Source organism: Serratia sp. CY47280 (genome assembly GCF_052168655.1).
Taxonomy (GTDB): Bacteria; Pseudomonadota; Gammaproteobacteria; order Enterobacterales; family Enterobacteriaceae; genus Serratia; species Serratia bockelmannii.
The window spans coordinates 1,296,974-1,410,998 of record NZ_JBJNMG010000001.1 but is presented as its reverse complement, the minus strand read 5'-3'; the positions used below and the strand labels follow the sequence as shown (position 1 = coordinate 1,410,998).

Sequence of the window (114,025 nt, the reverse complement as noted above, 5' to 3'; positions counted from 1 at the left end):
TCCTGGCTGAACAGGTACAGCGGCTGAAAACGCTGCGGGTAGCGGTTTTTAAGGTCCGACAGCGCCTCTTTGAACATCATTGAACGGCTGTTGCGGTTGCCGTAGATCAGGGTGAAGCTGCTGCCCGGTTCGAGCAGCAGCGTCGCCTTGATGATCGACAGCATTGGCGTGATGCCGGAGCCGGCGGCGATCGCCAGGTAGTTGCCGTGGCGCTCTGCCTGCGGCTGGTAGCCGAAGCGCCCCTGCGGCACCATCACCTCCAGTGCGTCGCCGACTTTCAGCATGCGGTTGACGAAGCCGGAGAAACGGCCCTGATCAATCGCTTTTACGCCGATCTGCAGCAGGCCTTCCTGCGGCGAACTGCAGATGGAGTAGCAACGCCGCAGTTCTTCGCCGTTGACTAGCGCCTTGAGCGTCAGGTGCTGGCCGGGGGTATAGCGGTATTGGTTTTGCAGCTCTTCAGGCACCCGCAGGGTGATGGCTACGGCGTCAGGCGTTTCGCGCTCGATGGCGGCGACGCTCAGGCGATGAAAGACCGTCATGGTGTCAGCGCTCCTATATGCATTTGAAATAGTCGAACGGTTCCCGGCAGTCGCAGCAGCGGTACAGCGCTTTACAGGCGGTGGATCCGAACTCGCTGATCTTCTCGCTGTGGGTGCTGCCGCAGCGCGGGCAGGCGACCGGGCCGTGGGCATGCGGCCGATCGCAGGTGTGGCCCTGCGGGGGCGCTACGCCGTATTGCCGCAGCCGCTCGCGGGCGTCGGCGTTCATCCAGTCGGTGGTCCAGGCCGGGCTGAGGCGAATGTCCACCTGCACCGGGCTGAAACCGGCGGCCGCCAGCCGCTGCTCGATAGCGTTGAGCAAAAATTCGGTGGCCGGGCAGCCGGAATAGGTTGGGGTGAAGGTCACGCGCCAGCCGCTGCCGTCGCGTACCACGTCGCGCACCATGCCCAAATCGGTGATCGACAGCACCGGCAGCTCGGGATCGCTGATCTGCTGCAGGCAGTGCCAAATCTGCGGGATTTCGGCGGGTTGCAAACGAGTGACGTTCATCGCGGCCTCCTACCACTGACTGTTTGGGTAGGCGCGCTGCAGGAACTGCATCTCCGCCAGCAACGGGCCGAGGTGTTCGCTGTGCTGACCTTGCTTGCCGCCGTGACGGAACGCCTGCTCGGCGGGCAGCGCCAGCGTCGCCTGCCGCAGCGTCTCTTCCACCTGCGCTAGCCAGGGGGCCTGCAGCGTGCGCGGATCGACGGCGATGCCTTGTTCCGCCAACGCCAGTTCCAACGCGTCGGCGTGGAACAGCTCGGCGGTAAAGCGCCACAGGTTATCCAGCGACTGTTGGATCTTGCCGTGGCTGATGTCGTTGCCGTCACCGAGGCGGATCATCCAGCCGTGGCTGAAGCGCAGGTGATAATCGGCCTCCTTCAACGATTTGGCGGCGATGGCGGCGATCTGCGCATCGCGGCTGCGGCTCAGCGCCTGGTGCAGCTGCACGTGGTAGGCGTCGAGCAGGAATTGGCGCACCAGCGTGTCGTTGAAACCGCCGTTCGGCTGTTCCGCCAGCAGCAGGTTATGGAACTGGCGCTCGTCACGGCCGAAGGCCAGGCTGTCTTCGCTGCAGGGCGGCCCGGCCAGTTCGGCGGCGTAGCCCAGGAAGTGGCGCGCCTGGCCGAGCAGATCGAGACCGATGTTGGCCAACGCCAGATCGATTTCCAGTTCGGGCGCGTGGCCGCACCAGGCGCACAGACGCTGGGCGAGGATCAGAGGCGTGTCGCCCTGGCGGAGCAAATAGCTGATGCGCGGATCGTTAACCGTCATGGTCGCCTCTACATGTTCTTGATGCCGTCGGGGATGGTGTAAAACGTCGGATGACGGTAGATCTTGTCTTCGGACGGATCGAAGAACGCGCCGCGATCTTCCGGCTGCGAGGCGATCAGATGGCGCGATTGCACCACCCAGATCGAACAGCCTTCGTTGCGGCGCGTGTAGGCGTCGCGGGCGTTTTCCAGCGCCATTTGGTCGTCGGCGGCGTGCAGGCTGCCGACGTGGCGATGCGCCAACCCTTGTTTGCTGCGGATAAACACTTCATACAGCGGCCATTCAACGTGGCTCATGATCTCGGTTCCTTATGTTGGCTATGCGGCGGAAGCGGCGTTTTTCGCGGCGTGGGCCATGGCGCCGTCGCGCACCCAGGCGCCGTCTTCCCAGGCGCGGCGTTTGGCCTGCAGGCGTTCGTGGTTGCATTGGCCGCGTCCTTTGATCACTTCATGCAGTTCGCTCCAGTCGATCTCGCCGAAGCGATAGTGGCCGGCGGCCTCGTCCCAGGTAAGACTCGGGTCTGGCGCCGTCATGCCCAGCGCCTCAAGCTGCGGTACGGTGTTGTCGACGAATTTCTGCCGCAGCTCATCGTTGCTGTGGCGTTTGATTTTCCACGCCATGCTCTGGGCGCTGTGAGGGGAGTCGGCGTCGCTCGGGCCGAACATCATCAGCACCGGCCACCAGAAGCGATCGATAGCGTCCTGCAACATGGCACGCTGCGTGTCGCTGCCGTTGGCCATCGCCATCACCGCCTCGTAGCCCTGGCGCTGGTGGAAGCTTTCTTCTTTGCAGATTTTCACCATCGCCCGCGCATAGGGGCCGTAGGAGGCGCGGCACAGCGCTACCTGGTTGACGATGGCGGCGCCGTCGACCAGCCAGCCGATCACGCCGATATCCGCCCAGTTGAGCGTGGGGTAATTGAAGATGGAGGAATACTTCATCTTGCCGTCGAGCATCTTTTGGTAGATGTCCTGGCGCGAACAGCCGAGGGTCTCGGCGGCGCTGTAGAGGTACAGACCGTGGCCGGCCTCATCTTGCACTTTGGCCAGCAGCACCGCCTTGCGGCGCAGCGTGGGGGCGCGCGTCAGCCAGTTGGCTTCCGGCAGCATGCCGATGACTTCCGAGTGGGCGTGTTGGCCGATCTGCCGAATCAGGTTCTGACGGTAGGCGTCCGGCATCCAGTCTTTGGCCTCAATGGCGATATCCGCCGCGATCTTGTCGTCGAAATGCTGCTGATATTGTGCGTCAGTTGTCATGCTCGCCTCTTGGTGATTCGTGTTTTTCACATTAGATATAAAAATGTGAATCACTTTAACTAACCATAAGGCTACAAACTGATAACAAAAAGATCAAACGAGATTCATGTGGTTTTGCGAGTTCACTCACAAGGTTTTTTGTTATTTTGTTGATTTAATTTGATAAATAAAACCATCAATTTCGTATTAATGACAGGGTAAGCGGCTTGAAAACGGGTTTTGTTCTGTTTTTGTTAAAATTTGATTTGGCGTTGACTGGCATTTATGTGATACGTAATTAAGCTGTAGGGTGAAAATTTATGAATTTTGGAGGGCACATGCAGCAGTTACACAGTTATCTATCTGGCGCCTGGGTGTATGGGCAGGGAGAGGGCCGCGAGATCCGTCACGCCGTGACCGGCGAAGCGCTGTACCAGGTCTGCTCCGACGGCCTGCCGTTAGCGGCGAGCCTGAGCTATGCCCGCAGCCACGGCGGCCCGGCGCTGGCGAACATGACATTCCAGCAGCGCGCCCAGATGCTGAAAGCGGTGGCGAAACACCTGCTGGCGCATAAAGAGGCGCTGTATCAGATTTCCTATCAAACCGGTGCGACGCGCAGCGACGGGTGGGTCGATATCGAAGGCGGCATCGCCACGCTGTTCGCCTATGCCGGCATGGCCGGCCGCGATCTGCCGGATGATACGCTGTGGCCGGAAGACGAGTTGATCCCGCTGTCGAAACAGGCGCAGTTCGCCGCCCGCCACGTGCTCACTTCGCGCCCTGGCGTGGCGCTGCACATCAACGCCTTCAACTTCCCGTGCTGGGGCATGCTGGAAAAACTGGCGCCGACCTGGCTGGCGGGCATGCCGGCCATCATCAAGCCGGCCACCGCTACTGCGCAGCTGACGCAGGCGATGGTCAGGCTGATCGTCGACAGTGGGCTGGTGCCGGAAGGGGCGCTGCAGTTGGTTTGCGGCGGCGTCGGCGACATGTTTGCGCACCTGGATTATCAGGATGCGGTGACTTTCACCGGCTCGGCGCAGACCGGGCAGCGGCTGCGTGCGCATCCGCGCCTGCTGGAAAAATCGATCGCGTTCACCATGGAGGCGGATTCGCTCAACTGCTGCGTGTTGGCGGAGGACGTGACGCCGGAGATGCCGGAGTTTGCGCTGTTCATCAAAGAAGTGTGCCGTGAAATGACCGCCAAGGCGGGGCAGAAATGTACTGCGATCCGCCGCATCATCGTGCCGGCGGCGCAGGTGACGGCGGTGCGTCAGGCCTTGTTGCAGCGCCTGGCGGGGGTGACGGTGGGCGACCCGCAGCTGGAGCCGGTGCGCATGGGGGCGTTGGTCAGCCACGAGCAGCGTGAGGATGTGCAAAGCAAGGTAGAGTTCCTGCTGCGCAATGGTTGCGAACCGCTCTGTGGCGCGGCGCTGGATAAGCTGGAGATCCTGGGCGACGGCGCGCGCGGTGGGGCGTTTTATCCACCGACCCTGCTGTATTGCGCCGATCCGTTCACCCATCAGGCGGTGCACGGCACCGAGGCCTTTGGGCCGGTGGCAACGCTGATGCCGTATGCGGATACCGAGCAGGCGATCGCGCTGGCGTTGCTGGGGCAGGGCAGCCTGGCGGGATCGCTGGTGACCGCCGATCCGGCGTTGGCCAAGCGCTTCATTCGCGCGGCGGCCTGCGCCCACGGCCGAATGCTGATTTTGGATGAACAGGCGGCGGCGGAGTCCACCGGCCACGGTTCGCCACTGCCGATGCTGGTACACGGCGGCCCGGGGCGCGCCGGTGGCGGGGAAGAGCTGGGCGGACTGCGTGCGGTGAAGCACTATATGCAGCGCACGGCGATCCAGGGCAGCCCGGCGATGCTGGCGGCCATCGGCGGTGAATGGGTGCGCGGCGCGCCGGTCGCCGAGCATCCGGTACATCCGTTCCGTAAATACTTCGAGCAGCTGCAGCTGGGCGACAGCCTGTTGACCGCGCGCCGCACCGTGACCGAAGCGGATATCGTCAACTTCGCCTGCCTGAGCGGCGATCATTTCTACGCGCACATGGACAAGATCGGCGCCGCCGATTCCCTGTTCGGCGAGCGAGTGGCGCACGGTTACTTTGTGGTGTCCGCCGCGGCCGGGCTGTTTGTCGATGCCGCCGTCGGGCCGGTGATCGCCAACTACGGCATGGAGAATCTGCGCTTTATCGAACCGGTGAAGATCGGCGACACCATTCAGGTGCGGCTGACCTGCAAGAAGAAAATCCGCAAGCCGCAAAAAACCGCCGAGGATCGGCCGCACGGCGTGGTGGTGTGGGATGTGCAGGTGTTGAATCAGGAACAGCAGCCGGTGGCGCTGTACAGCATCCTGACGCTGGTGGCGCGCCAGCAGGGGGACTTCGAGGCGTAATACGCGTTTGCCGCCGCCGGCAGCCCCGGCGGCGGCAATCTATTCAGATCAGCGGCTGACCGCGCAGCTGTTCCAGCACTTTCAGCGGCGAGCGCTGCGGATCCTGCATCTTGTTCACCGGCAACAGGAAGGTCTGTTCCAGCATAAACTGTCCGCCCATCGCGGCGTGCGGCGTTTGATCCGAGAAACAAATCCAGCTGCTGCCCGGCGGAAACGCCAGCGCCAGCTGCGGCCCCTGCTGCTGATAATCGCCGTCGGCCTTCATGGCGTCGTGCAACTGCAGCATCAGGTGGTCATAATGGCTGCGGCGGGTCTTGGTGATGCGCACCTGATGCTGCAGCCAGCTGCTGAGGGCGGAGTAGCGTGCGAGGCGCGGCATAAAGCGTGCCGCCAGCTCAGGGAACGGTTCACCGACACGCCATTGGCGGTGCTCGCCGTGCGGGTTGATGTTGGTAAAAATGCGCAGAATGCGTTCGCCGTAGTTCGGGCGCGACGGGAAAGCGTCAACGTGCAGGCGGCTGTCGTCTTTGCGCCAGGAACTGGTCGCCCGCCAGGCGGAAACCGGGTGCAAACGCAGGCTGCCGGTCGGATGGTGCAGCGCCTCCTGATACTCGGGCAACAGCCCGGCGATCAGCTGGCGGCACGACTGGTAATAGCGCTCCAGCAGTTGCTGAACCTGCTGCCGGCGTTCCGCGACGGCGACGCCGGTCAGCTTGCCGGACAGCGGCTGATAGCTGATGTTTTTGCGCTTCGGATCGACCAACGTCGGATCCAGCAGTGGCATTTCCTGTTCAGACAGGGTGAAGGCCAGCTCGGGCAGAAACAGTACCTTGCCCTGTTCCAGTTCGCTGACCGCGCTGGATGCTTCCGCTGCCGCCCATTGTCGCAACGGCAGCGTCAGGACGGCCTGTTCACGCATAATATCGCCAGTAGGCATGAGATCTCCTCGCAAATCTATATCGCTTTATTCCCGTCTTTCAGGTTGCCGCGTGATTGGCTGCACTGGCTTGCGCAGTGGCTGGCTGGAGCGGCGTCAGCAGGCCGCTCAATTGCAACGTGAAATTTGTGGGTTCTATTATGGATGTATCAGCAGGGCGCAGTGCGCCGAAGCGTGCGATGGCTTCCTGATAGAGAGAATATTCCCAATAAGGATATCACCGGCAATACCAATGAAAAGTAAACGAGGGCTAAACGGGGCTGCACGTAGGCACGAATAATCAAAAATGGCACGAATTGTCTGCGGAATGGTGTATTTTCTATCTTATTGAATTGTAATGGAAATAAATATGCTGCTTATTTATTGGCGTTATTTCATTCAAATAGCAGAGCAAACCGGGGAAATAATGTTGCGGAGTGGAATTATTTCATCTTGTCGGGAATAAATCGGGCCGCCAAATTTGGAGACCCGATTATTGATTAAGCACCGTAAATGCAGTTTTTGCCTTTTTTCTTGGCCTGATACAGCGCGCTGTCCGCCTCATTGATAAAGCTGATCGGCGTATCGTTATACATATGTGGCACTTTGGCGCAGATGCCGATGCTGATGGTGACGATGCCGTGCGGGTTGCCCTGATGCGGGATCTTCAGATCGCGTACCGCCTGGATGACGCGTTCGGCGAAAATCAGTGCGCCCTGAATGTCGGTATCCGGCAGGATAATCCCCATCTCTTCGCCGCCGTAGCGCGCTAAAACGTCGTTGCTGCGGCACGCCAACCCTTTGAGCGTTTGGCCGATCTGCTGCAGGCACTGGTCCCCGGCGACGTGGCCATAGCTGTCGTTGTACTGTTTGAAATAGTCGATATCCAGCATCAGCAGCGCCACGCTGCGGTAGTTGCGCGAAGCCCGCGCCAGCTCGTTCTTCAGCGCGATATCAAACTGGCGGCGGTTGGCCAGCCCGGTCAGGCCGTCCAGCAGCGCCAGTTCTTCGAGCATCTGGTTGATGCTGGTCAGCTGATCGCGGGTGCGCATCAGCTCGGCTTCGGTTTGCATGCTGTGCTTGATTTGCCGCAGCAGCACCATGCCCATCGCCAACAGGATCATCAGCAGCGAGAGGCCACCGGCGGCGAACAGCCCGGCGTCGGTGCGCCAGTCCGCCAGCGCGTCGCGTTTCGATAGCCCGGCGGCGATCACCAGCGGAAAGCGGTTGACCCGCGAATAGCCGTAGATGCGCTCCACATTGTCGTACAGCGAGGTGATGGTGGCGTTGCCGAATTCCGAATGCGGCAAAATTTCGCTGAACAGCACGCCCTTGGCGATGTTTTTACCGATCGACGCCGCCGAGTAGGGGCGGCGGTAAAGGATGGTGCCGTCCGCCAGCAGCAGGTTCAGCGAGGCGTCAGTGTTGAGGGCGAAGCTGTCGTAAAACTGGCGGAAATAATCGACGTACAGCGTCGCCAGCACCACGCCGCCAAAGCTGCCATCCGGGTGGTTGAAGCGCCGCGAAACGGGAATGATCAGATCGCCGGTGGTGCGGCTGCGGATCACCTTGCCGATGTACAGGCCGCCGCCGTCGCGGTTTTGATGGTATTTGAAGTAATCGCGATCGGCGTTGTTGGCGTTCTTGATGAATTTGCCCGAGGAGGTCGCCAGCCAGCGGCCGCGCGCATCGTAGAGAAACAGCCCATGCAGCTGCGGCAGGTTGCCGACCTGCGTCTGCATGACGCGCTGCAGCCGCGTCAGCTGCGATGGACCCAGCCCGTCGTTCTGGAGACGTTCGGTCAGATCGAGCAGATTGCCGTCCACCTGCATGAAAGTATCGTCGGCATGCTGCGCCAGCGAACGGGCGAGGTTGGCGGATTCATGCTCGGCGCTGCGCAGATCGCGCTGGTGCGCGTTCCAGATTTGCCAGCTGTTAAAGAGGATCAGCGTGGCGGCAACGATGATGACAAACACGCCGGCCTGAAATAATAATGGGGAGCTTTTAACGCTGCGCGGCGGCACGGCATCCTGTATGGGTTGCTGCTGAGTCATGTCACCCTTGTTGTTTGATTACTATTTAGTTCGAGTTAAGAGCAATCTTATATTTTATGCATAAACGCGCCAGACCTCTAGCCCTTAACGAGGCGATAAGGCGAAAGGGCGATCGCAACCCGCATTTGCGGCGGCGTGAACGCGAAGGAGTAAAAGGGCCATGTCGGATTACATCATTATCGCTTTACTGACGCTGGCGGTGTATTACCCCCTCACGCTGGGGGGGCTGGCGGTGATGATGTTCTTCGCCTGGCGGCGGCGCCGGTCGCCCTATTGGCGGTTGGGGTTGGTGCTGTTGACGGTGCTGTTCGTGCTGTTCGCCAAGGTGGCGTATGACTGGCACCGCTACAGCTAGCGGCGCCATGACGGGTTATTCGACGTTGATCATCCAGTTGACGCCGAATTTGTCGGTCAGCATACCAAAGCCTTTGGCCCAGAAGGTGGCTTGGTAAGGCATCGTCACCTGGCCGCCCTGCGCCAGATTGTCGAACAGTTTGCGTCCTTGCTCCGCATCGCTGGGGTTCAGCGACAGCGAGAAGCCTTTGTGAGAAGCGCCGCCGCTGTCATCTTGTGGGCAGCCATCGGAGGCCATCAGTACACCGTCGCCGATCAGCAGACGCGCATGCATGATCGCTTCAGGATTGGCGTCCTGCGGCCCGCCTTGGCGGGCTTCTTCGGGCATGTCTTTGAAGCGCATGACCATTTCAATTTTGGCATTCAACTGCTGTACATAGAAGTTAATCGCTTGCTCACAGTTACCGCTGAAAAACAAATAGGGTTGTACCAGCATGACATTGACCTCGGTTGTGGCCCGACAGGCAACGACCGGCCCTCGGGCAGGAAGAAATGGTTGCTGGCGGCAATAATTGCCGTCGGTGACTTATTAGTGTAGTTCCCCTGACGCAGAATGCTCGTGCGAGGTGAGCGCCTTCGCCGCCGGCAGGGCGGGCGAAGGTGCGAAGGCGGTTAATACAGCGAAGGTTCGCCGGGTGGGCGGGTTTTAAAGCGGCGGTGCAACCACATGTATTGATCGGGTGCCAGCAGCACCTGTTCTTCCACCACGCGGTTCATCATGGCCGCCGCGCGCGTTTCATCGTCCAGCGGGAAGTCCGTCAGCGGTGGCTGTACGATCAGCTCATAACCCTGCGCATGCGGCAGGCGGCGCGGCACGAATGGCACGATCGACGGCCGCCCCATGCGCGCCAGGATATAGGTGCCGGTCGTCGTGGCGGCGTTTTCCACGGCGAAGAACGGTACGAACACGCTGCTTTGCGGGCCATAATCGTGGTCCGGCGCATACCACAGGATTTCACCCTGTTTCAGGTTGCGGATCATGCCTTTGATATCTTTACGATCGATCATGAATTTATTCGAGCGTAGCCGGCCGCGGGTCTGCACCCATTCCATCAGTTTGTTATTGTGCGGGCGATGCACGCCGATGCCGGGGTTTTGCATGCCGAAGATGCGCGCACCCAGCTCCAGAGTGAGGAAATGCAGGCCGATCAGCAGCACGCCTTTCCCGTCCTGACGCGCCAACTGCATGTTTTCCATGCCGCTCACCTTAAACCAACGGGCGATGCGCCAGTCAGGCCAGAACCAGGCCATGCCGACTTCGAACAGGCCCATGCCGACGGACTCAAAATTTTTGACAATCAGCGCCTCGCGCTCGGCGGAGAGCATCTCAGGGAAGCAGAGTTCTACATTGCGGCGTGCTATTTGTACCCGGCGTTTCATCAGGCGCATGGCTATTCTGCCAAGGCCGTGTCCGAGTCGATAAATGAGCGGGTAGGGCAGTAACACCAAGAGATAGAGTATTCCCAGCCCTATCCACAGCAACCAATAACGAGGGCGCAAGAATTTGCGCTCAAAGCGTTGGTTAGAAAGCATTTTTTCTATGATTCCTTTTCTTTCCCAATGGGACCTTAACCCAAATTTTTATAAGGCGAATAGTAGAACATTTCGTGCTAAATAGGATTTTCCATTAATGCTTTTTTTTCACTTTATTTAAGCGCAGGCGAAAAATGGAGTGAGATAGGATTTTTACCGAGGGAAGGGAAGATATTTTCCGCTATTTCAACCGGCTGGTGCAATTGAAAAATAAAGACACAATTAAGCGCATCGCAAAAGTGACAACTGCTATGTAACCTTAATGAAACAGTAACGCGACGGAACCGTCCCAAACGGCGGCCAGTGCGTACAGTAGCGCGAGAATCAGGACAAGGGGGGCATTGAACATGGTTGTTTCCTCCATGAGGATTTGTTTAAAGTTTAGCCTCTCGAGATGACGGCAGGATGAAGTTAGATCGTTTTTTGTACGGTGAAATTCAGACGGACGGAAATGGGTAAACCGCTGATTTTTTACTATAGTCATAGTGTGAAGTTGTGCGTTTGTCGGCGTACGCCTCTGCATTGAGCGGCAGCGGGCAGGTTGCCCAGAGCAAGATCGCGGAGCGGACGGCGCCTGGCGCGAAACATGTGACGAGATTCTCAGAGGGTTGGTCTGTAAGGATTTGACATGTCATATGAAAATGACGAACTAAACGGTGTTGAGCAACCGAGCGACTACGTGAAAGCCACCGCCTGCGAAGTGCGCAGCGGTGTAAAAGCGGCGCTCGAGCAATCATGTGCCTGCCTTAAGGATAACCCTTGGGCGGGGATAGGCGCCGGCGCCGTCGTGGGCCTGGTAATAGGATTTCTGTTAGGCAAAAGGTAATAGGGAGAGTAAAGATGGGCATCATTTCCTGGATCATTTTTGGTTTAATCGCCGGTATCCTGGCCAAGTGGATTATGCCGGGCAAAGACGGCGGCGGCTTTATTGTGACCGTTATATTGGGGATCGTGGGCGCCGTCGTCGGCGGCTATATCAGCACCTTCTTCGGTATGGGCCGCGTTGACGGTTTTAACCTGGGCAGCTTTGTGGTGGCGGTAATCGGTGCCCTGGTGGTGCTTTTTGTCTACAGGAAGATCAAAGGCTAAGCAGCCGTTGCTCAACAGGGTCGCCGCGGCGGCCCTTTTTCGTGAAATCAATCCGGCGGTGCGGCGCGGGCCGTACCGGCTGAAAGGGGAATATCATGGGTCTGTTCGATAGCGTATTGGGTAACATTCTGGGCGGCGGCGCCAACGGTAAAGGCATCGACTACATCGCCATTATGCAGTGGGTTGAGCAACAAGGCGGCCTACAGTCCATTTTGGACAAATTCCGTCAGGGGCAGTTCGGCGATATCGTCGGTTCCTGGCTCGGCAATGGCGAAAATCAGCAGATTACCGGCGATCATGTGCAGCAGGCGTTGGGTAGCGATGCGATCAACCAACTGGCTGAAAAGCTGGGTATCGATCCTGCACAAGCCTCCAGCACCATTGCACAGTTCTTGCCAACGGTCGCTGATGCCGCCTCGCCAAATGGTGAAGTGCAGCAAGACAGCAACGAACTGGGCGACATGGTCGGCAAACTGTTCAAATAATGATTAGGCTCCCGGCATCTGGCCGGGAGCATTCACTCCGCTAATTCCCTCGATCGCCGTCAACGCTTGCTGCAGATGCGCCACCCAGGCGCGCACTTTCTCCGGAATAAATCGTAAGGCGGGATAGACCGCGTGCAGCGCCATGGGCGGGTAGCGGTATTCCGGCAAAACGGGCACCAGCGCCCCCGTCGCCAACTGCTCGGCGATTAAAGGCCGTTGGGCGCCGCCGATACCCACTCCAGCCTCGATGGCGGCCAGCAGCGATAGCGTATTGTTGGCGCGGAACGTGGGCCGCAGAGCAACCATCTCGGGGCCGTGCGGCCCGAACAGAGTGAGCGTATCGCCGTCGTTCAAACCGCTGTAACGAATGTGCGCATGTTTCGCCAACTCCGCCGGCGAACGGGGCGTGCCATGCTTGTCCAGATAGGCCGGCGATGCCACCAGCAGGCGTTGCAGCTCGCCCAAACGTTTCGCCACCATGCCGGGAGCATGGAGTTCACCGAAGCGCAGCGCCACGTCGATGCCTTCGCCGATCACGTCGGCGCGGCGATCGTCCAGCAGCAGTTCGATGGCGAGGTTCGGATGACGTTGCTGGAAAGCGATGGCCAGCGGTGTGACGTGCAACTGCCCGAATCCGGTAGGGGCGTGAATGCGCAGATTGCCCTGCAACTGGTGGTGCTGGTCGTGCAGTGCGTCTTCCGCTTCGTCGACCGCCGCCAGAATCGGTTTGAGGCGCTGATAATAACCGCTGCCGGCATCGGTCAGCGTGACCGCCCGGGTGCTGCGAAACAGCAGCTGGGCCCCCAGTTGCTGCTCCAGGCCGGCGATTTGCTGACTGACCGCCGGCTGCGTCAAACGCAGATCGCGAGCGGCGGCCGATAGACTGCCCAGTTCGGCCACTCGCATAAAGGTTTTCATTGCGTTCAGCTTATCCATGTCGATCTTGCCTATAGATTTTTCTTATAAGTGTTAGTGGAAAGCCTCTTCTACCGCAAGCATTACTAATCAATAACACTCAGGGTATCGATAACCTGAGGAGTGGCAAGATGAATGCAAAGCGACAGGCATTGGTGATCGGCGCCAATGGCGTGATTGGGCGCCGATTGATTGAGGAGCTGATTGATCAAGGTTGGCAAGTGGTGGGCGTCTCGCGCCGGGGGGGCGAACCGGCATCTGGGGTGCGCCACCTTCAGGTTGATCTGCTGGATGCGGCGGCGACGCGGGACGCGCTGCGGCCGCTGAGCGCGATTAGCCACGTTTTCTATGCCGCCTATCAGGATGCGCCGGACTGGGCGGGGCTGGTGGCGCCCAATCTGCAGATGTTGCAACACGTCGTCGAGGGGCTGGAGCCGGTCGCGCCGGCGTTGGAGCATATCAGCCTAATGCAAGGTTACAAAGTGTATGGCGCGCATTTGGGGCCGTTTAAAACGCCGGCGCGCGAAAGCGACGCCGGGCATATGCCGCCGGAGTTTAACGTGGCGCAGCAGCAGTATCTGGCGCTGTGCCAGGCAGGCAAGCGCTGGCGTTGGAGCGCCATTCGTCCGAGCGTGGTGGGGGGCTTCTCTCTTGGCAATCCGATGAACCTGGCGTTGAGCATCGCGGTTTATGCCTCAATCAGTAAAGCGCTCGGGCTGCCGCTGCGCTTTCCCGGTAAGCCAGGCGCTTACCACAGTCTGCTGGAAATGACCGACGCCGGGCTGTTGGCGCGCGCCACGCTTTGGGCGGCGACCGAGCCGGCGGCGGCCAATCAGGCGTTTAATATCAACAACGGCGATCTCTTTCGCTGGAGCGAGATGTGGCCGAAAATCGCCGCTTACTTCGGGCTGGAATGCGCGCCGCCGCTGCCGATACCGCTGGAGAGCACGATGGCGGACAAAGCGCCGCTGTGGCGAGAGCTGGTGCAACGGCACCAATTGACCGAACCAGACTATCGCGCGGTGGCCGGCTGGCGTTTCGCCGACTTCGTCTTTTCCTGGGACTATGACATGTTCGCGGATGGCAGCAAGGCGCGGCGTTTCGGTTTCCATCAGTTTGTCGAAACCGAAGCCATGTTTTTCTCGCTGTTCGAGGAGTTCCGCCGCCGCCGCATCATTCCCTGAGCGTGGCATCGGTTTCCCCGCAGCACAGGCTGCGGGGAATGGCCTCAGAACGTCAGCATGATCTTGCCGATGTGCTCGCTGGACTCCATCAGCGTATGCGCGGCGGCGGCCTGCTCAAGCGGGAAGGTTTTAAAAATTTGCGGTTTCAGCACGCCGCGCTCCAGCAGCGGCCAAACCTTCTCGCGCAGCTCGGCGGCAATCTGCGCTTTGTCCGCCACGCTGCGCGAGCGCAGCGTCGACCCGGTATGGGTCAGGCGTTTCAACAGCAGCGGCATCAGATTGAGCTCTTTTACCACGCCGTTTTGCGTGCCGATTTGCACGATGCGGCCTTCCATCGCCGCAGCCTGATAGTTTTTGGCGACATAATCGCCGGCGATCAGGTCGACGATGACGTCGGCGCCTTTGCCGTTGGTGGCGTCTTTGGTGCGTGCGACGAAATCTTCGCTGCGGTAATTAATCGCCACGTCGGCGCCCAGCGCCAGGCTGGCCTGACGTTTCTCTTCGGATCCGACGGTGGTGATCACCTGGGCGCAGAAGGCTTTCGCCAGCATGGTGGCGACCGTGCCGATACCGGAGGTGCCACCATGGATCAACACGGTTTCGCCGGCTTTGAGATGACCGCGCTGGAACACGTTGACCCAGACGGTAAAGAAGGTTTCCGGCAGTGCGGCGGCCTCGGTCAGGCTCAGACCCGCCGGTACCGGTAGCGCATTGCTTTCATGCACGGTGCAGTATTCCGCATAGCCCCCCCCGGCGATAAGGGCGCAAACCCGATCGCCGAGCGCGAAGTGGGTCACGCCTTCACCGATGGCCACCACTTCGCCGGCAATTTCCAGGCCGGGGATATCCGAGGCGCCGGGCGGTGGCGCATAGTTCCCCTGGCGCTGCAGCACGTCGGGGCGGTTAACGCCAGCGGCGGCGATTTTCACCAGCAGTTCGCCCGCCTGTGGCTCGGGTACCGGGCGTTCGGTGACAACCAGAACCTCGGGGGCGCCCGGTTGGCTAATCTCAATCGCTTCCATCGTGCCGGGCTGCGCTGCATTTGTTGACATGGTCACTCTCCTCATCGTGGCGGACGTGGTTATCAGGCTGAACGCCCGCAATAAAGTCTGCTGTTAGCTTAGCGAAATCGAAGGAGGTGCGCGTGGTCGAATAGAGCGGTTTTGCGAGGAGGAGAGGACGCCGCCGCGATGGGCGGCTGGATATCAATCGTTAGGGGGGATGCGGAAGCCTTTCAACGAGACGATAAAATGTTCTTTCCCTTTGGAGATCTTGGCGCCTTTATCGCACCACAGGCTGGCAAGCTGGAAGAAGTCATCGCTGCCGATATCGTAGGCCAGTTCGATTTTCTTGGCTGTGCCGGCGCGGATGAGCTTTTCTGCTTCCTGATGGTTTGCAGCTTTAATTATGGTCATGGGCGAAATCCTTGGTGTTAAGCCAGAGCGGATAATCGCGAATCATCATATGGCCATAGTGTGACAATTTTGTGATGAAAACATGACGGTCCACGAAGGTGCGGCGTGCGGCGTGCCGCGCCTTCGCGGTGAAAATGCGTTATCGATTACCGATCGTGCGGGCGAACGAATGTGCTTTTTTTCTGAGATTTGAAATGCTTATAGAGCGAATAGCCCGCAATGCCGGCTAAGACAGCCAAGAGGGCAAGGGATCCTGTGGCCATGAACATCACCTCCGAATAAGAATGGCAAGGAGGCGTATTTGTGACATTCATCACTTTACGGGGCAATGAGAGCAATCTGTAATCGGGAAACTGGCATGAGGGAGGAGCAAAAAAAAAGCGCCTATAGGGAGGCGCATAAAGATTTGCAACACAGCTTGTTGTGTTCAACACCAGGAGGAGTGGTGAACTGGCGCTATTCTATGCAGCGGCGAGGGCGGCTGATATAGGTATTACTCCGAAAGCGGCGCTACCACTCATAGCCCAACTGGATGTTGTAATCGGGATCCTGGTTGGTGGAGTAAGGATCGGATTGGCGGCGGCGATCGGTTTTCTTCACCGGGCCTTCATACGCGGGATAAGGTTTGGTGCGCGGTTTGCTGCAGCCCGGATGATCGCATTCGATATCGACGCGAAAGCCGTTCTTGTCGCGTGCCTCTGCCCAAGTAATCGGCGGTTTCGCCGCCTTAGGGGCTGGCCCTGACGGTGCTGTCGGCTTGGGAGCGGGAGTCACACTGGGTTCTGGAGCTTGATAATTCAGCTCCAGTGCACTCTGCGGAGCGCTGTAAGCGGCAAAGGCCAGCAGGGCGGCGGCACTGGCAGTTGGTAAGGTAAGCCATCTCGGCATGATGAATCTCCCTGAATGATTTCTGTAGGCAACTATAAAACAGCAGAACGAGAATTACTATCATTTACCTTGGCTGTTACGGGGGGCCAGGCGGTGATTCTATCGACCGACAGGGTCAAATCCTGTGCGTTTAGCCGAGATTCACGCCCCATCACGGCGAAAAAGGTTGCTATTGCCGCTCGCTCATGAGTTAATGATGTCGGCCTGTGGTACAGACCTATTTATGCACGACATTTTGAGTAAAGTAGTTCAAATTTAAAGCGTTATCCCGGATAGCCCTTCTCTGACGAATTTCCTTTCCAGTGCCTCCATAAGTAACTGATGACCGGCTATCTCGCCCATGGCGGCTAACATTATTATTGAAGGAAATTAGACATGTCCAACATGATCAAAGGTCAAGTGAAGTGGTTCAACGAAGCTAAAGGTTTTGGTTTCATCACCCCAGCAGACGGCAGCAAAGACGTATTCGTACACTTCTCTGCTATCCAGGATCAAGGCTTCAAGACCCTGGCTGAAGGCCAGAACGTACAGTTCTCTATCGAGAACGGTGCGAAAGGTCCATCTGCGGCTAACGTTACCGCTATCTAATTGGCGTCTACCGCTGATTGAAAAGAACCCGCTGCGGCGGGTTTTTTTATGCCTGCAATTTGGCAGCGCGTAAAAAAAGCCCGCAAGTCTGCGGGCAAAAGTTCCTTGTTACTTCATTTGCGAGCGCTTCTCTGGGGGGGAAACGCCTGAAGACAGGCTACGCGAGACCGGCTTAAGATTCTGCGGCCAAACCGTTAAGAAAGTGAAAATCCAGGCGGCTGCTACGCTGATAGCAGAGGCCGGCAGGGCTGGAGTGGTGTCCATCGCCCTCGCTTTTGTAATACACTGACGGCAATCGCAAATAATGGGGAAGGGTATGCAGGTTAACGATCGAGTGACGGTAAAAACAGACGGAGGCCCGCGGCGTGAAGGCGTGATTTTGGCCGTAGAGGTGTTCAACGAAGGCACCATGTATCTGGTTTCTCTTGACGACTACCCGGCGGGCGTATGGTTTTTTAATGAAATCGACAGCCGTGACGGCACGTTTGTGGAGCCCTGCCGCGAGCACGGGCAGTAACTTAGGTTAATCTCATTAATTTGCTAATGAAATTGTCCATTTTGAGATTATTTCATTGCGGTAAGATTTTTTTTATCGGCGGCAAAAAAATACCCGTTGCGCTAGCGGGGGATAACGCAGCAGGTATTTTTTTGTGGTTCCAGCGGCTGCTATCCAGATGACATTATCACCGGGTATTTAACGGCTGGTAAAACAGAGCGGGGGCGTTCTCTGTGGTTCAGCGGCTATTGACGAATATTCCACTGGTCAATGTATCGGTCAAACGAACAACGTGATAAATGATCTGCTTGTTGTGCGTTTTTATTTTCCGCTTGATGTTTCCCTTGTGGGAAGAGACCGTTTTGGCCTTTATTTGCATCTGGTCTGATATCTGGATGGTACCTTGACCGGACATCCACATGCGTAGCATGTTTGATTCAGTCTGGCTCAGCGTTACCGGCGTTTGATCCAGAGAGGATTTCTCCGTACGGAGGGACGTTCTCTCGAGATAGTGACTAAGTAGCTGATTCATAGTCTCTGGTTTGATGGATTTTGACGATATGATGACGTTCTTGCGAACATATAAATAATCGTCGAAATGTACGTTGGTAATGGCCATGAAGATGAAGAATAACGTATCCGGGTGCAGTGAAATCACCCGTTTTATTCGCTCGGTGGCGTTTGCTTCGTGGATGAAGCAGTCCTCGTTAATAAACACCAGGCTCGGATTTAACTTGCTGCATTTTTCATGCAGGCTGTCAATGTCCTCGATGGCATTAATATGGCGCCTCTTCACGCCATGCGAAGTCAGATAGTCGGTTAACCCCAATCTGGTATAGCTACATGAATCCATGATAATCGTTGGCATATCGCACCCCCACTTAAATCCGTTTTACTGCGGTAATATGAGAAAAAGCCTAAAAAGCCGAAAGGCAAAATGGAACAATAATTCAGTGTAGCGAGTGTTCTATCAATAAACACGACGGCACTCAATGATATTTTCATACTAAACTTATTAATTGCATGAATCTATAAGTTTGGCTTAAGTCAGGGCGATCTGCTGCTCGTCCAGCTTAGGCATGTTGAGCCTGATTTGCGCTTGGCGCCCGTGCCTGTCTGCATTGCTTGCCGCTAATCTGTTCATCATGTCACGAAACAAAATTTTAGTTTGCTAGGAAAAGTCTTAAAAAAAATTCATGTGTCGTTTTTTTGATGTCTTTCAGCGCGTTTTTTGAGTGGTCAAAAAGCGCTCCCTCTGGTGTTTTTGACTTTTTACATATAAAAATCATTATCTTATAGGTGTTTTTGCTCTCCATGCTAATGATAAGCACTTCTTTTTTTATCATAACAACAAACAAAAGTTAACATTATGACCGGAATGTGTAGCTTAATTGTTGCTATAAATCACCGTTTTACAATGAGTTATATAGATATTTATTTCGCATGAAATAGTTTTCGTGAATGTTTAACGGTGATTGAGTGATTTCTCTAAACTATCATCCTGCAGTCCGATCCACGGGGAGGAATGGCAGGTCGGAGTTGTCTCTGGCCCGCGTTGGTTTTAACTTGCCTCTCCACCTTTCAAAAACAGGATGTCGCGGTGAGACAGAATCAGTATGGGCAGCCGATAGGTGAGGCCCTTCCTCATTGGCAGCCGGCAGGCATACCCGGGCACACGCCGCTGCAAGGGCGGTTTTGCCGCCTCGAACCGCTTAACCTCGCGCGCTGGGGGGATGCGCTTTATCAGGCTTACCAAACCGCTGAGGACGATCGTGACTGGACCTATCTGTTTTGGGAACGGCCGCAGTCGCACGCAGATTTCCAGCGTTATCTTCAGGCGCAGGTGTCCAGCGCAGACAGAAACACGATGGTGGTGATCGATCAGACGAACGGGCACGCCGTGGGAACCTGCGCTTTTTTACGCATCGATCCTGGCAACGGCGTGGCCGAACTGGGCACCATCAACTGGTCGCCGCTGATGAAGCGCAGTGCGCTGGGCAGCGAGGCGATTTTCTTGATGCTGCGGCATCTTTTCGACGATCTTGGCTACCGGCGCTGCGAATGGAAATGCGATAGCCTCAATCTGCCTTCACGCCAGGCCGCCGAGCGCTTGGGTTTCCGCTATGAAGGCACGTTCCGCCAGGCCGTCGTTGTTAAAGGACGCTCGCGCGACACCGACTGGCTGTCGATCGTTGATGGAGAATGGCCGACACGATACGCGGCGTTTGCCGCCTGGCTGTCGCCGGATAACATCAGCGAAGACGGGCGGCAAGAACGTCGTTTGCAGGCCTTCCAACGCGGGTAATCGCCGCGCGTGTTAGGCCGTTTCCGCCAGGCAATGGCGCAGCGAGTCCAACGTCAAGCGGATGTCCTGTTCCTCTGTCATCCAGTTGACCAGCGCGGCGCGGATCCCCGGCTGGCCGTTGTAACGCGTAGGGGTGCAACGCACCACGCCATGCCGGCTAAGGCGTTCGAGAAAGCGATCGCGCGCCGCTTCGCTCTCACCCTGTGGATGACTGAGGGCGAAGCACACCACGTTCAAATTCACCGGCGCCAGTAGATGGAAACCGTCATCGGCCGCTAACGCCGCCCCCAGCGCCTGCGCCAGTTCGACGTTGCGCTCGACGATATCTCGTATACCGCTGCGGCCATAGGCTTTCAGCGTCAGCCAAAGCGGCAAGGCGCGGAAGCGGCGCGAATTTTCTGGCGTCAGATGCAGATAGTTGTCTGGCCGCAGCGTCGGTGCTTCCAGGTAAGCCGAATGGTTCTGAAATACCTGCATTTGCAGATCCAAATGGCGGGTAAATTGGATCGCGCTGTCATAAGGCACATTCAGCCATTTATGCGCATCGACGGTGATGGAATCGGCATGCTGCCAGCCCTCGAGCTTTGAGGCGTATAGCGGTGAGCAGGCCGCCACGCCGCCGAATGCCGCATCGACATGCAGCCAAAATGGATAACGCTCCCGCAGCGCCAGCAGCTGCGGCAGATCGTCGAAAGCGACAGTGTTGACCGTACCGGCGCTGGCCAGTACCAACGTTGGCTGGCCAGCGCCGGCGGCGAGCTGCCGCGCCAGCGCTTCCATATCCATGGCTTCAGACTCCGGCAGGCTCGCGACGATCGTCAACGCCTCGCGGCCGATGCCGAGCATGCTGAGCGCCTTCACGCTGCTGGAATGCGGATTGGCCGCCAATACCCGGATGGGGCCCAGCGCCGCCAGGCCTTGTTGGGCGATATCCACGCCTTGCTGTTGTCCCAGCCACTGCCGGCCAATGGCCAACCCGGTGAAATTGGCCATGGTCGCGCCGCTGACCAGGCTGCCGCTGAACGTTTCCGGCAGGCCCAGCAGGGATTTCAACTGCGTCACGGCCGCCAGCTCGATCGTGGCTGCAATGGTATCATGGCTGAGCAGGCTATTTTGGTCTGTCACGCTAACCAGCCAGTCCGCTGCGACCGCCGCCGGGGTGCCGCCGCCGGTGACGAAGCCGAAATAACGCGGGCCGGCGCTGGCGGAAATGCCGGCCTGATAACGTTGCCAAAAGCGCTCCAGCGCTGCCAGGGCGCCTTCGCCGTTTTCCTCCAACCGATCGTCGCCCGGTTGCAGCTGCTGATGCTCGAGCGGTGGGCAGACCGAGCGTTGCTGCAGCCCGGCCAGGAAATCCTCCGCCAACTGGCGGGTGTGGTCGAGGATCTGCGGAAACTGCGCGAGGTCCTGTTGTAAACGTGGGTGCATGGTGGCTCCGAAAGCGTCAGGGATGATGGGGTAAACATAGAACATTTGCCTGCCGCTCAAAATCGATGAAAAATAACCTTTTTGGATAGCCTGGTTAACCAATGATGAATGAACGCATTCCCTTGCATGTCTTGCCGACCTTTGCGATCGCCGCCAGGTTGGAAAATTTGCGCGCTGCGGCACAACAGGTGCATTTGACGCACGGCGCGGTCAGCCAGCAAATTCAGTTGCTGGAGCAGGCGGTCGGCTATCCGCTGTTTGAACGGCGCGGGCGCGGTGTACGCCTGAATGCCGCCGGGCGAGAGTTGTTGGCGGCGGTAGAGCCGGCGTTGCAGGCACTGCAGCAGGGCGTCGCCCGCGCCCGGCGTGCGGCGACAAGCCAGACGCTGCGTATCAGCGTGTTGCCGTCTTTTGCCCATTATTGGCTGTTGCCGCGTCTGCCTGCTTTTCATGAGGCCTGCGCCGATATTGCGCTGGATATTGATGCGTCGCTGGCGCTGCAGGATCTGTCGCAGCGAGGGTTCGATGCGGCGATCCGTATCGGCAGCGGTCAATGGACGGGGCTGCAGGCGCAGCGCATCGCGTCGGGTGACGTGCTGCCGGTCGCTTCGCCGGATATGGCGCGAGAATGGAGGGCGGCGTTCGAGAACGGTGGCGATATTCCGTTGCTCGAGCACGACGTCAGTCCCTGGCGCGACTGGTTCAACGCGCAGGGGCGGCCGTTATGCGGGCGACAACAGGCGTTATTCAACGATGCCGGATTGTTGATTCGCGCGGCGGAGCAAGGGTTTGGCATCGCGTTGGCGAAAAAGCTGCTGGTGCAGGATGCGCTTGACGCGGGGAGACTGGTGGCGTTGGCCGCGCCCCGTCGTCTGAGCGATGACGACGTTTACCTGGTGTGGCCGCAGACCGCCGGGTTGACGCCGGCGGTTACCCGCTTGCTGCAGTGGCTTCAGCGACAGTTGGCGGCGATTTAGCGGCGTAGCCATTCCGGTTGCGAGGTGCCGAGCGTAGTCGCCGGCAGCGCCCATTGCAGCGCCGTACCCTGCAGGCTTAACGGGGCGCGCAGGCGTTGCGCGGCCCCCCAGTAAGTCAGTTCTGTTTCCGGGTTCTCGTCGGCGGGGCCGGCCGGTGCCAGCGGTTCCGGTCGATAATCTGCCGAACAGGGGTGCGCCAGCAGCAGTTGCGCCGTGCGCGCCAGCGACAGACGCGCGTGGTAGCCGGTACCGCGGCTCAGGCGCTGTGTCATACCGGTCAGCACCGCTGCCGCCATCAAATAGCCGGTGGCGTGATCCAGAGCCTGTACCGGCAGCGGCACCGGCAAACTGGCGCTGCGCCAAACCATACCCGCCTCCGCCAACCCGCAGCTCATCTGTACCAGGCTGTCGAAACCGCGCCGGGTCCGCCACGGCCCGCTCCAGCCGTAGGCATTCAGGCAGACGTCGATCAGGCCCGGCGCCAGCGCGCGTCTTTCCTCCGCGCCATAGCCCAATTTCTCCAACGCACCGGCACGGTAGCCGTGCACGAGCACGTCGGTGTTTTTCAGCAGATGTTCAAACGTATGGCGATCGCGCGCATTGGTCAGGTTGAGGCGTGCGCTGCGCTTGCCCAGCATCACCTCGTGCTCGACGCCGGGTTCATCCCAGCCGTAGGGATCGATGCGCAGCACGTCGGCGCCCAAACCGGCAAGAAAACGGGTGGCGATCGGCCCGGCGAGAATGCGCGTCAGATCCAGCACCCGCACGCCGTGCAGCGGCCGGGCGACGGGTAGCGCCCAGCCCGGCGGTGGCGCTTCCGGCTGCAGCGAGGCGTGGATAAGCGGTTCGAGCGCTACGCTTTTGCCTTGAATATGTTGTCGCCACGCGGCCGCCGAGCGCATTTGGGCCGCGCAGCCGCCGGCCTCGATCACGGCTTCCTCCAGCTCGCTTTTTTTCCAGTCCAGCACACGTTCCGCCAGCGTGCCTTTATCCGATGCCGAACCCAGCACCTGTTCCACCGCTCGCCGATGGTGCGGCGCATTGGTATGCAGACGTATCCAGCCATCCGCCGTCGCGTAGTCGCCGGCCAGTGCGTCCCAGGCCGCAGGCAGCGTCCATCCCAGCGGCCGCAGCGTCCAGCCAAACCAGAGCGAGGCCAGGCGTTGATCGATCCAGACCTGCGGCGCGTCGGCGGCCTCGCAGCGAAGCAACTCGGCGCAGGCCAAACCGGCGGCGCTCCAGGCGGCGGTCGCCAATTCTGTGACGGGAAAAGCCGAAGGCAATGCGCCGACGCCGCTAACGGTTAACCGGTCGGTAGGGGCGGGGCGCTGCCCCAGGCTTTGCCAAATCTCGTCGAGCAGAGTGTGGATCAGAGGCGTCATCGGCCACTCCTTGCGGATCGTCGGAAATATAGCCTAGCGTAGCCCACCGTCGGCGACCTTGCTAAGGCGTAACGTCGAATGTGCGGCCGTCGGCCAGTTTGGCGCGCAGGCTGTGGGCCGCGATGACAGTGAAAGGCTGCGCGTAAAGTTGGCGGCCAGCGTCGAACCGTCGCTGAAGGTCGTCTGCTGCACCCAGCCGTCCCGATCGAGCCAGCGGAAGTCCAACAACGCTTTGTCCCACAGAGCCTGATGCAGCGGCCGGAAGGCGGCGTCGGCGCCCAATGTTGGCACCTTCTATTTGTGACATCGAAATATAATCGCCGTATTCCAGTTTATTTTTCGTTTAATAAATTAGCCTTTACTTCATTATCCGACGTCACTATACTCAGCCAAAATTTCGGTGGAGAAACTCAATTGGACAGTTGTAGTTGTAATAAAACAAATAAGGCAAGCTGACCAATTCTCTTCTGATTTGTTGCTTGCCGTTATCGGCGGGCAGCACCCCTCTCCAGTTATTTCTGAGCTGTGCATACCCGAGTAATAAACGTTTCCTGATGCCTGACGGTTTCAGGTGAATCGAGTTGGACGTTATTATGGTATTTTGCAGCCACAGCCTTTTCCCTCCAGGCACGACACGCTGATTCGCTGATTTATTTTCAGCGCGCTTTCGCGTGTGCTAAACAGCACATGATTTTATCTCCTGCGGTTAATTAAGGGGACAGTCATGGCTATGACTCCTTTCGTTTTAAATTTATTGCTGGCGATGTGCCTGGGCGCGGTCATTGGCGCCGAGCGCCAGTGGCGCCAACGCATGGCCGGCCTGCGCACCAATGCACTGGTGGCGACCGGTGCTGCGGTCTTTATTCTCAGCTCCATGTCCACCGATCCGGCCAGCGCCGGCCGGGTGGCTGCGCAGATCGTATCCGGTATCGGTTTCCTCGGCGCCGGCGTTATCATGCGTGAAGGGCTGAACATTCGCGGCCTTAACACCGCCGCCACGCTGTGGTGTTCGGCGGGGATCGGCGTCCTGTGCGGCCTGGGCCAGCATTGGGATGCGGTGGTTGCTACGCTGGTGATCCTGTGCGCCAATATCCTGCTGCGCGAAGCCGCGCAGCGTATCAATCTGCAGCCGCACCAGCAGGCAACCGATCTGGAACTGTGCTATCGCATTCAGGTGACCTGCGGCGAGCAGGACGAAATTCTGGTGCGCACCCTGATTCTGCAGGCGCTGAACGGCGTGGCCTTGCGGCTGCAATCCTTGCGCAGCGCCGATATCTCCAGCCCGGGGCAATTGGAAGTGTGCGCGGAAATTACCGCCACGCCGGCCGCGCAAAAAGAAATTGAGGGTATTGTCTGCCGCGTCAGCCTGGAGAAAAGCGTGAGTGCCGTTCGCTGGCGCGTCGCGTCCGAATTACCGGTCTGATTAATTATATAAATATTTATTAACTTGATTATATGCTCAGGTTATTCGGGCTCGCCTGAATAACGCGGAGCATTAAGGAGGCGTTATGGACGATGACCCCGGAAGGAAAATGATTCCAGCGTGGCTGACAGGGTAATTCCGCCATTTAGTCACGCTAATAAAAAATTCCAAGCTGCGCAGAGTCACCTGTTTATCGGGCGGGGCTTCGCTGTGCGCAGAACGAAAATAAGAGAATAGCGTTATGACTCAGATTAATGAAAGAACGCGTCGCCGTGATAAAGACGCGGTGACCTACGCCATTGCGCAAGAGGCGACCAACAGCATCGCTCAAACGCTGGCGAACCTGAAGTGCAACCGCAACGGCTTGACCCAGGACGACGCCGATGAGCGGCTGGAACAGTTCGGCGCCAATCAGGTCGCCCATGACAAGGCGCCGCATGCCCTGATCCAGCTGATCAAGGCCTTCAACAACCCGTTTATCTTCGTGCTGATGGTGCTGGCTGCGATCAGTTTCTTTACCGATTATTGGCTGCCACGCCAGAGCGGTGAAGAAACTGAACTCACCGGCGTCATTATCATCCTGACCATGGTCACGCTGAGCGGGCTGCTGCGTTTTTGGCAGGAATACCGCACCAACAAAGCGGCGGAAGCGTTGAAGTCGATGGTGCGCACCACCGCCACGGTGCTGCGCCGCAGCAGCTACAGCGCGCATCCGCTGACGTTGGAAGTGCCGATCCGCGAACTGGTGCCGGGGGATATCATCCAGCTCTCCGCCGGTGATATGGTGCCGGCCGACGTACGCCTTATCGCCTCGCGCGATCTGTTCATCAGCCAGGCGATTTTGACCGGCGAAGCGATCCCGATCGAGAAATACGATGCCATGGGCAACGTGGCGCAGAAGTCGAGCGAAGGGGAAGTGTCCAGCGAGAACGCGCTGCTTGAGCTCTCCAACATCTGCCTGATGGGCACCAACGTCGCCAGCGGCACCGCTACGGCGGTGGTGGTGGCGACCGGCGGGCGCACCTACTTCGGCTCGTTGGCCAAGTCAATCGTTGGTTCGCGGGCGCAAACCGCGTTCGATCGCGGGGTGAACAGCGTCAGCTGGCTGTTGATTCGCTTCATGCTGGTGATGGTGCCGGTGGTGTTGCTGATCAACGGTTTCACCAAAGGTGACTGGAGCGAGGCGGCGCTGTTCGCGCTGGCGGTGGCGGTCGGCCTGACGCCGGAAATGCTGCCGATGATCGTCAGCTCCAATCTGGCGAAAGGGGCGATCGCCATGTCGCGTCGCAAGGTGGTGGTGAAGCGTCTGAACGCCATTCAGAACTTCGGTGCTATGGACGTGCTCTGCACCGACAAGACCGGCACGCTGACCCAGGACCGCATCATTCTCGAGCACCACATCGACGTCACTGGCGCCAGGGATAACGAAGTGTTGCACCTGGCCTGGCTGAACAGCTTCCATCAGAGCGGCATGAAGAACCTGATGGATCAGGCGGTGATCCGTTTCGGGCGCGGCAAACCGGGGATTGAAGCCCTGGGGCGTTTCAGCAAGGTGGATGAGCTGCCGTTCGATTTCGTGCGCCGCCGTCTGTCGATCGTGGTGGCGGATGAGAATGGCAAGCAGCAGCTGATCTGTAAGGGCGCGGTGGAGGAGATGCTGGAGATCGCCACCCACGTGCGTGAAGGCGACAAGATGCTGGAGCTGGACGACGCGCGCCGTGCGGCGTTGCAGGCGCTGGCCCGCGAGTACAACGAAGACGGTTTCCGCGTGCTGGTGCTGGCGACGCGTGAGTTGGATGCGCAGCGCCCGGCCGAACCGCTAAGCGTGGCCGACGAGCGCGATATGGTGGTGCAAGGGCTGCTGACCTTCCTCGACCCGCCGAAGGAGAGCGCGCAGCAGGCGATCGCCGCGCTGCAGGAAAACGGTGTGACGGTGAAGGTGCTGACCGGCGACAACCCGGTGATCACCTGCAAGATTTGCCGCGACGTCGGGCTGGAGCCGGGCGAGCCGCTCTCCGGGCTGCGGATTGAACAGATGGATGACGAAGAACTGGCGCGCGAAGTGGAACAGCGCACGGTCTTCACCAAGCTGACACCGCTGCAAAAATCGCGGGTGCTGAAAATGCTGCAGGCCAACGGCCATACCGTCGGTTTCCTCGGCGACGGCATCAACGATGCGCCGGCGCTGCGCGACGCTGACGTCGGCATTTCGGTCGACACCGGTACCGATATCGCCAAGGAATCGGCGGACATCATCCTGTTGGAAAAGAACCTGATGGTGCTGGAAGAGGGGGTGATCAAAGGGCGCGAGACCTTCGGCAATATCATCAAGTACCTGAACATGACCGCCAGTTCCAACTTCGGCAACGTGTTCTCGGTACTGGTGGCGAGCGCCTTCATCCCGTTCCTGCCGATGCTGGCGATCCACCTGTTGATTCAAAACCTGATGTACGACATTTCCCAGCTGTCGCTGCCGTGGGACAAGATGGACAAAGAGTTCCTGCGCAAGCCGCGCAAGTGGGACTCCAAAAACATCGGGCGCTTTATGCTGTGGATTGGGCCGACCTCGTCAATCTTCGATATCACGACGTATGCGCTGATGTGGTACGTGTTTGCCGCCAACAGCGTGGAACACCAGGCGCTGTTCCAGTCCGGCTGGTTCATTGAGGGGCTGCTGTCGCAAACGCTGGTGGTGCATATGCTGCGCACCCAGAAGATCCCGTTCATTCAGAGCACCGCGGCGCTGCCGGTGTTGCTGACCACCGGGTTGGTGATGGCGCTCGGCATCTACATTCCGTTCTCGCCGCTCGGCGCCCTGGTTGGCCTGCAGCCGCTGCCGTGGGAATACTTCCCGTGGTTGGCCGCTACGCTGGTCAGCTACTGCGTGGTCGCGCAGTTGATGAAGCGTTTCTACATCCGCCGCTTCGGCGAGTGGCTGTAAGCCGCCTCGGCGTTCACTTCGGGGGCGAAATTCTTCGCCCCTGCACTACTACAGCAGTTTGTTGACCAGCAGGCCGAGCATGATGGTCAGCGTGAAGGAAAACAGCGTGCCGAGCAGCACATACTCGGTGCGCATCTTATCGTCGCTCTGGCGCAGATCGCCGAAACGGAAGATAGATTTGGCCGCCAGCAAAAAACCGATCGCCGGAATTTGCCCCAGCAGCACGAAGGTCAGGATCAGCGTTCTCTCCAGATAGCCAATCTGTTTGCCCGCGCGCAGCAGCGAATCGTTGTCGGCCTTGGCCGAAGGCGGCATTTGCGGCGTCCAGTGCGCCAGTAGTTGCCCGATCAGCAGGCTCATCGGCAGATAAATCAGGCTGTAGGCCACCAGCACCAGGCCAATTTGCCAACGCCCCAACTGCTGCCCCAGCGCGGCGAGCAGTTCACCGGCATTCGGCGTCAGCCCCAGCCACAGCAAGGTGATCACCGCCAGATGCAACCCCTGATCGAGCAGGAAACTGCGGGCCGGGCTCAGGCGGGTCATGACGGTGACTTTCAGCAAATCGATCAGGTAGTGGCTGACGGCGATGACCAGCAGGCTGACCAGCACCTGAAGTGAAGAAAGCCCGCCGTGCAGCAGGCCGAACCCGGCCACCACCCAGGCGGCCAGCACCCCGTGCAGCAACGCGTGCAATACCAGAAAACGCGAACGCGCGCGATGTTGGATTTTGTCTTCCACCCAACTCAGCGGCTGCAGCGGAAAATCCGCCAGCAGATGGACGAGCAACAGCCAGGCCAGCAAAGGCGCATAGGTCAGATCCATAGTCAGACGATCCTGTTAATGGCGTGAATAAACCGCATGATTTCCTCGTAGGCCGCGCGTTTCAGTGCGGCGGAGACCGTGGAGGCGGCTTTTTGCAGCTGGTCCGCCACGGCGGCGCCGCTGTCGGCGAACATTCTCATCTGGACGATGCGCGCTTCGGTCTGCGACAGGCGGCCAATCACATGATCTAACATTGGCAGCAGATCGCTGACAATGGCGTTTGTCCGATCGTTGTCGGTTTTCAGAGCCAGGCGGCAATTTTTCGCCATGGCGTCCAGCGCGCTGCCGGAGTTGATAAAGGCACTGCCGTAACCCGCGGCGTCGGGCCGTTGGCTGCCCAGCCCGACGGCGACGCGCGCATCCCAGTGCGCGGCGCCCATCGCTCGCAGCGCGAGGCGAATATATACCGCCAGCAGCAGCCCGTCCTCCGGGGCGGCCTGCGCCTGGAAGGCGTCACCGCGAAAGATTTCCACCTGATGAAGCTGCCCGTCGCGCTGCAGCCGATCGAGCAGGCTGTGCAGCTCGTTGAGGTAGTTGACGGTGTCTGATCGGCGAGAATCGACCAGATCGCCGCTGATTACGCTGATTGGCGTCGACATAGCGTGTTCCGTTGCTTACCGAGGGATGACTATAAATTCGCACCTGGATACGAATATGTCAATAATTCGTCTTTGGATACGAATTTGTAGGGAATTCGCCTGTGAGAACGAAATGCGGTGGCGTGAGGAAAGGGGACGAACGGCCGGGAATGCGCGGGCCTGTCAGGCTCGCCACCGGCGGTGTAGAGGGAAAATGGCCGGCAACCGGCCGTTCAGAAACTTTTAACCAGCACTTCACGCGGCATTTCGCTGCCGTGCTTCAGCAGGTGCTCAAACGATCGTTCGCTGCTTTTCAGCTGTTGCAAAAACTCCTGCGGCGACAGATCGTGTTTTTTGCCGCTCATGTAAGCCAGCGCCAGTTCTTTTGCCTGATAGCGGGAGAAGTTGTACATGGTGTCCTCGATACGGTGAATGTCAGTGCTCACGATTGTAGCGAAAGAGCACATAATGAACAGTGGCTTTGGCGTATGGAATCGATAGCCGAAACTTAACTTGCCGGTTGCAACAGCTCATCGCACAGGCGTTTGATCACCTGAGCCTGCGGCAGGCCGTTGTGCAACATCTGACGGATATGCTCCGAATCGCTGATGCCCTGGCGGACATGGCGCTCGACGGCCTGTAACACGGCCCGATCCTCCCGCTGCTCGGCGAAATCGCTCAGCGCCTCGAGGGTGTGCAGGATGTGGGCGGTCAGGCTGCTGCGGCGCAGCGTCGTGGGATCGACGTATTCGGCGGCGAAACCGCTGCGATAGGCGTTGATCTTGTTGTAGTGGGTGAAGGCATCGTATTCCGGCGCGATCGGCGTCCGGCGTTGCAACAGAAAATCGGCCAGCAGACGGCAGTAACCGACCAGCAGCACGGCGTGCGCGAGGCGCAGCGGCGTATCGCAGATGCGGATCTCCACCGTGCCCAGCTCCGGTTTCGGCCGTGCATCCCAGTAAATATCCTTGACGCTTTCAATCACGCCGGCGGCGTTCAACCGTTCGTAGTAAGCGTTGAATTCGCGCCAGCTGTAGATGTGTTCCAGGCACCCGTAGTTGGGGAAAGAATTCTGGGCGCTGAAGCGGGAACTGGCAAAGCGCGTGTCGACCCCCTGATACAGCGGCGACGAGGCGCTGAGCGCGATCAGCTGCGGAAAATAGGGCGTCAGCGCATGGCACAGGTACATCGCCTCGTCCCCGTCGTTGACGCCGAGGTGAATGTGTTGGCCGAATACGCAGGCCAGCTTGGAGAGATAGCCAAAACGGCTGGCCAGCTGCCTGTAGCGCGCGCTGTCGCTGATAACCTGCTTGCGCCAGTCGTTGCTCAGGTGCCGGCCACCGCCGCAGACGTCGCAGCCCAGGCGCTGCGCGCTGCGCCGGACGGTATGGGTCAGGGCGCGCAGCTCGGCGTGCAGCTCATCGAGATCGCGGTGCACCGAGCTGTTCAGCTCCACCATCGATTGGGTGAGCTCATGCTTGACGCGCCGGCGGTCGCCGACCGCGCTGACCACCCGGTCGGCCCGATCCGCCAGATCGTAGTGCTCGGCATCGACCAGCTGTAACTCTATTTCGGTGCCGATGGAGAGCCTTTCCGAACGTTTGAATGTGAGCGGCATGGTACCTCCTTCCTGCAAGAACGGCATAAAGATAAGTATATGTCTCGGTGAGGAGGGCAACGTTTTGCATTTTATATTTGTTTTTTCGAATATGAAGATGGTATCTTCACGAGCGATTTGTGGAGAAGATAAAGGTTAACGGGAGTGCGACATGACGTCATTGACGCCGCTGAAGCTGTTTAAAAACCTGTCTGACGAGACGCGTCTGACGCTGGTGCTGTTGCTGCGCCACGCCGGCGAGCTGTGCGTTTGCGAGTTGTCGGGCGCACTGGCGCTGCCGCAACCCAAAATCTCAAGGCATCTGGCAATGCTGCGCGAAAGCGAGCTGTTGCTCGATCGGCGCGATGGTAAATGGATACATTATCGCCTGTCGCCACATATGCCGGCTTGGGCCGCGGCGATTATTGAGCAGGCTTATCAGTGTCGGCCAGAACAGATGACGAAGTTAGCGCAACGTGTGGCGAAAGGTTGTCCGTAACGGTAAAAAAATTTACGTAAATACATATGAAAAATCGAATATGTAAACTTAAAAGGGCGAAAGAGCAGCGATGATAGTGGCAGGGGCGATCTTTATTCTGACGTTGATCTTGGTCATCTGGCAACCGAAAGGGCTGGGTATCGGTTGGAGTGCGTCGTTCGGGGCGGGATTGGCATTATTGAGCGGCGTGGTGCACGTCGGCGATATTCCCGTGGTGTGGCAGATAGTCTGGAATGCGACCGCGACCTTTATCGCCGTCATCATCATTAGCCTGTTGCTGGATGAAAGCGGCTTCTTCACCTGGACCGCCTTGCATGTCGCACGTTGGGGCAACGGCAAAGGTCGATGGCTGTTTACCTATATGCTTCTACTGGGGGCCGTAGTGGCGGCGCTGTTCGCGAACGATGGCGCCGCGTTGATTCTGACGCCGATCGTGATCGCCATGCTGTCGGCGCTCGGTTTTCGACCTGCTGCCGTGCTGGCTTTCGTCATGGCGGCGGGCTTTATCGCCGATACTGCCAGCCTGCCGCTGGTGGTGTCCAACCTGGTGAATATCGTTTCCGCGGATTTCTTCCAACTGGGCTTTACGGAGTATGCGGCGGTGATGGTGCCGGTCAACCTTGGCGCCGTCGCGGCGACGCTGGTGATGTTGCATCTGTTCTTCCGCAAGGATATTCCGCAGCGCTACGCATTGACGCGTTTACCGGTGCCACGGGAAGCGATTCGCGATCGTGCGACTTTCCGAACCGGCTGGGCGGTATTGGCACTGTTGCTGATTGGCTTCTTCGCCCTGGAACCGCTCGGTGTGCCGGTAAGTTTGGTCGCTGCCTGCGGCGCGCTGGTTCTGTTGGCGGTGGCGAAACGCGGGCTAGCGATCGATACCGGTAAGGTGTTGCGCGGAGCGCCCTGGCAGATCGTCATTTTCTCACTGGGCATGTATCTGGTGATCTACGGGCTACGCAACGCAGGCTTGACCGATTGGCTTTCCGGTGTGCTGGACGCATTGGCGCGGCAGGGGCTGTGGGCAGCGACGTTTGGCACCGGCTTCCTGAGCGCATTTCTCTCTTCCATCATGAATAACATGCCGACGGTATTGGTGGGGGCGTTGTCTATCGACGGCAGCAGTGCGGAAGGCGTCATCAAACAGGCGATGATTTACGCTAACGTTATCGGCAGCGATCTCGGCCCCAAAATTACCCCGATTGGCAGCCTGGCGACGTTACTGTGGCTGCATGTGTTGGCAAAAAAGAACATCGTCATTACCTGGGGCTATTATTTCCGCGTGGGACTGGTGATGACGCTGCCGATCCTGTTCGTCACCCTGGCCGCGCTGGCGCTGCGGCTGTCCGTTTTGTCCTAACCGGAGAAACCGTCATGAGCAGTATCAAGATTTACCATAACCCGGCCTGCGGCACGTCGCGCAACACGTTGGCGCTGATCCGCAACAGCGGCGCTGAGCCTGAGGTGATTTTGTATCTGGAAACGCCGCCCAGCCGCGAACGGTTGATTGCGTTGCTGGCCGAGATGGGCATGACGCCGCGCGCGTTGCTGCGTAAAAACGTCGCGCCTTACGCCGAGTTGAAACTGGACGAGACTCGTTGGAACGATGATCAACTGATCGACTTCATGCTGCAACAGCCGATCCTGATCAATCGCCCCATTGTGGTGACTCCGCTTGGCACGCGTTTGTGCCGTCCGTCGGAGGCGGTGTTGGAGATTCTGCCGGATCCGCAGCGTGGCGCTTTCAGCAAAGAGGACGGAGAGCCGGTGATTGATGCGCAGGGCCACAGGATAACCAACGGCTAATCGCTGTGGCCCCGCATTTCATTCAATCAGTGCAGTTCGGCGCCGCTGCGGTCGGCCAGCGCTTCCAGCAGCGGGGCGGAAGGCACGAAGAACAGGGTGCCGGTCACCGCGTGGCTGAAATCGAGCAGCCGATCGTAGTTGCCGGCCGGGCGGCCGATGAACATGTTTTCCAGCATCTGCTCGATCGGCTGCGGGGAGCGTGCATAGCCGATAAAGTAGGTGCCGAATTCGCGCAGGCCGGGGCGGCCGAACGGCATGTTGTCACGCAGAATTTTCACCTCGTTGCCTTGCTCGTCGGTGATGGTGGTCAGCGAACTGTGCGACGACGACGGTTTGACCGCTTCATCCAGCTCGATGTTGGACTGCTTATGGCGGCCGATGATCTTCTCCTGCGTTTCCACGCTGAGCGAGTTCCAGCCCTGCATGTCGTGCAGGTATTTTTGCACCAGCACATAGCTGCCGCCGCTGAACGCCGCGTCTTCGTCGCCGATCACCGTGTAGTCGAAGGCTTCGTGCCCCTCCGGGTTCTCCGTGCCGTCGACGAAGCCGATCATGGCGCGCTGATCGAAATAACGGAAGCCGTGCACCTCTTCTATCACCGTCACGGCGTCGCCGAGCTTGGCGGTCAACTGAGAGGCCAGTTCAAAACACAGATCCATTTCATCGGCGCGGATGTGCAGCAGGATGTCGCCGGGCGTGGCGACGGCGACGCGCTCCCCGCTGCCGATCGGGCTGAACGGATGCAACTGGCGAGGGCGCGGCGCGCCGAACAGCGTATCCCAGGCTTCGGAGCCGAAGCCGCAGACGCAGGTGAGATTGCCTGCCGGCGCGCGTTTGCCGACCGAACGCACCACGGCGGCAATGTCGCCGCACCAGGCGCGCACCGCCGCCAGATGGGCGGGAACGGGCGACAGGGTAGCGACGATGAAGATGGCATGGCGCGTCACCGGTGTGAATACGGCTTGCGGCAGAGGGTTATTTGCATTCATTGCATTCGGCTCCAGTGTGTTCGGGTGAAATAGATCAGATCAAATTAAAGTGCTCGTCGGGTTTCATCGGCGGTGGCAGCGGGCTTTGGTCGTTCATTTCCAGCAGGTTGCGCTCGATGGTGTTGCAGATGGCGTTTAACGGCAGATGGTTAGCCGACACGCCAAACGGATCCTCCAGCTCTTCGGCCAGTGAGTCCCAGGATAAGAAGGTATAGGAAATGAACACTGAAACAAACGGTGTCATGTAATGCAGGTCGGTCACCAGGGCAAAAGGCAACAGGCTGCAGAACAGATAAACGGTGCGCTGCAGGATCAGGGTATAGGCGAACGGCACCGGCGTGCTGGCGAGCCGTTCGCAGCCGCCGAGGGCGTGGGACAGTTCGCTCAGCTTGTTGTCGAGCAGCTCGAAAGTGATGTCGCTCAGCAGCCCCTGTCGGCGCAGCTTGCCGATCTCCTGGCCCAGCATCAGCAGGATGCGGTTGGTCGGCATCGGGCTGGCGATCACCTCGGCCAGCTCTTGACTGCTGAGATTGTGGTACAGATCGGCGGTCGGGTCGGTGCCGCGCAGCTGATGCTTCAGGCTCCAGCTGAAGGCGATCAGCAGCTTGGCAACCTTTTGCTGCACCGCCGATTCGTCCGGCAGCAGGCTTTTGATCTGGCGCAGCAGGGAGCGCTCGGTAATCAGCAGAGAGCCCCACAGGTTGCGCGCTTCGACAAAGCGGCTGTAGCCGGCGTTATTGCGAAAGCCGAGAAAAATGGCGATGGCGATGCCCAGCAGGCTGAACGGTGCGATGGTTAAATGCACGCCGAGCTGTTCGTACCATTGGTAGCTGATCACCGCCACTATCGACATCAGCACGTTCAGCGATAGGCGAAAGGTGATCTTTGATAGCACGGAACCGTGCCAGGCGAACAGGCGAAAAAACCAGTTCTGATTCGGGCGAATTATCATGACGTGGGTGCTTCCTGGTGTCCTGCTATTGAGAATAGTCGATTCTTATTCGGCGGCGTTAGGCCGCCGTTGTCGATTGCCAGAGCCGCTGCGGATGCGTATAGACGGTGGCGCGCCCCGGTTTGCTGAAGCCCACCAGCGTCAGGTTGCTGCGTTCGGCCACTTCCACCGCCAGGCGGGTGGCGGCGGAAACGGCGAACAGGATCTCGACGCCGCACATGGCGGATTTTTGCACCATTTCATAGCTGGCGCGGCTCGACACCAGCGCCACACCCTGCAGCCACGCCTGTTGGCTGCGGTAGCCCAGCAGCTTGTCGAGCGCCACGTGGCGGCCGACGTCTTCACATCCGCCGCTGAGCGCGCCGTCCGGCTGGATCCAGGCCGCCGCATGGGTGCAGCCGGTCAGTTTTCCTACCGTTTGCACCTCCTGCAGCTGCGCTAACGCCCGGTCGAGCAGCGCCAAATCGAAACGTTGCGTGAAAGGCAGTGGTGCGATGGGCTGAGCAACCTCCTGCAGCTGTTCCACCCCGCAGACGCCGCAGCCGGTGCGGCCGGCCAGGCTGCGGCGCTTCTCTTTCAGCTGCATAAAGCGGCGGCTCGAGAGTTCCACATGCACTTCAATGCCGTTGCAGGCCGGTTGCTGGCGGATGTCGTAGATGTCGTCGGGGGAGGCGATAATGCCTTCGGACAGCGAAAAACCGATGGCGAAGGCCGCCAGATCTTTCGGCGTCGCCATCATCACCACGTGGGAAATGCCGTTGTACACCAGGGCGACCGGTACTTCTTCCGCCAGCCAATCCTGTTGCGCCTGAGCCAGATCGTTGCGCTGCCAGACCGCGTGGCGCGACAGGCATTCCTGTTTGATATCGTCGGTTTCTGCGAGGAGTAGGTGCTTGTTCATAACGTTCTCGTGACTGTCGGTGACGAGGCGCCGACGGGGATGAATTCTTATTAGCAGGTGTGGGGATTATACAGGATTCTGATCCCGCTCGCGTAGGGAATCACGCCCTGCAGGTTATCCACAGTTTTGGTGGATAACGTGTGTGCAAGGCAGAGTGAAACCGTTAGCAGGCGTAAAAAAATCGCTAAGAAAATTATTATATTACGCAGAGGACTGCAGCGTATGGCGACTTTTGGTGATGGATGCCGCTTTGCGCCACGAACACAATGACGGTATTAAAATACAGTGCTTTAGAAAGTCAGGGGGCATGGAGAAGAGGCGCATTTTTTAATCAGCAGGTTTATTCCTGTCGTCGTTTGCTCTGGCAATGAGCCTTACGTGATTAAGCGCCGGTGCAAAAATGTCAAAATTGGTACTCGACGATGCGGCATTGCGGCGAGTCTGCGCTTGAACAGCCGCGGCACTTTTTCTTCTGACAAGCCACCAGAGTGAACATAACCCTATCGATATATTCACCGTGATTTCAAATGAGCCGCTGACTTATCAAATTGAAACGTTGTCGGCATTTTATGTGGGTTTTTACGTCATGGAATTTTTTGGCGTTATTAATAATGACTTGTGACTTGTTATTGGTGTAAGTGATTTTTTTATTATCGCTGAGGTCAGCCTCTGTCTGATTGCTGCTTCTGTCTTTTTCTCATCGCCCCCTATTGTTGTTGTTTAGTGAAACAATACGTTTATATTTTTGCTATTTATCGCAAACAATATCCTTACTAGTATCCATCTCAGCTAAGCAATACAGCGCATCTGCGAACTATTGATTAACTAATATGCACTTTAACCAATATATTATAAATGGAGCACAATATCATGACACAGACAACGTCTACGCCAAGCCGTGAAGAAGCCGATACCATCGTTGAAAGCATGGTTGCTATTTTCAGTAAACCTATCCGTTCTCCGGTCATCGGCAAACCCACTGACTTCGGCTTGCAGTATGAAGACGTCTTTTTCCCAGCGTTGGACGGCGTGCCGCTGGAAGCGTGGTTCATCCCTTGCGTAGGTTCCGACAAGGTCATCATCTGTAACCACCCTGTGTGGTGCAGCCGGACTGGCCTGCCTGCCGACCGCGAGCCGTGGCGTTCCATCGGCGCTGCAGGCGGTAACGATTTTGCTTTCAGCTTCCTGCCGGACTATAAAATTTTGCACGATGCAGGCTACAACGTACTGGCTTACGACCTGCGCAATCTGGGTCTGAGCGGCGAAGCTAACGGCGGTATCGGCAGCATCGGCGTGCTGGAAGCGCGCGACGTCGTGGGGTCATTGAACTATGTCCGCAGCCGTCCTGACCTGAAAGGAAAGAAAATCGGTTTGTTCAGTCGCTGCATGGGCGGTAACGCGACGTTCTTTGCGATGGCGAAATATCCGGAGCAGTTCAATGATGTCCGTTGTGTGGTTATGCCACAGCCGATTTCCATGCGTGCCGCCGTCGGCGTCGCGACGGAATTGGCCGGCATCCCGGACCGTCTTGATGAAATTGACGAACGTCTGGCGATGGTCACCAGTTTCCATCTGGATGAGATGGACCCTTCCGTGCCTGCGCGGACCAACACCAGCGTTCCCACTTTCATCTATCAGGTACATGACGACGTGATGACCCGGCCATCCGATGTGCAGAACATTTTCGACAGCATGCCGGTTAAAGAGAAACAGCTGCACTGGATCCGTAATACCACCCACCGCTGGGATGGTTATCTGTACTTCCAACGCGAGCCAAAGCTGATGTTGGACTGGTTCAATAATTACATGAACTGAGGGTGAATGGATCTTTTAAGCAATATTTATTTTTAATGTGATGAATAAGTGAGTGTGTCCACATGGAGTTATAAAAACTGCATTTCACCATCACCTTTTTATTTCACGGAATTCTCCTAGGGCATCGCTCGTTTTGGCGGTGCTTTTCTTTCTTTTTTTTGTTATTCAATTAATATATTTATTTCTGGTTGTGACGGAATAGTCGTTCTGGATAATATTTTGCGGTGGCATAACGTCTGGACCTCCCCATGAATATGCAAAACGTTAGGAGATATCGCATGAATACCCTGGAAAATCTGAGGATTTTTTTGCGTGTGGCCCAGACCTGCAGCTTCACAAAAACGGCAGACGATCTGGGGGTGAATAAGAGTCGAATTTCCATTGTTATCCGCCAGCTGGAAGACGTGCTTGGCGTACGCCTGTTACATCGAACCACCAGGGCAGTGCATCTGACGGAAGACGGCTTGGCGTTTTACGAACGCGCAGTAGAAATACTCTCTTCGGTAGATGACCTGCAGACGATGTTTGTCGAAAGGACGGAACTGAAAGGCAAGCTGAGGGTGGATATGCCTACGGATATAGCCAACAGCATTATTATCCCTAAACTCCCCGATTTTTTTTCCCGCTATCCCGGCATTACGCTGGAATTATCTTGCACCGACCGGCGGGTGGATCTGGTACAGGAAGGCTTCGACTGCGTTGTCCGGGCGGGTGCCGTTTACGATAAGAACCTGGTGGCGAAACTGATTGGAGAAATGCCCGTATTCAACCTCGCCAGCCCGGATTATCTGGCGAGAAAAGGCACGCCATACAGTATCGATGACCTTCTCAAGTATCAGCATGTGGCCGTGCACTATACGCCGAATATTGGTAGTAAGCCGATGGGCTGGGACTACCTGAAAAACGGTAAATATGAATATTTAAATCTGCCAGGATCGCTGAAGCTGAACAATGCGCAGTCGTTTATTGCTGCTGGGTTGGCGGGGATTGGCTTAATCCAGTCACCGATGCTTGGCGTGCATAACCACGTCGAGCGTGGCGAGCTGCTGCAGATTCTGCCTGATTGTGAGCCTGAGCCGATGAAGTTCTGGTTCGTCGTCGCGCATCGTCATAATTTGTCCCGTAAAGTTAACGTATTCATGGATTGGATAACCGAGCAGCTCGCACCGTGGCTTACGAAGAAGGGCGCGGTACGGGATAACACGCCGATTAATCGCTGAATATCACGGTCTTCGGCACCGTTCGCCATGACAGTGCATGACTCACCATGGCTATCGATATGCCGTGGGGGCGAGTGCCAGGTTATCCACAGTTTTGGTGGATAACGTGTGTGCAAGGGGCAGTAAAACACTTAGCAGGCGTAAAAAAAAATCGCTCAGAAAATTATTATATTACGCGGCAAAGCGCGATCCGCAGGGGGATAGGGGGGTTGCACGCGTTCGCGTTTTGTTTATGCCTTACTGTATAAATATACAGATTGGTTGTGATTATGCTGAGTACTTTAAGGTTGTATGCTTTTTCACCAGGTGAGCCCCTGACGTTACCGCTGTTTGCCGATCGCGTGGCCTGCGGTTTTCCCTCCCCGGCGCAGGACTATGTCGAGAGCCGGCTGGATATCGGCAAACTGCTGGTGCGGCATCCTAATGCCACTTATTTCGTGCGCGCCAGCGGAGAGATGGAGCGAGCAGGATGGATCAGGCACTGAATTTTTCACTCAGCTATGCGCAGCTGACCCGGGAAGCAGAAGATGCGATTAAAAAATGCAATCTGAACCAGGGCGGGATGGGTTACACCCTAGAGTTGGGTAAGGCTTCTGTCATTCTGAGTTTCTGGTACGGTCTGGCGCTGCAGGGCTATCCGGGCACAATAATGGATGAACGTGTTGATGCCGACCGGCTGCGCCTGCATGTCCTTATCTATAAGAGAGAGGAGTGACATCGTGGCAACGGTTAACGTCCGCCGGCCGTCGCCGCTGCAGCGACGGATGCTGATTGTGCTGGCCGCCCCCAAACGGTAACTGATATTTTGCTGGTTGAGCAGATAGACCGCCTGACCCGTCTCAGCAACAGTGACTGGATGACGTTGAAAAAGCAGATTGAGCAGCATGAGTTACGGATTGTCAGCCTGGATGTCCCTACCTCATGGCAGGCGCTGTCAGAGAAAGATCCTGCACAGGCGGGCCCGATCACCCGTGCAGTAATAACCGCCATCAATAACATGCTAATCGACCTGATGGCCGCGATGTCACATAAGGACTGGTTGAGTCGCCGCCAACGGCAAAAGCAGGGAATTGAACGGGCGCATACGTTGGGTAGATACCGGGGAAAGCAGGCAGATCAGGAACGACATCAGAAAGTCCTGTACTACCGACAGATTAAGAAACTGAGCATCCGAGAAACAGCAGACGCGACAGGCTACAGTACTTCCCAAGTTTGTCGCATTCAGGCCTTCTATAAAGAAGTTGAGACTGATTAAAAAGCAGCCTTAATGTACAATAATTTTCGATATCCCAACTGACCCCATGAACAATCAATGAGTTAGAGGTGAAAGATGATTTCATACAAAAAAATCATACCTGCTCTTGTCATATTCGCTTTATCTAATGCTGTGGCATATGCGAATGATTTCGACAAATCAAATGAAGCGATGGCAATTTCAGCAATAGGTTTTTCTGGCTCAAATGCTCGTGTTGCACATGATGTTTGTGGGGCAACCAATGAGAAAATTGATAAATATAAAAAACAAATAAAAGACTCATTAACTAGAACATTAAAGTATGAACAGTCAGGATTCGATACGCATTGGGATAATGGTTGGAAAAATGCTGATTTTTTGGTTAAGTCATTAAGTAATGATGAAGCCTATAAAAAAGAATATTGCCGAGAGGTTTTAGATGGAATTAATAATCCTGAAATGAATTAAGGATTATTCCTTATTCGGGGTTCTACGCCGGAACCCCAGATTTTTCCGTCCGCTAAAATTATCCCCGGTTGAGCAGCTTTATACCGTCAGCTCGCAGTGGATCATCAGGGGAAATGTGGCGGTACAGCGTTTGTCGGGTTATCCCAAGCTCCTGGCATAACGTACTGACTTTCGTCTCTGGCCGTCCCATTGATGCCATTGCCAGTCGCAATTTTATTGGCGTCATTTTGTAAGGCCGTCCGCCGTTCCTCCTGTGGGCTCTTGCTGAGGCAAGGCCTGCCGCTGTTCTTTGCGGCGCTGTACGCAGCAGAGACCGACGGCCGCGCGCGACTGGCTCGACACCCGCTTAGTCCCGCCCTCTGGTCAAATGCAGGCTGACGTGTGCAGCCTGCAGGCAGAGGATTTCGTCTGGCAACCGGTATCGCCCGCCGTCGGCGCCGTTCGCAATGACAACCCCTCACTCATCCTGCCCATCGATACGCCAACGGTCTGAGTGCCGCATTATCCACAGTTTTGGTGGATAACGTGTGTGCAAGGGGCAGTAAAACACTTAGCAGGCGTAAAAAAAAATCGCTCAGAAAATTATTATATTACGCGGCAAAGCGCGATCCGCAGGGGGATAGGGGGTTGCACGCGTTCGCGTTTTGTTTATGCTTTACTGTATAAATATACAGTTTGGTTGTGATTATGCTGAGTAATTCAAGGTTGTATGCTTTTTCACCAGGTGAACCCCTAACGTTACCGCTGTTTGCCGATCGCGTGGCCTGCGGTTTTCCTTCCCCGGCGCAAGACTATGTCGAAGGTCGGCTGGACATCGGCAAGCTGCTGGTGCGGCACCCCAACGCCACCTATTTCGTGCGCGCCAGCGGCGAATCGATGATCGACGGCAATATCCGGGATGGCGATCTGCTGATTGTCGACAGCGCCCTGACGCCGGAGCACGGCAATATCGTGATCGCCGCGGTGGACGGCGAATTCACCGTCAAAAAACTGCAGCGTCACCCCGATGTGCGGCTGTTGCCGATGAACCCCGCCTACGCGCCGATCGTGTTCGACGACGAAGCGCAACTGGAGATCTTCGGCGTGGTGACCTTTATCGTCTACGCGGCCCGGTGACTTCGGCCCTTTTTTTCATTTTTTTTCTGCCCGATCTTTTCGTTGGCGTGACCTCTCTACTGAGTTTCCAGTTCATTACACTCAGGGGAATCCTTCATGGCCATAAAAAACAAGAACGGCGCAGGGCGTACGTTCACATCAGCCAAACGTACCGCCGGGAAGCGGGTCGCTATCGGGGTAGGGTGCGCATTATCGGGCATGCTCACCTCCGCGATGGCGGCGCCCGGTGCGTCGGTGCCACCGGCGGCGGTCGAGCAGTCCGCTATCCTGCCTTTCGCCATTCCCGCCGGTGACCTGGCGCCCGCCTTGCAGACGGCGGCCGCTAAGGCCGGCGTGATAGTGATTTTCACGCCCGAACAGACGCGTGGAAAAAACACCGCGGGCCTGCAGGGGCATTATCGCCTCACCGACGCGTTCGATACGCTGTTGGCGGGCAGCGGATTGCGCGCTCAGCAAACCGCACAGGGATATCGGTTGGTCGACGCCGGGCCGGTTCAGCCGTTGACGATACCGGAACTGTCGGTGGTCGGCGGTTTGTCCGACAGCGTCGCCGCCGGCCGTTCGGTGTTGGATAAAGAAGACATCGAACGCGTGCAGGCTGACAATATCGCCAGTTTGCTTGATCGCTTGCCTGGCGTAGGGATGGCGGGCTCGCCGCGCCCGGGCGGCCAAAGCCTGAATATCTGGGGCATGGGGGACATGGAAGATGTGAAGGTCGTGCTGGACGGGGCGCCGAAGGGATTTGAGAAATATCGGCAGGGCTCGGTATTCATCGAACCCGAACTGCTGAAAAAGGTTGAGGTCGATAAGGGGCCGCACAATCTGTTGAACGGCAATGGCGGCTTTGGCGGGACCATTACGCTGGAGACCAAAGATGCTGGGGACATGCTGCTGCCGGGCGAAGATTTTGGCGGCTTGCTGAAGTACAGCTACCACACCAACGATCGTCAGGGCATTTACAGCGGTGCCTTGTACGGCCGTACGCCGGAAGGATCCGCCGACGGTTTGCTCTACATGAGCAAGCGTGACGGCGGCAACCTGAAGCGGCCGGACGGCACGCGTTTTGCCTATTCTGCCAACGATCAGGCTTCCTACCTGTTAAAAACCAATATTTATCTGAGCGAGGCGCAAACGCTGACGCTGTCGGCGATGCGATCCGATTCCGATGGCTGGCAGCCTTTTGCCGCCAAGCGGGACGATATCGCCGCGCCCAGCCAGGCGGATATCGATAAATATGGCCGGGAAGAAGCGTGGCGCCGCATTCTGGTGTATCGCGACCAGACAGACACCAATTACTCGGTGAAATGGAATCTGGCGCCGGAAGCGCAGCCGTTGCTGAATCTGACGCTGTCTTACGCCTATTCGAAGACCGAGCAGCATGACAAGCGGCCGGATTCCGCTTCAAAGTTCAGCTATCTCGGTACGCTGGGCAATGAAAGTTGGGTGAACTATACCGATCGGCAGTTTGACGTCAGCAATGAAAGCCGTTTCGCCAGCGGTCCGCTGGAGCACAAGCTGTTGCTCGGTGCGCGTTGGCATAAACATCAGCGCGATACCCTGATGTATTACCCTTCGCAGGTGAAAAACGCCAGTTACAACTACGGCTATTTCCAGCCGTACTACATGCCGGCGGGCGAACAGGAAACCCGCAGCGTTTATCTGCAGGATGCGGTCAGCTTCGGCAGCCTGACCGTGACGCCGGGCGTGCGTTACGATCATGTGACCAATACCGGGCAACCGAACCGGGCGCCGCGCTATAACGACAGCGATCCGCTCGTGGGCCATGATTACAGCAGCGTGACCTATACCGGCTGGTCGCCGCATTTGGGCGTGATGTGGAAAGCGACGTCGAATCTGTCCCTGTTTGCCGACGTTAGCCGCACCTGGCGCGCCCCGGTGATCGACGAACAGTACGAAGTGCAATACGCCGCTTCCAGCGTGCCCGGTACCAGCCGCGGCCTGCAGGTGGAACGCATGACGGGCGTTCGTCTCGGCGCGGTGCTGGACTTCAACGATGTGTTGATGGCGCGGGACAGCCTGCAGATCCGCACTACGCTGTTCCGCAATCGCGGCAAGGACGAGATTTTCTATCGTCGCGGCGTAGTGTGTGACGCCGCACGGCACGGGGGCCAATGTGGGCAACCGTTGTCGAACTATCGCAACTTGCCGGGCTATACCATTGAGGGCGTGGAGCTCGAATCGTTTTATGACAGCGAAAGCCTGTTCGGCAGCCTGTCGTTCTCCTCGATCCGCGGCAAACGCGACGCTTCACCGCGCGATCCGTGGGGCAACGAAACCTGGATTGCCGAAATTCCACCCGTTACGGCACACGCGATGCTGGGCATGAAAGTGCCGCAGTGGGACATGGCCTTCGGCTGGACCGGCGATTTCGTACGTAAACAGGATCGTTCACCGGCCGACGGCGATCCGATGGCCGTTGTCTGGGCCCTGCCGAAAACCTCGGGTTATGCATTGCACGGCCTGTTCGCCTCGTGGCAGCCCAGCGGTTTGCACGGCTTCGAAGCCCGCGTGGCGGTGGACAACCTGTTCAACCGCGATTATTACCCTTACCTGGGCGAATCGGTGTCTGGCGTAGGGCGCAACATCAAGTTCAGCGTCAGTCAGCGTTTTTGACGATCCTGTCTGCAGGGGGCCATTTAGGCCCCTTTTCACGTTTCCTCCCCCGTATTTCCCTACTTTTTCGCCGTTTATAAATCATCAGCAATCGCTTGACACAGAAGTTACAATTTTAAAATAATAATAATTATCATTTTCAATCTCATTATCAATTGGTGTCACCGAATGGCAAGGAAAGAGGCCGCGGCAGCCAACGGGTTTGCTCAACAGCTTTACCTTGAGCATCACAGTTGGCTATGCCATTGGCTGCGACAGAAGGTTGGGTGTGCGCATCACGCCGAAGACCTGGCGCAGGATACTTTCATCAGTATTTTACTGAGCCCGCAGTTGCTCGCCATTCGGCAACCACGCCCCTTCCTGGCGACCGTAGCGCGCCGGCTGGTGGCGAATTATTACCGGCGTAAAACAATCGAAGAGAGCTATCTGCAGGCCTTGAGCGAGTTGCCGGCGATCGAGGCGCCCTCGCCGGAAGTTCGTCAACAAACCCTCGAAATGCTCGAACAGTTGGATCAGGCGTTGGACGGATTGCCGGCGCACGTCCGCGAGGCTTTCCTGTTGGCGCACCTGCAGGGCATGCGTTATTGCGACATCGCTGAACGTTTACGGGTGTCGACCAGCTCGGTGAAACAATATCTGCAGCGCGCTAATTTGCACTGTTTCTTTGCATTGGCGGCGTAACGGCAGGTGCGGAACCCATGATGGAATCGGATATCGATCGGCAGAGCGCGCGAGAGGCCGCCGCGTGGTTAACGCAGCTGATGTCGGAAGAGGCAAGCGACGCGGATAGGGAAAACTGGCGACGTTGGTATCAGGCGAAACCGGAAAATGAACGCGCCTGGCGGCATATCGCCGCGTTTTCATCCCGTTTTTCTCTGCTTAACGGGGCGGCGGCGCAGCGTAGTCTGTCGCAGTTGCCGAACCCGCAACGTCGCCGGTTATTGAGAAGCCTGGCGGCCATCGGCGTGGTGGGGACGGTTGGTGTCGGTTCGGGCGCGCTGCCATGGCGCCCCTGGCTGGCGGATTACCGTACGGCGGTGGGGGAACAGCAAACCGTCGCGTTGGCGGATGGCGCGCAGTTGATGCTGAACACGCAAACGGCGGTCAACGTCAGCCGTCAGCAGGCCACATTGCTGGAAGGCGAAATGATGGTGAATCTGCCGCCGGAAAGCGGTGCGTTGACGGTGAGATTGCCGCAGGGCGAGCTCATGGTGCAGGCTGCTCGCTTCAGCATTCGCCTGTGGGACACTTACAGTGATATCGCCGTTTATCTTGGCCGGGTCACGATCCTTTCACCAGCGCATCGGAACGCGGTGCTCAACGCCGGTCAGGGCGGCAGATTAAGCCGGCAAGGCATTGGCGAACCGTATCGCGTGACGCAAGAGCCCGGTTGGCGGCAAGGCATGCTGCTGGCCGACAACATGCGGCTGGACGACTTCCTGATGGAACTGGGGCGTTATCGTCAGGGCGTTATTCGCTGCCGGCCGGAGGTCGCCGGCCTGAGGCTCTCCGGTGCGTTCCCGCTGGCTGACCCCGAGCGCGTCATCGCGGCACTGCCCGGCGCGTTGCCGGTTAGGGTAAATATGCTGTCAAAATACTTCATCACCGTATCCTAAAGTTTTTTACTCTGCCATTAGGGCATTTCCTTTTCTATTGACCTGTTCTTTTTCGTTACCTGCCCGGTGCCGCGTGCCTAAACGACCTTTCTGACATACCCCGACTGCCGTTGACCGCTGCGTACGTTGGTCTGTTTTACGCTTAACCTGAGTACCGTTCCCTATGTTCAATCACAACGTATTATCTGGCGATTTCTCTTTACCCCCTACAGGCGGGCGATGGCGCTGGGCTACCGCCAATGTGTTGGCGTTGGGTCTGCATGGTGCGTTGTGGTTTGGGCTCGGTTATCACCTGATGCCACCGTTGCTGCCTGCGGCACAACCGATGGTGTTGATGATGGTTGCCGAGCCGGCTGAATCGACACCCAACACGGAGCCGATGCCAACCGGCGTGCGCCAGGTGCAGGCGGTGGCGCAACGGCAGGCCAATCGGGAACCGGAGGCGGCGATGCCTCCGCTGATTCATGCGCCGCGTGCAACGGAGCGGCAGAGCAAGGCCAAAGGGCAACGGAACGACCCCATCAAACCGAAGACGGAACCGCCGCGCCCAAGGCAAGAAGAACAGGAAAAAATGGCGTCTGCAAACTCAAGAGCATCAAGCACCAGCGCGCCGCCGTCTCTGGATGGAAAGCGTGTTGCCGCGCCGCAAACCAGCGTGGCGTCGCAGCCGAGTCAGGATGCCTCGGTCTGGAGCGGCCTGCTGTTGGCGCATTTGAGCCGTTTCAAACGCTATCCCGCCCTGGCGGTACGCCAGCAGCGCCAGGGTATTGTTCAGGTTGCCGTGACGTTGGATCGACAGGGAAACGTGCTGGGCGTGAAGCTATTGCGATCGAGCGGCGTTGCTTCGCTCGACCGGGAGGCGCTTCAGTTACCGCAGCGCGCTTCTCCACTGCCCACACCCGGCAACGAGATCGCAGCGGGGCAGGCGGAATTCAGCGTGACCATTCCGATTCGTTTCGATCTGCGTGAAGTTCGCCGTTAATGAAAAACTCGGCTCCAGGTAAACGGAGGGCTGAGTTAAAAGCCAAAGTGCATCAAACGGATAGCAGCGATGAGGTGGTTTCTACTTGATCGTCGCCAGAAAAATACAAATACTGTATGCATGAACAGTAACCTGGTGCCGTTATGAATAACAACCCACTGACGATAACGCCAGTCTGGCCTCTGGCGATGAAGGGGCAGTAGCCATGTTCGCCCTGGTAGACGTCAACAGTTTCTATGCTTCCTGCGAGACCATCTTTCGGCCCGATCTGCGGGGACGGCCGGTGATCGTGCTGTCCAACAACGACGGTTGCGTGATCGCCCGTAGCGCCGAGGCGAAGGCATTGGGCGTGCCGATGGGGGCGCCTTATTTCAAAATCAAAGAGGAGATGCGCCGCCGCAACGTTGCGGTGTTCTCCTCCAACTACGCGCTGTACGCCGACATGTCCCGCCGGGTGATGGACACGCTGGAAGAGATGGCGCCGGCGGTGGAGATTTATTCGCTGGACGAAGCCTTTCTGCGGCTGGACGGCGTGGCGCACTGCGAGGCGCTGGAGCCATTCGGCCAGCGGGTGCGCGATCGCATCCGGCGCGAGCTGCATTTGACGGTCGGGGTCGGCATTGCGCCGAGCAAAACGCTGGCCAAGCTGGCCAACTTCGCTGCCAAGAAATGGCGCGGCACCGGCGGCGTGGTGGATTTATCCGATCCGGCGCGCCAGCGCAAACTGCTGGCGTTGCTCCCGGTGGAAGAGGTGTGGGGCGTGGGGCGCCGCCTGACTCGCCAGTTGCAGGCGATGGGTATTCACACCGCGCTGCAGCTGGCGGACTGCGATACCCGGCTGGCGCGTAAAACCTTCAGCGTGGTGCTGGAGCGCACGATACGCGAGCTGCGCGGCGAATCGTGCCTGCAGTGGGAAGATGAGGCGGCCGCCAAAGAGCAGATCATCTGTTCCCGCTCGTTCGGCCAGCGGCTGACGCACTACCCACACATGCGCGAGGCGATCTGCAGCTACGCCGAACGCGCCGCCGAAAAGCTGCGGCAGGAAAAGCGCTATTGCCGCAACGTGTCGGTATTTATCAAAACCAGCCCGCATTCGGCGGGCGAAGGGTATTACAGCAATATGGGCACCGCCCGGCTGCAAACCCCGAGCAATGACAGCCGCGACATCATCGCCATGGCGGTACGTGCGCTGGAAAGCATCTGGCAGGAGGGGCGACGTTACCTGAAGGGCGGCGTGGTGCTGGGAGATTTCAGCGCCGCCGCCATGGCACAGATCGATCTGTTCGACGACTGCCCGCCGCGCCGCAACAGCGAGCGGCTGATGGCGACCCTCGATCGCCTGAATCAGGAAGGGCGCGGGCGCGTGTGGTTCGCCGGGCAGGGGATCGTCAAGCCGTGGCAAATGAAGCGCGACATGCTGTCGCCGGCCTACACCACCCGGCTGGCGGACATTCCGGTGGTGCGGCTGGGGGAGCGGGCGCCGTGCTCCGCCGAATCGAAGGAAGAAAAACGCCGCGGGTGACAACCGGCGGCGTGGGTAGGCTGAGTGTTACTTCACCGCCGCCGGATCCGGCTTATCGGGGGCGATGCCATACAGCGCCATGGCGCGGTTGACCTCGCTGCGGGCGATACGGCCTTCGTCAGCCAGCAGTTTCAACGCGGCGAGCGCGATGAAATGGCGGTTGACCTCGAAGAACTCACGCAGCGCCTCGCGGGTGTCCGAGCGACCAAAGCCGTCGGTGCCCAAGGCGATAAAGGTGCGGTCGGGCAAGAACGGTTTGATCTGATCGCCGACGATCTTCATATAGTCCGTCACCACCACCACCGGGCCGGGATGCGCCGCCAGCAGGCTCTGAATATAAGGAACTTTCGGCGGATCTTCCGGATGCAGCAGGTTCCAGCGTTCGGCCGCCATGCCGTTGCGGCGCAGCTCGCTCAGGCTGGTGGCGCTCCAGATATCGCTGGCGACGCCAAAGTCCGCCGCCAACAGCTCCGCCGCCGCCAGCGCCTCGCGCATGATGGCACCGCTGGCGACCAGCTGAGCGCGCGGGCTCTCTTGGTTTGTCGTTTCGCTCTGTTTGAGCAAATAGGCGCCCTGGATAATCCCGTCCTCCACGCCCGCCGGCATCGGCGGCTGCGGGTAGCCCTCGTTGAGCAAGGTGATGTAGTAGTAAATATCCTCTTGTTCAACGAACATCCTGCGCATGCCGCTCTGGACGATCACCGCGAGTTCATAGGCATAGGTCGGATCGTAGGAGACGCAGCTGGGGATCACCGAAGACAGCACGTGGCTGTGGCCGTCGTCATGCTGCAAGCCTTCGCCCATCAGGGTGGTTCTGCCGGAGGTGGCGCCGAGCAGGAAACCCTTGGTGCGTGCGTCGGCCGCCGCCCAGGCGAGATCGCCCACCCGTTGCAGCCCGAACATGGAGTAGAAGATATAGAACGGGATCGTCGCGACATCGTGGTTGCTGTAGGCGGTGCCGGCGGCGATCCAGGTCGATATCGCACCGGATTCGTTGATGCCTTCCTGCAAAATCTGGCCGTCTTTGGCCTCTTTATAGTAGCTGAGCTGCCCGGCGTCTTGCGGGGTATACAGCTGGCCGAGCCAGGAATGGATGCCAATCTGGCGGAACAGGCCTTCCATGCCGAACGTGCGCGACTCGTCCGGCACGATGGGCACGATCAGTTTGCCGATGTTGACGTCTTTGAGCAGCGTGCCGAGGATATTAACGAAAGCCATGGTGGTCGACATGTTGCGTTCGCCGCTGCCCTTCAGGAGGCCGTCGAAGCGCGATAGTTCCGGTATCGTCAGCGGAGCGGATTGGCCGAAGCGGGCAGGGATGTAGCCGCCCAGCGCGGTGCGCGTCGCGGTGATGTACTTCGCCGCCGCGCTGTCGGGTTCGGGCTTCAGGTAAGGGATCTCTGCCAGTTGGGCGTCGGAGATGGTCAGCCCTAAACGGTCGCGGAAGGCTTTCACCGCATCCTGGCTCATTTTTTTCAGCTGGTGGTTGATGTTCTGCCCTTCACCGGCTTCCCCCATGCCAAACCCTTTGACGGTTTTGGCCAGCACCACCGTCGGCCTGCCCGGGGTATGCACCGCCTGATGGTAGGCGGCGTACACCTTTTGCGGATCGTGGCCGCCGCGGTGCAGCGCCCAGATCTCATCGTCGCTCAGGTCGGCGACCAGCTCGAGCAATTCCGGATACTTGCCGAAGAAGTGCTCCCGCACATAGGCGCCGCTTTGCGACTTGAAGGTTTGGTAATCGCCGTCGACGCACTCCATCATGCGCTGCATCAGCAGCCCGGAGCGGTCTTTTTGCAGCAGTTTGTCCCAGCCGCTGCCCCAGATCACCTTGATCACCTGCCAGCCGGCGGCTTTGAAGGTGCCTTCCAGCTCCTGAATAATCTTGCCGTTGCCGCGCACGGGGCCATCCAGCCGTTGCAGGTTGCAGTTCACGACGAAGATCAGGTTATCGAGTTTTTCTCGCCCGCCCAGCGCAATCGCCGCCAGCGATTCCGGCTGATCCATCTCGCCGTCGCCGAGAAACGCCCACACCTTTCTCCCCTGGTGCGGTTTCAACTCGCGGTATTCCAGATAGCGCATGTAGCGCGCCTGGTAGGCGGCGGTCAGCGGCCCTAGCCCCATCGAAACGGTGGGATATTGCCAGAAATCCGGCATCAGCCGCGGGTGCGGGTAGGAGGAGAGGCCGCGGCGCGCGGATTCGCGGCGAAAGTTGTCGAGCAGCTCCTCGTCGATGCGGCCTTCGAGATAGGCGCGGCCATAAATGCCGGGGGCGGAATGGCCCTGGATATACACCATGTCGCCGGCGAAATCATCGGTGCGCCCACGGAAGAAGTGCGTGAACCCCACATCGTAAAGCACCGCGGCCGATTGGTAGGTGGCGATATGCCCGCCGACGTTGGAATGTTTGCCGGCACGCAGCACCATCGCCATCGCGTTCCAGCGAATAAACGCATTGATGCGCGCTTCAGCGGCCAGATCGCCGGGATACGTCGGTTGCTTATAGGCCGGGATCGTATTCACGTAGGGCGTGGTGACCATGCTGAAGAAATCACCGTGTTTTCGCTGATCGGCTTCGGCCATTCTTTCCAACAAAAAATGCGCGCGTTCACGGCCGTCGATGTCAGTGACACCTTCAAATGCCTCAAGCCATTCAGCCGTCTCTTGTGGGTCGAGATCTGCTTTTACCGCAGGTTGGTTCATAAAAGCTCCAAATGTACTTACCTGATAAGGCGCTGAGCGATACAGGGATTCAGTGAATTGCAAGTGCAAGAGTTGCAAATGCAACAATAGCGAAACCCACTCTATCCCTTTACAATTGCAATTGCAACTCACCGGTTTTGACGAGAAAAATGACATGACAGATAAACAACCCGACCTGTGGTTCTCCTTTGTGCGCGCGCATCGGGCGATGATCAGAAAGATAGAGGCGAAGTTGTCGGAAGCGGGGCTGCCGGTTTACGCCTGGTATGACGTGTTATGGGGATTGGAAAGCGGGGAAAACGGCACACGCCGCATGCATGAGCTGGCGGACGTGTTGGTGATTGAGCGTTACAACCTGACCCGCCTGATGGATCGCCTGGAAAAAGAGCGGCTGGTCACGCGTTTTCGATCGGATGACGATCGCCGGGCCTCCTTCGCGACTATCACCGAGGAAGGCAAGGCCCTGCGGAAAAAGATGTGGGAGATCTACCGTTCGGTGGTCAACACCCACTTTCTCAACCAGTTCAGCGAAGAAGAGGTCGCACGCTTCTCCGACGCGTTGAACAATGCGATGCAGCTGGCCAGAGAGTGATCAGGCATCGGGCGTGATGTGCAGAACGCGCAGCGCATCGGCGATCAGCGCCGAAGGGATTTTCTGCTCGTCGGCCAGCAGTTTAAGGGCGCAGAGCGCAATCCATTCCGCCTGCGGGTAGTGGATTTCGCCACGCACCCGTGAATCTGAGCCCACCGCGGCAAAGCGCGCGGGAATGAATCGCCTGAGCTGATTGGCAATCAGGTGCGAGTAGTCGGTAACGGCGACGACGGGGGCATTCCCGGTACCCAGGCACGTTTTCAGATGGCATTCGCCGCCGCTGTCCTGGCGCTGCATGTCGGCGAGTTCGGCGTCCTGCGCCAACCGCGTGTAGCTGGGGCAACTCCAGATTTCAGACGCAATCCCCCAGTTTTTCAACACCTTGGCCGCCTGCTGAACGCGGGCGAGCGCTCGGCCAGCGCCGCACAGACGAACCTGCAACGGCGAGTCTGCCGCGGCGGCGACACGATACATTCCCTTGAACGCCTGTTCTGCGACAAACGGTTCCCCTGAAGAGAGGGGGCCATTGTCTGCGTTGGTCGCGAGATACACCATCTTCCTCGTTCCCTCCAGATAGAGCGCGTGGAGGGCGTGATGGAGTATCGCGCCGGTTTCTCGGGCATTGGCCGGATCGAAAGGCAACCAGCCCGGCATGGCCGTGAGCTGAAGCGGGAACCAGGCCTGAACGCCTTTGGGCAAATCGGCACTGCCAGTATCCGCATCGCTGATGAAAATCCCTTTACGATTGGTTTCCGGCTCAAGCCCGCGAAGCATGTCCACCGAGGGCGTGTTGACGAAGTAAAACAGCGGCTTCTCATAACGCTCTGATTGATGGCCAAACCAGAGCGGCCAGGCGGTGGCGTAGTGGGAACTCGGTGGCTCGGCGCGCCTTCTGCCGTCGATAAGCCAGATGTCGCCGCTGGCGTTAAGCTCGTCCAGCGTTTGCGCCGTCCAGGCGCTGGAAGAAGGGCGCGAGGCGCCGGCTTTTTGGCTGACGGAGGTCATCTTGCGGATACAGGCTTCGGCCAGGGTTTGGGTTCTGGCCGAAGCGGCGGGCAGTGTTATACGTTGAGGCGACATGCGGAGTACCCTTTTTTAGTTGCAATTACGATGATTGTAATTGCAATTCATGGCGTATGCCAATGACTTCTGAACAGGCCGCCGCCGTCCAGGCATGACCTGCGCCGGTATATTCAGGTTCTGCGGAAGGGAGCCTATTTGTTTCACCGACCAGACAGCCGTCATCCGTTGTCCTTATTTCTGCGGTTTTTTATAAATGGCGGGCAGCTAAAAACGGTTTGCCGATATTACTCAGGCACGCGTTAGTGAACGCTAAACGAGGATATCGGCATCTTAAAAATAAAACGAAATAAGGATGAAAGCATATGCCTGGATTTAATTATGGTGGTAAAGGGGATGGAACTAATTGGAGTTCTGAACGCGGTACGGGCCCAGAGCCGGGGGGCGGCGATAAAGGCCATTCCGGCGATCGCGATCGCGGCGGCGCCGGCGTTGGCAGCAGCCCGGAACAGCAACAGATAGCGGCGATCCAAAACGATCCGGCGCTGCGCATGAAGCTGGCGGCGGTGATTAAGGCGGCGCGCAGAATTAACCCGGATGCGAAATTGCATATTGAAAGCGTCAGCCCATCCGGCACGCTGAGCCTTTCCGCCACCGGTTTGACGGCCGATCAGGCGAAGCACATTGGCCTGGGGGGACTGGTGATGGGAGTCAACGCCAAGGGGGTGACAGTGGCGATCGGGGATATCGAAACCGGCCATGCGCGAAAGCCCTCAACCCCTGGCAAAGGCGGCAACAATGGCCTGAATGCCGGGCAGATCGGCGCCTCTTCGTTAGGCAGTTTCGTGACAGACTCGCATCGCGATCGGCCCGTCAGCGGCTGGCATGGCAACGGCAAAACCGGCGAATTCTCGACGACCCGCACGACCGGGAGTTACTACGGTTTTCATCATTTGAAGGTGGAAAAGCAAGACGGAGTGGCGACCTACAGCCTCTACTATAAGGCCAATAAGAACCGGCCCGCGTTTATCGCCGTGGTGAGAGGGGATAACCTGAATGCCATGGAGGTGAAATATGCCAACGGCAAGCCGGTAAAATCGCCCGGCTCGGTAAAAACGATCGTTAAGGACTTCGTCGAATATCAAAATGCGGAATTAAAAGCCATCAAGGATGGCGTCAGCCTGGCCGCAGGTATCAATAAAGATATCGCGGAAAAGATCGGCGCGAAATACGCCAAACTCTATTGCGCGCGAAATCTTTTGATACCGCTTTGAATTACATTTGATACTAGCGAAATGGCATAAAATGAAAACTTTTGATACCAATAAGGAATGCCATTCGAGCGATAAGATGCGTGAGAGCCAAATTGAGTGAACCCCGCGGACGCGGGGTTCACAGCTATTTACGCTGGATCAGCCGTCCAGGTATCGCCATAGTATCGGCCGCCGGACGATTTCAGCTCTTTGTTATAGAGCTGTTTGTCAATCTCGGACACGGCGTCAAAGGTGCGGCCTGATACCGTCAAGTCTTCGATGTACAAGCGGTACAGTACCCAGCTTTGCAGGCGCTTCGCCTGGTCAACCGCAGAATATTTCGATTCGGCGTTCGCCGGCCCCATCGACACCAGCGCCCGGAACTGTGCATCTGTATAGTCCGACGCCTTCATGGTTGGATCTGCGGCAGAGGACGCTGCGTTAGGTGTCCCGGCAACAGCCATCAGCCGCGAGCCAATCGCATTGAGGTTATCAGCGAAGAAACCCGAGCGGTTGCTGTCTTTCGGCTCGACGCGGGAACTGATTGACCCTAGCGAGAATACACCACCACGCGGGTACGCTGCGCCGCCGTAGTTGTAGGCGCGGTGGATTTGCCCCTGTACCTCGGCGGTAGAGGTCACCGTTCCTGGTGTTGTCACATACGACCACATCGAAACGTAGAACTCATGCGACTGGTTCGCCACCATGTACTCAATAATTGAGGTGGGTGCGACCATATTCAGCCCGCTCTGGGCGGTCTGGGTAGCGCCGACCCGTGCATGAAGACCGCCCTTAGTGGTGCGCTCAAAGCCCCCGCTCATCCCGGCAGCCGTCACCAGTGTCGGCCCAATGTTGCCGCTAATCAGCTTACTGGCAAACTCAGCCGCAATGTTCGGCAGCGCGACATTATCCGCTGGCACGCCGGTCGGCCAGGTTTCCAGCGGGTGAGTCGGGTCAATGAGCAGCAGCGAGCCTTTTGACAAAATGGCATCGTTACTCAGCACGGGCAGACTGCTGTCAGTAAACGTCATCGGCAGCACAATTTTTAAACCTTTGGACATCGCCATTATTTCCACCCCAGTTGTTGGATCAGTTGATAAAGCTGGTTGGCAATCAGCTGATAGCCCACCGCGTTAAAGTGTGTGTTATCAATACGCAGCGAGGACGGGATAATGTCCTTGCTGATATCCGTCAAATCCTGCGCTGTTGGCGTAATACCGGCATCGCTCAGGCCGTGGTCAATCAGATAGCGCATGGCGTCGAAATAGCGCCCCGGGTAGGCGGCGGCCAGCTCGCTGTTAACGCGCAGGATGGCGTCATAGTTGGCGCTGCCGCGTGGCTCGTCGGCGGTGTTGGTGATGCCAATCACGATTTGCTGTTTGTTCAGCGTGGTGATCCACTGGGTGAATTGCTGTTGGTCGCGCATCACTTCCGCGAACATGGACTCGTAGTTATTGCGGCCCATCCAGGTGATGACCATGCCGTCATTGGCCGTTGGGTAGCCGTTATGCAGGTATTCGCTGCCTGGGGGGCACGGAACGGCACTGCCCGCCGTTTTACGGGTAAACGTCCAGACGTTGCTTTCACTGCGGGACAGCGTGCCGGTGACGCCCGCCAGGGTACCTTCGGGATAATTGTCCAACATACCAGAGCGATAGCCCGTTGCCGGGTCAACCAGCGTGACCACCACAGCACCGCTGGCCGGGATAGTGTTGCCGGTGACCGTCAGTTTAACCACTGTAGCCCCCATGCGCAGGGCGATATCACCACTGGCACGGCCAGACCAACCGCGCTTTTCCACCGGGATATTGAGCAATGCACCCAGCTTGAACGGGTACGCATCCGTATCAACGCCATTGATATAGCCATTGGTCAGCGAGTCACCGATGCAGCTCAGTCGCATAGACGGGAAGCGCTTGAACACCTTGCCGTCAGGCAGCGCAGCATAAAAATCATCACTACCCACGTTGAACACGACGTGTTCGCCTTCAATCTCGGCAGACGTGACACCGCTGTCTTTAATGAGATAGCGCTTTTGCGTATTCAGGTCACGGGCATAGAGCGCTCCCGAAACGAGTTGAATATCGAAATGACCTTTCGATTCTTCACCACCTTGCGATAAGGCATCAGCAAGCGTGCGACCATCTGAAAGCACGGTCTTGTCTTCGTTGATTGCCAATTTTTGAATATCAACCGTACCGTCATTTTTAATTCTGAGCGGATATTTATCCTTCTCATCAACGATGGCAAAGGCCGTATCAATCACTTCAATTTCTTCAGGTAGATAATCCTGAAGCGTTTTGTTATTTTCAAATGTCATGCTCGATGGCTCCTTTAATTGCAGTTTGACAATGTGAGTTGTACCGTCAAAATCAATCTTCAGAGCATAAGCGTTCGATGAATCGGCAATAGCAAAGGCTGCATCGCCTGAATCAAATATCGTGTTGACCACATCGGCCAATACACCGCCGTTTTTCAGCCTTACCTTGCCCGCACTGACCAACAGGTTGAAAATTTCCACAACGGCATTTTCATCGATGGTCAGCGCTGCTTTGCCTTCACTATCGGTAATAGCGAAGGCTTGCTGCCCAGCGAGCAACGGTTGGAGGACTTGCTCTGAAGTACGGAGATCATAAATCTCATTGCGCAACTTCTGTAGCGCAGCCTCTCCTGCCAGCGCTGACACAACATCTGCAATTCCATCATTGTTTCTGTAGTAAATAAATGCGTTTTCGCTCTCCACCCCCTGAGGAACGGAGAAATACTCACCATCAGCGGTTTTAGCTAATCCCTCATTAATAGAGGCAACAATGCGCGATTGTGCTGCCATTAGCTCAGCAAGGACTAGCGCAATTTGGTTGAATTTAAACTTATCTGGTGAGACACCACCGAGCTTCAAAATATTAATCAGCTCGAGCGTAACAATATTAAACCAATCGGCTCCAGGGTATGAGGGAGCATCCTTATCTTCAACAAACCACAGCGGTTCATCACTGACTTTATCCTGTGGCGTCGGCATGGTTTTCGAACCACTTTTGTTATCTAAATAGAACATTGTGATTTACCTATGGTTTGATTGGCCAGGTAATGTCTGGAGCGTGTTCCGGGTCAATACGCATCAACGCTACACGGTATCGCTCCCAGGACTCTAACTGACTTTTCTCATCTTCAGTGGCCAGGCCGAATTTGACAGCATCTTGCAGCGGCGCGATGACCGAGTCAGCTTCTGTGCGTAATGCGTAACGCCGTTGCATTGCATCCTTCACTTGCTGGTCTTTTTGTGCCTGAGCGTTGGTAACCCACTGTTTACCATTCCATTCGTCATACGGGGTCGTCGGGCGGTCAAAGGTGTACTGTTCCGCCAACGGGCCGAGGTCGGCCACGATAATTGCGCCGCCGCTCTCTTTGACGTAGGCAGTTTGCCCCCGGAAGTCCTCCAGGTAGTTCCATGCCAGGCCGTTCCAGTAGGCGGCATATCCGCTCTTAGGCTCGGGTGGCGCTTCCAGGGTGCAATCCGGCGCTAGCTCGAACCAGGCATCCGGCACGGTATATTCTGTACCGTAGCGGTCGTAATATTTTTTGCCGGTATTGTCGGGAATAACCTGCCAATGGTCGTCCTGGTAAATCACTACATGACCGGCTTCCTTTTTCGGTGGTTCAATATAAATGGCGTCCGCCGGAATAATGTCATTCACGGAAAGTACAACCGTCCCTACGCCATACTTATTCCAATAACGCAGGCCGCGATTATCATCGACATAATCCCAACTCGCGCCGTTCCAGACCCCCGTTTTACCGTCGTTGGGTTTACATGGCACGATGGTGGTGTTGGCAGGCAAACCGGTCCCGGCGGGAACCGTCATTAGGCCGCTGCCAATAAATACCCCTGTGCTGTCAAAGTGATAAACCCACAAAGCCTGGTCAGTGTCGGAGAAAGAGAAATTACTCATTACGCGAGCCTCACGATGTAATTAAATGCGATGTTCTTGACGGTGGTTTCTGGGTTGCCGTCGCCGTTAACCCGCCCGGTATGGCCGTGCCAGCCCAACACAATGGTGTGAAGGTGTTGCCCGGCCCAGCTCGTTTTATTTCTGGTACGCGACTCTGAGGCATCTGTACCTAACACATAGTTTCCGTCCCAGACGGCTCCTGGTGCATTCAACCCCGCATCATGCTCGTGGCCTGGGTCGTTTGAGGTCTCTTTAGTTCCTAAATCGGTACTGTCGATTTCCAGACCATGGGCATGGTATTTGTTGCCGTCAGCTTCATAGCTCAGCAGCGCCCGATTTGAAGCCGGTAACCCCTTGATGGTCTGACTGCGCATATCGGGGATGACCTGGTCAGGATAGGCTTGTGCCAGCTTCGGATAGGCTGCTCCGTCGAACGCCTGGCCAACCATCAACGCGAACCCCGCAGGCGCCGACGAACCCGGCCACGGGTATGGTATACCGACCGGCATCATGTAGTCGGTGGACATAAGACGAATGGCCTGGGCAAACTGATCCAGCTTGGTTTTGTCCGGTGCAATGCCCGCCAGCGTCAGCACGTTGAGCATTTCGGCCTGGATGATGTTGAACCAATCGCAGCCGGGATAAGTTGGCTCTATGCCGTCACCGCCTTCGGTAAACCACCTTGGCTGAGTAAATAACTGCGGGTGAACCGTGGGCATTTCAGCCACGCTGCTGGCATTATCGATATGGAACATTAATTCACCTCAAATATATATTCGTAACCAAAGCCCGCAAGGCGATATTTCGTTAATACGCACTCCAGCATTTGGGTGTGGTATTCAATGAGCGGCGTCAGTACATCTTCCACCACGGTAAACCGAGTGACCGGCGTATCATGTACCGTAATGCGTAATAAAAACCGGTAGCGCTTAGGGTAAATACGCGCCATGCAATTACGCAGGCAGTGATGCGGCAATATTTCACTCACTGTGATATCGAATCCCAGCGCCCGAGCAACGCTCTCTATTTGCCATGGAGCTAGCCCGCCTTTGCGGTGATATTTCTCAACCACCGCAGCCCGGCGCGATAAAAAATCACTATTGGGAATATTGCACTCCGGTAATCCCAAATAGTTTTCCCACTCAGGCAGGAGCTGAACGGTAGTTTCCGGGCGCATTTCCGCCAGCAATAAGTCAGCGTTAATTTCAAGCCGGTTTAAACGGTGGCTAACGCCCCTTATCAGCGCAGTTAAATTGGCGGTTTCTTCACGCGGCCAGGCACGACCGCGCGGCATCATCTGCTGCAAGGCATCCTGCCACTCGGTTACGCTGTGGGCCATACCACCTCCGTCAGGGTGATCAGTTCGCCACTGGCGCTGGTGATATCGCTGTTGATGTCGAGCTGGTAATCAGTCACGCCGGTGGCGGTACCGATAGCGGTGCGCAGGCTGGACAGCAACAGCGTTGACCCGGGCGACAGGGTCTTTTGCAGTGCGATGAGGTTCGCCAGCGTGGCTTTGCGCGTCTCGTCGGTGTCCGGCACAAGTTTGATGGCGGGCCTGACTGGCTTGAGCGTCAGCGTGATGATCCACACCTCGATGCCGCCGGGCTTGCCGACAAAGTTGCCGGTGGCCGGGTCGGTGTGGCGGAACAGGTAGGCATTCATCGCCATGCGGTCTGCTGCCGTAGGCGTAATGTCCGGGCGGCTGTCGTACACCCAGGCAAGACCTACCGTCCCGCCGCCGTGCCAGGCATCCCACGCCCAGGCACGGGACACCCCAGCCACTTCGCGCGCCCAGATGACAAAGTCATGGACAGCACCGCCCACCGGCGGGTTGCGCTTGCGGAACAGCAGCCGGTCAAGCAACTCGCTAATGGGTTCAATATCGGTGCCGCCGGTGAGGCCGTTGGCGTCCACCACGCCGGTGCTCTCGACGCCAGGAATGGGGGAAACCAGCGTTAGCTGGGCGTCGGCATCCAGGTTGCCGGAGGCGCCGACGTCGTCAGCCTGGATAGTGACGGTCTGCACGCCATTCACTGGCGCACTCGCGGTGATGACGTGGTAAACGTTGCCATTTCGCGCCTGCATCTCGGTGTTGAGCGGGATGGGCTGAGACCCTTTGAAGACGGCCTTGCCGGTGGCATAGGTCGCTGCCTTGCGGATGACGCCTTCGGCGTTGGCGGTGTCGATGATGGTCTGATCGTCGGACCGGGGTGACGGTACCACTTGATCGGCAATCCAGGTCTGGTGGTCGTACACGTCCCGAACGGCACCACTGAACGCGATGTTCAGGGCACGCTCAACGCCGACTGGCGGTAACTGCTCATCGAGTTCAATCTCAATATCCTGCTCGCCGGTCTTGATGATTTGGCGCAGGCTCTGCACGTTAAAGGGCATGGTCTAAGGCCTCCCAGCGTTTTTTAATGTCAACGGTCAGGGTTGATTTATCTGGGCGGGTCAGGACGACAGTGAAGTCAATGCGCTCGGAAGAGACGATGGCGGCGGTGACCTGGGCGGTGCGGACATAGCCGTTTTGGATCAGGGGCTGCATCGCCAGACTGGCGTAGTTTTCCACGCGCAGGCGCACGCTCTCTGTGAGCTTCTCGCGGCCGAGCAGCCACAGTTTGGAACCCCATGAGAAATCACTGAAAGAATCGCCCGGCCAGCCCCGACGGTCATCGGTGCCGTCGGGGATGACGTCGCTGTCTGCGGCCGGGGCGTCGGTGAAGAGACAAATCAGCACTAAAGTAACAAGGCCTTCGTCAGACGAAAGGCCATTGTGGGTTACTTCGATGTCACCGCCTGCGGGGAGGTGCCAATTTATTCTGATGGTCATAACGGTTTCGTTGTATCAGCACCGTCGCCATCCTTGTGGATATGGTCAAGGAAGCTTTTTCCCTGAACCTGAATATCTTCACTGAAGTTGGCGGGTCCGGTGAAATTAATGAGTTTACTCACAATGTCACAGGATTCTTCAGCAACCAGATTAACCGCTTTCCCCCTAATTTCGATGATACCGTCTTTCTTCAGGGTGATGGTGTGGCCATCACGGTGATACACGCAAACGTCGCCGGGGTCCAGCCCTTTCGGGCGCGCGGTCTTGTCCTCGACGGCAATGGCGACCATGCCCGAACGCCGCCCCCCAACGGCCACCACAATCGCTTCCGAACCCGGAGGCGGCACCGATGACATGCCGTAGTTCTGGAAGCGTTCGACGCTGTCGTTGGTCTCGTTCGCCAGGGTTTGGACCTGGAGATTTTGCCGCCCCAGGCTGTCGGTCACGATACGCACTACGGCGCGGTCCACCATCAGGCGCACGCGGCGGCCCACGGCGGTGATAGAGCGTGCAACGTTTGCCGGGTTCAGTCCCATGTTGTCTCCGTCTTGGCGGTTTTCTTCTTGCCTTTCTTGCCCTTGGCCTTCTCGGCGGGCAAGTCCATTGACTCCGGTGGCACCAGGCTGAGCACGGTGATACGGCCATTGCTGCCGTGAGAGAACGACACGGTCTTGACCAACCAATCCGCCTTCAACTGCTGAATGGGGTCATCGACGGACACCAGAATGTTGGTTTGCCATAGCGGGCCTGTGTCGCCGTTTTCCCGCCACCCGGTCACCGTAATTTCAGTGGTGTTGGCCTCGCCCAGGGCGCTGGCCTTGTACCACTCCCCGCGTGCGCTCGCGCCGCCCACCGTCAGGTTATCTTCATTGACCAGGATTTTGGGGCGATAGCGGTTGATCTCCGGGTCGCTGACCACCGTTTGCCGTCCACCGACGACCTTCACCGGCTGGTCATCCCAGGTAGCGCCACCGGCGGCCACCGAGCCTTTGACGATGTACTGGCTGGCGCGCTCGCGCCAACTGAAGCGGCCCCGCGCTGCCAGGATATTTCGCCCGAGCACCAGCGAGACGGTGGCACGCCGGGTGGAGGCGCGGGTAATGACCAGTCGCCCCAGGGCGTCGGAGGTCATCAGCACCCCACGCTGTTTCGCCAGGCGATCGAGCAGCTCGAAGGCCGTTTCGCCCTGTTCCAGGGTGACGCCGCCAAATGCGTCGCCGGTGTCAGTCTCGGTGATGACCTGGATACCGTAGGGCTTGCATATGACCGTGGCGATTTGCTCCAGCTTCTGGCCGCTCCACTGGCCGGATTTATCCACCACAGAACTGTCCACCAGGTCACCGGTCTTGTCGCGCCCCATGACCCGTAGGGAAACGTTCCTGTCGTCGTAACTCGGGATAAAGTCGTCGATGTAGCCGGTCAGGACGCGCTCCTGGCCGATATTGACGCTGCACGCCATCCCCGGCTTGATAGAGCGCGGTGCCGCCTGCGACCACTGTGCCGTCACCTCCAGGTCGAACTCTCCGGCAATGCTGTCCAGGCTGCGGTTGATGCTCATCTCCGTCCAGCCGCCCCAGATTTTGTTGTCCACGTTGAGGGTTAACTCATCAGACATTGTCGATCACCTCGATGATTTGCCCGGGTTGAATGAAGGATGGATGGCGCAGTCGGTTACGCTGCACCAGGCTGTCCCGCTGCTCGGCATCGCCGCGCTCGCGCCAGGCCAGCAACATCACCGGCGTGGTGCGTGCCGGCGACACGCGGCGCAGCTCCGGCAACTGGACGCTGCGCAGGCGGACGTCGTTGACCACGGCAAAGCGCAATTCACGCAGCGCACGCCACAGATCACGTTGCCCGGACTCCACCGCCACCGTGGCCTGTGTGCCCAGCAGCGCCGCCAGGTCGTCACCGGCACGGCGGGCTTCCTGGCTGGTCTCAAAGGTAGCGGTGGCGATGGTCTCCGCCTTGGCAATCAACGCAGCGGTGACCACCATCAGGGTAAAGTCGTCGATGTTGGCGGCCATCGGGGCAGAAATATCGACCAGGGCGGTGGGCGTCACGCTGCTGGCAAAGCCGGTATCCGCATTGACGGCCACGTTATCCGACAGGGACTTGGTCGCGGCCCGCGCGGCGCGGTCTCCGGCCCACTTGTCCCGGAGCTGGTCATAGACGCGCAGCGCCCAAGGAGCTTCGGTGACCAGGTCTTTGATGTCGCTGACAAGGTTCGTGACATCGCGGATCAACTCGCCGGGGGTCGCAACGATGATACCGGCCATGTCTTTGAAACGGTTGAGGCGGTCCATCCAGTCGTTGAGCGCATCCGGCAACGTGGGCAAATTCGCTACCAGCCCCTGCATATCATCCAGCAGCGTATCGACCATGCTGCCCAGGCCGTCTAGAGCCTCGAAGTAGTCACCGTTCGCCAGGGCGGCTTTAGCCTGATCGGCGGCGCTGAGCGTGGTGGCCGTGGTGTCTTCCTGGGCAGAAGGGAACAACTGCTGACCGGCTTCGAAGACCTCAAAGCTGATATAGGCAATGCCGCCTTCCTCAGTGCTCAAACGGTGGGTGACCTTGCCGACTTGCACCCGTTGCACGCCATACCAGGGATGCACCAGCTCGCCCGGGCCGGGGGTATTGAGAGCGGCCAGCAACTGCTTGAGCTGCGTCAGGTAGTCGCTGCCTAGGAGAATGCCGGTGACCTGCTGCTGAGTCAGCTCCGCGCCGTTGTCTTCCGTCCAGCCGACTTCCTTGCGTGGGTAGGCCCGGGGAATGGCGCGACGGCCGCCGTTGCCCTCAATGTCCTTGACGTAGAACGCCACGCCCCGGAACGCGGCATCATGCAAGTCTTCCCATTTAGCGTTCATCAGTCTTGCTCCACATTACGCACGCCGCTGGCGGCACTCAGGGTGACGCCGGGCGCATTCACATTGACCTTAGTGACCTGTACTCGGTCATCTTTCACCGTCACCTCAATGCTGCCCTGAAGCTGCTGGGGTACCATCGGGTAGGTCGGGTTCTGGTTCTGTGGCTGGAGGGAGGCCCAGGGGGACGGGTCATGAAATTCTGGCGCTGACGTAAACCAGTTTTTGACGTCATCCCACATGGTCGAACGTTCGGCGTTCTCTTTGGCGCGCTTGAGAATGGCGGCACGCTTTTCATCGGTATCCGGGAAGTCGATGAGGGAGGCAATTTCAGTGGCGGTGTTGATCGCCACCCCAAAGAGGCCTCCTTTATCATGCCTATTTTTACCTGGTGACTCAGGAAGCCCCAAACCGCTATCACCGCTCCCCATACCGCCCTGCATATTGGTGACGTACACTGGCATCACACCTGAACCAAACACGTCGGCGATACCGGTTGGGATACCTTTTTTTCCGGGGCGCAGAAAGTCATAGGCACCTTTACCAATCTGGAAGGCTTTACGGGTGGCGACCAGGCCTGCGCCAGCGATCGCGACGTTCTTTCCTATCTCCAGCCAGTTCTGGACCGTTTCCTGGTCAAGAGAGTTCAACGCATCAGCTAGTTCCTGAACGGGGTGGGCAAGATTACTATTGGCAAATTTTTTCCAGGTTGTATTGAGTGCCGACATCGCGGAAGTAAAGTCCTTAGACGCATACTCGGCATCTTTCATAATCCCTTGCCCATCGGCCACCACGCCGTTGTAGCGCTTGAGATTCTCCGCTCCCTTGCCTGACGTCACGCTACTTAACAGCAGAATACTGTCCTGATTAAAACCAGCGCCAAGCAATCGAGCATTCTGTTTCTCTGCACCTTTACTACCTGACTTTTGGGCTATTTCCCCCATCAGCGTGGGTAAGTGACGCATTTTCCCTTCTTTGTCGTAAACACTGATGCCATTCTGTCGTAACGTCTTAACAACCTTCGGAATCTGTAAGTCACGGATCAGGTTTTCAACCGCTGTGGAAGCCGTTGTTGTGTCGCCTGTGGCATCAACAGCACTCTCCAACGCCACACCAACACCCTTGATACCTTTAACCCCGGTTGCGCCTGCGGCGGCGTACATAGAGAACGCTTTAACACCGCGCTCGGCAATGTCTTTCAGCTCAAACGCGCCTTCCTTACCGAGCTGATTAAGCGTATCCATTGCCTGTAAGGTTTCTTTTTCGCTGCCCAGATTAAATTTGGTGAACTGTGAAAACAGAGCGCCGATGCTTTCGCCATCAGCGCCGGATGCAGCAATCGACGGTGCGATGATGTTGCGGTTTTTGTAACCGAAATCAATGTCGCCGGTAACGGTACCGACCTTCTCGATAGCGCTCACCACCTCAGAGTCATCGACCCGAAACGTGATCGCCGAATCCTGCATACCGCTGTAAATCTCGGCCATTTCTTTGCGTGTCTTTTCCGCAGCCAGCCCCATGCGAGTAATGCGGCGGTCGGTGGTGGCGAAGTCCCTCAGCATGGCGCTACCCGCAAAACCCGCGATTATCCCCGTGTAACGGTTACCGAGCGCATCCAGTCCACGACCCGCTGCGGCACTGGTGGCCTTCACCACGGACATGGCCCGCTCGTTACGGCGGGCAAACTCGGACATGTTGGCCCCGTACTGGCGTGCCTTGGCGGTCAAGTTGCCCGCCAGATTGATGATGATTTCAGTATCAAGGCGCTTTGCCATGCTGCTTCCTCAACTGAGCTGTAATGCGGAACAGCTGCCGCAAGGGCAACTGTTCCAGGTAAGACACGCTGAACCGTGCAGAGAGGTTGACGAGAAGGTTACTGAGTGCCGTCGCCATCGGCATCAGGTCGCCCCCGGTCAGCGACCTCCGTCAGCAAGTCGTCCAAGGCATCAGCCTTTGCCGTCAGCAGCTTCAGGTCTTCGGGGTGAAGCTGGTAAAGCTGCTTCAGACTCAGCGGCCCCGGAATGCTGCCGATGGAGGCAATCTGACGGCGCAGCAGTTCCAGGCCCATCAGAACCTCGGAGCAATAGGCTACCGCCTTGCCGTTCTCCCCAATCACCACGCGCTCAGCCGCCAGCTGCGCATCAACGATGTCTTTCGACCCCAGTTCACGCAGCGTCACTTCCTTATGGGTGGTTTCATCCGTGGTGCCTTTGCCGGTCACCAGGCCGTGGATCAATGTCTCTGTCATCTGCGCCATGCTTACACCTTCACGCACTTGGTGCCGATAAACGTCACCTCAATCTGCCCGTTATCTTCCGACAGCGATGCCGGGTTCTCCGCCGCGGCCCCCGTAACCATATAGCTCTGGCCGTTGTCGCCCTCGAACATGACGGTAACCTGCTCCCACTGGCCAATCTCAATCACGTCCACGTCATCCCGGGCCGCCAGCGTGACCTGGACTGTCGGGTGGGTGGTCTTGCGGGAGTAGCCCCAGTTCTTGCCACCGCCGCTGTGCATCGTGCGGTTGTAGCCGCCGGGGTTCAGCGTGGACGTCCCTTTGGTCGGCAGTTCGCGTCCGTTAACGCGAATCGATGCTTCACCTAAAATCATGTTGCCCCCTTAGAGCTTGAACGGGATGAGGCCTGCCAACACACGCAGTTGGTTCACCAGGTTCGGGTGGATGATGAAATTCAGCCGGTTCTTGTCAGCGGTATCCCGCGTGACCTGCAACGTAGCTTTGTAGTCGTCGAAGTCCTCGACCAGCCCGGCAGGCTCCAGCTCGGTGATGAAGATATCCAGTAACTCCTGGGTGCAGAGTTTTGGGGTCATCACCGGCTGACCCGGCTCCAGCGTTGCCAGGACATCATCGTCGGCCAACTTGTGGCGCGGGTAGCGCGTGGTGAAGCGGTTCTTGATGACGTACCGGATATGACCCAGCGTCGCCGGTGACGTGATATCCAGGTACGACACATCTGCATCGCCGAAGCGGTTGACGCGATAGGTGGTAATTTCCCGCTCGATACAGACGTTGCCGCCCGCATCCACGTAGTGTGTCGCCACACCATCAAACAGGTGCAGGTTGCGCTCCGGCATGTCCCAGCGCACGGACTTGTCCGGCGGCAGGATACCCGGCAAGGCCAGCGTCTGGAGCGGACGCGCCGGATCAATCGCCAGGTGGTACGCAGCAATCCCCGCATAGGCGGCTGCCCACAGGTACGACGGTTGCGGCGCGATATTGGTACCCATCGCGGTGATGAGGAAGTCATTGCGCGTGCTGCCCCAGGTGCCGGTTTGTGCATGGGTACCGCGCACGGCGGTGTAGGCGATGGCCTCAATCATCTTGAGCGCCCCCCAACGCTCCAGCAGTTCGTCACGCAGCGTGTTGAGGCTCGCCACGTCGTTGAACGGACTGACGATATGGTTGAACCACTCATCGCCCAGGGCGGCGACCACCGCCGTGAGGTCCGGGGTGCCGGTGCCGCCGGTGAATGGCGCAGCGGTGACGACGAGACCCGCCGGTGTCTGCTCTCCCGGGTAGTAATTGACGCGCACGTCCAAATCGTTACCGGTCTGCCCGCGCCAATTGGCCGTCAGGGTGAGTGTCTCGGGGGCATCGGCCTTGACGGCTGCGGTGATCGGCAAGGTGGTGTCCGCATTCACGGCCGACAACACGGCGGCTGCAATGGTGGCGGCGCTGTCGTCCGCCTTGATGCCGACCTGGAGAGATTTGCCGCAGACCAACAGCGCCAGTGTCCCGGCCGCGCTCGACTTGCCGGTGACCGTCAGCGCAGACGTCGCCGCCGCGCCAGTCTGGTCACCCGGCTCGGCAATGCCCATTGCCCAGGTCTCGGTGTAGGTGTTGCCCTTGCGCAGAGCCTTAAGCATCTCCGCCAGCATCGAGCCACGGCCATACAGCACCTCGGGAGCGCTGTCGCTGGTAATGCGGTTTTGCGTCAGCGCCGGAACGCTTGCGCCTTGACCCTGGTAGCCGATCACCAGGATTTTATGTTGTTGCGCCGGAGCGCCGTCCAGCGCCTGCGAGTTGTCGATCTCAATCGCAACCAGCGGCACGCGCAGATCATTGGGAATAGAGCCTAATGACATCGGTTACTTCTCCGCTTTGGTGGGTTTGGTGGCCAGGGCATTAACCTCGGCCGCATCGGTTTTGGGTAACGGGATGTCCTCGACCGTCACATCGCCTTCGGCGTAACGTCGCCGCCAGAATGCGGTTAACATCAGTTCCTCGCCATCCGGCGACAGTTGGGTGCCGTCCGGTTTACGTACTTGCAGCGCCTCGGCACTGGGCTTAATCAGTTTCTTTTTCATCGTCGTTTTGCTCTCGCACGTTGATCACGCCGTTGATTTCTTCGCCGCCGTGGGCGGAGACCGTCATGCCCAGGCGGAGGAAGTCCGGCAGTGTGGTGATATCCACTTCCTCATCCAGCCTGAATGCCTGGTTCCAGGTCACCGTCCAGATGGTCACCCCCAGACTGTCGAGACTGCCGCTGTAGATGTTGTCGGCGGTCATGTCCGTCGCCTTGCTCTCCGCCCCCAGGCTTTTGGCCGCGCCTGGATGCGTTAACCGGCGCGCCACTTTGCTCACCATGACCTCCGCCCTCAGGTCACGGCCATAGGCCCAGGCATCGGTGGTCATCACATACGCCGCCCAGGTCACCAGGCCGACCATGCCGCCCGATTGATGATGGATGTCCCGCACCCGCAACGCTGCCAGGCGAATACAGCCATCACGCCCCGACAAATAACGCTTCACGTCCTCCGGGCTGCTGAACTGGCCGATATGACGCTCGACCATCTTCACCTGGTCAGGGTCGTCTCCCAGCAGCTCAGGCTTCAGCCAGGCAACAATCCGCTCGGCGGCACTCACTGTGCTGCCGAGGGTCACCAGGCTCGGGCGTTCGGTACTCATGGCAATACCTCCTTCCAGAAATCGCCAATCACGTGCAACAGCTCATTGCTGTTAGCGTTCGACAGGCCCAGCCATTCACGCTGGGGAATGTTCATCATGCGGCTATGTGCGCCAACGCTTTGCCACACCGGGTGTTTCAACGCACGGCCAAACGCCTGGCGGATAAGACGTTGATGTGCGCCGACTGACACGCTACCGCTGAATCCTTCCTGGTGAACGCCCGCATAGCGCAGCGGCGTCCCGACGTGCACCCGGTCGCGGTCGACGACAAAAGTGACGCTGTCGAGCAGATCGCCGTTGCCCTGCAGCAAGCTTTGATTCCCGTGGCGGGTTTTGGCGTAACGGGCGCTCCAGTCCTGCCACGGCTCGCCGCCGGGGGAGGCTTTCTCATCGGTGATGCGGCGGCGGGTTTGGGACTCCGCCACCGCACCGATGCTGTCGAGTAGCTCCGCACGCAAGCCGCTGTCGGCGAGGCGCTCCATGGCCATCTTGATATCGGCAAGCTTCGCCGTGCCCAGGACTTCAACCTGAATGCCCATCAGAGCACGCCTTTCAGGGTGTTACGGGTGAACAGACGTGTGTTCTCGCCGACCATGATGACCTTGCCGCCGGTACCTTCCGTGGGTTGATCCGTTGTTGGCAGGCCCAGGTCGCGCTGGCCGTTGGCGATATCCTTCAGCGTCTTGACCGCCTCGTCATAGCGCTTTTGCACCAGCTCGGTAACCTGGTTGTCTCGATCGGCCAGCCAGTAAAAGGCGATGGACACCGCCACCCGTTGCAGCAGACGCGGCACCGCTGTTTCCAGCGGTAACTTGAAGCGACGTGACAACCAGGAGTTGATCTCCTCATCGGTGTCGTCCAGCGCCTGGCTGATGGCGGCTTCGTCAAGCTGCTCCGTCTCCGGGTTCATGGCGACGTTCCAGACAAAAGAGCCGTCAGCCGTCAGCAGGTCTTCTCGGGTGGCGTATCTCATCATTCCCCCTTGTCGTCGGTGCTGACCGTTTCGACGACGGTGACATGGAGGTTTGGCTCTGCTTTCAGCCGTTCGGCAGTCGCAACGCTAATGAACGGAGCTGCGCCGTCTTCCGCCAGGCTGGCAGCATTATCGCCATCCGGATCATCGCTGACGAAAGCATGGACACCTTCATGCGGCCAGAACCGCCCGGCACGCCAGAAGCCGTTGCCTGACACGGCTTTTACCAGCAACACCTCAACGCCTGCCGGAGTAGCATCGCCGGACGTTGCCAGCGTCTCAGTGGTCAACGTCTGTGCCTGATTGAGCTGCTCAGCGTCGAGTTGAGTACCAGTGGTGTCACCTGTTGCGGTTCCGGGGGTACCTTCGCCGGTCAGCTCAGGTGCTGGCGTATCCGGTTGCGATGGCGCACCGGGCTGGGTAACGGCCTGATAGTGTCCTGCAACAGTCGGAGTAATAACCGGCGCTTCAGGCGCTTTAACTTCTGCTGGAGCTGCCGCACCGGCTTGCTCCTGCTGTTTCTTGTTTGGCTTCCCACTCACTTTTCCATCCTCTTTCTGGTGGCTTTATCGGGTGTTTGCACACCCGATAAAGAGGGTGTAAACGCTGGTTAACCCGGCTTAGCCGCCGGACGGTGGCGCAGCTGGCGTCACGATGAACGGGCTGTTCACAATATCCACGTCTTTGTAGTAGATGTTGGAGTCACCGCCATTGACCAGCATGGCGTCGATTAGCTTCTTCGCGGCCGCCCGGTTGGATTTGCCGACGACTAATGCAGTCGGGTTGATACCCAGTGGGACGCCGTTGTCTTTCTTCATACCCTGGAGGATCTCCACGGCTTTTTCGTAGTTTGCGACCGTCAACGGAGCACGGGAACCTACCGCGGTTTGCCAGAACCCAAAACCAGCTTCACAACGGCCGTCCACACCGAACAGGAACTCATTGTTCTTGAAGGTATGCTCCCGGCTGTAATCGTCCAGCGCTGTGAATTCAAACTCACGACGTGGCTGGAAGATGATAGGTTTGAGCACTTGTGAGTTATCGATCAGGAACCATGGCTCACCAGCTTCAGCACCTGTCCCTACAATGTTGCTGTAGGTGCCGCCTGCCATCGGATGGTCGGTATCAAAGAAGTTCTGACCGTCGTAACACAAGGTGCTGAATCCATTAACAAGTAATGGGAAAGTCAGCTTGTCAGGGAAAATGGCAACATCTTGGCCAATACGCTGCGCAATAACGCCATATTGACCCACCTGATCATCTTCAATCGATTCACGTTTGACCTTGACGGAGCTTTCCCACGTCTTGTTGACGATCACGTAACCGTTCTTAGCCAACTCAGCGAACTGGCGCTCACCAATCCACTCCTTGATCTCCGGCCAATCACCTAACCAGGCGTAAGTGTTGGACGCGCCACTGCTCGGTATCACGGTGGCAATTTGCAGGTACTGCGGCTGCGCACCGTTAAGCCCTTTGGTGTACGCGGCGCTCAGTGTGGTGCTGATAGCGTGTAAGATTTCTGCATTAGGTGTTGGCATTACGGTTATTCCTCAGTGGCGTTAGGTTTGGCGGCCAGGAACTCCGCCTCGGTGATACCCATGGAACGGCACATGGCCACCTCGGTTTCGGTCAGCGCCTGCTTGTCCTTCTGGCCTAGCGCTTTCTTTTTCTCCGGGTCGGTGTTCACAATCACCGGTGCGGCCTCGGTGAACGCGCCAAACTGCTTGCGACCTTCCTCGGTGCGGCAGGTTGCCAGGTACATATCACGGTTGGCCGGGGCGATTTTGCCTGCGGCAATCGCCGCATCAACCAGGCCTTCCGCGTCTTTCTCTGCGCGTTCTTTCAACGCGGTCTCCGCTGTTTCCGCACGATTGAGCGCCAACTGATGGGTCTCTTTCGGCACCCAGGACGTCAGATCGGGATTTTGCGCACGGTTCAATGCAACCTGTTCGGCGGTCTTCAGGCTCTGGATAGCAGTGACACCGGATTCCACGGTGGCGTCTGCGCCCAGGCCCAAGGCTGCCGCAATCAGTTCAGGCAGTTTCATGTCGGTGTTCTCCGAGTTAAGGGCAGGTACAAATAAATTGGGTTTGTTGGTCAGGCCGACGCTGGACAATTTCGTGACCAGGCCGCTGGCGGTGAAATGGAATGCCGGACTGTAGTAGAGGTACTTTTTCCCCTGGATGAGCGCAGCACCCTCGGGGGTCCACTCAACGCGTGCCCAAATTTGATCACCGTCGATTTTCAGGTCGGTGATCCAGCCGTAAGCGGGCGCAGGGTCGCCTTGCGGACCTTTCAGCTCGGTGGCGTGCTCCATATCGAACGGCAGCTTGTTGTATTGCAGCGACGCGGCAATGACGGCTTCCGGTTCGTTGGTAATCCACGAACGGCCATCGCGCCCGGTGAACGAACCGATAGGCAGCATCGGCAACCATTCAGGCAGCTTGTTGTCAATGGTGTCCGGCAGCTCGAAACAGAGCGCCAGCAATTCAACGGACATGGGGTCATCCACACAAAGAAATCGTATGGACAGTGTGCGGGGGAACGGAGGGAAAGGTGGATTAACCGCTTTCCCTCCAAATGCGGGAGAGAACCGTGTTTAAAACACGTTTAAAAGCGCACAGGAACGTTTAACAAATTTTCTATGCGCCATCGTACCACAGAGCGCGTTAGCGTCACTACGCGCGTTACAGCGAGGTTACCCGCCGGAGTTAGCGGCCAGCATCAAATGCCTGCTGCTTGGCCTGGAGCTGGCGCTCCAGTGCGCCCTGGCGGCTGATGCCGGGATTGTAGTTCCACCCTGGGTCAATACCCTCCGGCACCAGTTCCTCCTCGCCGGTGCGCTTGTTCAACCATTTGACGTTTTTGACTGGCGGAGCCTGCGTTTTCAACGGCACCCTGGAGCGACTGACCTGGCCGTTGGGTTGGCCGTTACCGTCGAATACCGGCGCGGTCTCCGTCACGCCATTTTGCACCATCTGGTCGTACTCATACTTACTAACCTGGCGCACACCGCATTTGCAGCCCCAGCCGTTCGGGCCGATGTGAGTCAACCAGAACGGGTGATCGACAGGCAGGCAAGTGTTGGCCCATTGGAGATGATCCACGCGGTGCTCCCTGGACGGCCCCAGGGTATAAATCAGGTACGGCATCGCGCGCTTGGTTCGCTCAATACGCTGCCACTGCCCGGCACTGCGGGCGGTGCGCATGTTGGTGTTGTAGATGGTGCGCAGGCGGCTATCGCTGCCGAGCTGCACGACGCGGGTTTCGCCGGTCAGCGGGTCGTCCATCTCCCGCACTCCCCACCATCCGCGTTTGACCAACAGCGGCTCCAATACTTTCTGAAAGTCGCGGAAGGTCTGGCCCTCGGCCAGCGCCTGGGTGACCAGGGCTTTCACATCACTGAGCAAATCGAGTTGCGTCATCTTCGCCACGGTAAATGCGGCGCTGTGTTCCTCCAGCCACACATCACGATAATCAAAGCCGGGTCTGAGCTTCTTGGCCCTGAACCAGGCCAGGGCCTCCTTGGGGACAATGTCGTTATCAGCCATCGTTCATATCTCCCAGGCCGCGCGCCTTGAAGCACAATTGCGTCAACCCTTCGATAAACTCGCTGGCATCCAGGCTGGCTTGCAGCTCCGGCAATCGCGCCAGGAACTCTTCATAGCTGCCAACCTCATTGACCAGCGCTAATACCGGATTGGTGAACGCCGTGCCAACGCGCTGCCAGTCGTTGATCCCCTCGTTGGCCAACAGGTCAATATCATCCGGTGCAGACTCGCGATTCAACGCCAACTGTTCGCGGTTAAGGGCGGGCAACATGGCATAGCCACTCTGGCTCCCGGCAGGTTGCAGGATATCGGAACCTTCTTCCGGCTCGTCCAGGCCAAACTTGTCACGCAGCGCCGACGACTGGATCTTCATCCCTCGGTCAATCAGCGGAACCAGCGCCTCCACCATGGCCTTCAGGTCTTCCGGCTCATTGATACGCAGGCAGACTTTCGGGTAATTGGCCTGCGGGCCATAGTTGAGCATGATGAACGGCCGCACCAGGAACTCATTGAGGGTGTTCTCCAGTTGGCGAGCATCCCACCTGGCGATATCCATGCGCACCCGGTCATGCACGTTGGCCTGGCTCTGACTGCTGCCGTTGTCGGTGGTCATCGTCTGCCCCAGAACCGCCTTACTGGTCTGTGCGTCACACCATTCCGCCATGCCCTTGAACAGGTCGCCGCCGCCCTGGCGGCTGGCGGTCTCGACCATGTCCACCTGCATGGTGGACGGGATGGCGCACCCGGCATCGGAAGCCAGAGACGCGATGGCGTCAATCAGGGTCTGAATATCTTCTGCGCTGGCGTTGTTACCATATTTGCCGATGGTGATCGGCAAACCGAACTTCTCACCGAACGCCCACCAGTCGCGCACCGTGAATGACTTCAGCATATACATGACCGCCACCAGACGCGCCAGACCGTTGCGCAGCGGCAAGCCGGATTTAAGGCGGGGCTGATGGATGATGTATTTGTACGCGGCCAACGGCTCGCCGTTGAACGGCTCCGCTTCGGTCAACACATGCACCTGGCGCAGCGTATCCGCGTCCATCTTGAGGAAGCGTGGATCAACCCAGGAATAATCACGCGGCATCCATGGTACGGTTGAGGTGTCCCAAAGGATCTCCGCCACACCAATGCCTTTACCCAACCCGTCAAGGAGGTCAAACAGCAGCTCAGGGAGCTGCGGGCGCTCAATCATCACGCGGACAGCATCGGCCAGCTCGACGTCGCGTGCATCATCGCTGGCGGCCTCGACCGTCGGGATAATACCGGCGACGGTGAGCTTACGGGTACGCAGCACGCTGGAGTAATGGAGATCGCGCTCCTCCATCTCTTCGGCCAGGATGAAATAATCCAGAGCATTGCCGTCGGCCGCGTTGCGCAGCACCCCCGCCAGGCGTTGCGGCGTGATGGTGCTGGCGACGCTGATACCGGCATTGGCGCGGCGGGTGCCGGTGGCGCGGGCACGGGTTTGTTCTTCTTTCAGAAGGTCTTGACTTACCTCTACCTTGTCACCGGTGGCGGGGTGAAACAGGTTACGGATGGCTCCGGTCAGCTTGTTTAACATTACAGTAGCCCTCGTTGATTTTTCAGCCCGCGCGTGATGCGCATTTGGCGGCGCTCATCGCGCTCCTCCGGCCGTTTGGGTTGATTGAGTCGGTGCAGCTCATAACGGCGGCAATCCTCTTTACTGGCCAGATAGGCCAGGAAAATCGCATAGGCGCTGTCACCGTGCCGCTTGTGGCCATCGCTGCCGGTATTCTCCCGGTCATCGATACCCGGCACGCCGCGCAAGACGACAATCTGGCCCAGGTCGTTGACAACATCCTCATGCTTCGGAACGACCAGTTCATCGTCTTCAAACGCTGCCTTGAAGCGCGGCATGTTCTCGCGGTAGTGGGCGACAGACGGCATCACGACTTCCACTTCGGCACCGTAGCGTTCGGCGGCCTGCTCGGCCAGGTAGTTGCCGTTGCCGCGCCCATCAAGCTTGATGCCGTCACGATGCGGCAGACGGTCGCAGATGAAGAACAGCGCCTGCTCCTGCTGCTTGTAGGGGACGTTCGCCAGCTCGACCAGGAACGGCACCGTTCGCGTGGTGTCGTCGTTGACAGTGATCGGCGCAAAGACCGTCAGGTGACCGGAGCGCGCGAAGTCTTCGCCCAGCGCGTGACGTTTATCGGGGAGCTGGTTAAGTACCGGCAGCACGGTTTTCTCCAGCCATTCCCGCATATCCAGCGCCCGCATCCCTTCCTGCAGGGCGTTGAACTCCGCCGAGCCGGTAAAGCGCAGAACAGGGCCGTCACCGCGTGCGGCACGCTCTCGGATTGAGCGGGCCAGATAGGTGCCGCTGCCGTTCTTCGGCACGCAATAGTATTCCTCCAGCGCATCATCTTGCGTGGCAGTATCGCGCAACAGATCGGCTTTCCATTGGTCTTCTGCGGGCTGGCTCCATTCGCGCTTTTTCACCTGGCAGATGCGCTTGTACAAACCATCGCGGCACGCATCATCAAGGGTGATGGTATGAACGGAATAGCGTTTCTTCCCGGCGCGACTGTCCTGGATCAACTCGTTGAACAGATTGTCCGTGCCGTTATGGGTGCTGATAAGGCGGACTTTTGCGCCCCACATCGTGAGCGCCAGCGCCGCCTTCAGCACCTCCGCCAGGCGTTCATGGAACGCCGCTTCGTCGATAGTCACGTTGCCTTGCATACCGCGCAGGTTGCTGGGGTTACTGGACAGCGCCTGCACCTTGAATCCGCTGGCGAAGTAGATGACAAACGTCAGAATGTCCTTATCGTCATCGGCCAGGACTTCTTCGCAAACGTCAGCCGCTGCCAGGTCGTAGGCCTTGGCCCACATCGCCGCCGCATCGATAAACTCGCGTGCCATCTCCTTGTTGGAGCCGACGTAAAAGTGATTGGTGCCACCGGCGGCTTTGGCTTTCGACGCCGTTAAAGCGGCATCCGCCGCCTCTGCCCAGGTGATACCGGTTCGGCGGGATTTTTCCGCAATCTTCAGCGGTGAGTCGTCGGCGATCCAGCGCCGCTGATAACCAAGGAGGACTTCGTTTTCATCGAAGTCCTCCCCGCCGTTAATGCCGGTCGCAATGGCGTTTAAGCTGGCTGTTAGCATCATGCAATCCCCAATATCTGGCGTTTGATATCTGCTGCCTTATCCGAAGACAACCCCGCCTGTGAAACGATTTTCTCCGCTGTGGCCGCCGCTTCTTCCGCGAACGCCTGGCGGATCTCTTTCTCGCGTTTGTGGCTGACCATCTGCGCTGCTTCGATACGCTGCGCGACCAATGCCAATTGACCTAGTGCCTTAGGTTCAACGGTTTTCTCGGTCTCGGCCAACGCCATTGACGTTTCAAACGCCAGGGTTTTCACAAACTCCATCAACAATTTGCCGACGTCAGACGTCGGCGCAGAACCCAGTTTTGCGGCCCAGATCTCCGCCATCTCCCTCGACGCCCGGATTTTGGAACCGATGGCCTCCATGCGGCTGGCGTAGCGATTCAGGCCAGTACGGCTGAGCTGCATGTCGTCCGGCAATTCATGCTGGTCAATCAGCGCGTTGATAGCCTCGCGGATTTCTTCCTGGGTATGGCGTTTGTCTCGCAGCATCTGGTGCAGCGCATCACGGATGCTTTCCGGCAACAGGTCAATCTTTGACGGACGGCCACGGGTCGGCTTGTCATCGGGCATGCTTCGTTCTCCAGGCAGATATCTGCGCTTTACGCTCTTTGCCAATGGCCCGTCGTAGCGTATCCATGGCGCGCTTGTAAGACGGGTTGTTGTTCAAGAACGTGTTGGTGAAGCTGTCTGGTGACTCGCGGTCATAGGGCTTGCCGGTGGCCTTCTCAAAGGCTGGCGCAACCACATCGGACTCTATCTCCAGACAGACCATAACGGCGGCAAGGTGGTGGATCAGCCGCCGTTGTGCATCGGTATAGGGCTTAAGCTTTGCCATCCGTTACCCCCGTGCCCGTGGCTTTTTGACTCCAGGCACGACGGCCCGGCCGTTGGCCACATCGTCGCCGCGTCCGGTGATCGTCCCGACATAACATCCAGCCACATCGCGCAGGCTGACAAGTCGCTGCTCCGCCAGCCAGGCCAGATGCGTGCGTACGACATCACGGGATGTACTGTGCCCATACGCCTCAAGGCAGGTTTGCAGCACGGATTCGTTCGCGCTGTCACCGCACTCCAGCAAGGAACGCAGGATGACCAGTCGCTGATCGCTATCAAGAATTTCTCGCATGGCCATGGCCTCACTTATCCTTCAATTCGTTTTCCAGTAGGAGATCGCTGACGTGTTTCACCTGGCGAATGGCCGGGCCGAGTTCACGTAGGTCTCCCCGTAAATTGCTCATTTCAAGCTGCAACTGGTGCAGGTCTTTTTGACTCGGTAACCCGGCGATGGTGTTCTCCATGGATTGCAGACGGGTGCGGAACAACTCCAGCTCCTCACGCTTCACATAGGTTTTTGCGAGCAGTAACTGGATCACGTTGACGGCAGACATGAACAACGCCCAAATGATGGCCCAGTTGCCTCTAACGACCTCCCAATCCACGCTGGGCCTCCCGTTGTTCTCTGATTTGTTGGCAGGTCACGCAGCAGACTGCATCAGGTAGTGACGCCAGCCGCCGCGCGGGAATGTCATCCCCGCAGTCATTGCAATAGCCATACTCGACAGGCGCCTCTTTAACCCGGTTTAAATGGGTATTTAACGCTCGTTTACGGTCTTCCATTTCCAGTTCGCTGGCGCGGTCGAACGCATCACCCATTACTTCACCACCGGCAGTTTGTGCTTGCTGGACTTGCTGAAGCGGGCGAACCCATCCAGCGTGCGGAAACCGAGATACCCCAGTGCAGGGGTCGCCAACATCAGGGCGATATCCCAATCCGGCGCGGGCATCGTCAGCACATGACCGGCAGCGGTGGCAATCGCCGCCGCCTGCTGTCCGACAGCCAGCAACAGCACATAGGCGATGGAGCTGTAGAGTGAAAGACGCGCCATCAACGGGCGGGTGCGGCGCACATAGTCATCAACGGCGTTGTCACCGTTGCGGATAGTCTCCTGCTGTTCGTGGTGCGCGGCCTGCTGATCGGTAAACCTGTTACGCTCACGTTCGGCGTTAATCTTCTCCAGCTCAACCTTGAGCCTCTCCAACTCAACGAACTGTTCCGGGGGAAGCGCCGCCAGCTTTTGTTCAAGCACACGCTGGCGGTCTTGCGGGTTGACGGCACTGTTAACGGCCTCCACCATCCCGGCGACGGTGTCCGCTGTCTTGGCTGATGCACTGCCGAACAAACCGCCGATGGCACGCAGCACGGATGGACCAGCTTTCATCAGCACCCCGGCAACGGTAGAGACGGTTATTGGATCCACGGCAGCAGCCCCTTATAGCAAGCCAGACGTACAGCCAGCAGACCGGTGGCAAAGGCCAGCAACTGGATACCGCCGAATGGCGCGATGAAGAAAGCCACCATCCCCAGGAAGTTGCCGAGGGTGCTGAGCAATACGGAAAGCATCTCCCGGTGGGAAAATGCATTGCTTTTGTCCTCGAGCCAAATCCCCAGGTAAGCCAAGCCACCGCCGAGCAGTGCCAGCAGCCAATACCACAATGAGGCCTGCGGTAATCCGCTGGCCAGAATCAGGGAGATCAACAGCAAGATGCCGACCAGCCAGGCAGAGTTAACGATGTTGTTCACGGTGTTCATGGTTATCACGGTGTTGTTCCTTGTAGCGCTGGCACTGCCAGGCAATATCGCGTGGGCCGACGGACTCCCAGCCCTTCATGTAAAAGCTGGCATGAGTGCCGTCACAGCCCCGATAGTTAACCGGCTCCGGTTTGGGGCCACCGGCCATGCGGTGGAGCACCTCTTTTTTGAGGCGGTCCCGCTTGCCCTGGCGAAATGACTCATCCCAGCCTTTACCCATGGTGCTTAGCTCCGAGCGACCGACGCCGAGCCGCCGACGACTTCCCAGGCGGTATTCGCCACACTGTCCAGGCGGTTGAACCACCCGTTGAGGTATTTACCCTGGGACGGATTGGACTTGATGATGTCGGCGTAATAGCGGGCGCGGTAGACCAGGAAGCGGGCCAGTAGCCATTCAGGGTCGGCACTGACAACGGCGGTTCTGGTTTTGGGGCCAACGATGCTGTCAGCGGTTACACCTGCTGCCGACTGCAACAGGGAAATGGCTTTCTTGACGCCATGCTGAACGGCGGCATCAAAGACCAACAGCGAGATGCCGTCCGGCCAATCCGGGCAGTAGGCCGGATACCAATAGTCACGGAAATAAATCTGACTGGCCTGTTCAAGGGTCAAGTCTTTGATGCGGGTGTCGGGCTGGCCGTCACCGTTAACGTCGGTCATGCCGTCGGCGACGCCGTCGCGCTTGTCGGAAATGCCGTACTTGGTCTCACCGCCCTTGTCGGTAGGGTCATTGACGTAGCCGCCTTCTTTGCCCAGGACAAAGGCAACGGCATGGGTAAACGCTGGGGTAGGATTGAACTGACTCACATTTGCACCTCTGGAAAGCTCGCTGCAAGAAATAAGCTGAGGCTTCCATAGTGCGACAGGCATAAAAAAAGCCGGATTAACCGGCTTCATTGAAAATCATAAAATTAGTCCCACGTGGACATGACTGAAATCTTACATGCAAGAACAGGATTATTTCCAATAAACGTTAACTGAGACTCAAACCAGAAATCATCAATTGAATCGGCAAACTCCCTGTCTTTTGCCCTTGCTGCGCCTGCAACTATGTTTAGAACTTGCTCCTCTATGCTTTTATTTTTACTTCCGATAACACCGTAAGCTAGGTTCACGCAAACATTTTCAGAATGACTAAATTCAGCCTTGTGACGCTCACCTTTAGTTATAGAAAGAGATGAGGCAAAATCTTTGTTAATGGAGTAAATATCTCCGACATTTCGAGATGTTAATACTGGAACACCATCAGGTGACGTTCCCTTTTTCCAGCTTTCTTTTTTTGCCACTCCAACTCTATCAAAGTTGTTTATCAACTCCTGAGGTGATGGTAGTGCCGTATCAGCCATTGAAATTGGAGATAATAATATTAAAGAGAGAATAAATAGCCTTTTTGTCATTACCTGTCCTTAAAAAAGTGGAATTTGGTGCTTCCGATGCTCAAGCCTACGCATCCGCTTGATGGCTTTATACACCGTTTTGTAAGTCACATGGTAGCGCTCAACCAGCTCGGGAACATTGTCGCCAGTGAAGTCTCGCCAGATATGCATGTCACGAACAAGATATTCTAACGCCTGGCCTCGTGGAAAATACACCTGCATACCGCCAATCTGTTTACTGATGGCGACAACCAACTCAAGCGAATGGCGTGGGTCATAGCCTAACCGGACCAATTCTGTACGGAGCAGCGCATTAAGCTCAGCTAATAGTGCAGGAAAACGACTGCCTTCATCGGCGTCATCAAGATGGCTTAGCAGACTATCATCCTGGCCGTCGTCGAAAAGCTCAAGGTTATCAGCCATGGTTCCCCCCTCCATTACGTTCTAGCCACTCTGTACCGCCAGGCAATTTTGACACGTCCTGACCCAGGCGGTGCATATGGGCCAGATAATCGTCGCGGCTCTTATCTTGGTCAGTCTCACGCTTGCTTTCGTCGCGTTCACGTGCAGCGATATTGCTGGTCTGCGCGAACATCTGTTCAGAAGTGCGGTAAACCTCTCGCAGATAGCTGTGGCCGCTCAGCGGCTTTTTGTCACCCTTGATGCGCTTTGCCCGTATACGCTCAACGGTTTCGCTCAGTGCATGGGTCAGCACTCGACCCGGCTGATGCTGTGCAAGCACTTCGTTGATGAGTTTCACCGCCCGGGAATGGGACAGGTTAGACTTCTCAGGGCGGAACAATCCGATATACGCCACCATCGCTTTGGCAGCTCCACCCGGTAGTTTGGTTAACAACGTCAGCAACTCACGCCCAGCGTCGTCTTCCAGGATGGCGTCGAGATGCAAATCAGAATGACAGACAGGACAGCGGCCTAGCTTCATAGTGAGTCCTCGTAAGCATCAAAGATAATGTCATAGCTCCGTGCCTCTTCACCGGTCAGCGGGTGTTGCGGCCGGGGCTTCTTGCGAGCGTCCAGCGTTGCCAGCATCATGCGGATATGCCATTGCTTCAGGCATTCCAGCACGCGAAACGCCAGATAGCCGTCGAGCCAGCCCACCTCATCCACACCGGCACCGCCATTGAGCTGGCGACTCATGCGCTTGACGTAGTTGTTCAATGCGGTCTCTTCACCGCTTTCGACAAAGCCGTGACGGTGCATGGTGGCCCAGATGGCTCGAAGCTTACTGATCTCCTCCACACGCGGTGCGCCCTTGGCGTTCTCACGCACACGCTTTGTGGTTTTCTTGAAGCTACGTTTGAACCCTTTTCCTTGCAGCTCGGCATAGACGTCACGCAGCTCCATAACCGACATCTGGCTGCAACTTGTTTTCCCGTTAGCGGTGTTCGCCAGCAACGCACGATAGGCATCGTCAGGGATACTCAGCTTTCCCTTGGCTACATGAATCAATCGGATTAATTGCGGTTTATTCATATTAACTCCGAACCCATAAAATAAAGATTAAGCCCAAGGCCCAAAAGCATAATGAAGCGGCAAAAGTACAAATCCAGGCTGTCCGTTTCATTTCTGTCCCCCTCGATTTAGGCGTGAGCGCCCCCTGGCGCGACCACGCCTGATGAATTTGTTGAATTAATTAAACTGGGATAAGTGCAGTTACTTTGACGAAATATGGCGCCTTGTTTATTTCAACAACAGTGCCAGATTTTTTAAAGTCTCGTGCAGGCCCCAGTGTTTTAACCAGAATGAATAAAATTTCCTGTTCAGGCTGATATCTAAACACCGCCCCAGTTTTATACTGCCGATTAAACTCGCTAGCGTTGACTTTCTTCATATCAGACCCCGGCAATATCCAGGCTAATTTGCTCGTACTTGCCATTTGGCTGCCGCTCGTAAATCCGCAGATACTGGCTGGTGCCGGTAACCCGGATGGAATCCGCGATGGCCTCCATCGCTTCCTGCCAGCGCGCATCATCGATATCAATCTGGCGCAACCCCAGCACCTCGTTGACGTCAATACGGCCTTGCTTGTTGACGCGGAAGGCATGATCAACCAGCGCTTTCAGGTTATCGTTCGCACCATCAGACCAGGCGATAACGCACTCATCAATCAGCTTTTTCGCTGCCTGGATACGCTCATCAAATACGCGATGGTCACCCACGGCACGCAGGATTTTGAACTGTCCGTCAAAGCTCGGCAGAGTGACGTTACCCTTGGTGCCGCCGTATTCCACGCCGTACTCCTTCGATGATAGGTCGGTAAAATCACCGATTTTTTGCATGGAAGCGGTCTTGAAATCTATCATCGCCTGGCGCAATACCTTGGCGGCTTCGACAATATCCAGTACGACATCATCACGCAACTTATCGACCGGGCGAATCAAGTCTTCCGGAACGAGATAACCCTGGGCGTTTTTGCGGTAGCCGGTTTGTTCAATCTCTTTATTCATAAACACCTCAGTGAAAACTCTTAATATCATTGCCAATTACAGCTTTGGAAACATCCGCAACCAAGCCACCTTGTAACTCCACAAACGCTTTAATATATTTTTCGCTAAATTCCTTAGCCATTTCAGTTTTCATAAACTTCGAATCAATATCTTGTTTGATGGCCCCGTCCTTTGTCACATAGAAGCGGATCTTCATCTCCAGAAATTTCACTTTTTCCATAATTATCTCCAGTAAATAATGCAGCCCTGAATAGTGGCGGCGGATACAGCATGGTAGTTATGCGCTTTGCGCTTCAGGTCAGCGTCTGGCGCGGCGACTTCAACGATAGGTTGAGCACGGCTGATATTCACATGCTTGATTTCGACGTTGCGGCGTTGCAGCCAGCCCAGCGCGTTTACCAACTTGGTCGGGTTAATCATGGTGTTAGCCTCTCAACAGGGTGGAAACATCAACATCCAAATCCAGATCGCGGAAGGCTTTCAGGATGTAGCTTTCGTTCACGGATTCACCGGCCCCGTGGGCGGTCATAGCAGCAAGGCGCAAGGAATGACTGAGGATGCGTAGCGCTCCCGGCTTCTGAGCAATCTGTTGCAGTAACTCCCGCTCTTTCTCACCATGGATGTGCCAGGCGTCAGCAATAGCAGCCACATCCGCCTTTTTGGTTTTGTTGATGGCGACACGTTTGGCGATACGGGAGAACAGACGGGCGAACTCCACGGTGCGGTTGCCGCCGGTCATGTTGGAATAGACACGATGGTTTCCCATCAGCACCAGTCCGACACGGGTGGCTTCCTGCATCAGTCGCAGTTCTTCGAGGGTTTCAGCACCCAGGTGGTCGGCCTCATCGATGATGATGAGGCCCTGCGTTCCCTCCAGGCGACGACGCAGCGCACGCGCCAGCGGTCCCTTACGTCGTGGGGCATCATTCATGCCCAGCTCATAGGCCAATTCGGTCAGACACTCAAGCACGCTGGCACAGGCTGGCGTGATGGTAATCATCCAAACGTTGTCGTTACTGCGACGGTATTCCCGCGCAGACTCAGATTTACCGACGCCGGGGTTACCGCAGACCACGCCGATACATTCCGTCAGGTGTGCATAGCGGAAGGCTGTCCATATCTGCTTGACGGTCGGCGTCTCAATAAAGCGCGGAGGCTCCGGCAATTCTGCTACGGTGTGTTGCTTTTCGACCCAGCGCTGAATGGCTTTTTCCACACGGTCATTGTCACCGGCATATTTGTTATTCATAAAACCGCTGACCACACTGGTGGACAGGCCGATTTCACGTGCCATACGGGCGAAAGTTACACGCTCACCATCCACCAGGTTGCGGACAGCCTCGCGAATATCAGTAATATTCACTTCAGACATAATTAACTCCATTATTTGAACTGTATTTAATTGCTGTTAAATCGCGTTCTTGCGCTTATTTGATTCAAGAATATCCAGCGAGTTATTGAGATATTCATCTTCGCTGTACTCAGCATCCTCCACGTCTGCCAGCATCACAGGTGCTGTTCGTCGCACCGGTTTATAGACATTGCCTGGAAGCCAGTCCTGCTCTGCCGGTGCTGCCAGCGTATGCACGTTCTCAGCTTCAGCCAGGCGGACCTTCTCTTCTCCACGCTGCCGCATCCCTTTGATGCGTTGTTGACGCTGGTGATATTCGGCAGTAACCGGGAATGCCTGTTGTTTGTTGCCATCCCAAATGGCTTCGCAAATAAACGAGCCATCCAGGCGACGGACGATAACTTTTGAGGCATCGTGCAGGTCATAATTCACCAGCACCTGATTACCGTGTTCATTGTTCAACTCTGGTGAGTAATAGAAGTTATTAAACAACCGAACTTCGCAGCGGCTTACATGGCGCTCAATCTGTGGCATGAACATTTCACGCAGTTCCAGGTCAGACAGCCATTCGATCGCCGTGGCTTCTTTTTCCAACTTGTAGCGACGGAACTGTGCCGGAGTGAAGTGTTCGCCGTCCCCCCGCAGAGGCAAGGAATCGTGGGGGCGATTGTTGTACCACTCCACGCCAGCCTCAATGGCGTCAATCAGCGCCTCCCATGACGGCAGATCACGCAGGGTTTTCTCTTGCTTCGCACTCAACTCTTTACCCTTGTTGGCGGCATTCGTTGCCGATTGCAGGGCCTTTGTCATACGGCGAACGGTGCTACGATCTGCACCGGTGCCGTAATAAGTGGCAAACTGACGGGAGATGCGCATAGCCAATGAGCGGTTGAGACGTTCGATGATGCCGCGACCCTGCGGATTCTCGGGAATACCCAAGCGGTGATCGATTCCCAGTCGGGGTAAAATACCGGTCAGCTCAGCATCGAAGGTGTTGTTGGTTTCACCGCCGCCGTTATCGGAGTAGTACAGGAAAGGCTTCCCGTGATTTTTGATGCCATGGCGCAGCGCATCAGCAACGGCAATGACACTTTCCGACAGTGCCAGACTCCACCCGACGATAAAACGACAGCTACCATCCAAAATGAACGTCACCTCTGGTGAGAACGGGTTGCCGTGGTCAGGGTGTGCAACCTTCATTTTCATGCCGTGACCGTCACCAATCCAGACGTAATTCACCGGCAGAGATTCCCAGTCACGGCGAATAAACCCCTCATATTGACGGAACTCACTGCCGGTAATACGGCCTTTTTGTTTGACGACAACAGGTAACTTATTCATGGCATAGCACACCTGATCATAAGAGGGGATGGCATCGCGCATCAGGGGATCATCCTGATAACGCTCGGCCCACTCTTTTGCGAAATCATCATAGGCTTCTTGAATGCCGCGCCCATCCGGTCGGCGATAGAAGCTAAGGAACTCGGGCAACCACTTGATTTCCTCCGGTTTAACGACTTGACGCTTACCGGGAGCAAGCAACAGCAGGCGCTCAGCGGCAGAACTCGTTTTATTGAAGTCTGCCACCCAGCGTTTGAGGGAGATTTCGCTCAGGGAGCGTGATGTTCCTTTCTTGGCATTTGCGGCGGCGGCCGCATTAGCCAGGCGTTCAGGCAACTCGCTTGCCTGAGCTTGACGCACGATCTCCCGGATAGCTTTAGCACGGCTGAATCCCGGCAAATCCCCGAGACGCATCACCTCAACAACCAGGGCCATACGGGCATCAGCGGTTTGGCGTTGGGCTGCCGTCAGAGTGTTCAGTTTCTGTTCCAGCAACGCCGGACACTTACGATAGACCGCGATTTTACTTTCGTCAGCGCCTTTGGCACGGGGTGTAGCTGGAGACTGAGGTTTCGCCGCTGGTAGTTCTTTTGCGGAATCGTTCATCAGTTCTTTAATCTGGCGTGCCCGTAGCGATTGCTGCGCAACATCCGGCAGGCAATCGATGTGATATTCGAAAGCCTTGCTGCCGGTACGCTTGCGGACAAGTGACTCTGAACCGGCAGAGAATCGGCACAGCGCTTCTCTGATGCCTTTCGCCGTTTTTGGCAGGCCTGGAATACCGACCAACTCCTTAGCAACAAAGAACATGATCAGACCGCCTTATTGATGTAACTGGTTGTTGTGTAACGGCTCGGCCAAATAGCTTCCGGAGATACACCGAGAGCGTCAGCAACGATCTGTTGGTAGGGCTTGCAGGGAGTGCGCAGCACGCTCTTCAGCGAATCCTTACTGTATCCAGCCTGAAGGGAGAGCGCCCGGAAGGACAATCCACGCTTGTGGATCTCGGCTTTGATGGTCTCAGGATGCCAGTCGGCATTCAGATCTTCATTTCGGCTCATGATTCCTCTATCCTAAAAAGTTATCCGCGCGGATAACTGCGCGGGTATCCGTATGGATAAATCATAAGAACACAAAGAACACAAGTCAATGTTCTTTTGTGTTTTTCACGAACATCGAATTTAGTTCACTGATATCAATTGGTTGCATACAAAGGAACATGGAATGAGAAAAGAACACGAACGTTCTTTACCTGATGATAGAAAAGAACCGATTATCGAGCGGATCTTTGCTTTGGTAGAGCGCTACCCTTCACGGAATGAAGCCGCAAAAGCTTGGGGTATTAATATCAATACATTACAGAACTACTATAAGAGACGGGAATTAGCACCTACACCTAGGCATCAACTACTTGAAGTGATTGCCAATCATGAGGGTGTATCACTCGAATGGCTTACTGATGGTATTGGTGAGGCTCCGGTGAACACAAAGAATGAACACAGCAAAGAACACAAAAAAGAACACATCTCAACCGAGGTCGTTGATCCTGATGCAAGACTTGCCACTTTGTTTTCGATTCTGTCAGATCGCGAAAAGCAATCCCTGTTTGAAATCATTGTTCGCAAAGGTGTTGATACAGTGTTACGTCTTAGTGATGAACGGAACATCAGGTTGCTTCAATGCAATGATATGGAAAAGGAAAAATTCTTGGCTGGACTTGAAGGGAATATCAAAAAAGAGGCACTTACACATAGTCAGGACGTAGTAGCATCGAGCCTTTCAAACACTGGTAAGAAGGCCGGTTAATCTCTACATAGCTGTGTCAACCAGTACCGATTTTTTAACCGGCCTTTGGTTCTAGAAGTGTGTTAGAATTGATTTTGAACGCGGTACTTTAGTTTTAAACGTTAGCAACCAATAGTATCAAAAGTTTTGCCGATCGGCTCAATTTCCCCCTGACTGGTATCAAATGCCTAAACCAGGCGAAGCCAGTAAATCCGCGAATTTCCGCCAAATCCCTTTTCTTTCCGGTAATATCAAATGATTTCCTTCATCACAACTCGCCAAGGATTTGGAGGCGGGAATTCAAGGAAAATATATCCGCAACGTGCAAGATGCGGAGAAAACCTACGAGCAATTGACGAAGGGCCTGAACAAAAAGCTCAAGGCGCAGGACAAAGCGGCGATTGTCGCCTGGCTGAAAATGATCGATGCGGAACAGTATGCCCGCAATGCGCGGGTATTGGGCAAGGTCTTCACCGGGGTGGACTGGGCGATCAAGGGCGCGGATCTGGTAAACGCTGCGATTGAAGGTTTCTCTACCGGCAACTGGAAAGCGTTCCGCAACCAGCTCGAAGCGCTCGGGTTGTCGATCGGCGCAGGGTATACGCTCTCCGTTATCGCCGCGTTTTTCGCGCCGACGCTGGTGTCGTCGACGGTGGGCATTTTCGCCTTCGCTTACCTGTTTGGCTGGGCCACCAGCTATATCGATGCGGCCCTTGCAGGAGAACTGGAAAAATTCATCCTCGAGATGTAACAAGCTCATGACAGAAGAGGGGGCATGCCCCCTCTTTTATGGGGTATGAACGCGCCCTGAACAATGCATTAGCATGTCTCATGTAGTTCTTAAGTTGATGATTTTTATCTGTGTAGTTCGTCTTATGCAGCCATCTCCCCGTCATCGGATAATTTCATTATTTTTCTTCCTGTTATGTGATTTTCTTCACGTAAAACACTATTTATCATCCTTTATTCATTAGTGATATTTACATATAACAATTGTTCTCCTAGTTTGTTCATGGTTATTAACATTCGGATTAATGTTCTGTTGGAGTATGGATATGTTGACAGGAAAGTGGGTGCCTCTGCCCTTTATCCTTGTGGTTTCCTTATTGGCTGGGTGTATTGAAGTGGATATGTCCGTTCCCAGCTTTCCGGATATGGCTGCCAGTTTCGGTGTTTCTGAAGGGCATATTCAGCGTACGATCACCTATAACTTCTTGGGATTTGTGTTTGGCGCGTTGATTTATGGCCCACTGTCAGAGTCGATTGGTCGACGCAAAACCATGTTGATCGGTGGGGCTATCATGCTGTTAGGTGCTCTGGGATGTACCTACGCCACTTCAATCGATCTTTTGATGTTGTCCCGCTTTATTCAGGGGTTGGGGGCTTGCACGCCGGTGGTAGTGGCTTACGCGATCATCGCAGACCGTTATCAAGGGGCGGCCATGTACAGCATGATCGGTCTGGTTAATGCCTGTATCTCGATTTTCATGTCGCTAGCGCCAATCGCCGGTGGTTGGATTAATGAGCATTGGGGGTGGAGAGGAAACTATGCGGTTGTCGCGGTGATCACCGCAGCGGCGGTACTGCTGGAATTGTTGTTCCTGCCGGAGACGAAGAAAGAAAAAACGCCATTCGATCTCAAAGCCATTGTGGGAAGCTATGCCCGGCTGACGGCGAGTTTCCAATTCATGCGATTATCGTTGATTCCTTCACTTTTCTTTGCTGCTTATATGGTATTCATCGCCTCCAGCGCTTTTCTTTACCGTGAAACCTTTGCGTTCTCGCTGTCGGCATTTGTCGTTCACTTTTTTATTATCGTGGCGTCATTTTCAATCCCTAGCCTCTTTTCCGCCCGTATTATCGCCGCGTTTGGTGGCGATCGGCGCGCTGAGAAAATCGGTATGGCGTTAGCCATCGTCAGCATTCTCGCTCTACTGACGGCGACAACACCTTGGGCTATTACCCTGCTGATGAGCCTGTTCTGCTTCGGTTTTTCTATCTGCTATCCGACGCTGTTCGCACGTTCCATGAGTGTCTACCCGGAAATTTATGGTGTGGCGGCCTCCTATATCATGAGCATGCGCTCGCTGCTGGTTGTGGCTATCACGGGGATGGCCAGCTACGTCTTTATCGGGCGGCCGGAGGAAATGAGCTATGTGATGGCGAGTGTGATAGGCGTTGTCGTGTTGTTGTCTATGTTGAGTATCGTGGCATCCCCAAGCAAAGTTGAAGAATAAATAATCGTTTTCGCGTGACCCCCGGCTAAATATTTATATTTGGCCGGGCTCGGCATGACTTTTTTAAATACATGTATTCCTTCATCTGGAGAATATCTATGGAAAATGAAACCATGGTTTCGAAGGGCGGTTTGTCTGCCGCCTATACTGATAAATGGGAACAGCGCGCATCAATAAGAACTCGCCCCGGTAAATTTATCGACTTTACTATTCCTGGCGCATTTTTCCCCGAGGAGAATCAGCCGATATTTTTGGCTGACATGATGAGCGGCATGGACAATGAGAGGAAGTCAAAAATACTTACTCAGTCATTGTTTAAATACCTCAATGATATCGTTAATCTTGAGATCAAACTCATTAACTCAGCATGCAATAAAATTATCTACGGCGATCTCGCTGTCAAATTTGACGAACAGATTAAATTGAATGCCTATACCGTCATCATCGATGAGTATTACCATGTTTATATCGCCAGACATATGATCAATCAACTTAGAGAGCATGATGCCGATCTCGGTGCGCTGAGTTACCCGGATTCTGACGCCTATGTGGCCGTTACAGAGGTGATGAAACGGTTACCTGAGCGCTGCCATGACATTTTCGAGATCATTGCGGTGTGCATTTTCGAAACGACCCTGGTGAGAGAGCTGGTGGAGTTCTTTAATAGTGACGGCGTTCATCCATCGATTAAATACTATGTTAATGACCATATGAACGATGAGTCCAGACACTATATTTTCTTTCTCGAATTACTTGGCTATATCTGGACGAGGTTGGATGAAAACGATCAGGCGATGATCGGCGGGCAGATCGCTGATTTCGTAAAAATGTATTTGAATGTTGAATCAGAGAAACAGTTTAACATTGAGCTGTTATCGAAGATAACTCATGATTGCGAAGCCAGCCGGGAGTCAATCAATAAGGTTTATCGCGGTTTTGAAGTGACGCCTGATGTCCCCATTGTTAAAAACGTGCTAATGGCTTTGAAACGAACCGGCATTCTGAATTCGCCGATAGTGCGCCAGGGATTCGAAAATATTGGTTGGATAATTTAATCATGGAGATGGGTATGGATAGTTTCGCCTCGCATAAAACACATTCTAAACTGGCCTATTTGACTGAAACAAAGATGTTGGCCGATGAAATAAAAGCGCGTTTACGGAATAGCAATTCGCTTATTCTTCCATTAGAGAGAAATCTTGAACTGGTCGATCAATTGACGGAGTTTGAGCTTGGTCGTTTCCTCCTGCATAACCGCGGCCTCAATGGCTACTGGACGTCTTACATTTTCCAGCATCCCGCTGGAAAACCCGCCGAACATGTTTTGGAAGACTGGCTTCTGAATCGCTCGTTGCTGTGCCGGGCGCGCGAGCGTTACTACCGTTATCAGACCTTGCTGGCTGAGTTGATTACGCAGGCGGAGACGCTGGCTTCAATCCCGTGCGGGGTGATGGATGATTTATTGGATTTGGATTACAGCGGCCATGGCGCGGTGCAATTGACCGGCATTGATCTTGACCCGGAGTCACTTTATCACGCCAACGAAAAGGCCAAGCGCGTTGGCATGGCGAACCGTTGCCGATTCTCGCAGCAGAATGCCTGGGAGTTAAAAGAAAAAAACGCTTTCGATGTGATTACCAGTAACGGCCTGAATATGTATGAGTCTGACCCGGACAGGCTGGTGGCTTTGTATCGTCGGTTCTTCGAGGCATTAAAACCAGGGGGAACCTTGTTGCTCAGTTTCCTCACGCCACCGCCGGAAAAGAACGCGCCCACCGGTGAGTGGGATAAATATGAAACGCCAATGGCGGACCTTTTGCAGGAGTTCGCGATCTTTGGCGACATTATTCAGGCTACCTACCTTAATTTCACTTCAGAAGCAGAGATCAGGCAACAGATAACCCAGGCAGGGTTCACGGTTAAAGATATCAACTACAGCTCACGCGGCGTGTTGCCGATCCTCGTGGCGGTAAAACCCTGATAACCCAAAAGAGTAATATCCATGAAGATTCTGAACATTCTTGTCAACCACACCGTAGAACCGTTGCGCAGCCATATTGTCCGTTACTTGCTGGATGCCGGCCACTTTGTCTACTTAATCGGTCTGAGCGACGCTGAGCGAACGCGCTGGACAGGTTCGCAGCACAACCTCTTTTGCTATTCCGACGTTGGCGATCAGCGTATCGACTATGAGCTCTGTCTCGAAGAAAGCGCCTCGGTGAGAGGCCCCATCGTCCGGTTAGCCGTTTTCGCCGATCGACAAAATGTGTTGTTCCAGATTCATGCTGAAGAAGACGGGAATATCAGGGCGTTAGCTGAGCGTGAGCTGCCGTGGCGGGAAGCCCGCCGAGCGTTGTCGCAGACGGTGTTGGGCGAGTTGTTCATCGATGGCGTGGTCATGCTCAGCCGTGAGGCGAAAGATCTGGATATTGCTCTGCCCGAAGGGCCAAACCGAGTTACGGATTGGCTGGTTGCCCAGCAGAGGGTACAGCAAGAGCAGCGAGCGCTGGAAAACGATGAACCGCGTTATGGCTGCTTCAACCTGAGGGATGAAGTGTCTGCCGTTAACGATGCTGCAGTGGTTCAACGGACCATCGATGGCGTTGCGCAGCCGCAACAGGCTTTGCTGTTGGCTTTCCAGTTGCAGTTTCTGCTCAACGCACGGCGGCCTGGGCTTTATGCTCTGCAATTGCAAGATAGGCAACGCAGCAGCAAAGTATTACGGTTACTCAACGGAACGGAAACATACGCCGAGCTCTCTCCTTGGTTAGTGCGGGTACTGCAGGGGGACCCGGCGAACCCATTCTACGAATCCCATCATGACGGCCGTTTTTTATCTGTGGTTGGTGTAGATGTCATCATGGATGAGGGGGATGTCGACGCGGCAGCGGCCCCGATCAGGATCGTATGGAACAGCACGCGCTGTACGCTCAGTTTGCAATTTTACGGCGAAAACCCATTTTTCGACGTTGTAGCCGCAAATATCGATGAGTTTATGGCGGCGCTCGCCACATTCATGCGTAATGAAGGGGATATAGATGCGTTGACCGGCGTGTCTGAAAATAGCTACCAACGTTATTATGCGAAAATTAATGCCACGCAATGTGAATATCCGAGACAGACTATCGTCGGGATGTTTGAACAACAGGCAAGGGCGCTTAACGATCACCCTGCAGTGATAACGAAAAATGAAACGCTCAGTTATCGAATGCTGCAGCAACAGGCCAGTCGCCTGGCCGACTATCTGCAACGGCAATATGGGGTAGCGGCAGGCGACAAAATTGCCTTGATGATGCCGCGTGAGGCGGAGTTGGCAGTATGCCTGATGGCCGTGCTTAAGCTGGGATGCGCCTATATTCCGATCGACAAAAATGCGCCCGTAGTGAGGACCTATTCTATTTTGGCCGATGCCCAGCCGGCGTTAATCATCGGTGCGCATGCTCAGTCAGCTGGCAGCCTGCCGCAAGGGCTGAGTTATTTGGATTGGCGTGAATATGCCGCTTCTCCTTTCGCTGGGGCTGACGGTTGCAACGAATTCCCCTCCCAGGCTGAGGCTTCAGCATTGGCCTATATTATTTACACCTCGGGAACGACAGGTAAGCCTAAAGGGGTTGCCGTAGAACATCGCAGCTTTGTGAATATCGCCAGCGATATTTCTCGACGCATGTCTGTGACGCATCAGGATCGTTTTCTGGCGATCACGACGTTGGCATTTGATATTTCAACTCTGGAAATATTTATGCCGCTCATGTTTGGCGCCACGGTGGTATTAACCGACCAGAAGACGTTGTTGGCGAATAATGACTTGCCGCACTTTATCGCGAGTCATTCCGTGAGCCTGATGCAGGGGACGCCTTCTTTTTGGCATCAGGTCGCGCAGCAATATGCCGAGACAACGCTACCCGTTCGGGCATTGTGCGGTGGGGAAGCGGTGCCGCATGCGGTGGCGCGTTGGTTGTCAGAAAACACCGAGCGTGCGTGGAATGTGTATGGGCCAACCGAAACGACGGTTTGGTCTACCGCGGATGAACTGTTGCCTGGGGTTGATAGCGTCACCATTGGGCGCCCGCTGGCGAATACCCAGTGCTTTATCTTGGACGAACGGCGGCGTTTACTTCCTCCCGGCGTGATCGGGGAAATGTATATTTCGGGGTTGGGCGTTGCGCGCGGTTACTACGGCAATGCGCGTCAGACGCAAGCAAGCTTTTTGCCGAACATATGTTCCAGCACGCCGTCAGCCTGGTTCGGTCGCATCATGTACAAGACGGGCGATCGCGTGCGTTGTTTGCCCGACGGCAGATTTGAATACCTCAGCCGATGGGATAACCAGATAAAATTGCGGGGACATCGGATCGAACTGGGTGAAATAGAGTCGGTTTTGCGAACCTACCCCGGGATGCAGCAGGTTGTTGTAAATTTACAGCCGGCCAAGGAAGAACAACAGGCGTTCCTGGTTGCCTATTATCAGGCCAAATCGCCGGTGGCACGCCAGCAACTGCAGGATTATCTGGTGACGCAGCTTCCGGACTACATGCTCCCCAGCGCTTATATGTACCTGCCTGAGATCCCCTTGAATATGAATGGCAAAGTGGATCGTAAAGCCTTGCCGCAGGTACAAGCGCAAGATAAAGCGCATTACGTAGCGCCGGGAAACGAGTTCCAGCGATGCCTGTGCCAGCTATTCCAGGATGTATTGGGGAGCGAAAGCGGACGAATCGGCATTACCGACGACTTTTTTGCTTTGGGAGGCAACAGCCTGTCGGCCATTCGCTTGGTAAATCGCATAAACGGTACGCTTCAGTGCGATCTGAAAGTTAAAGATATTTTCGAAAGAAAAAATGTGGCCAGGTTAACGCCATTGGTGGCCGCCGGGCGCGGCAGTTTTCTTTACCAAGACTACCAGATTGCACAATGTGATGAGACCCATCTGTACCATCCTTTCCCGCTGAATAATGTTCAGCAATCTTATTATCTGGGACGAATGAAAAGTTTCGATCTCAGCGAGGTCTCTACCCATATTTATAATGAATTTGTTTTCGACCATATTGATCACGAAAAATTGGAGCGTGCCTATAATCAACTTATTGCACGCCATCCTGCGTTGCGCACCGTATTTGAAGAGGGAGAACAGCGATTTTTAAGTGCGGCAGCGCATTACAAAATAGGCTACCACCCCCTGAGAAATGAAGACGAGCTATTGGCTTTGCGCGCCGAGTACTCGCACAAGGTTTACAAACCGGATTGTTATCCGCTGTTCGATATTTTCCTGAGCGAGTATCAAGGGAAATACCTTCTGCATGTCAGCTTTGATGCCATTATCATTGACATGACCAGTTTTGAAATATTATTCGGCGAGTGGATTGCGTTATATCACGACGAAAATCTGGCGCTGCCGCCGCTGGATATCAGCTACCGCGATTATCAGCTGCAGTACGAGCGCCTGCGCGGCAGCGCATTATTTGAGCGGGCGCAGCAATATTGGCTGCAGAAAATCGATGATTATACGCTGGAGGTCGGATTGCCGCTGGCCGCGCATCCCGCCAGGATCGATAAGCCGAGCTTCCGGCGTTTGTCTGCGACGATACCCATGTCGAGTTGGCAAAAGATCGTCGACAAGTGCCAGCGCTTCAATATTAGTCCGACCGCTCTGATCCTTGAGCTCTACAGCAGAACGTTATGTTATTGGTCTGGTCAAGAGAGCCTTTGCCTTAATTTAACGCTGTTCAACCGTTTGCCGTTACATTCTCAGGTCGAGCAAATTATTGGCGATTTTACCGTTTTAAGCCTGTTCAATTACCAACGTCAAAATGGCGTTGCGATGAGCGAACAGCTATCGGCTATCCACCGCACCTTGCTTAATGACGTCGATAATAATTTATTTGACGGCATTGACGTACAGCGTTTGTTGAAACAGCGGCGGAATCTGCCCGCCAATACGGTTATCGCGCCGGTGGTGCTGACCAGCGTGCTTGGCATGAACAATAAAGCGAGCATGTTTGAATTGCCGCTTAATGAAGGATATCGCGGCGTTCAATACGCAATCTCCCAAACGTCTCAGGTGTGGCTCGACCATAAAGCCTACGAAAACGATGAAGGGTTCGTTGCCGAGTGGGATTATGTCGAACAATTGTTTGATGAGAAAACCATCAAGGCCATGCACGAAGGCTATTGTTCTCTGATTCGATGGGTGGCAGAACACGATTGGGAAACCATGTCATTCCCGCAGCCTGAACTGCCGGCGGAACATGCGGAAGCGGTCATGCGCTGGAATGCCACGCAAAGTACGGTGTCGGAGCAAACGCTGCACGGGTTGTTCCTTTCCAGTCTGGCAACGCCGCAAACGGCCGAGCGCATTGCGGTGATCGAAACCGAAGGCGAACGCCACTTTACCTACGCCAGGCTGGAACAGGACAGCAACACGCTGGGGCGTGCGCTATTGCGGCATACCAAGGGCGAAAAGGGACATATTACCGCTATTCTGCTGGAGAAAGGGTATGCGCAGGCCGTCTCAACCCTTGGGATCATGAGAAGCGGCGGCGCTTATCTGCCGTTGCACATCGAATGGCCATGGGAGCGCATACGCGACATTCTGCAGCAAGCCCGGTGCGATATCTTGCTGCTCTCTGCTCAGCAGCGTCATGACCTGGCACATGAGCTGTCGGCGTTGCCTTCGGATATCACGATTTTGGTGTTCGACGAGATAGTGGCGCCGGCGCAGGAACGTGCGTCGACGGAGGTTGCCTGGCCGATCGTCAGGGCTGACGATCTGGCCTACATTATTTTTACCTCTGGCTCTACCGGTAAACCGAAAGGGGTAGCGATCGATCACCAGGGGGCGGTCAATACCATCCTGGCTGTTAACCAACGTTGGTCGGTCGGCCGGGAAGACCGGATACTGGCGCTGTCCGAGTTGAGCTTTGATCTGTCCGTTTACGATCTGTTTGGCTTGTTGGCCGTGGGGGGCGGTGTGGTGATCCCTTCCCAGCGAGAGACCAAAGCGCCGCAAGCTTGGGTGGCCGCGCTGCGCCGACATAACGTGACCCTCTGGAACTCGGTGCCGCAATTAGCGGGCCTGCTGGTTGACGAAGTCGAACCTGCGACGCAGGCGCTAACCCGGTTACGGCTGTTCCTGTTGAGCGGCGATTGGTTGCCGCTCAATTTGCCTCATCGCCTGAAAACCCAATCGCCAGACAGCAAGATGGTGAGCCTGGGGGGCGCGACGGAGGGCAGCATCTGGTCCATTTGGCATGAAATCGATCGGGTAGACGCGAGGTGGAAAAGCATTCCTTATGGCGTCGCCATGCCGAATCAACAGATGTGGGTGCTGGATGAGTGGGGGAGTGCTTGTCCTTTCGGCGTAACCGGAGAAATACATATCGGTGGGCTCGGCGTTGCTCAGGGATATTGGCAGGCTGAAACGCTGACTCGAGAACGCTTCATTTATCATCCAACCTATGGACGCCTGTACAAAACCGGCGATCTGGGCCGCTGGTCGGCGGAAGGCTATATCGAGTTCCTCGGCCGAAGAGATGCCCAGGTCAAGCTTAACGGTTATCGCGTGGAGCTGGAGGATATCGAGAATAACTTGAGCCAATTACCTGGGATCCGGCAGACGATCGTGCGGCTCAGCGAGGGTGACCTCATGGCTTACGTTGTTCCCGAGGCGCAACAGCCGGTGCCGCTCTATTTTGCTAACCGCGACGCATTCGTGCTTTCGCTGCCGGCGTTACGTCAAGATCTGCAACCTTCGCGAGCGATACCCTATCCGCTGGATGAAGCGGTTTACCGTGCCCGCAAGAGCACTCGCCAGTTTACCGCGGAGGCGTTATCCGCCGAAACCATCAGCAGTCTGTACGAAGCGCTGCCGGGGTGGTTGACGCAACAGATGGCGCAAGAGGGAAGCGCGCTGCCGCCTGCATCTTTGGCCGGGCTGTTGGCCGTATGCGCCGCTTTCCGTTCGCCGCAGCGCGCGTTGCCAAAATATCGCTATCCTTCGGCCAGCAGCCTCTATGCGGTGCAAGTGTATCTCGGGCTCCCGGCGGCGATGGGAGAATATGCCGCGGGTTATTACTACTACCATCCGCTGGAACAGCATTTGTACCAGGCAGAAGCGTCGGGAGAACACACCGGGCCTTATCTGGACTTGGTGGTTCGGTGGGAAACCATCACCGCGTTATATGCCGAGCGCGCATTCGCTTTGGCGCAGATAGAAGTCGGCCACATGTTGGCCTTGCTGACTGAGCATCTCCAGTCTTTGGGCGTCGCTTATTACGTCAAGCCTGCTGACGCCGTTTCACCTGACGAGGGGGCATTAGCGTGTCGGATCCACCTCGGCGTTTGCGCCGTCACTTCACCACCGCAAGTCAGCGTCGATTTCAGCGTGATGGAAAACGAGGGGGGAACCTATGTCGCTCGCGCGTCAGGGCGACACTATTGCCTCGGTGAGACCTCCGTGCTGGCCGAATCATCAGACGTGTACGGGGTGTTGCAGTCGTCTCAGGTGTTGTTGCAGGCCCATGGCGCTAAGAACGCGTGCCATTATCAGGCCAGTGGCTGGATGATGCAGCGATTTGGCGCGCTCGCCGCCCAGCGGCGAATTGGCGGCTGCATTCTTGGCGTCACGCCGGCCGAGGACACGTTGTGCAGCATGGCGATAGGGTATGCGCGGGCCGAGGATGAACCGGCCTTTGACGTTCCTGCGCTCACTGTCTCGATGACCCAGGCGATCAGACGGCATTTGGCGCGTCGTTTGCCGGACTATATGTTGCCGCAGCACGTTACTTTGATCCCGGAAATCCCCTTGTCTAACAACGGTAAGGTCGATACATCACGCTTGCCGAAAGTCGTCAAGCACAGCGAATGTCTGGCTCCGCGCAGCGATGATGAGATACGGATGCGCCGACTTTGGGCGGAGCTTCTGGACAAGCGTGAAGAGCGAATCGGTTGTGACCAAAGCTTCTTCACTCAAGGGGGGAATTCGCTTCTGGCTATGCGACTGGTACGCAAGATCAACCTCGCGACGGGAACCGAGATGCGTCTGGAAGACCTCTACAACAACAATACGATTCAGGAAATGGCGGCGTGGGTCGCCGGGCAACCTTGTGGCAACGGCAGAGAAGAAGGGGCGCTGTAATGATGTTGACGGATTTATTGAACAACCTGAAAAAAAATAACATTTTATTGTGGGCTAAAGCGGACGATCGGTTGGGTTTTTCTGTCGACAAGGATATCGGCTTTGATGCCGATCTGAAGGCTGAAGTGGCGGCACGCAAAGACGAATTGTTGGCGCTGTTACAGGACAATGGCGTGACCAGCGAACAATTCGCGAAGGAAACGTCTTTTCTGAGGCTACCGCCAAGTAGCTGGCCACTTGCGCTGGACTCAATTCAGCAAGGCATGTATCTGCAAAGCGACATCGACGGCTTGCCGTATACCTATACGGTACCGTTGTTCATTGGATTGCCGCAGGTGGATATCGCGCGGTTGCGAAACGCGCTGCAAACCTTTTTACGGCATCAGCCCCTGTTGCGTCAGTCGATTGATAGCGATATGAAGCGCGTTTTTCTGGCGCCTGAGCAGTTTGCACTGGAAGTAGAAAGGATTTCCTGGTCCGAGCTGGAAAGTAAGAAACGGGCGTTGGCACAACAAACCTTCCCTATGCCGGAAGGGCAGTTTGCGCGCTTTGTGCTGCTGGTGCGGGCTGAGACGCAAGAGGCCGTTTTGGCGTGCGTTCACCATCATATGCTGTCTGATGCCCCTTCCGTCCAGCATTTTGCTCATCAACTGTTGAGTGCGTACGCCACACCGTCTGTATCGGCGCAGCCTGAAGCGGGGTACCTGGATTACTCCGCATATCAACAGTGGCGGGTGCGGCAAGATGATGTTCAGGCGTTCAGAACATCGTTGGCCGCCCGTTTGAATCAGGCGGAACCGCCGGCATTGCGACAGCGCCATCTCTCTGGCGTGGAGAATCGTGCCTTTGCCGTGCAGGCAGGATTGACGTCGGAGGTTGTCGAGCGTTTGACGCAGGCATGCGGCGAACGGGGACTGACGCTCTATTCTCTGTTGTTTACGACGTTCGCCCATGTATTACGGACCTTTAGCGGCCAGGACAGCGATTTCCCTATTGGACTGACAGTGATGAATCGCCCCGAGGCGTTCAGCCGCGCCATTGGGCCGTTTATCAGCACCCTGCCGGTCATCGCCGCATTGCGCGCAGACCAAAGCGTGTTGAGCAATGTCAAAAGCATTCAGCACGATATTTTGCAGTTGCAGGAACATCCGTGGGTGAACATTGGGCACTTGGCGCCGGAGATCGACGGTGGCGCGGTGCGCATCAATGAACTGGTTCAGCTGCTATTTACCTTCCATAACTTTGAAAACGGCGATATCGCCGTCCCCGGCGTGGAATATCGTCTGGAGCCTTATCCCGATCTGGCGGAAAAGTTTGGCATGTCCTTATTTGCCGCTCAACGAGACGGTCAAATCGATTTCACGTTAACCGCGGCGGAGAATCGTTACGAAGAGGACTACGTTCGCAATATTCTCGAGGCGTTAGTTTATGCGCTGGGCCAGTTTGATCGGCAATCCTGGGAGACGCCGCTCGAACAAATCGATTTAATCACGCCAGCCCAGCGTCGGCAGGTGCTGTCTGAATGGAATGACACGCGCTGCGATTATTCAGAAGATGAGCATATCGCGTCTTTATTGGAAGCGCAGGTAGCGCTGACGCCGGACAATATCGCCTGTGCGGATCGGCATCGGCAATTGACGTATCGCCAGTTGAATCTACAAGCCAATCAGTTGGCGGCCGCCTTATCGTCACGTGGGGTGGGGCATGGCGCCTGCGTTGCGCTGTGTCTGGATCGCAGCGTCGAGCTGTTGGTCGGTATTTGGGCGATCCTGAAATTGGGGGCCGCCTATTTGCCTGTCGACCCGGCATTCCCCGACGATCGTCTCGATTACATTCTACAGGATAGCCGGGCCGACGTAATTATCTGCCATCAGGCCTACCGACACCGGGTGGCGGCGCCAGGGCGGCGGCTGGTGGTGTTGGATGATGAATCGCTGCGCCACGAGCTTGAGTTGTTGAGCGATGAAAACATGGCGCGTCAGATATCACCGAACGATCTGGCCTATGTCATCTATACCTCCGGGACCACAGGGCAGCCCAAGGGCGTGATGTGCACGCACCGCGGTTTGATCAACCGTATCCAATGGATGAATAAATCCTATCCGCTGACGGCAGCCGATCGGGTGTTACAAAAAACGCCGTACATTTTTGACGTCTCCGTATGGGAACTGATTTGGGCCTCTCTTTACGGCGCCAACATCGTTTTTGCCGATCCGGATGGCCACAAGGACGCGGATTATCTGATTGAGCTGATCGAGCGCGAAACCATCACCGTACTGCATTTTGTGCCATCCATGCTGGCGGCTTTTACCGAGACATTACAGGGCATTCAACGCGATCGAAACGTCAGCTTGCCGAGCTTGCGCTACGTGTTCTGCAGCGGTGAAGAGCTCAAACTGACCCAGGTCAAAGGGATTAAGCAGTGTTTGCCTCATATCGCCCTGCACAATCTTTATGGGCCAACCGAAGCCTCCATCGATGTGCTGTATTTCGACTGTAACGGTCCGGATATAGATAACGTCCTGATCGGGCGGCCGATTGATAACATGAAAGTGTTGGTCCTGGACAAAGGGCAGCGGCTTTTGCCGCCCGGTGCGGTGGGTGAACTCTACCTTTCCGGCGTCGGACTGGCGCGCGGCTATCTGAATAAAGCGGCGCTGACGGCGGAGAAATTCATCGTCAATCCGTATTGCACCGAATGGGATGAGCGGGCGGATGACTATGCCTGTTTGTATAAAACCGGTGATTTGGTGTATCAGCGGAATGATGGGCAAATCGTTTATGTTGGCCGCAATGATTTTCAGGTGAAAATACGCGGATATCGCATTGAGTTGGGTGAAATCGCCCAGCGTCTCGAAGCGTTTGACTTGGTGCGCCAGGCGGTGGCGCTGGTTTATCAACAGCCCCATCCCCGCCTCGTGGCCTATTACACGGCGCAGGCACCGTTGCCGGAGGCGACGCTACAACACTTTCTTGCCGCCGCCTTGCCCGAGTACATGGTGCCGGAGACCTTTATCTGGTTGAAAGAATGGCCCGTCACGGTGAATGGCAAACTGGATCGGCGTGCGCTTCCTGAACCGTCTCTGCCGGTCGTACAGGAACGTGTCGCACCGCAGTCGGAGAGGGAAGCGCAGATCGCCGCCATTGTTGCGGAAATGATGGGGATCGATGAAGCGCATTTCAGCTGTGAGGCTAACCTGTATCAGTTGGGGCTGGACAGCATCATGGCGATCAAGCTGGTGAGCAAATTGCGCCAGGCGATGGGCGTATCGATCCGGGTGAAAGACGTGTTCGCCAGCAAAACCGTGCATGCACTCCATTTACGTCTCGCTCAGCATCAGCAGCAGGTGATGATTGAAGGCAAACGGGAGCAGGGCGTATTGGTTGGCGAGTTGCCGCTGCTGCCTGTCCAACGCTGGTTCTTTGACTGCGCATTCCCTTATCCGAGTTATTGGAACCAGGCGTTTCTGCTGGATGTGCCGGCGCTGGACGTCGAACGCCTGCGCGAAGCGCTGCACGCATTGATTCAACATCACGATGCGCTACGCCTGACGTTTACGTCTGAGGATTCGTCGCATTGGCGCCAAGGCTATCAACCGATGACGGACGCCATCGAACTGCGGTGTCATCATGTCGAACGCTCGGCACCGCAATGGCAAGAGGCCCTGTCCGCCGTGCTGACCGAATGGCAAAGCGATATCGATCTGGCCGACGGGCCTCTTTATCGTTTTGGTTATGTCACGGGGTTCGACAAGGGGCGAGCCCGTATTTTCTGCGCTTGCCACCATTTGGTGCTCGATAGCGTCAGCTGGGGCATTCTGGCCCGCGATCTGGCGAACGCCTACCACGGTGAAAGCCTTGGAGATAAGGGAACGAGTTATCGTCAGTGGACTGAGCACTTCGAGCAATATTGTGCCAATCACGCGGAAGAGGCGTCTTACTGGCGGGCCAGGATGGCGGACTACCGCCCCGTTGCGTTGCCGGCTGCGCGCGGCGCTACGATGGCATGCAGCCGCCTCGCGTTATCAATAAAAGTGACGCAGGCGCTGCAAACCGAGGGTTTACGTGCCTTCAATGCGAAAGTCGACGAATGTTTGCTGGCGTGTGCAGACGGCATGCTCGCTCACTGGTTTAACGGAGAGCTGACCCATGTCACCGTTGAAGGGCACGGACGCGAAGAGATTGATGCCACTCTGGACGTTCATCGTTGCGTCGGGTGGTTCACGTCACTTTATCCCTGTGCGCTCTCATCCTCTCCCGATCCGGCAATGCGTTTGCAGGCGGCCAAAGCGCAACTGCGCGGCGTGCCTCATCAGGGCGTAGGATTTGGCGCGTTTGCCCGTGAGCTAGGGTTGCCGCTGCCCAATGTTTGTTTCAACTACCTGGGACAGCTGACTTCGCCGGATGAAAAGGATTGGGCGCTGGTCATGTCGCCGGTCGGTGAGACGCGCCATCCTGACAACGGCTTGCCTTTCGGTATTACGCTCTTTAGCTACATAGAGCAAGGTCGGTTGCAGCTCGAAGTCGTCAGCGGTCTGTCCGGTGAGCAAAATCAACAGTTGCTGGAGGCCTGGGAGGCGGCTATAGACACGCTGATAGCGTGCTGTGAACGGCAGGGAAGAACCCAATACGGCCTTGGCGATTTCATCAATGTTGCGGATGAACGCGACTTACAGCATTTACCTCTGCAGGGCGGTGCCGAAAACGGCGACTGCTTTGCCATGACCGAGATTCAGAAAGCCTATCTGGTTGGGCGCTTTGAAAACTATGAGATCGGCAACGTCGCCAACCACATCTACAACGAGTTCGTGTATCCGCGCCTTGATGACGAACGTCTGGAGCTGGCGATTAACCGATTGATCGCCCTCTGTCCGGTGCTGCGCACCGTGTATGACGCGGAAAGCATGACTCAGCGCTTCATTTCGGTGTCGCAGGCCGGCCATTATGCCTTGGCGGTGAATGACCTGCGCCTCGACGATGAGGCTACCGCGCTGGCGCGCGTGCGCAAGCGTCTGTCCCATCAGGTCTATCAGGTCGACCGTTTCCCGTTGTTCACTTTTGAAATCAGCCGGCTGCGCGATCGCGACGTGCTGCATATCAGTCTCGATCTGATTTTGCTGGATGTGCAAAGCCGTCTGGCGCTGTATCAACTGCTTAATGCGCTGTATCGGGGAAATGTCTTGCCGCCGCTGGCAACCGTGAACTTCAAAGACTACCAGGAGCATCTGGCCCATCTGAAGGCCTCCCGTTGGTATCAACGAGATTGCGCTTATTGGCAGGACAAGCTGGCCGATATGCCGCTGCGGCCAAACTTACCGCTCAAGGTACCGTCGGCCACGGTTGAACACCCGCGCTTTGCAGAGCATACGCTATATATAGACAAACAAATTTGGCAGGATTTCAAACGGCAAGCGCAGCATTATCAGGTCTCATACTCGTCGGTATTGCTGAGCCTCTATGGCTACCTCATCGCGCGATATTCCGGCAACAGCGAGTTTCTCATTACCATGACGCTGTTCAATCGCTACGCGGTTTGCGAGGACGTAAACGACATTTTAGGTGATTTTACCTCGACCAACCTGTTCCACTTTCGCGATGCCGGCGAGGATCTGTTCACCACCATCGAGACGACGCATAAGCGCATGTGGGACGACATTCAGCATGCGTTGTACAGTGGGTTGGATGTGCAGCGCGATCTGGTGAAACTGCACGGCCTGGATCGCCATTCGGCGGTGTCGCCGTTGGTCTTCACTGGCGTCGTAGGGCAACAAACCGGCGATTGGGATAAACAGGCGTATCTGGAAGACAGCGAGGCGCGCGAGCAGCGATATTGGTGTGCGCAAACCTCTCAGGCTTGGATCGACCTGCAGGCTATTGAAGTCGATGGCCGCTTTATGAGCAAGTGGCTTTATGTCGAACAGCTGTTTGATGAAGAAACCATTGCGCATCTGAATCGCGCCTATTGCCGTCTGATCTCGCTATTAGCGCAGCAGCCTTGGGAAACGCCGGTGGGATGCGAAAACTATTTGCCTGAAGCGCAAAGAGAAATGATGCAGCGGGCAAATGCCGTCACTCAGCCTCTCAGTGAAGAAACCCTGTTCAGCGCGTTCGATCTGTTGGCGACGCAAGCACGGCATCGAGAAACGATCGCGGTGTATGACGGGGAAGCGGCGATCGGCATGACCTATGGCCAATTGAAACAAGACAGCGATGCGTTGGCGCAGCAGGGGATGGGCTCATCTGCGCCGCTGATTGCCGTATTGGCGGAAAAAAGCTACGCCCAGGTCTGTGCCTGTCTGGCGATCATGAAGGCCGGCAAGGGCTATCTACCGTTGCATGTGGAGTGGCCGGCGGGGCGCATCGCCGATATTTTACAACAGGCCGGTGTAGAACAGCTCTGGCTGACCCGGGCACAGTCGGCGCGTGCGGATATCCGGACACTGAGCGAAGCGGGTTATCAACTGCTGGTCATCGAGGATATGCTGGATGAGGCGACCGCTTTGCCACCGTGTTTCGGCTTGCCGCACGTCAGCGCCGCCGATGTGGCCTATGTCATTTTCACTTCCGGTTCCACCGGGCGGCCAAAAGGGGTCACCATCGATCACCGTGGCGCAGTGAATACGCTGCAAGCGGTAAATCGACGCCTCTCGCTGACCGCTGAAGATGCCCTGTTCGCGCTGTCTGAATTGAGCTTCGATCTCTCCGTCTATGACATCTTCGGCGCGCTTAGCGTCGGTGCGGAGATCGTCTTACCGGCTCAAGAGAGCGTAAAAGATCCGGAGCGGTGGTTGCCGCTGCTTGCTGAGCGTGAAGTCACCGTCTGGAACAGCGTTCCACAGCTTGCCGGGCTGCTGGCCGATGCCGTGGCACGGCAGGGATGCTCACTGCCAAGGCTGCGCGCATTTTTAATGAGCGGTGATTGGATCCCGCTGAATCTGCCGGAGACGTTGCGCACACTTTGGCCGCACGCTGACTGCATCAGCCTGGGCGGGGCGACTGAGGGCAGCATTTGGTCCGTTTGGTACCCAATAGAGGCGATCGATCCGGCCTGGCGCTCCATCCCTTATGGCACTGCGATGCCTCATCAGGCGCTTTATGTTTTGGATCCGCAGGGACAGATGTGTCCGGTTGGCGTGACCGGTGAGCTCTATCTTGGCGGGATGGGGGTGGCATTAAATTATTGGCGAAATCCACAGCTCACGGCGGAGCGTTTCATTTCGCACCCTCGTCACGGACGCCTCTACAAGACGGGCGATTTAGGGCGCTGGCATGCGGCAGGTTATGTCGAATTCCTGGGGCGCAACGACTTCCAGGTCAAGCTGCGCGGGCATCGCATTGAGCTCGGGGAGATTGAAAGCCGGCTTCTGCAATGCGGCGGGATTCACCAGGCCGTGGCACTGGTGATGGCGCAGCCGGCACCGATGCTGGTGGCTTATTACGTCGGCGAAGCGAACGCTGACGAGAAAATGCTCCGTTCGCGACTGGCTGAACAATTGCCGGAGTATATGGTACCGGCGCATCTTATCGCTTTGGATGCCTTGCCGCTGACGGCGAATGGCAAACTGGATCGCAACGCCTTGCCGCTACCCGCAGCCGAAGAGCAGGCGACTTATTGCCCGCCGCGTGACGACCGTGAACATCAACTGTGTCGGCTGTGGGGCGAGATCCTGCACGTGCCGGCGGATGAACTCAGTACCCAGGCGGATTTGTTCCAGTTGGGCATCGACAGTATCGCCAGTATCCAAATGGCGGGGCGGTTAAGGCGCGAATTGCAGCTGGATGTCACGCTGAAAGAGTTGCTGACGTATCGCACCATCGCATCGTTCTACGACACTCTGCTCGGCCGTCAAACCGTTGGCGGCATCCAGACCGTGCAGCGCGAAACAGGGGCCTTGAGCGGCGCAGTTCCGCTGCTGCCCATCCAGCAATGGTTCCTGGCACATGATCTGCCGCATCCGCAGCAGTGGAACCAGTACGGGCTGTTGGTGGCGCCTGGCATGACAATGGCCCGTCTGCAATGCCTGTTGCCGCGCCTCGTGGCGCAGCACGACGCGTTCAATCTGCGCTTCGAAAAAGATACCCAGGGAGAATGGCGTCAATGCTACCAGCCGCAGGCTGCGCTGCCGCCATGCCACGCTTTGGACATTCGCGCATTGTCGCTGCCGGAAGACCACCCGGGTTTTGACGCCGCGCTGTTGCAGCGTTTTGCCGATTGGCAGCAGGCGTTCGATCTGCAGAGCGGGCCTTTGGCCGCGTTCGCCGTTCTTGAAGGGTACGCGGACGGCAAGGCCAGGGTGTTCGTCGCTTGCCATCACCTGATTGTCGATGCGGTCAGTCTGCAGGTGATCGTCGACGATTTACGACGCCTGAGCCAAGAGGAAACGCTGCCGGAGAAGGCCAGCAGCTATCGCCAATGGGTGAACCATCTGCGGCAACGTGCGCAAATTACCTCTCATGAACGTGAAGAGTGGCTGGGGCAATTGCCGGGCAGCGAAGTTCATGCGTTGCAAGCGCTGGGCGGAACCGCGACGACGCGTCATGCCCTTGCGTGGGGAGAAGGGCCATCCTGTCGCTTGATGCAGCACCTCGCCATGTTCGGCATGCAGCCGCAGGACATGGTGGCCTGGGCGGTTGGCCGCGTTTTGCATGATTTGACCGGACAAACCGCCTTTAGCCTATGGTTTGAGGGGCACGGTCGGCAAGCGGATGAGCGAACGCTGGATATCTCCAGGACGATGGGCTGGTTCACCAGTCGTTATCCCGTGCGTTTTAGCTATCAACGCGATGCCAGGGAGCATTTGCTCGCGGTGAAAAATAATCTGAGACGTTGGTCGCAGCGGGCGGAAAACTTCGGTGTCCTGTGTGGTTTGCCCGTGGTGAGAGAGGACGGCATCAGCATCAACTACCTGGGCAAGATGGAGGCGGCGGGAGACTGGGCGCTGGATCACCACTTTGTGGGGCTGCATCGCCATGCCTCCCAGGAAGGGACGCATCTGATCGATATCGTCGTGTTGAACGTTGGCGATCGTCTTGAATTGCGGGTCGAAAGCCGGCTGCGGGAGCATGACGCGGCCTGGTTGACGCAGCGGCTTATTCGAGAGTTGGAAGATGGCCTGGTATCAATGAATTGGCCATCCTGGCGTTGGTTAACCGAATCGGATGTCGATTTCGCCCTCCCGCAACCCCATCTGGATCGGCTGCAACATGCGCAGGCGGTTGATGCGGTCTTCATGGCCAATAGTCTGCAGCAAGGGATGTTGCACCATTCGCTGGCCTTTGGCGACGCCGATCGGGTGTATCGCGTGGCTACGCGCTGGGATTATCACTGTGCGATCGAGCCCGAGACGTTCAAGCGGGCGTGGCAATGGGTGCAACAGCAGTTCTCCTGCCTGCGGTTGCGGTTCGACTGGCGCGGTGAAATCGTGCAAGTCGTGGATCATGAAGGGCGCTTCCCTTGGCACGTCCATGACATCAGCCATCTGTCGCCTGAAGAGCGGGAACACGCCTTGCACAGGCTGCAGGAAAGTGAGCAGCAGGCCAGCTTCGATCTCCAACAAAGCGGACTGTACCGTGTCTGCCTGGTCAAACTGGCGGATGATCACTTCGCTTGCCTGTTCTGTGTACATCACGCCATCCTCGATGGTTGGAGCAGTCCGCTGCTGGTGGGGGCGCTGCATGACGCTTACCTGGCGTTTTCTCACGGACGTGAGCCGGCGGACAGACCGGATCTCTTTGCTTCAGTGCAGCGCTACATTCAACGGCATCGCGATAGGGACACGGATTTCTGGCGCGACTACCTGAGCTCGGTCGACACCTCGCCGGATCTGAGCGGATGGCGCCGTCCGGATGCGAAGTCATCGGCGTTAGCAGCCATTAAGAGCGTCTCTGCTGCAGGGATTTGCCGCTGTGAACTGAGCGCCGAAGAGCGCCGGTGCGCGCTCGAAGCTGCCCAGCGCCAAGGCATGACCCTGAACGCCTTGCTGCAATACGCCTGGCACAAGGTGCTCGCACTCTACTCCGGTGCTGCCGTGACCGTGGTGGGCACCGTGGTGGCGGGAAGGATGCTGCCGTTGAATGGTATCGAAAACACGCTGGGCATGTTCCTCAATACGCTACCGTTGAAGGTGGAGCATCAAAGCGATGTGCCTCTGATTCAGCAGGCACATCGGTTGCAGCAAGATATTAATGAAGCCAATACCCGATGCCTGGTCGATCTGGCTCATCTGCAGCCTGCGGGCCAGCGCCTGTTTGACTCGTTGTTCATTTATGAAAATTACCCGCAGCCTGATGAAGACCGCCACCGCGAACTGCGTCATCAATTCGTCGGTCGCAATGAGCAGAGGGATTATCCATTGGTCGTCAGCGTGGAGGAGGAGCCGGACGTTCTGCTGATTAAGCTGGAATATGCGGCAGAGTACTTTGATGCGGCGATGATGCGGCAAGCGATGGCACTGTTAAAGGACATCGTCGGCCACATGGCGAAAGACGCGAGTACGGAGACGGTGGCGATAGCTCCGGTTTATTGTGAGCCGGAGCAACCCTTGTTGCTTCCTGCGCCGGGGAATGCCGCCACCTTATCGCAAGTGTTGGCGCACTACGCATGCAGCCGGTCAGACGCTCCGGCGCTGAGTGACGGCGAGCGCAGCTGGAGCTACGCCCAGCTTGACGCAGAAGTGACGCAACTCGCCAATCTCATCGCCGGCCGCCTTGAGAAGACGCCGCACGCGCCTATTGCCTTGCGACTGCACAGCAAAGTCTTGACGGTCATGGCCTTGTTGGCGATAGGACGACTGGGCGCAGCTTATGTGCCGCTGGACAAAGACTATCCGCAGGAGCGTATCGATTTCATTCTGCGTGACAGCCAGGCTATCGCCGTATTGACGATGTCTGGGGATGAAGGGGCCGAGTACGGTATTCCGTCTATTCCCTTGTTCGGCACCGCGGGAGAAGCGCTGTGGCGCAAACAGGCCACGATGCCGACGTTCACACCTGCGGCGGAGAAGACCGCCTACATACTTTACACGTCCGGCACGACGGGTAAACCCAAAGGGGTTAGCGTGGGGCATGGGGCGCTGCTCGCCACATTGCGAGGTTTCTGGCAGCAGTACTTCCAGGGCAGGGAAGCGCTGAAAACGTACAGCATGACCAACCCCGTTTTCGACATTTTCGGTCTTGAATACGGTTTGCCGTTATTGAGCGGCGGCTGCGTTACCTTGGGAACTCACCATGTCACTGGGCTGGATTGCCGTAAGTTCGATTTCATCCAGTCAACGCCCAGCATGCTGGAAATTGTCCTACCGGTATTGCAGGGGGACGAGGATTGTTTACTTCTGGTCGGCGGTGAAAAGCTTGAGCCGCATTTGGCGCAGAAGGCCCTGGCTGTTTTCACGGCGCTCGTCAATGTCTACGGTCCGACGGAAACCTGCATTTGGTCAACCGGTAAACATTATCGGCGTGCCGCGACGGATCGCGTTTTAACGATAGGCCGCCCTTTGCCGGGAGAACGTTGTCTGGTGTTGGACCCGGCCGGCAGACCTTTGCCTGTCGGGGCCATCGGCGAGCTCTATATCGGGGGCAGCGGCGTGGCCGAGGGTTATCACAACCAGCCTGAGCTGACCGCCTCACGCTTTGTCTCACTGTCGTTTGCTGAGGGGATATGGTATCGCAGCGGCGATCGCGCGCGCATTTTGCCAAATCGTGAAATAGCATTCCTTGGGCGGCAGGATCAGCAAGTCAAGTTGCACGGCCATCGTATTGAGAAGGGCGAGATTGAGCAGGTTATATTGCAGCACGAGTCGATCTTGCAGGTTACCGTGCAAATATGCCAAGTGGCGGGGGATGGGAACGTCGGTCAGGCGTTGGTTGCCTATTATGTGGCGCAGGGCGAAATTAACGCCGGGCAGTTGAATGAACACGTCGGTCGACAACTGCCGGATTATATGGTGCCTGCCTATTGGATTGCGTTGTCTGCCTTGCCGCTGAACGCTAACGGCAAACTGGATGTGCGTGCGTTGCCGTCGGTTGACGCCGGTGAGGCATCTCCAGCGGCGCAGAGCGAAATCGCTACGCCGCTGGTGAAGCAGTTGCAGGTTATCTGGCAAGAATTGCTCGGTTGCGAGGCGGTGGGCGTCAATACCTCGTTCTTTGAACTGGGTGGGAACTCCATCATGTTGACCCGGCTCTATGGCATGTTACCCGACCAGGTTCAGCAAAAAATCGGTCTGATAGATCTCTTCCGTCTGCCGACCATTGCCCGCATTGCCGCGCATATCGAAGGTCGCCAACATGAAGCGGCGCCGGCACCGACGACTGGACCGATCAATGCCCGGGACGATATCGCCATTGTGGGGATGGCGGGCCGTTTCCCAGGCGCGCAAACGCTGGCGGCATTCTGGCAACGGTTATGCGATGGCGAGGCGTTTATTACGCATTACTCGCGCGAGGCGCTGGCGGCATCGGTTGACTCCGCACTGCTGGATCATCCGCATTATGTTCGCGCCCAGGGGATGCTCGACGATATCGATCGCTTTGACGCCGATTTCTTCGGCTGTACGGCTCAGGAAGCGCGTCTGATGGATCCGCAGCAGCGAATTTTCCTGGAATGCGCCTGGCATGCTTTGGAAGATGCGAACTGCGATCCGCAGCGCTTTGCCGGTGATATCGGCGTCTATGCGGCCATCGGCAACAGCAACTACGAAAGAGACGTTGTTCTACCGAACATGCCTCAGGCTGATTTGATCGATCATTACCAGTTGATGATTCATAACCAATCCCACTTCCTGGCGACAAAAACGGCGTACAAGTTGAATTTGACCGGGCCGGCGATGACGATCCAAACGGCTTGTTCATCCTCGCTGGTCGCTGTTCATCAGGCTTGTCGCGCCTTGCAGGCGGGCGACTGTCAGGTCGCATTGGCAGGCGGCATCTCCATTGGTCAATTAGCGCGCGGTGGTTACCTGTACCAGCCAGGGATGATCTTCTCACCTGATGGTCACTGCCGTCCGTTTGATGCGCAAGCGGCGGGAACCATTGAAGGACAAGGGGTAGGTGTTGTCGTGCTGAAACCTTTGGCGCAAGCGCTGGCGGACGGTGATGCTGTGTATGCCGTTGTGAAAGGGTCGGCCGTAAATAATGACGGGCGGGATAAAATGGGATTCACTGCGCCAAGCGAGAGCCGTCAACAGGCGGTGATTGCCAAGGCATTGGCCGATGCCGATGTCACGCCGGCGGACATTTCCTATGTCGAAGCGCACGGCACCGGCACGCCATTGGGCGACCCTATTGAAATTGCCGGGTTGAAAGCGGCCTTCGCCGGACAACAGGCGGAACACGCCTGCGCAATCGGCTCGGTGAAAAGTAATCTGGGGCATTTGGATGTCGCGGCAGGCATCGCCGGCTTGATTAAAACGGCGTTGTGCCTGCAGCATCGCACGTTGGTTCCCACGCTACATATGCAGCGTGAGAATCCGGCATTAAAACTGGCTGAAGGGCCGTTTTATGTGAATGTTGAAACCCGCAACTGGGAAAGCGCCACAGGGCTCCGCACCGCCGGCGTCAGCGCTTTCGGCATTGGCGGCACCAACGCGCACGTTATCCTTCAGCAGGCGCCGAACACGCCGACAACCGCACCTCAGTCCGCTCAGCGCAATATGCTTTGCGTTTCTGCGGCGGATGACGCAGCTCTCGAACGGATGAGTGAGGCTTTGGCCGATCATTTGGCAACGCATCCTGAGCATTCGATGGAGGCGGTTGGCTATGCCCTGATGGCGCAGCGACACCGCTATGCATGCCAACGGTGGGTATCCGGAGATTCACGGGAAGCGGTCGTCGCGCGGTTGCGCGAGAAGGGCGAAACGATGGCCCGACCTGCGTTCGAGGCGCAGGTGGCCTTTATGTTCCCGGGCCAGGGCGCACAATTCGTCGGCATGACACAGGCGTTATATGACGCCGAACCGCAATTCCGAGTGGAGGTCGATCGTTGCCTCGCATTGCTCGAGCCGATGATGGGCGGTGAAATAACGCGGGAAGACGTATTGGCGAACGGGGAGAGCGTACACCACACCGCAATCACTCAAGTGGCGCTGTTTGTGTATGAATATGCGTTGGCGCAGTGGTATCGCTTCCTCGGTGTTGAGCCGACGGTGATGATTGGTCATAGCCTGGGCGAATATGTTGCCGCATGTATCGCCGGCGTATTTTCACTGGAGGATGCGCTCAAGTTGATGCTCAAACGCGGTGCGCTATTGGCGCACACCGCACCGGGGGCGATGCTGGCTATCAAACAGTCGGCGGAGGGCGTAAGCGAACAGGCTGCCGCGTTGGGCGTCGATATCGCCGTCGTTAATGATTCGGGAAGCTGTGTCATTTCCGGCGCGGCGTCGGCAATCGCCTCTTTGCAGGCGAGCTTGATCGCCCAAGGGGTATCTTGCCATCCGGTTAAGGTTTCGCACGCGTTCCATTCGCGTTTATTGGAGCCTGTGTTGGCAGAGTTTAAGGCCGCGCTGCAAGAAATTGCCTTCAACGAGCCGCAGTTACCGTTTATCTCCAATTTGACCGGCCAGTGGGCAACGGCGGAACAGGTTTGTCAGCCCGAATATTGGGTGCAGCACCTGCGGCATACGGTGCAATATGACGCCGGCCTGCGTACCTTGCTTGAACGCCGTGCCGATGACAACTGGGTATTGCTGGAAGTAGGGCCGCGTCAAATTCTGAGTACGCTGGCGTCGCGCCATCCGGCATTGGGGAATGCGGCCGTTGTCGTTTCTTCACCGCGCAACGCTACGGATGAGCGGCAGGCTGCGCAGATGCTGTGGCGTTCCGTTGGCGTGCTGCATATGTCAGGTGTGGAAATCAACCAGGAGCGTTTCTGGCGGTGTACGGGGCAAGCGTCTTTGCGTCTACCGGCATATCCTTTCGCGCCTCAGCGGCATTGGTTCGGTGTGATGAATGCACCCGCTCATTCGCGGCCGGCCCCGGTTCCGGCGGAGGCAGCCGTGCACCAAGGAGATATGCAACAACGGGTGGCAATGTTGTTCAACGAGGTTCTGGGGTGTGAGTCGGTCGATCCACAGCGCGGGTTCTTCGAACTGGGCGGCGACTCGCTGAGCGCATTGCAACTGATTGGCCGCCTGCAAAAAATGACCGGTATACGTCTTGAGCTTATGGCCATGGAACAGCCGAGCGTCGTGCAAATAGCGCAATCGCTGGAGGCTCATGCGACAGCGAAGCCTCAGGGCGAAAGCGGTTTGGTGAAGCTGCGCGACGGTGAGGATGAGGGGATGATGCCACTTGTGTTGATCCACCCCATCGGCGGCGACATCTATTTCTACCGGGAGTTGGCTCAATGCTTG

The 114,025-nt window shown here is 56.9% G+C and carries 103 protein-coding genes and 5 pseudogenes (2 of these 108 cut by a window edge); 38 read left to right on the top strand and 70 right to left on the bottom strand.

The window, feature by feature from the left end; translation table 11 throughout:
• The 5 genes in view from paaE to paaA are tightly spaced (at most 21 nt apart) and all read right to left on the bottom strand, a layout consistent with a single transcriptional unit that may run on beyond the window.
• Positions 1 to 542: the 5' portion of a 1,2-phenylacetyl-CoA epoxidase subunit PaaE gene (gene paaE / locus ACJ8J4_RS06845; protein ID WP_049295906.1), read on the bottom strand. It extends 517 nt beyond the left edge of the window; the window shows 542 of its 1,059 coding nt (coding positions 1-542); its start codon is at positions 540 to 542; its stop codon lies off the left edge, out of view.
• Between the two features lie 13 nt (positions 543 to 555).
• Entirely contained in the window at positions 556 to 1,053 is a 498-nt protein-coding gene (gene paaD / locus ACJ8J4_RS06840) for a 1,2-phenylacetyl-CoA epoxidase subunit PaaD (RefSeq protein WP_025303365.1), read from the bottom strand.
• A gap of 9 nt (positions 1,054 to 1,062) precedes the next feature.
• Positions 1,063 to 1,821 carry a 1,2-phenylacetyl-CoA epoxidase subunit PaaC gene (paaC, locus tag ACJ8J4_RS06835; protein WP_043140519.1) on the bottom strand — a complete coding sequence of 253 codons (759 nt, stop codon included), beginning with the start codon at positions 1,819 to 1,821 and terminating at the stop codon, positions 1,063 to 1,065.
• An 8-nt stretch (positions 1,822 to 1,829) separates the two neighbouring features.
• On the bottom strand, positions 1,830 to 2,117 hold the full coding sequence (paaB, locus tag ACJ8J4_RS06830; protein WP_004935173.1) for a 1,2-phenylacetyl-CoA epoxidase subunit PaaB: 288 nt from the start codon (positions 2,115 to 2,117) through the stop codon (positions 1,830 to 1,832).
• A gap of 21 nt (positions 2,118 to 2,138) precedes the next feature.
• A complete protein-coding gene (paaA, locus tag ACJ8J4_RS06825) occupies positions 2,139 to 3,077 on the bottom strand; it encodes a 1,2-phenylacetyl-CoA epoxidase subunit PaaA (RefSeq protein WP_033647856.1) in 939 nt (312 codons plus the stop codon).
• Between the two features lie 317 nt (positions 3,078 to 3,394).
• Between paaA and paaZ the strand changes: the two genes are divergently transcribed.
• A complete protein-coding gene (paaZ, locus tag ACJ8J4_RS06820; protein ID WP_049295901.1) occupies positions 3,395 to 5,461 on the top strand; it encodes a phenylacetic acid degradation bifunctional protein PaaZ in 2,067 nt (688 codons plus the stop codon).
• A gap of 43 nt (positions 5,462 to 5,504) precedes the next feature.
• On the opposite strand, the gene ACJ8J4_RS06815 is transcribed toward paaZ, so the two are convergent.
• Together ACJ8J4_RS06815 and ACJ8J4_RS06810 are read right to left on the bottom strand one after the other, a co-directional pair.
• A complete protein-coding gene (locus ACJ8J4_RS06815; RefSeq protein ID WP_025303361.1) occupies positions 5,505 to 6,398 on the bottom strand; it encodes a Kdo hydroxylase family protein in 894 nt (297 codons plus the stop codon).
• Between the two features lie 479 nt (positions 6,399 to 6,877).
• Positions 6,878 to 8,431 (bottom strand): sensor domain-containing diguanylate cyclase, encoded by a 1,554-nt coding sequence (locus ACJ8J4_RS06810; RefSeq protein ID WP_442516051.1) that lies wholly within the window; start codon positions 8,429 to 8,431, stop codon positions 6,878 to 6,880.
• Between the two features lie 160 nt (positions 8,432 to 8,591).
• Here ACJ8J4_RS06810 and ACJ8J4_RS06805 point away from each other — a divergent pair, with 160 nt between their 5' ends.
• Positions 8,592 to 8,786: a hypothetical protein gene (locus ACJ8J4_RS06805; RefSeq protein ID WP_060447861.1), complete on the top strand. Its 195-nt coding sequence runs from the start codon at positions 8,592 to 8,594 to the stop codon at positions 8,784 to 8,786.
• Positions 8,787 to 8,801: 15 nt separating this feature from the next.
• On the opposite strand, the gene yjdN is transcribed toward ACJ8J4_RS06805, so the two are convergent.
• Entirely contained in the window at positions 8,802 to 9,221 is a 420-nt protein-coding gene (yjdN, locus tag ACJ8J4_RS06800; RefSeq protein WP_025303359.1) for a VOC family metalloprotein YjdN, read from the bottom strand.
• Between the two features lie 176 nt (positions 9,222 to 9,397).
• Entirely contained in the window at positions 9,398 to 10,318 is a 921-nt protein-coding gene (locus ACJ8J4_RS06795; protein WP_197836121.1) for a Kdo(2)-lipid IV(A) acyltransferase, read from the bottom strand.
• A 628-nt stretch (positions 10,319 to 10,946) separates the two neighbouring features.
• Between ACJ8J4_RS06795 and ACJ8J4_RS06790 the strand changes: the two genes are divergently transcribed.
• From ACJ8J4_RS06790 to ACJ8J4_RS06780, 3 genes are all read left to right on the top strand, one after another.
• Entirely contained in the window at positions 10,947 to 11,144 is a 198-nt protein-coding gene (locus tag ACJ8J4_RS06790) for a glycine zipper domain-containing protein (RefSeq protein WP_025303357.1), read from the top strand.
• 14 nt (positions 11,145 to 11,158) lie between these two features.
• Complete coding sequence (locus tag ACJ8J4_RS06785; RefSeq protein WP_004935146.1) at positions 11,159 to 11,407, top strand: GlsB/YeaQ/YmgE family stress response membrane protein; 249 nt, start codon at positions 11,159 to 11,161, stop codon at positions 11,405 to 11,407.
• A gap of 95 nt (positions 11,408 to 11,502) precedes the next feature.
• Positions 11,503 to 11,892: a YidB family protein gene (locus ACJ8J4_RS06780; protein WP_197836123.1), complete on the top strand. Its 390-nt coding sequence runs from the start codon at positions 11,503 to 11,505 to the stop codon at positions 11,890 to 11,892.
• 3 nt (positions 11,893 to 11,895) lie between these two features.
• On the opposite strand, the gene ACJ8J4_RS06775 is transcribed toward ACJ8J4_RS06780, so the two are convergent.
• Positions 11,896 to 12,828, bottom strand: coding sequence for a LysR family transcriptional regulator (locus ACJ8J4_RS06775; protein WP_043140541.1), 933 nt, complete (start codon positions 12,826 to 12,828; stop codon positions 11,896 to 11,898).
• 110 nt (positions 12,829 to 12,938) lie between these two features.
• On the opposite strand from ACJ8J4_RS06775, the gene ACJ8J4_RS06770 reads away from it, so the two are divergent.
• Positions 12,939 to 13,991: an SDR family oxidoreductase gene (locus tag ACJ8J4_RS06770; RefSeq protein WP_197824090.1), complete on the top strand. Its 1,053-nt coding sequence runs from the start codon at positions 12,939 to 12,941 to the stop codon at positions 13,989 to 13,991.
• A gap of 44 nt (positions 13,992 to 14,035) precedes the next feature.
• On the opposite strand, the gene ACJ8J4_RS06765 is transcribed toward ACJ8J4_RS06770, so the two are convergent.
• From ACJ8J4_RS06765 to ACJ8J4_RS06755, 3 genes are all read right to left on the bottom strand, one after another.
• Entirely contained in the window at positions 14,036 to 15,043 is a 1,008-nt protein-coding gene (locus tag ACJ8J4_RS06765; RefSeq protein WP_264383605.1) for an NAD(P)H-quinone oxidoreductase, read from the bottom strand.
• A gap of 153 nt (positions 15,044 to 15,196) precedes the next feature.
• Positions 15,197 to 15,406: a hypothetical protein gene (locus ACJ8J4_RS06760; protein WP_004935132.1), complete on the bottom strand. Its 210-nt coding sequence runs from the start codon at positions 15,404 to 15,406 to the stop codon at positions 15,197 to 15,199.
• A gap of 510 nt (positions 15,407 to 15,916) precedes the next feature.
• Complete coding sequence (locus tag ACJ8J4_RS06755) at positions 15,917 to 16,294, bottom strand: hypothetical protein (RefSeq protein WP_025303352.1); 378 nt, start codon at positions 16,292 to 16,294, stop codon at positions 15,917 to 15,919.
• Between the two features lie 375 nt (positions 16,295 to 16,669).
• On the opposite strand from ACJ8J4_RS06755, the gene cspE reads away from it, so the two are divergent.
• Both cspE and dsrB read left to right on the top strand, forming a co-directional pair.
• Positions 16,670 to 16,882, top strand: coding sequence for a transcription antiterminator/RNA stability regulator CspE (cspE, locus tag ACJ8J4_RS06750; protein WP_004935122.1), 213 nt, complete (start codon positions 16,670 to 16,672; stop codon positions 16,880 to 16,882).
• 316 nt (positions 16,883 to 17,198) lie between these two features.
• Positions 17,199 to 17,399, top strand: a complete 201-nt coding sequence (dsrB, locus tag ACJ8J4_RS06745; protein WP_004935117.1) for a protein DsrB — start codon at positions 17,199 to 17,201, stop codon at positions 17,397 to 17,399.
• Positions 17,400 to 17,616: 217 nt separating this feature from the next.
• Here dsrB and rcsA read toward each other — a convergent pair whose 3' ends face one another.
• Positions 17,617 to 18,246 (bottom strand): transcriptional regulator RcsA, encoded by a 630-nt coding sequence (gene rcsA, locus ACJ8J4_RS06740; RefSeq protein WP_025303351.1) that lies wholly within the window; start codon positions 18,244 to 18,246, stop codon positions 17,617 to 17,619.
• Between the two features lie 795 nt (positions 18,247 to 19,041).
• Between rcsA and ACJ8J4_RS06735 the strand changes: the two genes are divergently transcribed.
• Positions 19,042 to 19,683 carry a GNAT family N-acetyltransferase gene (locus ACJ8J4_RS06735; protein ID WP_197836195.1) on the top strand — a complete coding sequence of 214 codons (642 nt, stop codon included), beginning with the start codon at positions 19,042 to 19,044 and terminating at the stop codon, positions 19,681 to 19,683.
• 12 nt (positions 19,684 to 19,695) lie between these two features.
• Here ACJ8J4_RS06735 and ACJ8J4_RS06730 read toward each other — a convergent pair whose 3' ends face one another.
• Positions 19,696 to 21,111 (bottom strand): pyridoxal phosphate-dependent decarboxylase family protein, encoded by a 1,416-nt coding sequence (locus ACJ8J4_RS06730; RefSeq protein ID WP_049296076.1) that lies wholly within the window; start codon positions 21,109 to 21,111, stop codon positions 19,696 to 19,698.
• A gap of 101 nt (positions 21,112 to 21,212) precedes the next feature.
• On the opposite strand from ACJ8J4_RS06730, the gene ACJ8J4_RS06725 reads away from it, so the two are divergent.
• Positions 21,213 to 22,088 (top strand): LysR substrate-binding domain-containing protein, encoded by an 876-nt coding sequence (locus ACJ8J4_RS06725; protein WP_043140557.1) that lies wholly within the window; start codon positions 21,213 to 21,215, stop codon positions 22,086 to 22,088.
• Here the strand turns inward: ACJ8J4_RS06725 and ACJ8J4_RS06720 are convergent.
• On the bottom strand, positions 22,085 to 23,470 hold the full coding sequence (locus ACJ8J4_RS06720) for a CoA transferase (RefSeq protein WP_049295897.1): 1,386 nt from the start codon (positions 23,468 to 23,470) through the stop codon (positions 22,085 to 22,087). The two genes, ACJ8J4_RS06725 and ACJ8J4_RS06720, sit on opposite strands and share 4 nt — an antisense overlap.
• Positions 23,471 to 23,503: 33 nt before the next feature.
• The gene (locus ACJ8J4_RS06715) at positions 23,504 to 23,761 is read right to left on the bottom strand and encodes a glycoside hydrolase (RefSeq protein ID WP_264383604.1); all 258 of its coding nucleotides are present in this window, start codon (positions 23,759 to 23,761) and stop codon (positions 23,504 to 23,506) included.
• Between the two features lie 433 nt (positions 23,762 to 24,194).
• Between ACJ8J4_RS06715 and ACJ8J4_RS06710 the strand changes: the two genes are divergently transcribed.
• Both ACJ8J4_RS06710 and mgtA read left to right on the top strand, forming a co-directional pair.
• The gene (locus ACJ8J4_RS06710) at positions 24,195 to 24,893 is read left to right on the top strand and encodes an MgtC family protein (protein ID WP_025303346.1); all 699 of its coding nucleotides are present in this window, start codon (positions 24,195 to 24,197) and stop codon (positions 24,891 to 24,893) included.
• Positions 24,894 to 25,134: 241 nt separating this feature from the next.
• Positions 25,135 to 27,834 (top strand): magnesium-translocating P-type ATPase, encoded by a 2,700-nt coding sequence (gene mgtA / locus ACJ8J4_RS06705; protein ID WP_043140563.1) that lies wholly within the window; start codon positions 25,135 to 25,137, stop codon positions 27,832 to 27,834.
• A gap of 48 nt (positions 27,835 to 27,882) precedes the next feature.
• On the opposite strand, the gene ACJ8J4_RS06700 is transcribed toward mgtA, so the two are convergent.
• The 4 genes from ACJ8J4_RS06700 to ACJ8J4_RS06685 form a co-directional block, all read right to left on the bottom strand.
• Positions 27,883 to 28,656: a DUF3307 domain-containing protein gene (locus tag ACJ8J4_RS06700; protein WP_025303344.1), complete on the bottom strand. Its 774-nt coding sequence runs from the start codon at positions 28,654 to 28,656 to the stop codon at positions 27,883 to 27,885.
• A gap of 2 nt (positions 28,657 to 28,658) precedes the next feature.
• Positions 28,659 to 29,255: a hypothetical protein gene (locus tag ACJ8J4_RS06695; RefSeq protein ID WP_025303343.1), complete on the bottom strand. Its 597-nt coding sequence runs from the start codon at positions 29,253 to 29,255 to the stop codon at positions 28,659 to 28,661.
• Between the two features lie 212 nt (positions 29,256 to 29,467).
• Complete coding sequence (locus tag ACJ8J4_RS06690; RefSeq protein ID WP_019453520.1) at positions 29,468 to 29,647, bottom strand: hypothetical protein; 180 nt, start codon at positions 29,645 to 29,647, stop codon at positions 29,468 to 29,470.
• A 95-nt stretch (positions 29,648 to 29,742) separates the two neighbouring features.
• Positions 29,743 to 30,852: a YbdK family carboxylate-amine ligase gene (locus ACJ8J4_RS06685; protein ID WP_049203958.1), complete on the bottom strand. Its 1,110-nt coding sequence runs from the start codon at positions 30,850 to 30,852 to the stop codon at positions 29,743 to 29,745.
• A gap of 151 nt (positions 30,853 to 31,003) precedes the next feature.
• Between ACJ8J4_RS06685 and ACJ8J4_RS06680 the strand changes: the two genes are divergently transcribed.
• The 3 genes from ACJ8J4_RS06680 to arsC all read left to right on the top strand — a co-directional run bounded on the left by ACJ8J4_RS06680 (position 31,004) and on the right by arsC (position 33,136).
• Positions 31,004 to 31,330: a metalloregulator ArsR/SmtB family transcription factor gene (locus ACJ8J4_RS06680; RefSeq protein WP_060447853.1), complete on the top strand. Its 327-nt coding sequence runs from the start codon at positions 31,004 to 31,006 to the stop codon at positions 31,328 to 31,330.
• Positions 31,331 to 31,400: 70 nt separating this feature from the next.
• The gene (locus tag ACJ8J4_RS06675) at positions 31,401 to 32,690 is read left to right on the top strand and encodes an arsenic transporter (protein ID WP_043140570.1); all 1,290 of its coding nucleotides are present in this window, start codon (positions 31,401 to 31,403) and stop codon (positions 32,688 to 32,690) included.
• Positions 32,691 to 32,704: 14 nt separating this feature from the next.
• Positions 32,705 to 33,136: a glutaredoxin-dependent arsenate reductase gene (gene arsC, locus ACJ8J4_RS06670; RefSeq protein ID WP_025303339.1), complete on the top strand. Its 432-nt coding sequence runs from the start codon at positions 32,705 to 32,707 to the stop codon at positions 33,134 to 33,136.
• A 26-nt stretch (positions 33,137 to 33,162) separates the two neighbouring features.
• Here the strand turns inward: arsC and ACJ8J4_RS06665 are convergent, their stop codons facing one another.
• From ACJ8J4_RS06665 to fdhD, 3 genes are read right to left on the bottom strand one after another with little or no spacing between them, the layout of a single operon-like run.
• A complete protein-coding gene (locus tag ACJ8J4_RS06665; RefSeq protein ID WP_025303338.1) occupies positions 33,163 to 34,125 on the bottom strand; it encodes a Dyp-type peroxidase in 963 nt (320 codons plus the stop codon).
• A gap of 34 nt (positions 34,126 to 34,159) precedes the next feature.
• Positions 34,160 to 35,077, bottom strand: a complete 918-nt coding sequence (locus ACJ8J4_RS06660) for a bestrophin family protein (RefSeq protein WP_025303337.1) — start codon at positions 35,075 to 35,077, stop codon at positions 34,160 to 34,162.
• 58 nt (positions 35,078 to 35,135) lie between these two features.
• Positions 35,136 to 35,978: a formate dehydrogenase accessory sulfurtransferase FdhD gene (gene fdhD / locus ACJ8J4_RS06655; protein ID WP_043140577.1), complete on the bottom strand. Its 843-nt coding sequence runs from the start codon at positions 35,976 to 35,978 to the stop codon at positions 35,136 to 35,138.
• A gap of 870 nt (positions 35,979 to 36,848) precedes the next feature.
• Here fdhD and ACJ8J4_RS06650 point away from each other — a divergent pair.
• The 13 genes and pseudogenes from ACJ8J4_RS06650 to umuC all read left to right on the top strand — a co-directional run bounded on the left by ACJ8J4_RS06650 (position 36,849) and on the right by umuC (position 48,585).
• The gene (locus tag ACJ8J4_RS06650; protein WP_049209434.1) at positions 36,849 to 37,793 is read left to right on the top strand and encodes an alpha/beta hydrolase family protein; all 945 of its coding nucleotides are present in this window, start codon (positions 36,849 to 36,851) and stop codon (positions 37,791 to 37,793) included.
• A gap of 278 nt (positions 37,794 to 38,071) precedes the next feature.
• Positions 38,072 to 39,013 carry a LysR family transcriptional regulator gene (locus tag ACJ8J4_RS06645; RefSeq protein ID WP_025303334.1) on the top strand — a complete coding sequence of 314 codons (942 nt, stop codon included), beginning with the start codon at positions 38,072 to 38,074 and terminating at the stop codon, positions 39,011 to 39,013.
• Between the two features lie 269 nt (positions 39,014 to 39,282).
• Positions 39,283 to 39,468 (top strand): annotated as a pseudogene (locus ACJ8J4_RS06640) (DNA polymerase V); the annotation flags it as partial.
• Between the two features lie 14 nt (positions 39,469 to 39,482).
• The gene (locus ACJ8J4_RS06635; protein ID WP_049295892.1) at positions 39,483 to 39,728 is read left to right on the top strand and encodes a hypothetical protein; all 246 of its coding nucleotides are present in this window, start codon (positions 39,483 to 39,485) and stop codon (positions 39,726 to 39,728) included.
• 84 nt (positions 39,729 to 39,812) lie between these two features.
• A pseudogene (locus tag ACJ8J4_RS06630) lies at positions 39,813 to 40,268 on the top strand (recombinase family protein); the annotation flags it as partial.
• Positions 40,269 to 40,343: 75 nt separating this feature from the next.
• Positions 40,344 to 40,715, top strand: a complete 372-nt coding sequence (locus tag ACJ8J4_RS06625; RefSeq protein WP_126502249.1) for a hypothetical protein — start codon at positions 40,344 to 40,346, stop codon at positions 40,713 to 40,715.
• A 313-nt stretch (positions 40,716 to 41,028) separates the two neighbouring features.
• Positions 41,029 to 41,208 (top strand): annotated as a pseudogene (locus ACJ8J4_RS06620) (SOS response-associated peptidase family protein); the annotation flags it as partial.
• A gap of 194 nt (positions 41,209 to 41,402) precedes the next feature.
• The gene (umuD, locus tag ACJ8J4_RS06615) at positions 41,403 to 41,831 is read left to right on the top strand and encodes a translesion error-prone DNA polymerase V autoproteolytic subunit (RefSeq protein ID WP_049209475.1); all 429 of its coding nucleotides are present in this window, start codon (positions 41,403 to 41,405) and stop codon (positions 41,829 to 41,831) included.
• A gap of 96 nt (positions 41,832 to 41,927) precedes the next feature.
• Positions 41,928 to 44,465, top strand: coding sequence for a TonB-dependent receptor (locus tag ACJ8J4_RS06610; protein WP_025303330.1), 2,538 nt, complete (start codon positions 41,928 to 41,930; stop codon positions 44,463 to 44,465).
• Positions 44,466 to 44,633: 168 nt separating this feature from the next.
• Positions 44,634 to 45,146, top strand: coding sequence for a sigma-70 family RNA polymerase sigma factor (locus tag ACJ8J4_RS06605; RefSeq protein WP_025303329.1), 513 nt, complete (start codon positions 44,634 to 44,636; stop codon positions 45,144 to 45,146).
• Between the two features lie 17 nt (positions 45,147 to 45,163).
• Entirely contained in the window at positions 45,164 to 46,081 is a 918-nt protein-coding gene (locus tag ACJ8J4_RS06600) for a FecR domain-containing protein (RefSeq protein WP_049209469.1), read from the top strand.
• 295 nt (positions 46,082 to 46,376) lie between these two features.
• The gene (locus tag ACJ8J4_RS06595; RefSeq protein ID WP_089180539.1) at positions 46,377 to 47,063 is read left to right on the top strand and encodes an energy transducer TonB; all 687 of its coding nucleotides are present in this window, start codon (positions 46,377 to 46,379) and stop codon (positions 47,061 to 47,063) included.
• A 205-nt stretch (positions 47,064 to 47,268) separates the two neighbouring features.
• Positions 47,269 to 48,585 carry a translesion error-prone DNA polymerase V subunit UmuC gene (gene umuC, locus ACJ8J4_RS06590; protein ID WP_049204968.1) on the top strand — a complete coding sequence of 439 codons (1,317 nt, stop codon included), beginning with the start codon at positions 47,269 to 47,271 and terminating at the stop codon, positions 48,583 to 48,585.
• Positions 48,586 to 48,612: 27 nt separating this feature from the next.
• On the opposite strand, the gene aceE is transcribed toward umuC, so the two are convergent.
• Complete coding sequence (aceE, locus tag ACJ8J4_RS06585) at positions 48,613 to 51,288, bottom strand: pyruvate dehydrogenase (acetyl-transferring), homodimeric type (RefSeq protein WP_197835024.1); 2,676 nt, start codon at positions 51,286 to 51,288, stop codon at positions 48,613 to 48,615.
• 154 nt (positions 51,289 to 51,442) lie between these two features.
• Here aceE and ACJ8J4_RS06580 point away from each other — a divergent pair, with 154 nt between their 5' ends.
• Positions 51,443 to 51,880: a MarR family winged helix-turn-helix transcriptional regulator gene (locus ACJ8J4_RS06580; RefSeq protein WP_025303324.1), complete on the top strand. Its 438-nt coding sequence runs from the start codon at positions 51,443 to 51,445 to the stop codon at positions 51,878 to 51,880.
• Here the strand turns inward: ACJ8J4_RS06580 and ACJ8J4_RS06575 are convergent, their stop codons facing one another.
• The gene (locus ACJ8J4_RS06575; RefSeq protein ID WP_025303323.1) at positions 51,881 to 52,960 is read right to left on the bottom strand and encodes a transketolase-like TK C-terminal-containing protein; all 1,080 of its coding nucleotides are present in this window, start codon (positions 52,958 to 52,960) and stop codon (positions 51,881 to 51,883) included.
• Positions 52,961 to 53,265: 305 nt separating this feature from the next.
• Between ACJ8J4_RS06575 and ACJ8J4_RS06570 the strand changes: the two genes are divergently transcribed.
• The gene (locus tag ACJ8J4_RS06570; RefSeq protein ID WP_442516050.1) at positions 53,266 to 54,174 is read left to right on the top strand and encodes a hypothetical protein; all 909 of its coding nucleotides are present in this window, start codon (positions 53,266 to 53,268) and stop codon (positions 54,172 to 54,174) included.
• A gap of 128 nt (positions 54,175 to 54,302) precedes the next feature.
• On the opposite strand, the gene ACJ8J4_RS06565 is transcribed toward ACJ8J4_RS06570, so the two are convergent.
• Genes ACJ8J4_RS06565 through ACJ8J4_RS06530 form a run of 8 tightly spaced genes read right to left on the bottom strand, consistent with a single transcriptional unit; the run spans position 54,303 to position 61,415 of the window.
• The gene (locus ACJ8J4_RS06565) at positions 54,303 to 55,220 is read right to left on the bottom strand and encodes a hypothetical protein (protein ID WP_325975872.1); all 918 of its coding nucleotides are present in this window, start codon (positions 55,218 to 55,220) and stop codon (positions 54,303 to 54,305) included.
• Entirely contained in the window at positions 55,220 to 57,208 is a 1,989-nt protein-coding gene (locus ACJ8J4_RS06560; protein ID WP_442516049.1) for a hypothetical protein, read from the bottom strand. Before ACJ8J4_RS06560 ends, ACJ8J4_RS06565 begins: the two co-directional genes overlap by 1 nt.
• 10 nt (positions 57,209 to 57,218) lie before the next feature.
• On the bottom strand, positions 57,219 to 58,103 hold the full coding sequence (locus ACJ8J4_RS06555; RefSeq protein WP_325975876.1) for a tail fiber assembly protein: 885 nt from the start codon (positions 58,101 to 58,103) through the stop codon (positions 57,219 to 57,221).
• Positions 58,103 to 58,858: a phage tail protein gene (locus ACJ8J4_RS06550; RefSeq protein WP_264383611.1), complete on the bottom strand. Its 756-nt coding sequence runs from the start codon at positions 58,856 to 58,858 to the stop codon at positions 58,103 to 58,105. The genes ACJ8J4_RS06555 and ACJ8J4_RS06550 overlap by 1 nt, the downstream gene beginning before the upstream one ends.
• Entirely contained in the window at positions 58,858 to 59,442 is a 585-nt protein-coding gene (locus ACJ8J4_RS06545) for a YmfQ family protein (RefSeq protein WP_325975880.1), read from the bottom strand. Before ACJ8J4_RS06545 ends, ACJ8J4_RS06550 begins: the two co-directional genes overlap by 1 nt.
• Positions 59,427 to 60,500: a baseplate J/gp47 family protein gene (locus ACJ8J4_RS06540; RefSeq protein WP_442516048.1), complete on the bottom strand. Its 1,074-nt coding sequence runs from the start codon at positions 60,498 to 60,500 to the stop codon at positions 59,427 to 59,429. Before ACJ8J4_RS06540 ends, ACJ8J4_RS06545 begins: the two co-directional genes overlap by 16 nt.
• Entirely contained in the window at positions 60,490 to 60,939 is a 450-nt protein-coding gene (locus tag ACJ8J4_RS06535) for a phage GP46 family protein (RefSeq protein ID WP_325975886.1), read from the bottom strand. The genes ACJ8J4_RS06540 and ACJ8J4_RS06535 overlap by 11 nt, the downstream gene beginning before the upstream one ends.
• Complete coding sequence (locus ACJ8J4_RS06530; RefSeq protein WP_411841618.1) at positions 60,936 to 61,415, bottom strand: phage baseplate assembly protein V; 480 nt, start codon at positions 61,413 to 61,415, stop codon at positions 60,936 to 60,938. Before ACJ8J4_RS06530 ends, ACJ8J4_RS06535 begins: the two co-directional genes overlap by 4 nt.
• On the opposite strand from ACJ8J4_RS06530, the pseudogene ACJ8J4_RS06525 reads away from it, so the two are divergent.
• Positions 61,362 to 61,478 (top strand): annotated as a pseudogene (locus tag ACJ8J4_RS06525) (hypothetical protein); the annotation flags it as partial. The gene ACJ8J4_RS06530 and the pseudogene ACJ8J4_RS06525 sit on opposite strands and share 54 nt — an antisense overlap.
• On the opposite strand, the gene ACJ8J4_RS06520 reads toward ACJ8J4_RS06525, so the two are convergent.
• The 36 genes from ACJ8J4_RS06520 to ACJ8J4_RS06345 all read right to left on the bottom strand — a co-directional run bounded on the left by ACJ8J4_RS06520 (position 61,466) and on the right by ACJ8J4_RS06345 (position 86,581).
• Entirely contained in the window at positions 61,466 to 62,554 is a 1,089-nt protein-coding gene (locus ACJ8J4_RS06520) for a phage baseplate assembly protein (RefSeq protein ID WP_325975888.1), read from the bottom strand. The pseudogene ACJ8J4_RS06525 and the gene ACJ8J4_RS06520 overlap by 13 nt on opposite strands.
• On the bottom strand, positions 62,547 to 63,803 hold the full coding sequence (locus tag ACJ8J4_RS06515; protein WP_325975890.1) for a DNA circularization protein: 1,257 nt from the start codon (positions 63,801 to 63,803) through the stop codon (positions 62,547 to 62,549). Before ACJ8J4_RS06515 ends, ACJ8J4_RS06520 begins: the two co-directional genes overlap by 8 nt.
• Positions 63,803 to 65,575: a phage tail tape measure protein gene (locus ACJ8J4_RS06510; RefSeq protein WP_442516047.1), complete on the bottom strand. Its 1,773-nt coding sequence runs from the start codon at positions 65,573 to 65,575 to the stop codon at positions 63,803 to 63,805. Before ACJ8J4_RS06510 ends, ACJ8J4_RS06515 begins: the two co-directional genes overlap by 1 nt.
• 98 nt (positions 65,576 to 65,673) lie before the next feature.
• Positions 65,674 to 66,057 carry a phage tail assembly protein gene (locus ACJ8J4_RS06505; protein WP_060446296.1) on the bottom strand — a complete coding sequence of 128 codons (384 nt, stop codon included), beginning with the start codon at positions 66,055 to 66,057 and terminating at the stop codon, positions 65,674 to 65,676.
• A 2-nt stretch (positions 66,058 to 66,059) separates the two neighbouring features.
• Positions 66,060 to 66,410 carry a phage tail tube protein gene (locus tag ACJ8J4_RS06500; protein ID WP_060430698.1) on the bottom strand — a complete coding sequence of 117 codons (351 nt, stop codon included), beginning with the start codon at positions 66,408 to 66,410 and terminating at the stop codon, positions 66,060 to 66,062.
• A 9-nt stretch (positions 66,411 to 66,419) separates the two neighbouring features.
• The gene (locus ACJ8J4_RS06495) at positions 66,420 to 67,904 is read right to left on the bottom strand and encodes a phage tail sheath subtilisin-like domain-containing protein (protein ID WP_442516046.1); all 1,485 of its coding nucleotides are present in this window, start codon (positions 67,902 to 67,904) and stop codon (positions 66,420 to 66,422) included.
• Between the two features lie 3 nt (positions 67,905 to 67,907).
• Positions 67,908 to 68,126 carry a DUF2635 domain-containing protein gene (locus ACJ8J4_RS06490; protein ID WP_442516045.1) on the bottom strand — a complete coding sequence of 73 codons (219 nt, stop codon included), beginning with the start codon at positions 68,124 to 68,126 and terminating at the stop codon, positions 67,908 to 67,910.
• Complete coding sequence (locus tag ACJ8J4_RS06485) at positions 68,107 to 68,727, bottom strand: hypothetical protein (RefSeq protein WP_442516044.1); 621 nt, start codon at positions 68,725 to 68,727, stop codon at positions 68,107 to 68,109. Before ACJ8J4_RS06485 ends, ACJ8J4_RS06490 begins: the two co-directional genes overlap by 20 nt.
• The gene (locus ACJ8J4_RS06480; RefSeq protein ID WP_188239976.1) at positions 68,724 to 69,266 is read right to left on the bottom strand and encodes a phage virion morphogenesis protein; all 543 of its coding nucleotides are present in this window, start codon (positions 69,264 to 69,266) and stop codon (positions 68,724 to 68,726) included. Before ACJ8J4_RS06480 ends, ACJ8J4_RS06485 begins: the two co-directional genes overlap by 4 nt.
• Entirely contained in the window at positions 69,266 to 69,700 is a 435-nt protein-coding gene (locus tag ACJ8J4_RS06475; RefSeq protein ID WP_442516043.1) for a gp436 family protein, read from the bottom strand. The genes ACJ8J4_RS06480 and ACJ8J4_RS06475 overlap by 1 nt, the downstream gene beginning before the upstream one ends.
• Entirely contained in the window at positions 69,700 to 70,242 is a 543-nt protein-coding gene (locus tag ACJ8J4_RS06470; protein WP_442516042.1) for a hypothetical protein, read from the bottom strand. Before ACJ8J4_RS06470 ends, ACJ8J4_RS06475 begins: the two co-directional genes overlap by 1 nt.
• Positions 70,243 to 70,320: 78 nt before the next feature.
• Complete coding sequence (locus tag ACJ8J4_RS06465) at positions 70,321 to 71,238, bottom strand: Mu-like prophage major head subunit gpT family protein (RefSeq protein WP_197842187.1); 918 nt, start codon at positions 71,236 to 71,238, stop codon at positions 70,321 to 70,323.
• 5 nt (positions 71,239 to 71,243) lie between these two features.
• Complete coding sequence (locus ACJ8J4_RS06460) at positions 71,244 to 72,200, bottom strand: phage protease (RefSeq protein WP_442516041.1); 957 nt, start codon at positions 72,198 to 72,200, stop codon at positions 71,244 to 71,246.
• A gap of 211 nt (positions 72,201 to 72,411) precedes the next feature.
• The gene (locus ACJ8J4_RS06455; RefSeq protein ID WP_442516040.1) at positions 72,412 to 73,251 is read right to left on the bottom strand and encodes a phage head morphogenesis protein; all 840 of its coding nucleotides are present in this window, start codon (positions 73,249 to 73,251) and stop codon (positions 72,412 to 72,414) included.
• On the bottom strand, positions 73,244 to 74,821 hold the full coding sequence (locus tag ACJ8J4_RS06450; protein WP_110663224.1) for a DUF935 domain-containing protein: 1,578 nt from the start codon (positions 74,819 to 74,821) through the stop codon (positions 73,244 to 73,246). The genes ACJ8J4_RS06455 and ACJ8J4_RS06450 overlap by 8 nt, the downstream gene beginning before the upstream one ends.
• The gene (locus ACJ8J4_RS06445; RefSeq protein ID WP_442516039.1) at positions 74,821 to 76,389 is read right to left on the bottom strand and encodes a hypothetical protein; all 1,569 of its coding nucleotides are present in this window, start codon (positions 76,387 to 76,389) and stop codon (positions 74,821 to 74,823) included. The genes ACJ8J4_RS06450 and ACJ8J4_RS06445 overlap by 1 nt, the downstream gene beginning before the upstream one ends.
• Positions 76,389 to 76,964: a DUF3486 family protein gene (locus ACJ8J4_RS06440; RefSeq protein ID WP_442516038.1), complete on the bottom strand. Its 576-nt coding sequence runs from the start codon at positions 76,962 to 76,964 to the stop codon at positions 76,389 to 76,391. Before ACJ8J4_RS06440 ends, ACJ8J4_RS06445 begins: the two co-directional genes overlap by 1 nt.
• Positions 76,954 to 77,229, bottom strand: coding sequence for a hypothetical protein (locus ACJ8J4_RS06435; protein WP_442516037.1), 276 nt, complete (start codon positions 77,227 to 77,229; stop codon positions 76,954 to 76,956). The genes ACJ8J4_RS06440 and ACJ8J4_RS06435 overlap by 11 nt, the downstream gene beginning before the upstream one ends.
• 3 nt (positions 77,230 to 77,232) lie before the next feature.
• On the bottom strand, positions 77,233 to 77,520 hold the full coding sequence (locus ACJ8J4_RS06430; protein ID WP_442516064.1) for a VpaChn25_0724 family phage protein: 288 nt from the start codon (positions 77,518 to 77,520) through the stop codon (positions 77,233 to 77,235).
• Positions 77,521 to 77,530: 10 nt separating this feature from the next.
• On the bottom strand, positions 77,531 to 77,833 hold the full coding sequence (locus ACJ8J4_RS06425; RefSeq protein WP_354636840.1) for a DUF2730 domain-containing protein: 303 nt from the start codon (positions 77,831 to 77,833) through the stop codon (positions 77,531 to 77,533).
• Complete coding sequence (locus ACJ8J4_RS06420) at positions 77,814 to 78,047, bottom strand: TraR/DksA family transcriptional regulator (RefSeq protein ID WP_080490569.1); 234 nt, start codon at positions 78,045 to 78,047, stop codon at positions 77,814 to 77,816. Before ACJ8J4_RS06420 ends, ACJ8J4_RS06425 begins: the two co-directional genes overlap by 20 nt.
• Entirely contained in the window at positions 78,047 to 78,652 is a 606-nt protein-coding gene (locus ACJ8J4_RS06415) for a hypothetical protein (protein WP_442516036.1), read from the bottom strand. Before ACJ8J4_RS06415 ends, ACJ8J4_RS06420 begins: the two co-directional genes overlap by 1 nt.
• Positions 78,640 to 78,993: a hypothetical protein gene (locus ACJ8J4_RS06410; RefSeq protein WP_188239984.1), complete on the bottom strand. Its 354-nt coding sequence runs from the start codon at positions 78,991 to 78,993 to the stop codon at positions 78,640 to 78,642. Before ACJ8J4_RS06410 ends, ACJ8J4_RS06415 begins: the two co-directional genes overlap by 13 nt.
• Positions 78,959 to 79,204 (bottom strand): hypothetical protein, encoded by a 246-nt coding sequence (locus ACJ8J4_RS06405; protein WP_188239985.1) that lies wholly within the window; start codon positions 79,202 to 79,204, stop codon positions 78,959 to 78,961. Before ACJ8J4_RS06405 ends, ACJ8J4_RS06410 begins: the two co-directional genes overlap by 35 nt.
• Before the next feature lie 5 nt (positions 79,205 to 79,209).
• A complete protein-coding gene (locus ACJ8J4_RS06400) occupies positions 79,210 to 79,791 on the bottom strand; it encodes a glycoside hydrolase family 108 protein (RefSeq protein ID WP_442516035.1) in 582 nt (193 codons plus the stop codon).
• Between the two features lie 104 nt (positions 79,792 to 79,895).
• Entirely contained in the window at positions 79,896 to 80,381 is a 486-nt protein-coding gene (locus tag ACJ8J4_RS06395; RefSeq protein WP_442516034.1) for a hypothetical protein, read from the bottom strand.
• 9 nt (positions 80,382 to 80,390) lie between these two features.
• Entirely contained in the window at positions 80,391 to 80,783 is a 393-nt protein-coding gene (locus ACJ8J4_RS06390; protein WP_442516033.1) for a Mor transcription activator family protein, read from the bottom strand.
• Positions 80,776 to 81,303: a hypothetical protein gene (locus ACJ8J4_RS06385; RefSeq protein WP_080490564.1), complete on the bottom strand. Its 528-nt coding sequence runs from the start codon at positions 81,301 to 81,303 to the stop codon at positions 80,776 to 80,778. Before ACJ8J4_RS06385 ends, ACJ8J4_RS06390 begins: the two co-directional genes overlap by 8 nt.
• Entirely contained in the window at positions 81,300 to 81,854 is a 555-nt protein-coding gene (locus ACJ8J4_RS06380; RefSeq protein WP_060446314.1) for a gp16 family protein, read from the bottom strand. The genes ACJ8J4_RS06385 and ACJ8J4_RS06380 overlap by 4 nt, the downstream gene beginning before the upstream one ends.
• Positions 81,855 to 82,014: 160 nt before the next feature.
• Positions 82,015 to 82,212, bottom strand: coding sequence for a hypothetical protein (locus tag ACJ8J4_RS06375; protein WP_188246611.1), 198 nt, complete (start codon positions 82,210 to 82,212; stop codon positions 82,015 to 82,017).
• Between the two features lies 1 nt (position 82,213).
• Positions 82,214 to 82,828 (bottom strand): DUF3164 family protein, encoded by a 615-nt coding sequence (locus tag ACJ8J4_RS06370; RefSeq protein WP_188246612.1) that lies wholly within the window; start codon positions 82,826 to 82,828, stop codon positions 82,214 to 82,216.
• 7 nt (positions 82,829 to 82,835) lie between these two features.
• On the bottom strand, positions 82,836 to 83,048 hold the full coding sequence (locus ACJ8J4_RS06365) for a hypothetical protein (protein ID WP_070559308.1): 213 nt from the start codon (positions 83,046 to 83,048) through the stop codon (positions 82,836 to 82,838).
• Positions 83,049 to 83,050: 2 nt separating this feature from the next.
• Positions 83,051 to 83,248, bottom strand: coding sequence for a hypothetical protein (locus ACJ8J4_RS06360; RefSeq protein ID WP_060430655.1), 198 nt, complete (start codon positions 83,246 to 83,248; stop codon positions 83,051 to 83,053).
• Between the two features lie 4 nt (positions 83,249 to 83,252).
• Positions 83,253 to 84,200: an AAA family ATPase gene (locus tag ACJ8J4_RS06355; RefSeq protein ID WP_060430653.1), complete on the bottom strand. Its 948-nt coding sequence runs from the start codon at positions 84,198 to 84,200 to the stop codon at positions 83,253 to 83,255.
• Positions 84,201 to 84,236: 36 nt separating this feature from the next.
• Entirely contained in the window at positions 84,237 to 86,330 is a 2,094-nt protein-coding gene (locus ACJ8J4_RS06350; protein WP_442516032.1) for a Mu transposase C-terminal domain-containing protein, read from the bottom strand.
• A gap of 2 nt (positions 86,331 to 86,332) precedes the next feature.
• Positions 86,333 to 86,581, bottom strand: coding sequence for a helix-turn-helix domain-containing protein (locus ACJ8J4_RS06345; RefSeq protein ID WP_070559312.1), 249 nt, complete (start codon positions 86,579 to 86,581; stop codon positions 86,333 to 86,335).
• A gap of 163 nt (positions 86,582 to 86,744) precedes the next feature.
• Between ACJ8J4_RS06345 and ACJ8J4_RS06340 the strand changes: the two genes are divergently transcribed.
• The 7 genes and pseudogenes from ACJ8J4_RS06340 to ACJ8J4_RS06310 form a co-directional block, all read left to right on the top strand.
• A complete protein-coding gene (locus tag ACJ8J4_RS06340) occupies positions 86,745 to 87,326 on the top strand; it encodes a hypothetical protein (RefSeq protein WP_442516031.1) in 582 nt (193 codons plus the stop codon).
• 259 nt (positions 87,327 to 87,585) lie between these two features.
• A pseudogene (locus ACJ8J4_RS06335) lies at positions 87,586 to 88,056 on the top strand (colicin-like pore-forming protein); the annotation flags it as partial.
• A gap of 304 nt (positions 88,057 to 88,360) precedes the next feature.
• On the top strand, positions 88,361 to 89,542 hold the full coding sequence (locus tag ACJ8J4_RS06330; RefSeq protein WP_060447851.1) for an MFS transporter: 1,182 nt from the start codon (positions 88,361 to 88,363) through the stop codon (positions 89,540 to 89,542).
• A 98-nt stretch (positions 89,543 to 89,640) separates the two neighbouring features.
• A complete protein-coding gene (locus tag ACJ8J4_RS06325) occupies positions 89,641 to 90,597 on the top strand; it encodes a diiron oxygenase (RefSeq protein WP_025303320.1) in 957 nt (318 codons plus the stop codon).
• A gap of 14 nt (positions 90,598 to 90,611) precedes the next feature.
• Positions 90,612 to 91,523 (top strand): class I SAM-dependent methyltransferase, encoded by a 912-nt coding sequence (locus ACJ8J4_RS06320; protein WP_025303319.1) that lies wholly within the window; start codon positions 90,612 to 90,614, stop codon positions 91,521 to 91,523.
• A 21-nt stretch (positions 91,524 to 91,544) separates the two neighbouring features.
• A complete protein-coding gene (locus tag ACJ8J4_RS06315; protein ID WP_264383602.1) occupies positions 91,545 to 98,675 on the top strand; it encodes a non-ribosomal peptide synthetase in 7,131 nt (2,376 codons plus the stop codon).
• Positions 98,675 to 114,025 carry the 5' portion of an amino acid adenylation domain-containing protein gene (locus ACJ8J4_RS06310; RefSeq protein ID WP_442516030.1) on the top strand. It continues 696 nt past the right edge of the window, so 15,351 of the gene's 16,047 nt are visible here — the first part of the coding sequence; the start codon lies at positions 98,675 to 98,677; its stop codon lies off the right edge, out of view. The genes ACJ8J4_RS06315 and ACJ8J4_RS06310 overlap by 1 nt, the downstream gene beginning before the upstream one ends.

Bases quoted from the DNA above. Each gene is read 5' to 3' on its own strand.
- paaD (WP_025303365.1), bottom strand. From the start codon at position 1,053: ATGAACGTCACTCGTTTGCAACCCGCCGAAATCCCGCAGATTTGGCAC.
- paaC (WP_043140519.1), bottom strand. From the start codon at position 1,821: ATGACGGTTAACGATCCGCGCATCAGCTATTTGCTCCGCCAGGGCGAC.
- paaB (WP_004935173.1), bottom strand. From the start codon at position 2,117: ATGAGCCACGTTGAATGGCCGCTGTATGAAGTGTTTATCCGCAGCAAA.
- paaA (WP_033647856.1), bottom strand. From the start codon at position 3,077: ATGACAACTGACGCACAATATCAGCAGCATTTCGACGACAAGATCGCG.
- paaZ (WP_049295901.1), top strand. From the start codon at position 3,395: ATGCAGCAGTTACACAGTTATCTATCTGGCGCCTGGGTGTATGGGCAG.
- ACJ8J4_RS06815 (WP_025303361.1), bottom strand. From the start codon at position 6,398: ATGCCTACTGGCGATATTATGCGTGAACAGGCCGTCCTGACGCTGCCG.
- ACJ8J4_RS06810 (WP_442516051.1), bottom strand. From the start codon at position 8,431: ATGACTCAGCAGCAACCCATACAGGATGCCGTGCCGCCGCGCAGCGTT.
- ACJ8J4_RS06805 (WP_060447861.1), top strand. From the start codon at position 8,592: ATGTCGGATTACATCATTATCGCTTTACTGACGCTGGCGGTGTATTAC.
- yjdN (WP_025303359.1), bottom strand. From the start codon at position 9,221: ATGCTGGTACAACCCTATTTGTTTTTCAGCGGTAACTGTGAGCAAGCG.
- ACJ8J4_RS06795 (WP_197836121.1), bottom strand. From the start codon at position 10,318: ATGCTTTCTAACCAACGCTTTGAGCGCAAATTCTTGCGCCCTCGTTAT.
- ACJ8J4_RS06790 (WP_025303357.1), top strand. From the start codon at position 10,947: ATGTCATATGAAAATGACGAACTAAACGGTGTTGAGCAACCGAGCGAC.
- ACJ8J4_RS06785 (WP_004935146.1), top strand. From the start codon at position 11,159: ATGGGCATCATTTCCTGGATCATTTTTGGTTTAATCGCCGGTATCCTG.
- ACJ8J4_RS06780 (WP_197836123.1), top strand. From the start codon at position 11,503: ATGGGTCTGTTCGATAGCGTATTGGGTAACATTCTGGGCGGCGGCGCC.
- ACJ8J4_RS06775 (WP_043140541.1), bottom strand. From the start codon at position 12,828: ATGGATAAGCTGAACGCAATGAAAACCTTTATGCGAGTGGCCGAACTG.
- ACJ8J4_RS06770 (WP_197824090.1), top strand. From the start codon at position 12,939: ATGAATGCAAAGCGACAGGCATTGGTGATCGGCGCCAATGGCGTGATT.
- ACJ8J4_RS06765 (WP_264383605.1), bottom strand. From the start codon at position 15,043: ATGTCAACAAATGCAGCGCAGCCCGGCACGATGGAAGCGATTGAGATT.
- ACJ8J4_RS06760 (WP_004935132.1), bottom strand. From the start codon at position 15,406: ATGACCATAATTAAAGCTGCAAACCATCAGGAAGCAGAAAAGCTCATC.
- ACJ8J4_RS06755 (WP_025303352.1), bottom strand. From the start codon at position 16,294: ATGCCGAGATGGCTTACCTTACCAACTGCCAGTGCCGCCGCCCTGCTG.
- cspE (WP_004935122.1), top strand. From the start codon at position 16,670: ATGTCCAACATGATCAAAGGTCAAGTGAAGTGGTTCAACGAAGCTAAA.
- dsrB (WP_004935117.1), top strand. From the start codon at position 17,199: ATGCAGGTTAACGATCGAGTGACGGTAAAAACAGACGGAGGCCCGCGG.
- rcsA (WP_025303351.1), bottom strand. From the start codon at position 18,246: ATGCCAACGATTATCATGGATTCATGTAGCTATACCAGATTGGGGTTA.
- ACJ8J4_RS06730 (WP_049296076.1), bottom strand. From the start codon at position 21,111: ATGCACCCACGTTTACAACAGGACCTCGCGCAGTTTCCGCAGATCCTC.
- ACJ8J4_RS06725 (WP_043140557.1), top strand. From the start codon at position 21,213: ATGATGAATGAACGCATTCCCTTGCATGTCTTGCCGACCTTTGCGATC.
- ACJ8J4_RS06720 (WP_049295897.1), bottom strand. From the start codon at position 23,470: ATGACGCCTCTGATCCACACTCTGCTCGACGAGATTTGGCAAAGCCTG.
- ACJ8J4_RS06710 (WP_025303346.1), top strand. From the start codon at position 24,195: ATGGCTATGACTCCTTTCGTTTTAAATTTATTGCTGGCGATGTGCCTG.
- mgtA (WP_043140563.1), top strand. From the start codon at position 25,135: ATGACTCAGATTAATGAAAGAACGCGTCGCCGTGATAAAGACGCGGTG.
- ACJ8J4_RS06700 (WP_025303344.1), bottom strand. From the start codon at position 28,656: ATGGATCTGACCTATGCGCCTTTGCTGGCCTGGCTGTTGCTCGTCCAT.
- ACJ8J4_RS06695 (WP_025303343.1), bottom strand. From the start codon at position 29,255: ATGTCGACGCCAATCAGCGTAATCAGCGGCGATCTGGTCGATTCTCGC.
- ACJ8J4_RS06690 (WP_019453520.1), bottom strand. From the start codon at position 29,647: ATGTACAACTTCTCCCGCTATCAGGCAAAAGAACTGGCGCTGGCTTAC.
- ACJ8J4_RS06685 (WP_049203958.1), bottom strand. From the start codon at position 30,852: ATGCCGCTCACATTCAAACGTTCGGAAAGGCTCTCCATCGGCACCGAA.
- ACJ8J4_RS06680 (WP_060447853.1), top strand. From the start codon at position 31,004: ATGACGTCATTGACGCCGCTGAAGCTGTTTAAAAACCTGTCTGACGAG.
- ACJ8J4_RS06675 (WP_043140570.1), top strand. From the start codon at position 31,401: ATGATAGTGGCAGGGGCGATCTTTATTCTGACGTTGATCTTGGTCATC.
- arsC (WP_025303339.1), top strand. From the start codon at position 32,705: ATGAGCAGTATCAAGATTTACCATAACCCGGCCTGCGGCACGTCGCGC.
- ACJ8J4_RS06665 (WP_025303338.1), bottom strand. From the start codon at position 34,125: ATGAATGCAAATAACCCTCTGCCGCAAGCCGTATTCACACCGGTGACG.
- ACJ8J4_RS06660 (WP_025303337.1), bottom strand. From the start codon at position 35,077: ATGATAATTCGCCCGAATCAGAACTGGTTTTTTCGCCTGTTCGCCTGG.
- fdhD (WP_043140577.1), bottom strand. From the start codon at position 35,978: ATGAACAAGCACCTACTCCTCGCAGAAACCGACGATATCAAACAGGAA.
- ACJ8J4_RS06650 (WP_049209434.1), top strand. From the start codon at position 36,849: ATGACACAGACAACGTCTACGCCAAGCCGTGAAGAAGCCGATACCATC.
- ACJ8J4_RS06645 (WP_025303334.1), top strand. From the start codon at position 38,072: ATGAATACCCTGGAAAATCTGAGGATTTTTTTGCGTGTGGCCCAGACC.
- ACJ8J4_RS06635 (WP_049295892.1), top strand. From the start codon at position 39,483: ATGGATCAGGCACTGAATTTTTCACTCAGCTATGCGCAGCTGACCCGG.
- ACJ8J4_RS06625 (WP_126502249.1), top strand. From the start codon at position 40,344: ATGATTTCATACAAAAAAATCATACCTGCTCTTGTCATATTCGCTTTA.
- umuD (WP_049209475.1), top strand. From the start codon at position 41,403: ATGCTGAGTAATTCAAGGTTGTATGCTTTTTCACCAGGTGAACCCCTA.
- ACJ8J4_RS06610 (WP_025303330.1), top strand. From the start codon at position 41,928: ATGGCCATAAAAAACAAGAACGGCGCAGGGCGTACGTTCACATCAGCC.
- ACJ8J4_RS06605 (WP_025303329.1), top strand. From the start codon at position 44,634: ATGGCAAGGAAAGAGGCCGCGGCAGCCAACGGGTTTGCTCAACAGCTT.
- ACJ8J4_RS06600 (WP_049209469.1), top strand. From the start codon at position 45,164: ATGATGGAATCGGATATCGATCGGCAGAGCGCGCGAGAGGCCGCCGCG.
- ACJ8J4_RS06595 (WP_089180539.1), top strand. From the start codon at position 46,377: ATGCCACCGTTGCTGCCTGCGGCACAACCGATGGTGTTGATGATGGTT.
- umuC (WP_049204968.1), top strand. From the start codon at position 47,269: ATGTTCGCCCTGGTAGACGTCAACAGTTTCTATGCTTCCTGCGAGACC.
- aceE (WP_197835024.1), bottom strand. From the start codon at position 51,288: ATGAACCAACCTGCGGTAAAAGCAGATCTCGACCCACAAGAGACGGCT.
- ACJ8J4_RS06580 (WP_025303324.1), top strand. From the start codon at position 51,443: ATGACAGATAAACAACCCGACCTGTGGTTCTCCTTTGTGCGCGCGCAT.
- ACJ8J4_RS06575 (WP_025303323.1), bottom strand. From the start codon at position 52,960: ATGTCGCCTCAACGTATAACACTGCCCGCCGCTTCGGCCAGAACCCAA.
- ACJ8J4_RS06570 (WP_442516050.1), top strand. From the start codon at position 53,266: ATGCCTGGATTTAATTATGGTGGTAAAGGGGATGGAACTAATTGGAGT.
- ACJ8J4_RS06565 (WP_325975872.1), bottom strand. From the start codon at position 55,220: ATGGCGATGTCCAAAGGTTTAAAAATTGTGCTGCCGATGACGTTTACT.
- ACJ8J4_RS06560 (WP_442516049.1), bottom strand. From the start codon at position 57,208: ATGTTCTATTTAGATAACAAAAGTGGTTCGAAAACCATGCCGACGCCA.
- ACJ8J4_RS06555 (WP_325975876.1), bottom strand. From the start codon at position 58,103: ATGAGTAATTTCTCTTTCTCCGACACTGACCAGGCTTTGTGGGTTTAT.
- ACJ8J4_RS06550 (WP_264383611.1), bottom strand. From the start codon at position 58,858: ATGTTCCATATCGATAATGCCAGCAGCGTGGCTGAAATGCCCACGGTT.
- ACJ8J4_RS06545 (WP_325975880.1), bottom strand. From the start codon at position 59,442: ATGGCCCACAGCGTAACCGAGTGGCAGGATGCCTTGCAGCAGATGATG.
- ACJ8J4_RS06540 (WP_442516048.1), bottom strand. From the start codon at position 60,500: ATGCCCTTTAACGTGCAGAGCCTGCGCCAAATCATCAAGACCGGCGAG.
- ACJ8J4_RS06535 (WP_325975886.1), bottom strand. From the start codon at position 60,939: ATGACCATCAGAATAAATTGGCACCTCCCCGCAGGCGGTGACATCGAA.
- ACJ8J4_RS06520 (WP_325975888.1), bottom strand. From the start codon at position 62,554: ATGTCTGATGAGTTAACCCTCAACGTGGACAACAAAATCTGGGGCGGC.
- ACJ8J4_RS06515 (WP_325975890.1), bottom strand. From the start codon at position 63,803: ATGAACGCTAAATGGGAAGACTTGCATGATGCCGCGTTCCGGGGCGTG.
- ACJ8J4_RS06510 (WP_442516047.1), bottom strand. From the start codon at position 65,575: ATGGCAAAGCGCCTTGATACTGAAATCATCATCAATCTGGCGGGCAAC.
- ACJ8J4_RS06505 (WP_060446296.1), bottom strand. From the start codon at position 66,057: ATGGCGCAGATGACAGAGACATTGATCCACGGCCTGGTGACCGGCAAA.
- ACJ8J4_RS06500 (WP_060430698.1), bottom strand. From the start codon at position 66,410: ATGATTTTAGGTGAAGCATCGATTCGCGTTAACGGACGCGAACTGCCG.
- ACJ8J4_RS06495 (WP_442516046.1), bottom strand. From the start codon at position 67,904: ATGTCATTAGGCTCTATTCCCAATGATCTGCGCGTGCCGCTGGTTGCG.
- ACJ8J4_RS06490 (WP_442516045.1), bottom strand. From the start codon at position 68,126: ATGAAAAAGAAACTGATTAAGCCCAGTGCCGAGGCGCTGCAAGTACGT.
- ACJ8J4_RS06485 (WP_442516044.1), bottom strand. From the start codon at position 68,727: ATGAGTACCGAACGCCCGAGCCTGGTGACCCTCGGCAGCACAGTGAGT.
- ACJ8J4_RS06480 (WP_188239976.1), bottom strand. From the start codon at position 69,266: ATGGGCATTCAGGTTGAAGTCCTGGGCACGGCGAAGCTTGCCGATATC.
- ACJ8J4_RS06475 (WP_442516043.1), bottom strand. From the start codon at position 69,700: ATGAGATACGCCACCCGAGAAGACCTGCTGACGGCTGACGGCTCTTTT.
- ACJ8J4_RS06465 (WP_197842187.1), bottom strand. From the start codon at position 71,238: ATGCCAACACCTAATGCAGAAATCTTACACGCTATCAGCACCACACTG.
- ACJ8J4_RS06460 (WP_442516041.1), bottom strand. From the start codon at position 72,200: ATGTCCGTTGAATTGCTGGCGCTCTGTTTCGAGCTGCCGGACACCATT.
- ACJ8J4_RS06455 (WP_442516040.1), bottom strand. From the start codon at position 73,251: ATGGCTGATAACGACATTGTCCCCAAGGAGGCCCTGGCCTGGTTCAGG.
- ACJ8J4_RS06450 (WP_110663224.1), bottom strand. From the start codon at position 74,821: ATGTTAAACAAGCTGACCGGAGCCATCCGTAACCTGTTTCACCCCGCC.
- ACJ8J4_RS06445 (WP_442516039.1), bottom strand. From the start codon at position 76,389: ATGCTAACAGCCAGCTTAAACGCCATTGCGACCGGCATTAACGGCGGG.
- ACJ8J4_RS06440 (WP_442516038.1), bottom strand. From the start codon at position 76,964: ATGCCCGATGACAAGCCGACCCGTGGCCGTCCGTCAAAGATTGACCTG.
- ACJ8J4_RS06435 (WP_442516037.1), bottom strand. From the start codon at position 77,229: ATGGCAAAGCTTAAGCCCTATACCGATGCACAACGGCGGCTGATCCAC.
- ACJ8J4_RS06430 (WP_442516064.1), bottom strand. From the start codon at position 77,520: ATGCGAGAAATTCTTGATAGCGATCAGCGACTGGTCATCCTGCGTTCC.
- ACJ8J4_RS06420 (WP_080490569.1), bottom strand. From the start codon at position 78,047: ATGGGTGATGCGTTCGACCGCGCCAGCGAACTGGAAATGGAAGACCGT.
- ACJ8J4_RS06405 (WP_188239985.1), bottom strand. From the start codon at position 79,204: ATGGGTAAAGGCTGGGATGAGTCATTTCGCCAGGGCAAGCGGGACCGC.
- ACJ8J4_RS06395 (WP_442516034.1), bottom strand. From the start codon at position 80,381: ATGACAAAAAGGCTATTTATTCTCTCTTTAATATTATTATCTCCAATT.
- ACJ8J4_RS06390 (WP_442516033.1), bottom strand. From the start codon at position 80,783: ATGGCTGATAACCTTGAGCTTTTCGACGACGGCCAGGATGATAGTCTG.
- ACJ8J4_RS06385 (WP_080490564.1), bottom strand. From the start codon at position 81,303: ATGAAGCTAGGCCGCTGTCCTGTCTGTCATTCTGATTTGCATCTCGAC.
- ACJ8J4_RS06380 (WP_060446314.1), bottom strand. From the start codon at position 81,854: ATGAATAAACCGCAATTAATCCGATTGATTCATGTAGCCAAGGGAAAG.
- ACJ8J4_RS06375 (WP_188246611.1), bottom strand. From the start codon at position 82,212: ATGAAGAAAGTCAACGCTAGCGAGTTTAATCGGCAGTATAAAACTGGG.
- ACJ8J4_RS06370 (WP_188246612.1), bottom strand. From the start codon at position 82,828: ATGAATAAAGAGATTGAACAAACCGGCTACCGCAAAAACGCCCAGGGT.
- ACJ8J4_RS06365 (WP_070559308.1), bottom strand. From the start codon at position 83,048: ATGGAAAAAGTGAAATTTCTGGAGATGAAGATCCGCTTCTATGTGACA.
- ACJ8J4_RS06360 (WP_060430655.1), bottom strand. From the start codon at position 83,248: ATGATTAACCCGACCAAGTTGGTAAACGCGCTGGGCTGGCTGCAACGC.
- ACJ8J4_RS06355 (WP_060430653.1), bottom strand. From the start codon at position 84,200: ATGTCTGAAGTGAATATTACTGATATTCGCGAGGCTGTCCGCAACCTG.
- ACJ8J4_RS06350 (WP_442516032.1), bottom strand. From the start codon at position 86,330: ATGTTCTTTGTTGCTAAGGAGTTGGTCGGTATTCCAGGCCTGCCAAAA.
- ACJ8J4_RS06345 (WP_070559312.1), bottom strand. From the start codon at position 86,581: ATGAGCCGAAATGAAGATCTGAATGCCGACTGGCATCCTGAGACCATC.
- ACJ8J4_RS06340 (WP_442516031.1), top strand. From the start codon at position 86,745: ATGAGAAAAGAACACGAACGTTCTTTACCTGATGATAGAAAAGAACCG.
- ACJ8J4_RS06330 (WP_060447851.1), top strand. From the start codon at position 88,361: ATGTTGACAGGAAAGTGGGTGCCTCTGCCCTTTATCCTTGTGGTTTCC.
- ACJ8J4_RS06325 (WP_025303320.1), top strand. From the start codon at position 89,641: ATGGAAAATGAAACCATGGTTTCGAAGGGCGGTTTGTCTGCCGCCTAT.
- ACJ8J4_RS06320 (WP_025303319.1), top strand. From the start codon at position 90,612: ATGGATAGTTTCGCCTCGCATAAAACACATTCTAAACTGGCCTATTTG.
- ACJ8J4_RS06315 (WP_264383602.1), top strand. From the start codon at position 91,545: ATGAAGATTCTGAACATTCTTGTCAACCACACCGTAGAACCGTTGCGC.